Origin of the sequence: Amycolatopsis sp. QT-25 (assembly GCF_029369745.1) — a bacterium.
Lineage (GTDB): Bacteria > Actinomycetota > Actinomycetes > Mycobacteriales > Pseudonocardiaceae > Amycolatopsis.
Map to the genome: position 1 here is coordinate 2,343,982 of NZ_CP120210.1, position 111,627 is coordinate 2,455,608.

General features: G+C 68.7%; 115 protein-coding genes and 4 pseudogenes (2 of these 119 cut by a window edge). 74 read left to right on the forward strand and 45 right to left on the reverse strand.

Annotated features, from left to right (window positions below; genetic code table 11):
• A protein-coding gene (locus tag P3102_RS10885; RefSeq protein WP_276368669.1) for a cytochrome P450 crosses the window boundary here: on the forward strand, window positions 1-1,008 show its 3' portion. Its footprint begins 381 nt before the window's first position; 1,008 of the gene's 1,389 nt are visible here — the last part of the coding sequence; its start codon lies off the left edge, out of view; it ends in the stop codon at window positions 1,006-1,008.
• Window positions 990-2,093 carry a cytochrome P450 gene (locus P3102_RS10890; protein WP_276371096.1) on the forward strand — a complete coding sequence of 368 codons (1,104 nt, stop codon included), beginning with the start codon at window positions 990-992 and terminating at the stop codon, window positions 2,091-2,093. Before P3102_RS10885 ends, P3102_RS10890 begins: the two co-directional genes overlap by 19 nt.
• Window positions 2,094-2,528: 435 nt before the next feature.
• Here the strand turns inward: P3102_RS10890 and P3102_RS10895 are convergent, their stop codons facing one another.
• Window positions 2,529-2,852 carry a hypothetical protein gene (locus tag P3102_RS10895; protein ID WP_276368671.1) on the reverse strand — a complete coding sequence of 108 codons (324 nt, stop codon included), beginning with the start codon at window positions 2,850-2,852 and terminating at the stop codon, window positions 2,529-2,531.
• Between the two features lie 82 nt (window positions 2,853-2,934).
• The gene (locus P3102_RS10900) at window positions 2,935-3,843 is read right to left on the reverse strand and encodes an aminoglycoside phosphotransferase family protein (RefSeq protein WP_276368672.1); all 909 of its coding nucleotides are present in this window, start codon (window positions 3,841-3,843) and stop codon (window positions 2,935-2,937) included.
• A 132-nt stretch (window positions 3,844-3,975) separates the two neighbouring features.
• Between P3102_RS10900 and P3102_RS10905 the strand changes: the two genes are divergently transcribed.
• Window positions 3,976-4,827, forward strand: coding sequence for an alpha/beta hydrolase (locus P3102_RS10905; protein WP_276368674.1), 852 nt, complete (start codon window positions 3,976-3,978; stop codon window positions 4,825-4,827).
• Window positions 4,828-4,960: 133 nt separating this feature from the next.
• Window positions 4,961-5,365, forward strand: coding sequence for a nuclear transport factor 2 family protein (locus tag P3102_RS10910; RefSeq protein ID WP_276368675.1), 405 nt, complete (start codon window positions 4,961-4,963; stop codon window positions 5,363-5,365).
• Here P3102_RS10910 and P3102_RS37820 read toward each other — a convergent pair.
• From P3102_RS37820 to P3102_RS10925, 3 genes are all read right to left on the reverse strand, one after another.
• Complete coding sequence (locus tag P3102_RS37820) at window positions 5,305-6,585, reverse strand: LysR family transcriptional regulator (RefSeq protein ID WP_346660178.1); 1,281 nt, start codon at window positions 6,583-6,585, stop codon at window positions 5,305-5,307. The genes P3102_RS10910 and P3102_RS37820 overlap by 61 nt on opposite strands.
• 14 nt (window positions 6,586-6,599) lie before the next feature.
• Window positions 6,600-7,040 carry a hypothetical protein gene (locus P3102_RS10920; RefSeq protein WP_276368678.1) on the reverse strand — a complete coding sequence of 147 codons (441 nt, stop codon included), beginning with the start codon at window positions 7,038-7,040 and terminating at the stop codon, window positions 6,600-6,602.
• Between the two features lie 232 nt (window positions 7,041-7,272).
• On the reverse strand, window positions 7,273-7,632 hold the full coding sequence (locus P3102_RS10925; RefSeq protein ID WP_276368679.1) for an MbtH family NRPS accessory protein: 360 nt from the start codon (window positions 7,630-7,632) through the stop codon (window positions 7,273-7,275).
• A 423-nt stretch (window positions 7,633-8,055) separates the two neighbouring features.
• Between P3102_RS10925 and P3102_RS10930 the strand changes: the two genes are divergently transcribed.
• Both P3102_RS10930 and P3102_RS10935 read left to right on the forward strand, forming a co-directional pair.
• The gene (locus P3102_RS10930; protein ID WP_276368681.1) at window positions 8,056-8,190 is read left to right on the forward strand and encodes a hypothetical protein; all 135 of its coding nucleotides are present in this window, start codon (window positions 8,056-8,058) and stop codon (window positions 8,188-8,190) included.
• A 45-nt stretch (window positions 8,191-8,235) separates the two neighbouring features.
• Window positions 8,236-8,568 (forward strand): hypothetical protein, encoded by a 333-nt coding sequence (locus tag P3102_RS10935; RefSeq protein WP_276368683.1) that lies wholly within the window; start codon window positions 8,236-8,238, stop codon window positions 8,566-8,568.
• A gap of 210 nt (window positions 8,569-8,778) precedes the next feature.
• Here the strand turns inward: P3102_RS10935 and P3102_RS10940 are convergent, their stop codons facing one another.
• Window positions 8,779-9,726 (reverse strand): DMT family transporter, encoded by a 948-nt coding sequence (locus P3102_RS10940; protein WP_276368684.1) that lies wholly within the window; start codon window positions 9,724-9,726, stop codon window positions 8,779-8,781.
• A gap of 73 nt (window positions 9,727-9,799) precedes the next feature.
• Here P3102_RS10940 and P3102_RS10945 point away from each other — a divergent pair, with 73 nt between their 5' ends.
• Both P3102_RS10945 and P3102_RS10950 read left to right on the forward strand, forming a co-directional pair.
• Window positions 9,800-10,690, forward strand: coding sequence for a LysR family transcriptional regulator (locus P3102_RS10945; RefSeq protein ID WP_276368685.1), 891 nt, complete (start codon window positions 9,800-9,802; stop codon window positions 10,688-10,690).
• A gap of 458 nt (window positions 10,691-11,148) precedes the next feature.
• Complete coding sequence (locus P3102_RS10950) at window positions 11,149-12,300, forward strand: hypothetical protein (RefSeq protein ID WP_276368686.1); 1,152 nt, start codon at window positions 11,149-11,151, stop codon at window positions 12,298-12,300.
• Between the two features lie 151 nt (window positions 12,301-12,451).
• On the opposite strand, the gene P3102_RS10955 is transcribed toward P3102_RS10950, so the two are convergent.
• A complete protein-coding gene (locus P3102_RS10955) occupies window positions 12,452-13,639 on the reverse strand; it encodes a Fic/DOC family N-terminal domain-containing protein (RefSeq protein ID WP_346660179.1) in 1,188 nt (395 codons plus the stop codon).
• Between the two features lie 812 nt (window positions 13,640-14,451).
• A pseudogene (locus P3102_RS10960) lies at window positions 14,452-14,604 on the reverse strand (ferritin-like domain-containing protein); the annotation flags it as partial.
• Window positions 14,605-14,824: 220 nt separating this feature from the next.
• Here P3102_RS10960 and P3102_RS10965 point away from each other — a divergent pair.
• The 7 genes from P3102_RS10965 (at window position 14,825) to P3102_RS10995 (ending at window position 20,364) form a co-directional block, all read left to right on the forward strand.
• Window positions 14,825-15,916, forward strand: a complete 1,092-nt coding sequence (locus P3102_RS10965; protein ID WP_276368688.1) for a spore photoproduct lyase family protein — start codon at window positions 14,825-14,827, stop codon at window positions 15,914-15,916.
• A 321-nt stretch (window positions 15,917-16,237) separates the two neighbouring features.
• Window positions 16,238-17,584 (forward strand): extracellular solute-binding protein, encoded by a 1,347-nt coding sequence (locus P3102_RS10970; protein WP_276368689.1) that lies wholly within the window; start codon window positions 16,238-16,240, stop codon window positions 17,582-17,584.
• Complete coding sequence (locus P3102_RS10975; RefSeq protein ID WP_276368690.1) at window positions 17,581-18,528, forward strand: sugar ABC transporter permease; 948 nt, start codon at window positions 17,581-17,583, stop codon at window positions 18,526-18,528. Before P3102_RS10970 ends, P3102_RS10975 begins: the two co-directional genes overlap by 4 nt.
• 90 nt (window positions 18,529-18,618) lie before the next feature.
• Window positions 18,619-19,416: a carbohydrate ABC transporter permease gene (locus P3102_RS10980; protein ID WP_276368692.1), complete on the forward strand. Its 798-nt coding sequence runs from the start codon at window positions 18,619-18,621 to the stop codon at window positions 19,414-19,416.
• 91 nt (window positions 19,417-19,507) lie between these two features.
• Window positions 19,508-19,645, forward strand: a complete 138-nt coding sequence (locus P3102_RS10985; protein WP_276368693.1) for a hypothetical protein — start codon at window positions 19,508-19,510, stop codon at window positions 19,643-19,645.
• A gap of 50 nt (window positions 19,646-19,695) precedes the next feature.
• The gene (locus P3102_RS10990; protein WP_276368695.1) at window positions 19,696-20,118 is read left to right on the forward strand and encodes a M50 family metallopeptidase; all 423 of its coding nucleotides are present in this window, start codon (window positions 19,696-19,698) and stop codon (window positions 20,116-20,118) included.
• A 78-nt stretch (window positions 20,119-20,196) separates the two neighbouring features.
• Window positions 20,197-20,364: a hypothetical protein gene (locus P3102_RS10995; RefSeq protein ID WP_276368696.1), complete on the forward strand. Its 168-nt coding sequence runs from the start codon at window positions 20,197-20,199 to the stop codon at window positions 20,362-20,364.
• Window positions 20,365-20,748: 384 nt separating this feature from the next.
• On the opposite strand, the gene P3102_RS11000 is transcribed toward P3102_RS10995, so the two are convergent.
• Together P3102_RS11000 and P3102_RS11005 are read right to left on the reverse strand one after the other, a co-directional pair.
• A complete protein-coding gene (locus P3102_RS11000; RefSeq protein WP_276368698.1) occupies window positions 20,749-21,270 on the reverse strand; it encodes a ricin-type beta-trefoil lectin domain protein in 522 nt (173 codons plus the stop codon).
• A gap of 298 nt (window positions 21,271-21,568) precedes the next feature.
• Entirely contained in the window at window positions 21,569-22,606 is a 1,038-nt protein-coding gene (locus tag P3102_RS11005) for a hypothetical protein (RefSeq protein WP_276368699.1), read from the reverse strand.
• Window positions 22,607-22,902: 296 nt separating this feature from the next.
• Between P3102_RS11005 and P3102_RS11010 the strand changes: the two genes are divergently transcribed.
• Window positions 22,903-24,303 (forward strand): helix-turn-helix transcriptional regulator, encoded by a 1,401-nt coding sequence (locus tag P3102_RS11010; RefSeq protein ID WP_276368701.1) that lies wholly within the window; start codon window positions 22,903-22,905, stop codon window positions 24,301-24,303.
• Between the two features lie 153 nt (window positions 24,304-24,456).
• Here P3102_RS11010 and P3102_RS11015 read toward each other — a convergent pair whose 3' ends face one another.
• Both P3102_RS11015 and P3102_RS11020 read right to left on the reverse strand, forming a co-directional pair.
• Window positions 24,457-25,368, reverse strand: a complete 912-nt coding sequence (locus P3102_RS11015) for a phosphotriesterase (protein ID WP_276368702.1) — start codon at window positions 25,366-25,368, stop codon at window positions 24,457-24,459.
• Window positions 25,365-25,793 (reverse strand): carboxymuconolactone decarboxylase family protein, encoded by a 429-nt coding sequence (locus P3102_RS11020; protein ID WP_276368704.1) that lies wholly within the window; start codon window positions 25,791-25,793, stop codon window positions 25,365-25,367. The genes P3102_RS11015 and P3102_RS11020 overlap by 4 nt, the downstream gene beginning before the upstream one ends.
• Window positions 25,794-25,882: 89 nt before the next feature.
• Here P3102_RS11020 and P3102_RS11025 point away from each other — a divergent pair, with 89 nt between their 5' ends.
• The 3 genes from P3102_RS11025 (at window position 25,883) to P3102_RS11035 (ending at window position 28,169) form a co-directional block, all read left to right on the forward strand.
• Entirely contained in the window at window positions 25,883-26,455 is a 573-nt protein-coding gene (locus P3102_RS11025) for a CGNR zinc finger domain-containing protein (protein WP_276368705.1), read from the forward strand.
• A 118-nt stretch (window positions 26,456-26,573) separates the two neighbouring features.
• Window positions 26,574-26,825, forward strand: a complete 252-nt coding sequence (locus P3102_RS11030; RefSeq protein WP_276368707.1) for a hypothetical protein — start codon at window positions 26,574-26,576, stop codon at window positions 26,823-26,825.
• Window positions 26,826-28,016: 1,191 nt separating this feature from the next.
• Complete coding sequence (locus tag P3102_RS11035; RefSeq protein ID WP_276368709.1) at window positions 28,017-28,169, forward strand: hypothetical protein; 153 nt, start codon at window positions 28,017-28,019, stop codon at window positions 28,167-28,169.
• A gap of 77 nt (window positions 28,170-28,246) precedes the next feature.
• Here the strand turns inward: P3102_RS11035 and P3102_RS11040 are convergent, their stop codons facing one another.
• Window positions 28,247-29,143 carry an SDR family oxidoreductase gene (locus tag P3102_RS11040; RefSeq protein ID WP_276368710.1) on the reverse strand — a complete coding sequence of 299 codons (897 nt, stop codon included), beginning with the start codon at window positions 29,141-29,143 and terminating at the stop codon, window positions 28,247-28,249.
• 1,048 nt (window positions 29,144-30,191) lie between these two features.
• On the opposite strand from P3102_RS11040, the gene P3102_RS11045 reads away from it, so the two are divergent.
• On the forward strand, window positions 30,192-30,746 hold the full coding sequence (locus P3102_RS11045) for a GNAT family N-acetyltransferase (RefSeq protein ID WP_276368713.1): 555 nt from the start codon (window positions 30,192-30,194) through the stop codon (window positions 30,744-30,746).
• The gene (locus P3102_RS11050) at window positions 30,743-31,252 is read left to right on the forward strand and encodes an ABATE domain-containing protein (RefSeq protein ID WP_276368715.1); all 510 of its coding nucleotides are present in this window, start codon (window positions 30,743-30,745) and stop codon (window positions 31,250-31,252) included. Before P3102_RS11045 ends, P3102_RS11050 begins: the two co-directional genes overlap by 4 nt.
• Window positions 31,253-31,457: 205 nt before the next feature.
• Here the strand turns inward: P3102_RS11050 and P3102_RS11055 are convergent, their stop codons facing one another.
• Entirely contained in the window at window positions 31,458-31,889 is a 432-nt protein-coding gene (locus P3102_RS11055; protein WP_276368716.1) for a hypothetical protein, read from the reverse strand.
• A 367-nt stretch (window positions 31,890-32,256) separates the two neighbouring features.
• Window positions 32,257-32,535: a DUF3892 domain-containing protein gene (locus tag P3102_RS11060; protein WP_276368718.1), complete on the reverse strand. Its 279-nt coding sequence runs from the start codon at window positions 32,533-32,535 to the stop codon at window positions 32,257-32,259.
• 221 nt (window positions 32,536-32,756) lie between these two features.
• On the opposite strand from P3102_RS11060, the gene P3102_RS11065 reads away from it, so the two are divergent.
• Window positions 32,757-33,338, forward strand: coding sequence for a hypothetical protein (locus tag P3102_RS11065; RefSeq protein WP_276368719.1), 582 nt, complete (start codon window positions 32,757-32,759; stop codon window positions 33,336-33,338).
• Window positions 33,339-33,432: 94 nt separating this feature from the next.
• On the opposite strand, the gene shbA is transcribed toward P3102_RS11065, so the two are convergent.
• The gene (shbA, locus tag P3102_RS11070) at window positions 33,433-34,602 is read right to left on the reverse strand and encodes an RNA polymerase sigma factor ShbA (protein WP_276368721.1); all 1,170 of its coding nucleotides are present in this window, start codon (window positions 34,600-34,602) and stop codon (window positions 33,433-33,435) included.
• 189 nt (window positions 34,603-34,791) lie between these two features.
• On the opposite strand from shbA, the gene P3102_RS11075 reads away from it, so the two are divergent.
• Window positions 34,792-35,043 (forward strand): WhiB family transcriptional regulator, encoded by a 252-nt coding sequence (locus P3102_RS11075; RefSeq protein WP_276368723.1) that lies wholly within the window; start codon window positions 34,792-34,794, stop codon window positions 35,041-35,043.
• Window positions 35,044-35,136: 93 nt separating this feature from the next.
• On the opposite strand, the gene P3102_RS11080 is transcribed toward P3102_RS11075, so the two are convergent.
• Both P3102_RS11080 and P3102_RS11085 read right to left on the reverse strand, forming a co-directional pair.
• Window positions 35,137-36,651 carry an MDR family MFS transporter gene (locus tag P3102_RS11080; protein WP_276371100.1) on the reverse strand — a complete coding sequence of 505 codons (1,515 nt, stop codon included), beginning with the start codon at window positions 36,649-36,651 and terminating at the stop codon, window positions 35,137-35,139.
• 88 nt (window positions 36,652-36,739) lie between these two features.
• Complete coding sequence (locus P3102_RS11085; RefSeq protein ID WP_276368724.1) at window positions 36,740-37,366, reverse strand: TetR/AcrR family transcriptional regulator; 627 nt, start codon at window positions 37,364-37,366, stop codon at window positions 36,740-36,742.
• A 103-nt stretch (window positions 37,367-37,469) separates the two neighbouring features.
• Here P3102_RS11085 and P3102_RS11090 point away from each other — a divergent pair, with 103 nt between their 5' ends.
• Both P3102_RS11090 and P3102_RS11095 read left to right on the forward strand, forming a co-directional pair.
• A complete protein-coding gene (locus P3102_RS11090; protein WP_276368726.1) occupies window positions 37,470-38,213 on the forward strand; it encodes an SDR family NAD(P)-dependent oxidoreductase in 744 nt (247 codons plus the stop codon).
• Between the two features lie 174 nt (window positions 38,214-38,387).
• A complete protein-coding gene (locus P3102_RS11095; RefSeq protein ID WP_276368728.1) occupies window positions 38,388-39,584 on the forward strand; it encodes an LCP family protein in 1,197 nt (398 codons plus the stop codon).
• Between the two features lie 140 nt (window positions 39,585-39,724).
• On the opposite strand, the gene P3102_RS11100 is transcribed toward P3102_RS11095, so the two are convergent.
• The 6 genes from P3102_RS11100 to P3102_RS11125 form a co-directional block, all read right to left on the reverse strand.
• Window positions 39,725-40,894, reverse strand: coding sequence for an acyl-CoA dehydrogenase family protein (locus P3102_RS11100; protein ID WP_276368729.1), 1,170 nt, complete (start codon window positions 40,892-40,894; stop codon window positions 39,725-39,727).
• Between the two features lies 1 nt (window position 40,895).
• Window positions 40,896-41,834 carry a 3-hydroxyacyl-CoA dehydrogenase NAD-binding domain-containing protein gene (locus P3102_RS11105; RefSeq protein ID WP_276368731.1) on the reverse strand — a complete coding sequence of 313 codons (939 nt, stop codon included), beginning with the start codon at window positions 41,832-41,834 and terminating at the stop codon, window positions 40,896-40,898.
• On the reverse strand, window positions 41,831-42,577 hold the full coding sequence (locus P3102_RS11110; protein WP_276371101.1) for an acetoacetate decarboxylase: 747 nt from the start codon (window positions 42,575-42,577) through the stop codon (window positions 41,831-41,833). Before P3102_RS11110 ends, P3102_RS11105 begins: the two co-directional genes overlap by 4 nt.
• Before the next feature lies 1 nt (window position 42,578).
• On the reverse strand, window positions 42,579-43,346 hold the full coding sequence (locus P3102_RS11115; protein WP_276368733.1) for a crotonase/enoyl-CoA hydratase family protein: 768 nt from the start codon (window positions 43,344-43,346) through the stop codon (window positions 42,579-42,581).
• 9 nt (window positions 43,347-43,355) lie between these two features.
• A complete protein-coding gene (locus tag P3102_RS11120) occupies window positions 43,356-44,513 on the reverse strand; it encodes a CoA transferase (protein ID WP_276368735.1) in 1,158 nt (385 codons plus the stop codon).
• Between the two features lie 142 nt (window positions 44,514-44,655).
• On the reverse strand, window positions 44,656-45,564 hold the full coding sequence (locus tag P3102_RS11125; RefSeq protein WP_276368736.1) for a LysR family transcriptional regulator: 909 nt from the start codon (window positions 45,562-45,564) through the stop codon (window positions 44,656-44,658).
• 273 nt (window positions 45,565-45,837) lie between these two features.
• On the opposite strand from P3102_RS11125, the gene P3102_RS11130 reads away from it, so the two are divergent.
• Together P3102_RS11130 and P3102_RS11135 are read left to right on the forward strand one after the other, a co-directional pair.
• Complete coding sequence (locus tag P3102_RS11130) at window positions 45,838-46,419, forward strand: TetR/AcrR family transcriptional regulator (RefSeq protein WP_346660190.1); 582 nt, start codon at window positions 45,838-45,840, stop codon at window positions 46,417-46,419.
• Window positions 46,420-46,454: 35 nt separating this feature from the next.
• Entirely contained in the window at window positions 46,455-46,817 is a 363-nt protein-coding gene (locus tag P3102_RS11135) for a helix-turn-helix domain-containing protein (RefSeq protein WP_276368740.1), read from the forward strand.
• Between the two features lie 213 nt (window positions 46,818-47,030).
• Here P3102_RS11135 and P3102_RS11140 read toward each other — a convergent pair whose 3' ends face one another.
• The gene (locus P3102_RS11140) at window positions 47,031-47,669 is read right to left on the reverse strand and encodes a TetR/AcrR family transcriptional regulator (protein ID WP_346660180.1); all 639 of its coding nucleotides are present in this window, start codon (window positions 47,667-47,669) and stop codon (window positions 47,031-47,033) included.
• 65 nt (window positions 47,670-47,734) lie between these two features.
• Here P3102_RS11140 and P3102_RS11145 point away from each other — a divergent pair, with 65 nt between their 5' ends.
• The 5 genes from P3102_RS11145 (at window position 47,735) to P3102_RS11165 (ending at window position 52,316) form a co-directional block, all read left to right on the forward strand.
• Window positions 47,735-48,247 carry a PH domain-containing protein gene (locus P3102_RS11145; protein WP_276368743.1) on the forward strand — a complete coding sequence of 171 codons (513 nt, stop codon included), beginning with the start codon at window positions 47,735-47,737 and terminating at the stop codon, window positions 48,245-48,247.
• Complete coding sequence (locus P3102_RS11150) at window positions 48,244-49,749, forward strand: PH domain-containing protein (RefSeq protein WP_276368744.1); 1,506 nt, start codon at window positions 48,244-48,246, stop codon at window positions 49,747-49,749. The genes P3102_RS11145 and P3102_RS11150 overlap by 4 nt, the downstream gene beginning before the upstream one ends.
• Window positions 49,750-49,812: 63 nt before the next feature.
• Window positions 49,813-50,574 (forward strand): isocitrate lyase/phosphoenolpyruvate mutase family protein, encoded by a 762-nt coding sequence (locus tag P3102_RS11155; RefSeq protein ID WP_276368746.1) that lies wholly within the window; start codon window positions 49,813-49,815, stop codon window positions 50,572-50,574.
• Between the two features lie 10 nt (window positions 50,575-50,584).
• Complete coding sequence (locus tag P3102_RS11160) at window positions 50,585-51,604, forward strand: aminotransferase class V-fold PLP-dependent enzyme (protein WP_276368747.1); 1,020 nt, start codon at window positions 50,585-50,587, stop codon at window positions 51,602-51,604.
• An 88-nt stretch (window positions 51,605-51,692) separates the two neighbouring features.
• Window positions 51,693-52,316: a hypothetical protein gene (locus P3102_RS11165; protein WP_276371103.1), complete on the forward strand. Its 624-nt coding sequence runs from the start codon at window positions 51,693-51,695 to the stop codon at window positions 52,314-52,316.
• A 104-nt stretch (window positions 52,317-52,420) separates the two neighbouring features.
• Here P3102_RS11165 and P3102_RS11170 read toward each other — a convergent pair whose 3' ends face one another.
• Window positions 52,421-53,359, reverse strand: a complete 939-nt coding sequence (locus P3102_RS11170) for a ferritin-like domain-containing protein (protein WP_276368749.1) — start codon at window positions 53,357-53,359, stop codon at window positions 52,421-52,423.
• 136 nt (window positions 53,360-53,495) lie between these two features.
• Between P3102_RS11170 and rimP the strand changes: the two genes are divergently transcribed.
• The 7 genes from rimP to P3102_RS11205 all read left to right on the forward strand — a co-directional run bounded on the left by rimP (window position 53,496) and on the right by P3102_RS11205 (window position 60,346).
• Window positions 53,496-54,035, forward strand: a complete 540-nt coding sequence (gene rimP, locus P3102_RS11175; protein WP_276368751.1) for a ribosome maturation factor RimP — start codon at window positions 53,496-53,498, stop codon at window positions 54,033-54,035.
• Window positions 54,032-55,072: a transcription termination factor NusA gene (gene nusA, locus P3102_RS11180; RefSeq protein WP_276368752.1), complete on the forward strand. Its 1,041-nt coding sequence runs from the start codon at window positions 54,032-54,034 to the stop codon at window positions 55,070-55,072. The genes rimP and nusA overlap by 4 nt, the downstream gene beginning before the upstream one ends.
• 23 nt (window positions 55,073-55,095) lie before the next feature.
• On the forward strand, window positions 55,096-55,398 hold the full coding sequence (locus P3102_RS11185; RefSeq protein ID WP_276368754.1) for a YlxR family protein: 303 nt from the start codon (window positions 55,096-55,098) through the stop codon (window positions 55,396-55,398).
• Between the two features lie 145 nt (window positions 55,399-55,543).
• Window positions 55,544-58,630: a translation initiation factor IF-2 gene (gene infB, locus P3102_RS11190; RefSeq protein ID WP_276368755.1), complete on the forward strand. Its 3,087-nt coding sequence runs from the start codon at window positions 55,544-55,546 to the stop codon at window positions 58,628-58,630.
• Between the two features lie 73 nt (window positions 58,631-58,703).
• Complete coding sequence (locus tag P3102_RS11195) at window positions 58,704-58,997, forward strand: DUF503 domain-containing protein (protein ID WP_276368757.1); 294 nt, start codon at window positions 58,704-58,706, stop codon at window positions 58,995-58,997.
• A 28-nt stretch (window positions 58,998-59,025) separates the two neighbouring features.
• The gene (gene rbfA, locus P3102_RS11200) at window positions 59,026-59,499 is read left to right on the forward strand and encodes a 30S ribosome-binding factor RbfA (RefSeq protein ID WP_276368759.1); all 474 of its coding nucleotides are present in this window, start codon (window positions 59,026-59,028) and stop codon (window positions 59,497-59,499) included.
• Window positions 59,480-60,346 carry an alpha/beta hydrolase-fold protein gene (locus tag P3102_RS11205; RefSeq protein ID WP_276368761.1) on the forward strand — a complete coding sequence of 289 codons (867 nt, stop codon included), beginning with the start codon at window positions 59,480-59,482 and terminating at the stop codon, window positions 60,344-60,346. The genes rbfA and P3102_RS11205 overlap by 20 nt, the downstream gene beginning before the upstream one ends.
• Before the next feature lie 71 nt (window positions 60,347-60,417).
• On the opposite strand, the gene P3102_RS11210 is transcribed toward P3102_RS11205, so the two are convergent.
• A complete protein-coding gene (locus P3102_RS11210) occupies window positions 60,418-61,461 on the reverse strand; it encodes an SAM-dependent methyltransferase (RefSeq protein ID WP_276368762.1) in 1,044 nt (347 codons plus the stop codon).
• A gap of 40 nt (window positions 61,462-61,501) precedes the next feature.
• Between P3102_RS11210 and P3102_RS11215 the strand changes: the two genes are divergently transcribed.
• The gene (locus P3102_RS11215) at window positions 61,502-62,497 is read left to right on the forward strand and encodes a bifunctional oligoribonuclease/PAP phosphatase NrnA (protein ID WP_276368764.1); all 996 of its coding nucleotides are present in this window, start codon (window positions 61,502-61,504) and stop codon (window positions 62,495-62,497) included.
• Between the two features lie 108 nt (window positions 62,498-62,605).
• Here the strand turns inward: P3102_RS11215 and P3102_RS11220 are convergent, their stop codons facing one another.
• Window positions 62,606-62,731: a hypothetical protein gene (locus P3102_RS11220; protein ID WP_276368766.1), complete on the reverse strand. Its 126-nt coding sequence runs from the start codon at window positions 62,729-62,731 to the stop codon at window positions 62,606-62,608.
• Window positions 62,728-63,825, reverse strand: a complete 1,098-nt coding sequence (locus P3102_RS11225) for a TetR/AcrR family transcriptional regulator (RefSeq protein WP_276368768.1) — start codon at window positions 63,823-63,825, stop codon at window positions 62,728-62,730. Before P3102_RS11225 ends, P3102_RS11220 begins: the two co-directional genes overlap by 4 nt.
• 98 nt (window positions 63,826-63,923) lie before the next feature.
• Between P3102_RS11225 and P3102_RS11230 the strand changes: the two genes are divergently transcribed.
• The 13 genes from P3102_RS11230 (at window position 63,924) to P3102_RS11290 (ending at window position 77,135) form a co-directional block, all read left to right on the forward strand.
• A complete protein-coding gene (locus P3102_RS11230; RefSeq protein WP_346660181.1) occupies window positions 63,924-64,730 on the forward strand; it encodes an alpha/beta hydrolase in 807 nt (268 codons plus the stop codon).
• Entirely contained in the window at window positions 64,727-65,167 is a 441-nt protein-coding gene (locus P3102_RS11235) for a MarR family transcriptional regulator (RefSeq protein ID WP_276368771.1), read from the forward strand. The genes P3102_RS11230 and P3102_RS11235 overlap by 4 nt, the downstream gene beginning before the upstream one ends.
• Before the next feature lie 213 nt (window positions 65,168-65,380).
• On the forward strand, window positions 65,381-66,709 hold the full coding sequence (locus tag P3102_RS11240; protein WP_276368773.1) for an MATE family efflux transporter: 1,329 nt from the start codon (window positions 65,381-65,383) through the stop codon (window positions 66,707-66,709).
• A 194-nt stretch (window positions 66,710-66,903) separates the two neighbouring features.
• The gene (locus tag P3102_RS11245; RefSeq protein WP_276368775.1) at window positions 66,904-68,214 is read left to right on the forward strand and encodes an MFS transporter; all 1,311 of its coding nucleotides are present in this window, start codon (window positions 66,904-66,906) and stop codon (window positions 68,212-68,214) included.
• A gap of 121 nt (window positions 68,215-68,335) precedes the next feature.
• Window positions 68,336-69,259, forward strand: coding sequence for a tRNA pseudouridine(55) synthase TruB (truB, locus tag P3102_RS11250; protein ID WP_276368776.1), 924 nt, complete (start codon window positions 68,336-68,338; stop codon window positions 69,257-69,259).
• Window positions 69,260-69,476: 217 nt separating this feature from the next.
• A complete protein-coding gene (locus tag P3102_RS11255; protein ID WP_276368778.1) occupies window positions 69,477-70,439 on the forward strand; it encodes a bifunctional riboflavin kinase/FAD synthetase in 963 nt (320 codons plus the stop codon).
• 114 nt (window positions 70,440-70,553) lie between these two features.
• Entirely contained in the window at window positions 70,554-71,036 is a 483-nt protein-coding gene (locus tag P3102_RS11260) for a helix-turn-helix transcriptional regulator (protein WP_276368779.1), read from the forward strand.
• A 40-nt stretch (window positions 71,037-71,076) separates the two neighbouring features.
• On the forward strand, window positions 71,077-71,586 hold the full coding sequence (gene thpR, locus P3102_RS11265; RefSeq protein ID WP_276368781.1) for an RNA 2',3'-cyclic phosphodiesterase: 510 nt from the start codon (window positions 71,077-71,079) through the stop codon (window positions 71,584-71,586).
• A 128-nt stretch (window positions 71,587-71,714) separates the two neighbouring features.
• Entirely contained in the window at window positions 71,715-71,984 is a 270-nt protein-coding gene (gene rpsO, locus P3102_RS11270) for a 30S ribosomal protein S15 (RefSeq protein WP_003084034.1), read from the forward strand.
• 229 nt (window positions 71,985-72,213) lie between these two features.
• Window positions 72,214-74,490 carry a polyribonucleotide nucleotidyltransferase gene (locus P3102_RS11275; protein ID WP_276368783.1) on the forward strand — a complete coding sequence of 759 codons (2,277 nt, stop codon included), beginning with the start codon at window positions 72,214-72,216 and terminating at the stop codon, window positions 74,488-74,490.
• 94 nt (window positions 74,491-74,584) lie between these two features.
• Window positions 74,585-75,949: a pitrilysin family protein gene (locus tag P3102_RS11280; RefSeq protein ID WP_276368784.1), complete on the forward strand. Its 1,365-nt coding sequence runs from the start codon at window positions 74,585-74,587 to the stop codon at window positions 75,947-75,949.
• Window positions 75,946-76,692 (forward strand): 4-hydroxy-tetrahydrodipicolinate reductase, encoded by a 747-nt coding sequence (dapB, locus tag P3102_RS11285; protein ID WP_276368786.1) that lies wholly within the window; start codon window positions 75,946-75,948, stop codon window positions 76,690-76,692. Before P3102_RS11280 ends, dapB begins: the two co-directional genes overlap by 4 nt.
• On the forward strand, window positions 76,689-77,135 hold the full coding sequence (locus P3102_RS11290) for a tetratricopeptide repeat protein (RefSeq protein WP_276368788.1): 447 nt from the start codon (window positions 76,689-76,691) through the stop codon (window positions 77,133-77,135). Before dapB ends, P3102_RS11290 begins: the two co-directional genes overlap by 4 nt.
• A gap of 68 nt (window positions 77,136-77,203) precedes the next feature.
• Here the strand turns inward: P3102_RS11290 and P3102_RS11295 are convergent, their stop codons facing one another.
• The gene (locus tag P3102_RS11295; RefSeq protein WP_276368790.1) at window positions 77,204-77,725 is read right to left on the reverse strand and encodes a hypothetical protein; all 522 of its coding nucleotides are present in this window, start codon (window positions 77,723-77,725) and stop codon (window positions 77,204-77,206) included.
• 254 nt (window positions 77,726-77,979) lie between these two features.
• On the opposite strand from P3102_RS11295, the pseudogene P3102_RS11300 reads away from it, so the two are divergent.
• A pseudogene (locus P3102_RS11300) lies at window positions 77,980-78,282 on the forward strand (GtrA family protein); the annotation flags it as partial.
• A gap of 66 nt (window positions 78,283-78,348) precedes the next feature.
• On the opposite strand, the gene P3102_RS11305 reads toward P3102_RS11300, so the two are convergent.
• Window positions 78,349-78,909 carry a GNAT family N-acetyltransferase gene (locus P3102_RS11305; protein WP_276368791.1) on the reverse strand — a complete coding sequence of 187 codons (561 nt, stop codon included), beginning with the start codon at window positions 78,907-78,909 and terminating at the stop codon, window positions 78,349-78,351.
• 106 nt (window positions 78,910-79,015) lie between these two features.
• On the opposite strand from P3102_RS11305, the gene P3102_RS11310 reads away from it, so the two are divergent.
• Window positions 79,016-80,236 (forward strand): crosslink repair DNA glycosylase YcaQ family protein, encoded by a 1,221-nt coding sequence (locus P3102_RS11310; RefSeq protein WP_276368793.1) that lies wholly within the window; start codon window positions 79,016-79,018, stop codon window positions 80,234-80,236.
• A gap of 261 nt (window positions 80,237-80,497) precedes the next feature.
• Here P3102_RS11310 and P3102_RS11315 read toward each other — a convergent pair whose 3' ends face one another.
• Window positions 80,498-81,409: a DUF4097 family beta strand repeat-containing protein gene (locus tag P3102_RS11315; RefSeq protein WP_276368795.1), complete on the reverse strand. Its 912-nt coding sequence runs from the start codon at window positions 81,407-81,409 to the stop codon at window positions 80,498-80,500.
• 10 nt (window positions 81,410-81,419) lie between these two features.
• A complete protein-coding gene (locus P3102_RS11320; RefSeq protein ID WP_276368797.1) occupies window positions 81,420-81,944 on the reverse strand; it encodes a toxin-antitoxin system HicB family antitoxin in 525 nt (174 codons plus the stop codon).
• Window positions 81,945-82,077: 133 nt separating this feature from the next.
• Between P3102_RS11320 and thyX the strand changes: the two genes are divergently transcribed.
• The 6 genes from thyX to P3102_RS11350 all read left to right on the forward strand — a co-directional run bounded on the left by thyX (window position 82,078) and on the right by P3102_RS11350 (window position 88,615).
• A complete protein-coding gene (gene thyX / locus P3102_RS11325; protein WP_276368799.1) occupies window positions 82,078-82,830 on the forward strand; it encodes an FAD-dependent thymidylate synthase in 753 nt (250 codons plus the stop codon).
• Window positions 82,830-83,222, forward strand: a complete 393-nt coding sequence (locus P3102_RS11330) for an ACT domain-containing protein (RefSeq protein WP_276368801.1) — start codon at window positions 82,830-82,832, stop codon at window positions 83,220-83,222. Before thyX ends, P3102_RS11330 begins: the two co-directional genes overlap by 1 nt.
• Before the next feature lie 82 nt (window positions 83,223-83,304).
• Window positions 83,305-84,804 (forward strand): serine/threonine-protein kinase, encoded by a 1,500-nt coding sequence (locus P3102_RS11335; RefSeq protein WP_276368803.1) that lies wholly within the window; start codon window positions 83,305-83,307, stop codon window positions 84,802-84,804.
• Between the two features lie 111 nt (window positions 84,805-84,915).
• Entirely contained in the window at window positions 84,916-85,929 is a 1,014-nt protein-coding gene (gene dapA / locus P3102_RS11340) for a 4-hydroxy-tetrahydrodipicolinate synthase (protein ID WP_276368805.1), read from the forward strand.
• Window positions 85,926-87,623, forward strand: a complete 1,698-nt coding sequence (locus P3102_RS11345) for a ribonuclease J (RefSeq protein WP_276368807.1) — start codon at window positions 85,926-85,928, stop codon at window positions 87,621-87,623. Before dapA ends, P3102_RS11345 begins: the two co-directional genes overlap by 4 nt.
• 401 nt (window positions 87,624-88,024) lie before the next feature.
• Window positions 88,025-88,615, forward strand: a complete 591-nt coding sequence (locus tag P3102_RS11350) for a DUF305 domain-containing protein (RefSeq protein WP_276368809.1) — start codon at window positions 88,025-88,027, stop codon at window positions 88,613-88,615.
• On the opposite strand, the gene P3102_RS11355 is transcribed toward P3102_RS11350, so the two are convergent.
• From P3102_RS11355 to P3102_RS11380, 6 genes are all read right to left on the reverse strand, one after another.
• Window positions 88,592-89,560, reverse strand: coding sequence for an EamA family transporter (locus P3102_RS11355; protein WP_276368810.1), 969 nt, complete (start codon window positions 89,558-89,560; stop codon window positions 88,592-88,594). The two genes, P3102_RS11350 and P3102_RS11355, sit on opposite strands and share 24 nt — an antisense overlap.
• A 246-nt stretch (window positions 89,561-89,806) precedes the next feature.
• A complete protein-coding gene (locus tag P3102_RS11360; RefSeq protein WP_276368812.1) occupies window positions 89,807-90,349 on the reverse strand; it encodes a hypothetical protein in 543 nt (180 codons plus the stop codon).
• Between the two features lie 65 nt (window positions 90,350-90,414).
• On the reverse strand, window positions 90,415-91,947 hold the full coding sequence (locus P3102_RS11365) for an alpha/beta hydrolase (protein ID WP_276368814.1): 1,533 nt from the start codon (window positions 91,945-91,947) through the stop codon (window positions 90,415-90,417).
• Window positions 91,947-92,237, reverse strand: a complete 291-nt coding sequence (locus P3102_RS11370; protein ID WP_276368816.1) for a hypothetical protein — start codon at window positions 92,235-92,237, stop codon at window positions 91,947-91,949. Before P3102_RS11370 ends, P3102_RS11365 begins: the two co-directional genes overlap by 1 nt.
• Before the next feature lie 70 nt (window positions 92,238-92,307).
• Complete coding sequence (gene wrbA / locus P3102_RS11375) at window positions 92,308-92,922, reverse strand: NAD(P)H:quinone oxidoreductase (RefSeq protein ID WP_276368818.1); 615 nt, start codon at window positions 92,920-92,922, stop codon at window positions 92,308-92,310.
• A 48-nt stretch (window positions 92,923-92,970) separates the two neighbouring features.
• On the reverse strand, window positions 92,971-93,780 hold the full coding sequence (locus P3102_RS11380; protein WP_276368820.1) for a lysophospholipid acyltransferase family protein: 810 nt from the start codon (window positions 93,778-93,780) through the stop codon (window positions 92,971-92,973).
• Between the two features lie 128 nt (window positions 93,781-93,908).
• Here P3102_RS11380 and P3102_RS11385 point away from each other — a divergent pair, with 128 nt between their 5' ends.
• The 4 genes and pseudogenes from P3102_RS11385 (at window position 93,909) to P3102_RS11400 (ending at window position 98,838) form a co-directional block, all read left to right on the forward strand.
• The gene (locus tag P3102_RS11385; RefSeq protein WP_276368821.1) at window positions 93,909-96,431 is read left to right on the forward strand and encodes a DNA translocase FtsK; all 2,523 of its coding nucleotides are present in this window, start codon (window positions 93,909-93,911) and stop codon (window positions 96,429-96,431) included.
• A 265-nt stretch (window positions 96,432-96,696) separates the two neighbouring features.
• A pseudogene (locus tag P3102_RS11390) lies at window positions 96,697-97,485 on the forward strand (AAA family ATPase); the annotation flags it as partial.
• Window positions 97,486-97,802: 317 nt separating this feature from the next.
• The gene (locus tag P3102_RS11395) at window positions 97,803-98,249 is read left to right on the forward strand and encodes an RloB family protein (protein WP_276371104.1); all 447 of its coding nucleotides are present in this window, start codon (window positions 97,803-97,805) and stop codon (window positions 98,247-98,249) included.
• Window positions 98,250-98,358: 109 nt separating this feature from the next.
• Entirely contained in the window at window positions 98,359-98,838 is a 480-nt protein-coding gene (locus P3102_RS11400; protein WP_276368823.1) for a hypothetical protein, read from the forward strand.
• A gap of 73 nt (window positions 98,839-98,911) precedes the next feature.
• On the opposite strand, the pseudogene P3102_RS11405 reads toward P3102_RS11400, so the two are convergent.
• Window positions 98,912-99,200 (reverse strand): annotated as a pseudogene (locus P3102_RS11405) (nitroreductase family protein); the annotation flags it as partial.
• A gap of 147 nt (window positions 99,201-99,347) precedes the next feature.
• On the opposite strand from P3102_RS11405, the gene P3102_RS11410 reads away from it, so the two are divergent.
• Window positions 99,348-99,497 (forward strand): CGNR zinc finger domain-containing protein, encoded by a 150-nt coding sequence (locus P3102_RS11410; protein ID WP_276371106.1) that lies wholly within the window; start codon window positions 99,348-99,350, stop codon window positions 99,495-99,497.
• Here P3102_RS11410 and P3102_RS11415 read toward each other — a convergent pair.
• Window positions 99,494-100,021, reverse strand: coding sequence for an amino-acid N-acetyltransferase (locus P3102_RS11415; protein ID WP_276368825.1), 528 nt, complete (start codon window positions 100,019-100,021; stop codon window positions 99,494-99,496). The genes P3102_RS11410 and P3102_RS11415 overlap by 4 nt on opposite strands.
• A gap of 87 nt (window positions 100,022-100,108) precedes the next feature.
• Between P3102_RS11415 and rimO the strand changes: the two genes are divergently transcribed.
• From rimO to P3102_RS11435, 4 genes are all read left to right on the forward strand, one after another.
• Window positions 100,109-101,557 (forward strand): 30S ribosomal protein S12 methylthiotransferase RimO, encoded by a 1,449-nt coding sequence (gene rimO / locus P3102_RS11420; RefSeq protein WP_276368827.1) that lies wholly within the window; start codon window positions 100,109-100,111, stop codon window positions 101,555-101,557.
• A complete protein-coding gene (gene pgsA / locus P3102_RS11425; protein WP_276368828.1) occupies window positions 101,554-102,195 on the forward strand; it encodes a CDP-diacylglycerol--glycerol-3-phosphate 3-phosphatidyltransferase in 642 nt (213 codons plus the stop codon). The genes rimO and pgsA overlap by 4 nt, the downstream gene beginning before the upstream one ends.
• A 47-nt stretch (window positions 102,196-102,242) precedes the next feature.
• The gene (locus tag P3102_RS11430; RefSeq protein WP_276368830.1) at window positions 102,243-102,707 is read left to right on the forward strand and encodes a nicotinamide-nucleotide amidohydrolase family protein; all 465 of its coding nucleotides are present in this window, start codon (window positions 102,243-102,245) and stop codon (window positions 102,705-102,707) included.
• 101 nt (window positions 102,708-102,808) lie between these two features.
• Window positions 102,809-103,258 carry a helix-turn-helix transcriptional regulator gene (locus tag P3102_RS11435; RefSeq protein WP_276368832.1) on the forward strand — a complete coding sequence of 150 codons (450 nt, stop codon included), beginning with the start codon at window positions 102,809-102,811 and terminating at the stop codon, window positions 103,256-103,258.
• Window positions 103,259-103,311: 53 nt separating this feature from the next.
• Here P3102_RS11435 and P3102_RS11440 read toward each other — a convergent pair whose 3' ends face one another.
• Window positions 103,312-103,797, reverse strand: coding sequence for a carboxymuconolactone decarboxylase family protein (locus P3102_RS11440; protein WP_276368834.1), 486 nt, complete (start codon window positions 103,795-103,797; stop codon window positions 103,312-103,314).
• 170 nt (window positions 103,798-103,967) lie between these two features.
• On the opposite strand from P3102_RS11440, the gene P3102_RS11445 reads away from it, so the two are divergent.
• The 4 genes from P3102_RS11445 (at window position 103,968) to P3102_RS11460 (ending at window position 108,987) form a co-directional block, all read left to right on the forward strand.
• The gene (locus tag P3102_RS11445; protein ID WP_276368836.1) at window positions 103,968-104,849 is read left to right on the forward strand and encodes an RNA polymerase sigma-70 factor; all 882 of its coding nucleotides are present in this window, start codon (window positions 103,968-103,970) and stop codon (window positions 104,847-104,849) included.
• 219 nt (window positions 104,850-105,068) lie between these two features.
• On the forward strand, window positions 105,069-105,917 hold the full coding sequence (locus P3102_RS11450; RefSeq protein WP_276368838.1) for a PspA/IM30 family protein: 849 nt from the start codon (window positions 105,069-105,071) through the stop codon (window positions 105,915-105,917).
• Window positions 105,918-105,991: 74 nt separating this feature from the next.
• Window positions 105,992-106,975 (forward strand): hypothetical protein, encoded by a 984-nt coding sequence (locus tag P3102_RS11455; protein ID WP_276368839.1) that lies wholly within the window; start codon window positions 105,992-105,994, stop codon window positions 106,973-106,975.
• 368 nt (window positions 106,976-107,343) lie between these two features.
• Window positions 107,344-108,987: an amidase family protein gene (locus P3102_RS11460; RefSeq protein ID WP_276368841.1), complete on the forward strand. Its 1,644-nt coding sequence runs from the start codon at window positions 107,344-107,346 to the stop codon at window positions 108,985-108,987.
• Here P3102_RS11460 and P3102_RS11465 read toward each other — a convergent pair.
• From P3102_RS11465 to add, 3 genes are all read right to left on the reverse strand, one after another.
• Complete coding sequence (locus P3102_RS11465) at window positions 108,947-109,996, reverse strand: quinone-dependent dihydroorotate dehydrogenase (protein ID WP_276368843.1); 1,050 nt, start codon at window positions 109,994-109,996, stop codon at window positions 108,947-108,949. The two genes, P3102_RS11460 and P3102_RS11465, sit on opposite strands and share 41 nt — an antisense overlap.
• Before the next feature lie 23 nt (window positions 109,997-110,019).
• On the reverse strand, window positions 110,020-110,580 hold the full coding sequence (locus P3102_RS11470) for a GNAT family protein (RefSeq protein ID WP_276368844.1): 561 nt from the start codon (window positions 110,578-110,580) through the stop codon (window positions 110,020-110,022).
• Between the two features lie 378 nt (window positions 110,581-110,958).
• Window positions 110,959-111,627, reverse strand: the 3' portion of a protein-coding gene (gene add, locus P3102_RS11475) for an adenosine deaminase (RefSeq protein ID WP_276368846.1). It continues 381 nt past the right edge of the window; the window shows 669 of its 1,050 coding nt (coding positions 382-1,050); its start codon lies beyond the right edge, outside the window; its stop codon occupies window positions 110,959-110,961.

The following is a 111,627-nucleotide window of genomic DNA, read 5'->3' on the forward strand; positions in this document are numbered from 1 at the left end:
CTGCGCGGTTACGTCGAGCAGATCGCGCGCGAGCTGATCGCCCGGTTTTCCGCCGAGGGCAGGGGAGATCTGCTCACCGACTACGCGACCACGTTGTCGCTGCAGGTGTTCAACCATCTCTTCGGCTGCCCGCCTGCGCTCGGGGACCGGCTGGTGGCCGGGATGCGCGGCATCTTCGACATGGTCGATCCCGAGCGCGCCAACGCCGAGCTGACCTCGAGCATGCTCGAACTGCTCGCGCTCAAGCGGGCGCAGCCGGGCCAGGACGTGCCGTCGTGGATGATGGCGCACCCGGCGCGGCTGACCGACGAGGAGATGCTGCACCAGCTGGTGCTGCTGATGGGCGCGGGTACCGAGCCGCAGCAGAACCTGATCGCCAACGGGGTGCGGCTGCTGCTGGTCGACGACCGCTTCGCCGGTGACCTGGCTGGCGGCAGCCTGCACGTGGAGGACGCGCTCGAGGAGATCCTCTGGGGCGACCCGCCGATGGCCAACTACTCCGCCGGTTACCCGTGGCCAGGGGTCGACTTCATGGGCACCCACCTGCCCGCCGCCGAACCGGTGGTGATCAGCTTCGCCGCCGCCAACACCGATCCCGCGCTGCGTGCCGAGCAGCGGGTGGGTAACCGGGCGCACATCGCCTGGGGCGCCGGCGTGCATTCCTGCCCCGCGCAGGGCCCGGCGAGGCTGATCGCCACCACCGCCATCGAAACCCTGCTCGACGCGCTGCCCGATCTGCGCCTCGCCGTGCCGGAGGACCAGCTGCAATGGCGGCCAGGCCCGTTCCACCGCGCCCTCGCCGCGCTGCCCGTGCTGTTCACCCCTGTCGTTCCCGCACCAGTTCCGTCCACCGAACCGACTGGAGAGCACCGTTGGAATCCGCCGCACCCCGCCCCCTCGTCCTCGACCCCACCGGCGCCGACATCCACGCCGAGAACGCCGAACTCCGCGCCCGCGGCACCACGACGCTGGTGGAGCTCCCTGGCCAGGTGGTGGCGTGGTCGGTAACCGATCCGGAGCTGCTCAAGCGCCTGCTCGGTGACCAGCGGGTGTCGAAGGACCCGCGGCAGCACTGGACCGCGTGGCGGGAGGGCACGGTACCCGCGGACTGGCCGCTGATGATCTGGGTGGCCGTGCAGAACATGTTCACCGCCTACGGTGGCGAGCACCGGCGGCTGCGGTCATTGGTGGCCAAGGCGTTCACCTTCCGTCGCACCGAGGCGCTGCGGCCGTGGGTCGAGGAGATCACCGGCGGCCTGCTCGATCGGATCGAGGGCACCGACGGGGTCGTAGATCTGCGCGAGCACTTCGCCTACCCGCTGCCGATCGAGGTGATCTGCCAGCTGTTCGGCGTGCCCGAGGAGCACCGCGCCGATCTGCGCAAGGCGGTCGACGGGGTGTTCGACACCACCGCCACCCCGGAAGAGGCGGCAGCCAACGGCGAGCAGATGTACCGGATCCTCGGCGAACTAGTGGCGCTGCGGCGCGCCGAGCCGGGTGACGACCTGACCAGCGGCCTGATCGCGGCACGCGACGAGGACGGTTCCTCGTTGCAGGAAGCCGAACTCGTCGACACGCTGATCCTGATGATCTCGGCAGGGCACGAGACCACGGTCAACCTGCTCGACCACGCGATCACCGCGTTGCTGACCCATCCCGAGCAGCTGCGCCAGGTGCTCGACGGCGAGTACGGCTGGGGCGACGTCATCGACGAAACGCTGCGCTGGCAGGCGCCCGTCGCCCATCTCCCGCTGCGGTACGCGGTCGAAGACATCGTTGTCGACGACGAGGTGACGATCAAGCGGGGCGAGGCGATCCTGGCTTCGTACGCGGCTGCGGGCCGCGCGCCGGAGTTCGGCGACAACCCGGAGAAGTTCGACCTTTCGCGGACGAACAAGAGCCACCTCTCGTTCGGGCACGGGGTGCACTTCTGCCTCGGCGCCCCGCTGGCCAGGGTGGAGGCGGAGATCGCGCTGCCGGCGTTGTTCGCGCGCTTCCCGAAGCTGGCGCTGGCGATCGAACCGGCAGAGCTGGAGCCCACGGCGTCCTTCATCTCCAACGGGCACCGGGTCCTCCCGGTCACCCTGGGCTGAATTCGGGTAGATCCGGTGGAAACGCCGCCGGCCGGGAGCATTCCGGCAGGCATCCTCCTGATGGTGGCGGTAAGGGGTGGTCGAACTCGTGCGCGCCGACGGCGCACCCCGCTCACCGCGACCTACGCACACGGTCCTGCCAGGGCCGGGGCGCGAAGCTGTTGATCAGCACAATCCGGCGGTCCTGGCCGATCTCGGTGATCAGCGAGTCGATGGCGCTGGGAAGATGACCTCACCGGCCACACCGAGCCGGGAGGTGGCAGGAGGGATTGGTCTGGGAGAATCAGACCGTGGCCAGCACTCGCGCCGGAGTACCCGAGCGGGCGCGACACCGTCATTGACGCCGACGAACGCCGTATGCGGTGAAGCGGCTGGTCCGGTGGCCGGCCGGGCGGGGGTCGTTTCGGTCGAGTAGCCGAGCAACAGACGCGGCGTTCACCTTGCCAGGGCTGTGATCGGCCGTTCGCGGGTTGTCCGGAGCATGGGGATCAGTGTGGCGGCGGCGGTTGTCGCGGTAGCTCCGGTGACGATGGCGATGTACATCCACACTGGACCGCTCGGCAGCGGTGATTGGGTTTTATCAGAACCTGCTGCTGGACCTCGAAAGTAGTCCAAGCCGGCCGCGCTCGCGCCCGGCAGGAACACCACGGCCGGTCCGCCGCTGCCCGGCCGGTGCACGAAGATGCGGCGCCCGTCGACCTCGCCGAACCCGCCGACCGGTGGAGCAGGCCGGACCGTGGAAGTGATGTCGTCCGTCATGCGACCAGGTTCCACCCCGGACGCAGGGTCAAGGCCAACCCTTCCGCGACACTCGAACCCGTCGATCACCTCGTCGGCCGGATCAGCGGTGTGTGGCGGTGAGGCGTCGCAGGGCGGCGTGGGCGGGTGGGCCCCAGGTGGGTTTGCCACCGGGACGGCCGTGCACGCCGGCGTCGCCGATGAGAAGGCCGCCGAGGGCGCGGGCCATCGCCCAGCCGCGGGCGCGGCGCAGGGTGGCGGTGTCCGGGGCCGGTCGGTAGTCCGCGTGGAAGTGGTCGCCGGCGTGGTCCGGTAGCAGGAGCCACATGGCGGCGAGGTCGTAGGCCGGGTCGCCCGCGCAGAGGTCGCCGAAGTCGACCACACCGCAGAGGGTGCCCTCGGCGGTGAGGACGTTGGCCGGATGCAGGTCGGCGTGCAGCCAGAGTGCCGGGCCCGTCCACCGCGGCGCGGTGACCGCGTCGTCCCAGACGGCGCGGACGGCGTCCGGGTCGGGGATCAGTCCGCGCTCGGTGGCCGCGGTGAGCCCTGCGGCGAACTGGCCGGTGTGGTCGGCCAGTGGCCCGCCGCGGTTCCGGCCCGCGGGCGCGTCGCTGGGAGCGGGCCGGTGCAGAGCCGTCAGGAACGCGGCCAAGGACGCGGCCGCCTCGGAGGTTCGCGTAAGCGGGGCGCGGTCGGCGGGCGTGCCCGGGACCCAGGTGGTGACGAGCCAGGGCCGGGGGAACCGTTCGGAGGGCTCGCCGAAACGCCGCGGGACGGGGATCGGCAGCGGAAGGCGCGGAGCGAGCGTGGGCAGCCAGGTGAACTCTTTGCGCAGCAACGCGTCCGCGGACCCGGTCGCCCAGGGAAGCCGGACGGCCAGATCGTCACCGAGCCGCCACAGTTGGTTGTCCCAGCCACGCGCACCCAACCGGATCGGGCGATCGGCGAGGTCGGGGTGCTGGTCGCGGACAAGGTCTTCGACCAGTTCCGCAGTGATCTCGATGTCGGTCATACCGGGCGACGATAATCGCGGATGCGGCTGCTGTCCGGGGTGTTCGCCGCAGGCTGGCCCGCTCCGACTCGACATGGTGTCCACTGTGGCCTTAGGCTGTCTAAGTAGAGTGATCTATCAAGTGGAGTCGCGATGCCAACGATCGAACTGTCCGCCGGACCCCTCGCCTACGCCGACACCGGCGGCCCGGGCCCGGTCCTGGTCTTCACCCACGGCTTCCCGATGAACGACTCGCAGTGGCGCAAGGTCCTCCCGCTGCTCCCGGGATACCGCTGCATCCTGCCCACCCTGCCATTGGGCGCCCACCGCGTACCGATGAAACCCGACGCCGACCTCTCCCAGCGCGGCCAGGCGCTCCTGCTCGCCGAACTGCTCGAACGACTCGACCTCACCGACGTCACCCTGATCATGAACGACTGGGGCGGCCCCCAATTCCTGGTCTCCGAAGGCAAAGCGGACCGGGTCGGCAGACTCGTGCTGGTCGCGTGCGAAGCGTTCGACAACTTCCCGCCCAAAGCCGTGCGCCCGCTGGTCGCCCTCGCCCGCGTTCCCGGCGGCACCTGGCTCATGACCAAACTGTTCGCCACCCAGCTCTTCCGGCACAGCCCCCGCGCCTACGGTGGCCTGAGCAAACACGGCATCCCCGACGACGTGCTCGACGACTGGTTCGCCCCCGCCACCCACAACCGCGAAATCCGTCGTGACCTGGCCAAATTCGGCACCTCCGCACCACCGCGCAAGGTGCAGCTCGAATGGACCGCCCGCCTCCGCGACTTCGACCGGCCCGCCCTCGTCGTCTGGGCCACCGAAGACCGCCTGATGCCCGCCGACCACGGCCGCCGCCTGGCCGACCTGCTCCCCCACGCCACCCTCGTCGAAATCGCCGACTCCTCCACACTGATCCCCGAAGACCAGCCGGAAGCACTCGCCGAAGCACTCAAGACCTTCCTCGCCGAGAACGGGGCCGGAGTCCCCTCGCGATAGCAGCCGATGCCCGAACGCCACCACCGACTCCGTCGTTGAAAGGAGGGATGATGAAAAACCGCGAGTACTGATCGTTTCAGCGAGACCGATTCAAGCCGACCAGCACAACCGGGGCGACGCAATGCACAACGCGATGATGAATCAGGCAATGGCGCAGGAGTTCGCCGACGGGTGGGTGCGCGCCTGGAACGCACACGACCTGGAAGCCGTGCTGTCGCACTTCGCCGAAAACGTGACCTTCCGTTCGCCGGTGGCGGTTCACCTGCTCGAGGGAAGCGCGGGAGTGGTGCGCGGCAAGGCGGCGCTGCGTGCTTACTGGGCCGAAGGACTGGCTCGGATCCCCGACCTCCATTTCGAGGTCGTGGGGCTCTACCTCGGCGTCGACTCGCTCGTGATCAACTACCGGAACCAGAAAGGCGGGCTGGTCAACGAAGTACTGATCTTCGACGGCTCCCTGGTGGTCGAAGGGCACGGCACCTACCTCGGCGCCGATCCCAACCCGAGCGGCACACGTCGACACCCCAGCTCGGCCGCATGATGATCTCGGCGACCAGCGGGCTGGAGAAGCCCGATCCGCAAAGCCGTGTCCAGCAGCGACAGCCTTGGCGATGCCCTCCTGTATCTGCTGGTGCCCAGCCTGCGCATCACGTTACCGATCGGGGTCAGCGCCACATGTCGGCTGGTGCGCGCGAACAGCGCCACCCCGAACCGGCGCTCCGGCCGGTTGATGGTCTGGCTGACTCGCGCGGCGCTGACGCCGAGCCGCTCGGCCGTACGCCCGAAGGGCAGTTCCTCGGCCAGGGCCAGGAACGCCTGGTGCTGGGCTCCGGCAGGGTCGGCGGCGAGCCTGTGCGGTGTCGCGGCCCTGATCGGTGACGAGTTCGCTTGCGGTCTGTACGAAGTGGGCGATGGCTCGCCAAGCGAGAACCGGCGGACCAGGCAGCGACGACCGGGTACGGCCTGGCGTCGGATGCCGGCCGGTAGACGATGTCGTCGCGGGAATCGGTGTTGGCCACGCTGACCGGGATCAACGCGACGGCCCGAGTGCTCAAGCCGCGAGCATCCGCCACCACCCTCATCCACCATCCGTCCCCCCCCGTCCGACGCAGTGCCCCCAATCCCGGTACGCGTTCTACGACACAGGGCGACTGGCTGAAGCGAAGAACACCTGAGCAGAAGTGGTGACCACGTTCGAGGAGGCGGGCGACCCGCACCCCACGGCAACCGTGACTGAATGGCTCGGCACATTGCAGTACGTCGTCGAGCAGTGTCTTCCCGCGCGAGCGGGGGTGTTCCGGCCGGCGCGGGCACGGCGGAGGCGACAGTCGCGTTTCCGTATGAGCGGGGTGATTTCGCTTGCCGGTGAGCTTTCGTTGACGGTCCGACCGCAGCCGGATACACAGTGAGGAATGGGAACGTGTCGAATGGATTGCCGGCACCGCCCCTGGCTGCTCGAAATGCGCTCAAGCTGCCCGACTCGACTTGTTCCCACAGCACCAGCTGACAGACGGCCCGAAGCCCGGAAAGCCCAGGCGGTCGATGCGTAGGGAGTGTGGACCTCATGAGTGATAACAGGCACGTGCCCGCGGCACGGCGACGCCGTTGATGCCCATCCCGGCGGCCAGAACCCGTCTCCGCTCGTTTGCTCGACGTGAGAAAAGTTCTGAGCAATTCAGTCAATTGCGGTGGAGAACGGCAAGGGAGTCTCTGCGCGACAACCGAACGGCGAGACCGGAGGCCTCGCCGTTCGGTTGTCATGTACCTGACCGCGCTCAGTATCGGATCTGCACGCACACCGGGCCGGGAACCCGGCCGGCGTAGGAAGTCTGCGCGCAGAGCTGGGAACCGGGCTGGAACTTCATGTTCAGGTTCCACCGCACGCCGAGTGTGCCGAGGGCGCAGCCGTTGTTGGGCTGGCTGCGCTCGAAGTAATAGCCACCCAGTTCGGTGCCCCAGACCTTCACGTGGACCCCGCAGATGTCCGCGGGGAAGTAAGGTGCGACGGTCGCGTTGAGGTGCCCCTCCACGGACGCGACGTCGAGACCGGAACCCTCGACCACGATACAGTGTTTGTTCCAGGTGCCTGGGCCGTGGGCATCAAGGCAACCACTGGCCGAGGTGATTCCGGCTCCGTTATCGGAGGCGGCGCCGGCCACCGGCGCCCCCAGCACGAGCGACAGCAGTGCGACCGCCAGGAAAATCAATTTTCTCATTGTGTAACCCCCAGTGCGTGAACAGAGTTGTTTGATTCGAACTTGTCGGAACGATCAGTACTCACGGTTGTTCATCGACCCCTCCTCTCGGTCGCGAGGGCTCACCTCGCCACAGGCATCGGTTGGTCAGATGGCCGATTCGGGTGGAGGATTGGAGCGTAGCACGGCGGTGATCTTCTTGCGAGTACTTGCTGAACTGTGTCAGAATCTGTCGATGACCAGTGTTTGACAATTATTTGACATTCCAAGCGTGCTCATGGTGACCGAATCCACGTTGTATCGGCCATGCCTTCGGCGCCGGGCTCACCTGGCTGGTGAGCAGAAGTGCTCCGGGTTCACTGTCCGCCCGCCGGGCGCCGGCGGGTAACTCGGCGCTGTTCTGCCTGACCGGGCGGTCGCGGTGATACTTCGTCGAAGACCAGTCCGCGCTGCTTGGCCGTGATGAACGTGATGGCCTCGGATCGCCAGGTGCGGGCAGGGCCACTCGCCACCCTCGCGGCACGTCCACGTAGGACGGCCAGAGCGAATGCTCGCCGCTCGCGCCTTCCAATACCAGGAAGCGCGCGTCGGGATCGTCAAGGAACAAGTCCATGGGCCCGCCTCGGCCGGGCAGGATGCGCGCTCCTCCTCGGCCGTCGCCGGTGCCTTCCGGGCGGTAGCCTCGGCCCCGCGTTCACCGCTGCTCGTCCGCCTGGTCGGATTGCGAGAGCCGGGTGTGACCTCCGGCTGGGCGGATTCGGTGCCGCCGGTGTCGCGGAAGCCGGCGGTCGGTGTGAGGGTGGGCATCACAACTTCCCTGGATAGGTCGTTCCAGTCGGCGTAGCGAAAGGCCACAGTGGACGGATGTCGGGGAGTTCTGAAGAAGATTCGTAGGTTTTGACGGCCGGCTCGGACTGGGTGACATCTCTGCCACGTATGCTGCCGCCATGTCGGAAGTGTCGATCTTCCCAGTGGAATCCGGAGAAGTGGAGATCTCCGCGCTCGCCTCCAGGCCGAGCTATGGATGCCGTCGCGCTTGTCGAAGCCGACGAACGTCGCCGAGGATCACCGGCAGCCGATTGAGCAGCTGTGGGGCTTCTATGTCGCCGCGGATGGCCTTCCGATTCGCAAGATCGCCGATGTCATCGCGGAGCGGGACGAAGACCGGTAGCGGGGGTCGGCCAACCACGAGACGGTCCGCCGAACCCTGCGCGCGGTGACCTCGCCGCAATGGCTGACCGTTGAGGTGATCTTTCTGGCGTTATGCCGGATCGCTGACGTGGACCCCGACGACTACGGCTACGACCAGCCACCGACGCATCGCGAGGCGCTGCACGAGGCCTACCGGCGGGCTCGCTTCGGGTACACGCGCGAGTTGCCCCGGACGCGGACGGAGAAAGCCGCCAGGAGGCCGAGGCGGAACGACATCGGCGTATGCGCGCAAGCGATCCGTGGGGAGCGGCACCACATCGCGCCGGAATCACCGGCGAACCACCGTTCTGGCTCGAGTGGAATTGTCCGCCAACAAGCTCGAGCCGTCTTCTTGTGAATAAGACACCGCGCAGCGTGACCGCTCGCGGGTGGCGCTGCGCGATGCGGTGAGGACACCGAAGGCAAGGATCCACGCTCTCTCCGCCGCTGGCCGAAGACGGTAGATGAGGTCCAGACATCGCCAAAAGAGGGGATCGACAGCAAAACCAGTCGAAGATCCCGTGCGCGTTTTCGACGTGCTCGGGATTTTCGCAGAGGAATGTTCGGATCAGGTGCGGGCGCGGCGCGCCCAGACGCGGCTGGCCGTGGCGACCGACCCGAGCACCAGCACCATGCCGGCCACTTGGAGCACTGACGGGACTTCGGTGAGCAGCACGAGGCTGAGCAGTACCGTCCCGACGGGCTGGGTCAGCAGCAGCGCCGCGGTGCGGTTCGCGGGCAGGTGCGGGGAACCGGAGTTGACGAGGATCCATGCGAACACCTGTCCGAGCACCGCGAGACCGATCATCGCCACCCACGATGCGGGTGGAATCCTTGCGAGGTGGATACCGCCGCTGAGCGGGGACAGTGCCGCGGACGTCGCCGCAGCGCTTGCGGTCGCGATGGCCAAGGGGGTGACGGTGCGCCCCGGTTCGGCACGACCCTGCCGCAGGGTCAGGTAGAGGTACAAGGCGTACGCGGTACCGGCCACCACGCCGAGTACGGTGCCCTTTGCCGTGTCCGCCGCGGTGGGTCCACTCTCGAGCACGCCGCTGATCAGCACGATGCCACCGAGCATCACCGGGCAGGCGAGGACGAACCGGCGGCCGGGGCGCTCGTGGTCGACGAGCAGGCTCAGCAGCGGGAGCACGACGACCTGAACGTTGATCAGAACCGTGGCAATCCCGGCTCCGACGTCGAAGATGCTGCGGGTCCACAGGACGTAGTCCGCGCCGAGCGCCCCGCCCGCGACGAGCGCCACCACGATCCCGCGGCGCGACAGCCCGCCGAACCGTCGGCATTCCCGCCACGCCAGAGGCGCCAGCACGAGGACCGCGATCGCACAGCGCAGGAACGCGGACGTCGCCGGGTCCACAGCCGCCACCTTCACCAGTACCGCGGACACGGACAGGCAGGCCGCGCCGCCCAGCACGAGCAGTGCCGGGCCGCTGTGCCCGGGGTGCGGCTCGGGCATCATCGGTCCGGAGGAGTTGTTCAGCTGCGTTTCGGTCGGCACCCCAGCAGTTTGGCCGGGTGAACTCGGCCGGGTCCAGGTCGTATTCCTTCCTGGTACTGCTAAGCAGGAGTACGTGAACAACTGGACGTGGGACCGGCTGCGAGTGTTCGATGCCGTGGCCAGGACAGGCTCGGTCGCAGCGGCCGGACGCAGCCTGAACATGACCGGCCCCGGCGTCTCGCAGCACCTGCGCCGGCTCGAGGCGGAGGTGGGGGCCGTGTTGATCGAGCGGGAGGGCCGCGGCGTGCGGTTGACCGACGCGGGGCACGTCCTGGCCGGGCACGCCCGCACGGTCGCGCGCGTGGTCGAGCACGCCGAACGTGAGCTTGCGGCACGCGAGGGGGAGCCTCGTGGGACCGTTCGCGTCGGCGCGATCTCCTCCGCCATCAGAGGTTTCCTGCTTCCGCGCGTGCGCGAATTCCTCGACCGCCACCGCGGAGCGCGGGTGTCGTTACGCGATGGGGAAACCGTCGACCACCTGCGTGCCCTGCACGAAGACAGCCTGGACGTGGTGCTCGCCGAGACGTGGCACGACCTGCCCTCGACGCTGCCGCGCGGCATGGACATCATCCGCCTTCGCGCTGAGCGTGCCAGGCTGGTGCTGCCCGCCGGTCACCGGCTCGCGAACCGTGAAACGGTGCCGTTTTCCGAGCTGGCCGGAGAGACATGGACGTGTTGCCCGCCGGGTTCGGATGCGCATTCCGCGCTGGCCCAGCTGGTCCGCCGGGCGGGAGGTGAGCTGGTGGTCGGGTTCCCCCTCGCCGACCACACCACCCAGCTTGAGGTGGTCGCGAACGGGCTCGCCGTCGCGTGCGTGCCGGAGCTCTCGTTGCCCGCGAAACCGGTTGGGATCCGGATTCTCGACACCGACCCGGCGCCGCTGCGCAGCATCGAGCTGGTCACCCAGCCGGAAGTACTTTCGTTGCATGTCAACGCTTTCATAGCGGTCCTCACCGGCCGCTGACGGCCCGGAAGCCCGGCCGTGGTGGCGTTTGCGCTCTACGATGCGGAACATGGCTTCGAACGTGATCAGCCTCCGTGGCGTGCGTTCGCTACGCTCGCGGCCGAGTCTCGGCGCCAGCTTTCGCGGGAACCGCTGAGCCGGCGTCCAGGGCAGCCGTAGCCGGACGGTGGATATGGGCGCTCTCCCTAGTGTCGGCAGGTGCTGGTTCGTCACCCTGTTGGTTGACAACAAGATCAACTCGTGGAAGAACTGCGCATAGCTTGGTGTGGGTAGCTCGTTCGGGTGAGCCAGATTACCGAAGCTCACCTCGTGAGCGGTCGCACTTGCCGCGGTGGAAGTGGTTAGCTAGTCGTTCGAGGGCGGTTGCTGAGGACCGTGGGCTGGTGACAGGGGAGGGTGCGCTAGGCAAGCAACGGCGTGTCGGCGGGCAAGGACTCGCTGGGGAAGGTTGCTGGCTGGTGAGCGATGGCGTCCGGTCGTCGTCGGGTAGGGATCCTGACGACGACCTTCTGTTGTGCGCTTTCGTCGTGTGCGGGGTGGATCGGCTGCCTCTCGGTGTGCTCGCTGCGGCAAGTGAAACGCACGGTGTGGCGCTGGAAGCACGGCTTGAGCGGCTTGCTGGGCACAGCCTGGTATCGGTGCCGGGGGCGTGGACGGAAGGCGACACGGTCATGGTCGACCTTCGGCGGCCCTCTGTCGATGTTTCATCGGTGGAGGCGAGGTCGCTTGCGGCAAGGATCGGGCGTTACCTCCGAATCGTGGTTCAAGAGGCAGGGGCGCGTCATGCCGCGGCCGTTCCGCCTGATCGGCACGATGACATCCACGAGGATCGGTTGCGGTCAGTGCGCTGGCCGGTCGTCGGTGTGATCCGCTGGCAACTTGAGCACGGAATGGCCGAGAACGCGGTGCACCTGGCGCGCGCCTGGTGGACAGTGGCCGGGACGGTGGCCGATCCAGCGTGGATGAGAGAGTTCGCCGAAGCAGGGGAGCGCGCGGCGATCGAGATCCGCGATCCGGCCGCCTTGATCGGCTTGCTGACGATGGCGGCGGAGTGCGCGGACCGGTCAGGTGACTGGTTGATGGCCGATGCCCGATGGGTCAGGGTGCTCAGCCTCGCCCGGGCTCAGCAGGATCACGATGTCGCCTGTAAGACCTTGGCGACGTTAGGTGACTTCTACCGTCGTTGGGGTCGCCTACATCGGGCCATGGACGTCCTTTCCGACCTCATTGCCACCTGCGATCGTGTTCACGACAACCACGGTGCGCTGAGGGCACTGCGTAGTTTGGCTTCGGTCCTCCTCGACGCGGACCGTGCTACCGCTGCCGTTCCGCCGCTCGTGCGTGCCGTCGCGCTCGCCGCGGCGGACGACGCGATCGAGGAGGGCGTTCACGCTGATCTGCTGATCATGCTGGGCCGCGCGTACTGGATGAGCAACAGGATCCGTGCCGGTAGAGAGGCTTTCAGTAATGCTCTCGCGCTTCTGGTGGACGTCGACGCCGATGGCGCTGACCACGTGCGGTCGCTGCTGGCTACACCGGACGACGGATCGCTACCGGTGAAGGCCCCCGATGTCGTCGAGCAACATGGACGGCGAACACGGCCACCGTGAGTGCCGACACGGCCAGGCCGGTCAGACGTGAGCCCGCTTTGCCGCGGGGATGCACTCGGGCGCGGTGGCGACCGGGCTGTTTGTACTGGTCAAGGATATACGGCATCGGGGGCATCCTTGGTCGGCAAGTCGGGGCGAGGTCGATGCGCGGTCACCCGAACACCGCATCGTCGCTGGTGGGTGGAACGGGGTCGAGACTGCTCAGCAGCTCCAGAACATCGTGGGCGATGTAGGTTTTCTTGTACTTGGCGTTGTCCTTCACCGTGAGCAGTCCGGCGCGCTGGAGTTTCTTCGCGACGTCAGTCGCGCCCTTGATCGAGATGTCGAATCGTTGCGCGATCAGTTGGTGGTTGGTCACGGGCATCCCGATCAGTTCACTGGCCACTCGCCGGGCGTTGCCGGCTCCCGGCACCGCTTTGAGATGTTCCGTTCGTAGCTTCTCCATGCGTTTGATGAGGTTGATCTGCTCGGTGCACAGCTTGTCCACACCCTCGGCGAAGAACACCATGAACTCTTCGAAACTGCCGGTGTCGACAATGGCGCGCAGTTTCTGGTAGTACTCGTCGCGATAACGGTCGAGCCAACGGGACAGCGGCAGGATCTGGTCTCGTAAGACGCCTGCGCGAACCAGTTCCAAGCTGACGTAGAGCCGCGCGACGTAACCATTGCCCCCAGCGAACGGATGGATCAGTTCCAGTTGAGGGTGGCCGATCGCGACCTTGGCGACCAAGGGCAAGTCGTGCTCCGCGCGCACCCACTCCTGCCACTGTTGTGCCGTCGCCTGCAAATGCGGGCCGGGCGGCGTGTGGGCGACGACGGGCGTGCCGTCACGGCCGCTGATCCAGCTCGTCCGTTCACGCCAGAATCCGGATCCTTCGGGAGGCGGCACGGGGCCGAGCTGTCGGCTGATCTCTCCCAGTAACGGCAAATCGATGTCGGCACCGTCGCGGACGGTGCCGAAGGCGCGGCGGCTCGCCTCCAGGTACCGGATGATCGCCTCGACCGCGGGTTCAGGCGCGGGCTTCGCGCCCGGCAGCCTGGCCAGCAGGACATCGGTGAGGGAAACGCAAGCATCCTCTAGTGCCGCGGAACTCTGCGCTTCGCGCAGCATTGTGTGGTCCACGAGGTATGATCGGTCCGGCAAGCGCTCTGCCGCCTCGTCGAGACGTCCTAGTGCCTGCTCAGCTCGAGCCAGTCCCCGATGTGTCCTCGTTGCCAGTACCACGTGGGACGGCAATGGGCGGGGCGCCCAGGCCCCTTCCCGCCGGATGGCTTCCGGAACGTCACCCTCCCCAGCCACGGGCACCCACATACCGCCGGTGGCATCGCGTTCGTTCATACCGCGAAGCCTCCACGAACCCACGCGAAGGCCGCAAATGGTGGATTTGGGCTGTTCAAGATCAACTTCAGGCCAGTGGTGCTCCCGCCGTTCTTCGTCATCCGCGACGGTCTTTAGTGGCAAGCCTCCGCTTCGAGTACGAATAAAGCCAGTTCAGGTGCCCTGTCGCCCCTGTTATCGGGGCTTCCGGGCATCGAACTTGACACTCGTCGCTTTGGCCGGTGTGTGCTCGGGCCCCTACACGACTGCGCGTTATGCGCATCTGGGAAGCCTCTACCGCCGGGAAGCTTCACCTGAAAGGATGCAGCCTTCGTTGGAGGAGTGCGGCAGACGCGAGCGCGGAAGACTGGGGCTGATGCTTTCTGGCAGGTCGGTTTCGGATCGCGTTGTGCAGATCGATGTGGACATGCCCCAGGCGGCATGCCGTGACGACCAGTCGTGCCGATGCGGTGCGTGTCGACGTAGAAAACGTTGGGGCACAGGGAGTGCCGAGTTCAGCATCGGCCCGCGCCAGCTCGGCGCGTCCCTGTCCGGAATGGGCGAGAGTCAACGCGGCCGCTTCGGCGTACTGGTCGATGTAGCCGGTGTTCCACTCGTGTTCGTCGAGCCGGACGGTCCAGAGCGTGAGCTACGCGGAATACCCAACCCGGTGGGGAGGCGAGCCTGCGGTTCGGTTGCGCATGAAGGCCAGGTGGGCCGGAAAGAACCGAGGGGCCCAGTTCGCTGAATGAGAAGCGAGCAGCCGTACAGCTGCCTCGGTGCTGATATGCGACGTCTGCCGCTGGGGCAGGCACGCTGTTCAGCCTTTGGTGCACCGCGCGGCCACCGGTGACGCCACCACGGGTCCCTGTTCCGGTGGTCATCGAGTCGTCCAACCCGCGGCCGGTGACGGCGTGCAGGAAGAACTCGGCTTCGAGATATTCGAGGTTGAGTGCGAAGTCGAGCACGGCTCCGTCGCTGACCCCGGCACCGGCCGCGGCGGCGACAAACCACGTGAAAACCCCGTGTCCGCCATCCGGGGACAACTCCACATCGTGCCTTCTGGCAGATAGAGCGAGTGCTCAAGGCGGGTACCCGCCCCGGGCACGGCCATGTGTCAACGTTGCCGGCGTCGATCGCGAATGTGTCCGAGGTCAACCCGGCTGCTGAGATGCACAGGCGTCCGCGGGGCGTTGTCATGTGGTGATGGCATCCTTACAGCAGGCCCGCACTCGGTTGTGGACTCCGAAGCACGTCCTGATCACTCGTTCGGCCGCCGAACATTCGCACGCCGCCGAAATCGTGGCGCGCTGCGAGGCCGCCGGAGTGACCGATATCGACTTCTTGCGCTCCGACCGCATCACCGGTCTGCGAGGCGACGACGAACGCGCTACCTACGCACGGGCGAAGTCGACCCTCGCGGTGGTGGTCAGCCCGCCGTCGAAACGGAAGCTGCAGCCGATTCCGCCCAGCGCCGACTGGCGATTGGACCTCGCCGAGGGCTGCCCGGCGCACTGCCAGTACTGCTACCTCGCCGGGTCGCTGTCCGGCCCGCCCGTCACCCGCGTGTACGCCGACCTGCACGACATTCTCGCGGGGATGGACGACTATGTCGGCCGCGGCGGCGTCACCTCCAGCACCACCGAGCGTGCTCACGAAGGTACGACGTTCGAGGCCTCGTGCTACACCGACCCGCTCGGCATCGAGCATGTGACCGGCAGCCTGGCGGCGGCGGTCGCGCACGTGGGCACCCATGACTTCGGTGGCCGGGTGCAATTGCGTGCCACAACGAAGTTCGCGGCGGTCGAACCGTTGCTCGTCCTGCCACACGGCGGCAGGACGAGGATTCGCGTCTCGGTCAACGCCGACGGCGTAGCCGCCCGCTTCGAGGGCGGTACCGATCCGGTAGCCGCACGCCTGACCGGTCTTGGCCGGCTGGCTCGAGCGGGCTATCCGGTCGGACTGACGATCGCGCCGATCATGCCCGTGGAGGGCTGGCAGGACGGGTACGGCGCCATGCTGGACGCGGCGGCCGCGGAACTCGACGGTGTGCCCGGACTCGACCTGACCGTCGAATGCATCACGCACCGGTTCACACCGGGCAGTCGCGATGTGCTCACCGCCTGGTATCCGCGCACGAAGCTCGAGATGGACCCGGAGCAGCGCTCACGCAAGTTCGGCAAGTACGGATCGGTCAAATACGTCTACCAGCGAGACGACATGCACAAACTGCGCACGTGGTTCGACACGGCACTGCAGGAGCGACTTCCCCGCGCCCGGGCCCTGTACTGGACATGAGCTGTGATTTAGATCCGTCAGTGCGTACGATCTGCGTCGATACCGAAGCGGTTCGCGAACTGCTGAATCGGAGCACTTAAGTCATGCCGGGCCTGGCGACCACGAATTTCTTGATCAGGAGCCACGAAGAAGGTAACGGCAGGAAAGGGAGAGTGGCGGACCGTCACACCCACCGTCGTTCGCGGACGGTATTTAAGGTGCATCGTCCTTGACGGCTGCTTCATTGGGTCGCTGAGCTGCAGCTTGATCGTGAAGAAAGTTTGCGTGGCAGCGTCGGCGGGTATATGAGGCTGGCTATCGGCGATGGGGCGGAGGTGGCGTATGCCGGGCGGGTACGCACGACTGCGGGCGGGACTACTGGTGATCGCGCTGGCGGTGAGCGGCTGCGGCGGAGTCAGCTCGACGGTCGAAACCGGTGGGACCACACTCGTCACCATGGGATTCGGGGCAGGGGACGAGATCGCCAAAACCCGGATCGAGCTGGCGGACAAGGTGATCGGCCCGGCTACGGTCAAGGTCGGCGGCGGTGCCTTCGACGCCCAGCAGTTCCTGGCCGCGGTGGCCGCAGGGAGCCCCCCGGACATCGTCTACCTCGATCGTCAGCTGCTCGGCACCTATGCGGCGCGGGGCACTTTGGCGCCGCTGGGCGAATGCGTCCGGGACAGCCAGGTGCAGATGGCGGAGTTCCGGGAGGCCGCGGTGGCCGAGGTGACCCTGCGCGGTCAGCTGTACGGGCTGCCGGAGTCCTACAACAACCGCCTGATCCTGGTCAATGACGCGGTGGTGCGCCAAGCCGGTGCCGATCCGGCGGAAGTCGGCACCGCGGACCGGGCGAAACTGGCGGCACTCACCCGGACCCTCACCGGTCGCGACGGAGGCGGAGCGCTCACCCGGATCGGTTTCGACCCGAAGCTCCCCGAGTTCCTTCCGTTGTGGGCCAAGGCCAACGGGGTCACGATGCTCAGCGAAGACGGGCTCAAGGCCAACCTCGACGACCCGCGGCTGATCGAGATACTGGAGTATACGGCCGGTCTGATCGAGGCGCAGGGTGGCTGGGGCAAGCTGAAGGCGTTCCGCGACACCTTCGACTTCTTCGGCGCGAAGAACCCGTTCGCCACCGGTCAGCTCGCCGCCGGACCAATGGACGACTGGTATCTCAACGTGCTGGCCAACCACTCGCCGCAGATCGATCTTTCCGTCCGGCCGTTCACGGATCAGCACGGCACGCCGATCGACTGGGTCACCGGTTCCGCGTGGGCCATTCCGGCGGCGAGCAAGCACAAGAAGGAAGCGTGCGCCTGGATCGCGACGATGACCAAGTCGGATTCCTGGATCGCCGCCGCACGGGCACGGGCCGACGCGCGCAAGGCCGCCGGAAAACCGTTCACCGGTATCTACACCGGAAACCGGGTCGCCGACGAGAAGATCTTCGGCGACTTGGTCGAGCTCGATGACAAACCGGTTTTCGGCAACGCTGTCAAGGCGGTTCTCGACGCGCAGAAAACAGCCTTCTCGATGCCGTCCTCACCCGCCGGTGCGGAATTCAAGGCGGCCTGGCAGGACGCGGTGAACCGGGTGCTTTCCGGTGCCCAGAGCCCCGCGGCCGCGCTGCGCCAGGCACAGACGGAGGCCCAGCGGGCGCTCGACCTCGCAGCGCAGCCCCGGTGAGCGCGGCCCTGCCCACTCGCGGGGCGAAGACGAGGAAGTGGGCGCGGGGCTTCCGGCGGCGGGAAACTCTGGCCGCGTACGCGTTCCTGTCACCGTGGATGATCGGCTTCCTGATCTTCATGCTGATCCCCATGATCGCGAGTTTCGTCCTCTCGCTGACCGACTACGACGCCCTGCGGGCACCGACCGCGGTCGGTCTCGCGAATTATCGCCAGTTGTTGGAGGACCCCGACGTCCGCAAAAGCCTGACCAACACGCTGGTCTACGCGCTCATGTCGGTGCCGTCGACGATGGCCGTCTCACTCGGTCTCGCCGCGTTGCTGGCCAGGACGGGGCGCCGGTCGGCAGGGATCTTCCGTACCCTGTTCTATCTGCCTGAAATCACCCCGAAGGTGGCCGTCGGCGTGCTGTTCCTGTTCCTGTTCAACGGGCAGGCCGGCTTGGTCAACGAGCTGCTCGGGCTGTTCGGCGTGCAGGGACCGCAGTGGAGCACCGACGGTGCGTGGGTCAAACCGGGGCTGGTGCTGATGCATCTGTGGTCGGTCGGCAGCACGGTGGTGATCTACCTCGCCGCGTTGAAGAGTGTGCCGCCGGAGCTGTACGAAGCAGCGGAACTCGACGGGGCGTCACGGTGGCGCCGGTTCCGGCACATCACCGTCCCGATGATCAGTGGTGCGCTGTTCTTCACGCTCATCGTGCAGACCATCGCCGCGTTGCAGACGTTCGATGAGGCGTACACGGCGTTCTACGGCAACGCCTCCTCCGCCGGGTACAGCAGCGATGCCGCCCTCTTCTATCTCATCTACCTGTTCCAGCAGGGTTTCCAGTTCTTGCACATGGGTTACGCCTCGGCCATGGCTTGGCTGCTGTTCGCGATCATCATGGTGATCACCCTGATCCAGGTACGGCTGAGCAAGCGTTTCGTCTACTACGAGGGCCGGTGAAGCGTGGTCGTCGCGAACAATTTGCCGCCGGCCGCCGAGCCGCTTCCCCGATCGGTGCGGAAAGAGCGTCGTCGGCGCCCACTGGTGTGGGTGGCGCTGATAGCCGCGTCGGTGGTGTTCCTGTACCCGTTCGCTTGGTTGTTGAGCGCGTCGGTGAAACCGGGCGAACAGGTTTTCGACAACGCGCTGTTCCCCCAGCAGGTGGTGCTGGGCAACTACGCCGAAATCTGGCGCGCGGCACCGGTGGCGGCCTGGCTGGTCAACAGCGTGGCGGTGAGCCTCGCCGCCGCACTCGCCGCCACGGTGGCCAGCTCGCTGGTCGCATTCGGCTTCGCCTATTTCCGATTTCCCGGGCGCAACGCGCTTTTCGGACTGGTGCTCGCCACGATGATGCTGCCGGGCGCGGTCACCATGATCCCGGTTTACCTGATCTGGAACGAAGCCGGGCTGGCCAGCACCCAGGTTCCGTTGTGGGCGGGCAACCTCTTCGGCAGCGCGTTCTACATCTTCCTGCTGCGGCAGTTCTTCCTCGGGTTGCCGAGGGAACTCTTCGAGGCCGCGCGTATCGACGGTGCGAGCTACTGGACCCTGTTCTGGCGGATCGCGGTACCGCTGTGCAAACCGGCGATGGTGGTGACCTTCGTCTTCGAGCTCAAAGCCAGCTGGTCGGATCTGCTGAAACCGTTGATCTACCTGCGGGACCCGGCGTTGTACACGCTACCGCGCGGACTCAAAGCCCTCTCGGACCAGTTCGGCCAGGCAGGTGAACAGCGGTGGGAGATCGTGCTGGCCGGTAGCGTGCTCACCACGTTGCCGATGATCATCGTGTTCTTCCTCGCCCAACGGCATTTCGTGGACGGCATCTCGACGCAGCGCCGGACCGACTGATTCCGTTCCCCTTATCACGCTTCCAGCGGCCTCGTGGTCCCTGGCCAGCCGCCTGTCCGAAAAGCTTCGCCCCGGCGCGCCGGAGCCCTTCATGGTGTTCGCGCTGTTCGCCGCGACTACGTGGTTTCGCCGGAAGGGAGCAATGCAGCTCGACGGCATCGTCGCGGTACCGGGCCTGGTCGAGCTAGACAGCGGCGTGGCATTGAATCGACGACCACCAGCGGCATGACCGGTGTGCCCGGTTCCCGCGCACCTGGACAGGTGGTTGCGTCGACCGTCATGGGAGAGAGCCATTTCAGCGACGTCATCACCGCGGTCGCTCCCGCGCCGGGTTGGTGGCTGGTCGTGCTGACGGGGCTGTTCGCGGTGCTGGTGACCGCGTTCTCGATCGTGCTTCCGGTGACGGGCAGACGGCACTTGCTGGTCGACCTCAACGTGCTGGGGACGGTGGTCCACGAGGCCGGGCACGCCCTGGTCGCTTGCCTCACCGGCGGTGGTGTCTATCGGTTCCGGATCACCAGCCCCGATACAGGTTCGGTGGACTCCTGGTACTTCACGAGGTTCTCGTCGGTCACCACCTTGGCAGCCGGCTACGCGATGCCGCCGCTGGCCGGGCTGGGTGCCGCGGCCCTGCTGGCCAAGGGCCAGGCCGCCACCGTCCTGACGGCCACCGCGGCGATGTCGATCCTCTGTCGGAGCTGAGGGGCTGCATGACGGCGAGTAACAACAAGAAAACCAACTTGTGCCATGAGGCGATCTACTTTTCGTACGTTTGCGAGCATGGCGCTGACGATGTTTGCGGCCATCTCGTTCACGATTCGCGGAACCGCGTCTCTGTACTGGATGTTTGTGATTGCCGGCGTCGCGTGCAACATCGTGGTCGTGCCCCGCGCGTGGCGGCTCTGGCGCGAGACGCACGAGAGGAATTCTGAAGGCCCGCAGCCTTGACACTCGCTAAATGCCGATAACAGATTATGTCAAGTGAAGTGCTGCGTCTCGCATCAGGTGAAGCACCGACACTGTCTCGCCTCTGTCCTGTCGCATCGGACCTGAGCCACGAAGGGAAGTGCTCGCAGTTGAGCGCGATCGAAGTTGGATTGCAACACCGCCAGCCGGTCCAGCTTCGAGGAGAAAGTCGGCCCGTGTTCGGTTCCCATCGATGATGAGCCACGCAGGTCACGGCGGGTCGAGTGGCTCAAGATGGCTGACAGAGGACAGCCTCGTGCTGACACCCCCGCTCGGCCAGCCGCGTAACGATGGCGTCGAGCAGCGCGATCACCGGTGTCGCCTGTCCCGGCGGACGGGGCGGGCCCGCCCGCCGGGACACTGGGATCAGGCCGGCGCGAAGGTCCAGCGGGAGGAAGAGCTCCCGCACGACCTCGCAGTCACGTATTCTCGTACGCCTCCCCCGGAATGCATACAGCTTCCGGTGAACACCGCGTGCCTGATCCACTTTCTCGTCGTGGAGTCGGTCGTCCAGCGCTGGTACTGCACCACCGGGTCGGTGTTGGCGAAACAGGGCGCCGTGGCGATGGTGTCGCCGTTGTAATCCAAGCATTGACCGGTACCGACGTTCACGAACTTGCCGCCGGCGATGGACCATTTCTGCGAAGCTGCTCCGACGCAGGTGTTGGTGAAGACGGAATTGGCCTCACCTACCAGCTGGTTGGCAGTCAGGCAGCGCCCCGTGTTCGCGTTGTCGATCGTGTAGTTCGCCAGTGCGGTGACCGGCGCTTCCTCTTCTCCGGTATTCACCGACGCGGTTCCGGTTCCGGCCGTGGTCGGCATCGTGCCCGCGGCCGGTGCCGCGATCGCGGTCGGTGCCCCGGCGATGGATCCGGCGATGGCGAACACCGCGACACCTGCCGCAACGAGCCGCCCGAGCTGTGATTCGACCTGCATTTACGTCTCCTTTGACCGATTTCACTTGCACCTCGAGGCTGTCACCTCGAAGGGGCCTGACGGTTTTTGCCGGTGCCTTTGTGTCTAGTTGTTCAGCGTCCCGGTGCTGGACTCTCCGTAGCTGTCGAGAAATCTCATTGTGAGGACGCGGGTGAAGATTGGTTTCTTCCGACCGCCCATCCTTGCTTTCGTTGTGCTGGCGCGACGAACTGTTCCGGCGACAACACACGACCCGTTCGCCCTGTTGTCGTCAGCTTTCGAGGGGGACGACGAAGACGTGGCTCATACCGGCGTTGTGGGTCGTGGTCGACCCGCGTGAGTCGGTCAGGCCTGCCGCGGTGCCCTGCACCCCGCCGTCCATGCCGTCCTGCCACTTCACCAGGACGTAGGCGTTGAACCGCTGTTCGCAGTCGGCCCGGACCGCGAAGTCGGGCAGGTGCAGCGGCACGTAATGGTGGTGGACCGAGTAGGACATCCGGCGGGTCGTCGTGGTGGCGTTGCTGGTCTGGCAGAGTTTGTCGCCGTTCCACTGGTTGACGTAGAGGGTGAAGGTGGCCGTGGAGGACGGGGGCTTGGTGCAGTCCTTGTCCTTCACCGGGTAGCACGTCTTGTACTCGGTGTCGGCGAAGACACTGAGTTTCGTGAAGCCCGGCGCGAGGGTGAAGTACGGCAACGCGGGCTCGCGCGCCACGACCTCGGGGTCCGGCCCGACACGCACGAGGCCACGGGGCGTGGCGCGCTGGGCGGGCAGACCGGCCGTGGTGTTGTTCACGGAGGTGGCCGCGAACTCGAGGAATCCGTCGTACAACTGGAACCGGGCGTCGAGTTTCTCGCGCATCGTGGCGGCACGGACGTACGCGGTGCAGGTGACCTTCGTGGCGACACCGGGGTGCACCAGGAAGCGGGTGGTGAGTTGGACGTCCTCCTTCTCCGGCTCCAGGGACGCGCCCTTCTGCAGGATGTTCTGTCCCGTTACGTAGCTCTGTTCGCCGCCAGGCCAGGTGCACCGCACCTCGTTGTCGAACAACGAGCGGTAGGTGGCCGAGTTCGCGCGCATCACCGATCGGACGTAGGCGGTCTGCGTCGCCGACATCTCCAGGTCCACGCTGCCCAGCGCCTTCACCTCCTGGTCGAACTTCACCGGCTCACCAGGCTTTGTCTCGGGCACCTTCGGCGCGAGTACCTCTTGTGGTTTGAACGTGACATGGGTGGCAGTGCTCGCGGTCGCCGCCGGCGCGAGTACGACCAGCACCACGGTGCCGAGAATGAAGGACAGTATTCGCCTCATCCGCGGTCTCCTTTCACCAGTGAGAATTTAGCGTGACGAACTATTCCGGCGATAACGCATGGACCCCTTCATGGGGATCGAGGTGTGGAGTTTCGGTGGGTACGGATGACCCTGAAGTGAATTTGGTTCATGACCACGAGGGGTGCGGAACAACCATGTCGGGTAACGGGCAGCGGCGGCAAGGGTTGCCGGAACGTGTGCCGTCCCGGCATGCGTGAAACGGTCCTGAGCAGGGATTTCCCGGAGGTCGTGGGACGGTGTCATACTGGCTCGGCACCGGAGACTTGGGAGGGTCGATGGATGTGTCGAGCACGCGCGGCGAGCTTGCGCACCTTCTCGTTGCGCTCAAGGAGCGCAGCGGGCTGAGCTATTCGGATCTTGGCCGAAAGTCACATATCAGCAGTTCCACCCTGCATCGATACTGTTCTGGAGTAACGGTTCCACCCGATTACCGGACGATTGCCGCAATCGCCACCGCATGTGAGGCGACTGACCAAGACCTCGCCGATTTGCTGCGGCGCTGGCATGTGGCAAACGGCCAGGTCGCCGTGGAGACCCCGGTTTGCTCAGTCGAAACTGCGGCCCCGGCCTCCGGCTCTGGCCGGCGGCGCCCACGCTCGCTCGCGGCCGCCGCTGCGGTCCTCGTGGCGATCGTGATCCCGTCGAGCATGGCATTCAACGATGCAGACCCCTCCACCCCCGTGCCCGCCGCCGCGCCCGCCGACGCCGGCATCCGATACGACTTCGCGCCACGTCGCATACTCGCGCCGCGGATGCCCAAGGCAGTGCCTGGCGGATCCGGGAAGCCCGATCATGAGGTAGTGGCGCTGGGCAGCGTCGAGCTCGAGATGTCGACGACCCAGACCGCGTACGTGGTGTCGGTGATGCGCGCGAGCTCGGCGACCTACCGCTCGCTGTTCGAGAACGAGGTGCGGTGCAGGTGGCCCGGCGGTGAGCAGAACTTCGTGACCGGACAGAACATCCTGCAAGAAGGCGCCTCGTCGGAGCGGGAGAAGGAAGAAGTCCAGCTGACCACACGCTTCCTGCTGCATCCCGGTGTGGCCACCACAGTCGCCTGCACCGCCTACGTCCGCGCCGCCGCGCTCAGGGAAGACCTCGACGCGCGGTTCCGGCTGGACAGCGGGCGGATCGAGGTCGCCGACACGTCCGTGGACAACATGACAACAGGCGTGCCTGCCCAGCGTGCGGTGCCGCGTGGTCTCCTGCGCGTGGGCCCGGACCCCAGTGTGATGGTTCGGGAGCCACAGCTGCCGCCCTTCACCTTCGCGCCGGGATTCACCCACCTCAGCGTCGTCGCCGACACCCAATATCAGGCCTGCCATCCGCAGGAGGACAACCACTGCGACACGCCCACCCCGACCGCGTCGACGGCCACCTTCACTCTGTACGTCACCCAGTGGAAGGGCAACGAAGTCTGCCATAAGAACCGGGCTACCGGGGAACTCCGCGAGATGTCCTACGCGGTGCACCATCATCACGTACCACTGCACCTGCCTCACTTCACCATCCGCGCCGACTGTGACCCGCGGTTCAGCGCCTACGTCCTGGTGAAGTGGATAGACGGAATGGGCGGCGGGGTACAGGGCGCCGTGGAAGGCCTGACCGACTCACGCGGATCCACCTCAACGCACAACGCCAGCACGAGCCACATCTTCATGGTCCCCTACAAGGGCTGAACACAGGAGCGTTGCTGTCCCGCGCCGAGATCGGCCGAGGTAGTCGCCGGGATTTGGAGCCCCGTGCGCTGTTTCCTGGCAGTCCGGCCGCGTGGCCCGGTTTGGGGACCGGGGGCTGAGTGGGCAGCGTCTTCGGGCTCGTGATTCACGATGTCATGGGTGCCTGTCGCGCCAGTTCGCCGCGAACGCGCGGGAGGGGTTTTCGATGAAGATCATGGATGTGATGCCGGGGCCGAGTTCGCGCTCGATTCGTGGGCGTAGGCCGCTGAGCAGGAACGGCATCCCCGGTCCGTCCGCGCTGGACCTGGCCGTCGTTGTGGTCGTGTCGCCGCCGAGCAGGATTCGCTGGGCGTGGCCGGCGTCGGCGAGGGTGGCGAGGTTGTCCAGTAGGCGCCAGTCGGTGCTGTGGTGTGCGCGGGATGGGCCGTCGAAGGCGAGAAACGCTCCGGCTTCGGCGGCCTGCCGGTGGACTCGGGTGTCCGGGAATCGGTGCACGTGGCCGAGGATCACCCGGTGTGCCGGGACTCGATGCGTGTCGCACAGCAGGTGCAGCACGTCCAGGGCGGCGGTTCCACCTTCGAGGTGGATGCCGATGGGCGCGTCGGTGGCGTGGTGTGCCTCAGCCGCGGCCGCGATGACGTGTCGGGCGTGGTCGTCGAGGCGGTGATAGGCGCCGGCGACTTTGATCATCCCTGCTCTGGTCTGTGCGCCAGTCAGCTCGTGGATGAACAATTCGGCCAGTTGGTCGTAGACGCGCCGCAGTTCGTCTTGGTCGTAGTGCTTCGCCTGGTGCATTCCGGTGGCCGAGATGATGTGGACACCGGATTGCCGGGACAGCTCGGGCAGGTCATCGTTTCGTGGCCCCATGCCCCAGGGCGTCCATTGCGCCACCGCCCGCCCGCCCAGCGCGGTGAAGGCCTTCAACTCGGCGAGAGCGGCTGCGGCATCGTCCAGTTCCTGACCGGGCATCACGGGGGAGCGGATGAACAGGTGATCGTGGGCATCGCAGACGCCCAACTCCTTGGGCGCGATGTCCCCGAGCACGGTCCGGATCGCCGCAGTCACCGCGTGGGTTCCTGCTCCGCGTCGGCGAGGGCGGCCGCGGCGACGCGCAGCCCTGCCAGTGTCTTGGGCACTCCGATGTAGGGCGCCAGATGCACGAACACCTCGATGACCTCCTGCCGGGTCATGCCGACGCGCAGTGAGGTCCGGACGTGACCGGCCAATTGCGGGTCGACACCGCCGAGTGTGCTCAGGGCCGCCAGGTTGACGAGCTGCCGGTCGCGCAGTGACAGCCCCTCCCGCAGGTAGGTGCCGCCGAAGAGCGTGGTGACGATCCAGTCGGCATAGCCCGGGGCAAGCTGCTCGAGGCCAGGCAGGGCCGCCTCCTGGGTCGCGGTGTCCTGCAACAGATCCAGCAGGCGGTATCCCTCGTCGCGATCCAGCCGTGCTGGTGTCAACTGCTTCGACAGGGGCTGGCTCGTCGTCATGGCGATGTCCTCGTCTACGATCCTTGTAACGGTTCGTGCGTTACAGGGGATGCTAGCACTTGTAACGACATAAGCGTTACAGTGTTTCCATGGTGAAGGAGAACATGCTTGCCTTCCGGTTTGACTGCGGAGCCGTGTGGCTGAACCTGTTCGCCACCCAGGGCCGTGCCTTCAGTGCGAATCCGGTCGAGAGGCTGGCGACGCCCCGCCGGCTTGCCGAGTGGCTGGAGTGCTGCGAACTGTCCCCGGCTCGGCCGCCAGATCAAGACGACCTGCGGAAGGCTTGTCAACTGCGGGAGACGCTGCGCGTTCTCGCCCTGGCTACCGTCGACGAGCAGCCACCACCCGCGGGCGCGGTCGAGGACTTGAGCGCGTTCCTGACCGGACACAACGATCCGGTCCGCCTGGTTGCGGACGACCGGCTGCGACGCGAACGGCCGGCGACAGTCGGCGATGCCCTCGACCGGATCGCCCGCCAAGCCGTGGACCACCTGACCGGTGCCGACCGGCTCGCCCTGAAAAGCTGCCCGGAACACGACTGCCGAGGTGTCTTCATCGACCCACCAGGACGTCGGCGATGGTGCCCGTCCCCGGCATGCGCGAGCCGAGGCAGGGTCCGCGCACTCCGCGCCCGCCGTAGCGGTCAGGTGCCGCGTCGGTGACGGCGAGGGTTATGACTGCGTCAGTTGACCCGCGGATGCTCGTGAGTCGTGACCGCATTTCCTGGTCTGGTTCATGATCAATGTTGGCGAGATGTGATCATGCCTGCTAGGGCGTTTGGTGTTCTTGGTCGATCCAGCTGCGCATGACTTCGGCGGCGAGCCAGTGTCCGCGCCTTTCAGCTTCTTCGATGACCGGGATGCCGTTGCAACACCGGAATGGGTCGGCTCCGTGAGCGAGCAGGAACGCGGGGGTGTCGACGTGGAGAGGCTCGCTTGTCTGGACGTGGTGGTCGTGTTCGACGGCGTGACCGGTGTCGAGCAGGTCTCGAAGCCGGGGCAGGTTTTGGAATTCGACCGCTTGGTGAGCTGATGACCAGCCGGACGCCGCCTGCGCGCTGATCCGCAGACGAGGCGTGACGTCAGCGCTCTTCGGGGAGGTCGGGATGCAGGGCACCGGTGATCACGGTGCTGATCGGGGTGAGCAGGGAGTGCTGCTCGAGGTGGTCGGGCCGAGGGGTAGCGGGAGGTTGTCTGTGTTTCTGCTTGAGGGGCTCGAAGCCGGCCCCGTGCCCGCCGGGTACCCGCTTCGGCTGTCCGCCTGCACTCACCGCCGAACAGATCCGTCATGCCCGGCTTCTCCTCGCCGCGCAGAAATTCGGCGGCGGCCTCGCTCAGGCTCGACCTGGGGTTTCCCGGCAAACGCGCCCGGCCCCAGGTCGAGCGTGGCGACCGGCGCCGCGTCGGGAGGACGAGTCCAGTGCTGCGGCGGACCCGCATCGTGCGCACCAGATCGCCGCCTATCTCGCGAACCCGCCCGTGGCCCGATTCGCTTGGGCTATCCCCGACGCCGTTGAGCCGGGGCCACTACGACACCACCGGGCACCAGCGGTCAAAGCCGCAAGTGAGGACTATTCGCCCGATCTTCGGCGGATACTACGGCGATTCCGATCTGTACGGAGGTCGATGTTCCGACCGCCCCCGCCCTTCCTCCGCCCTGGTGTTTTCGAATCGCCGGTGGTGATACGCGATCGATGCGAGCCATCGAGCGGACTCGGAGCACGAGTGGGAAGAAGAGACCGCGTGGCGAACGAGGGGGGCCTTGATGGGGCTAGTCGGCCCACCGACGTGTGAGGTTTGTGTGGTCGTCGGCCGTCCGCATGATGCGGGATGGGTCGTCCGCTTGGGCTGTGTGGCGCGCAGTCGTGCAGGTCTGCCCGCAAGAGCACAGATGTGTGGCTAACGGCTTTCAGTCGCTGACTTCACCGGTTTGCGGCGTAGCGTCGGGCAAGTAGTTGATCACTGTCAGGTGCTACAGGAACGAAAGGGGCGAGGTGGCCGGTGTGCTCGCCGCCGTGGCGATCGGTGCTGTCGTATCGATGGCTGGACCGGCCGGCGCGCAGACGCAGTCGCCCAAGGCGAAGGGAGCGTTAGGGTGAGCGCGGTCAGCGGGCCCAGCGGTGACTGGTGGGTAAGCGAGCCCCACCCGGTCGAGGGAAGTCACGTTTCGGGCGCTCACCGGCGGGATAAGCCAGGCTGGGACACCGCAAGAAAGGCGCAGGCCATGGACGAAACCACCCAGCCCCTCAGCCCCGACCAGCCGATCTCACCGGGCACACCGGAAGTCCCGGACCTCGACATCGACCCCGGACAGTTCATCGACGAAGACACCCGGCGGCGGCCCAGCGCCTCGCCGCGCGAAGAGCCGCCGGACTGACGTGCTGGGCCGACCCGGTTGCTCCGGTGTGCCGCAGGAGTACGCCGGTCTCTTCCTGCGGCACACCGTGCTCGTTCTCAGGTCAGGGGCTGCCCGCCGGTGACGCCGAGTATTTCGCCGCTGACATAGCTGGATTCCTGCGAAGCGAAGAACACGTAGGCGGGTGCGAGTTCGGCGGGCTGACCGGCCCGGCCCATCGGCACCTGCTCACCGAAGGAGTCGACCTTGTCCTCCGGCATGGTGGCCGGGATCAGCGGTGTCCAAATAGGACCCGGCGCGACGGAGTTCACTCGGATTCCCTTGTCGGCCAAGTCCTGCGCGAGCCCCTTGGTGAAGTTCGCGATCCCCGCTTTGGTCGTGGCGTAGTCCAGCAACTCCGGCGACGGCTGCGAGGCCTGGATGGACGACGTGTTGATGATGGCCGACCCTCGCGGCATATGCGGCACGGCGGCCTTGCACAGCCAGAACATCGCGTAGAGATTGGTCTTCAGTACGCGGTCGAACTGCTCGGTGGAGATCCCGAGCAGGCCTTCTTCGCTGCTCATCTGATAAGCGGCGTTGTTCACCAGCACGTCGATGCCACCGAGGGTGGACACCGCCGTGTCGATGATGTGCCCACAGTGACGCTCGTCGCGAATGTCGCCGGGCACGAGTTCGACCTGCCTGCCGGCTTCGCGCACCAGCTCGGCGGTGCGCTCGGCGTCTTCCTGCTCTTCCTCCAAATAGGACAATACGAGATCGGCGCCCTCTCTCGCGAACGCGATCGCCACGGCCCGGCCGATGCCGGAGTCGCCGCCGGTGATCACGGCCTTGCGGTCCAGCAATCGCCCGCTGCCGCGATAGGACTCCTCACCGTGGTCCGGTGGCGGATCCATGGCTTTGCCCGAACCGGGGTGTTGCTGCTGTTGTCCTGATTGCTCTTCCGGGCTCGGATGCCGCTCCGCGGTCTCCTGGCTGTGCTGGTCTTCGGTCATGTTCGCCTCCTGCGGTCCCCATCATCGGCGTGGACGAGTGAACGTTCGTCCCGCACGGTCCGATCGGGGCACGTGTCGAGCTGTAGGTGAATTCGTGGTCCCGGTGCCGTGGACGAGGGCCCGAGGACACAGACCTGGTACCACCCGTCTGCCACGATAAAACCCGGCAGAGCCGGCTTCCGCTCACCCACTGGTGGCCGCGTGAGAAGGCCATAACCGCTCCCACTGCGAGCTGAGTCGAAGCCAAGCCGGTGCTGACAACTGCTAGGAGGTACCCGGCCGGCGGGGACTGTCCCTGCTGGTCCGGCCGAATCCCGAATTTCCTGCGGTCTCACGGCGCGGCGGGATCGAGCTGAAAGTGTCCCGAGTGGGCGCCCCGCAGCCAGCGGACGGCGGTGGTGACGCCTGCGTCATGACCGATGTCGAGCAGATCCCGAAGCCGCGCCAGGTCGTGGGATTCGACCGCGTGGTGAGCAGGTCATAGCGGGCCTTGTCTGCGTGACGTTCTCCGGCGAGCGGGTCGTGCTGGTCGACGGCCGGGTGACGGCGAGGAAGGGGAGGAGTTGGCGTCGTTCCTCTCGGACAAGGACAGCCGGGAGGTGGGCTCCGCACGGCGGCCGGCGGTGCGATCACCGGTGTCGCGGAGACTTCCGTGCGGGCGTTGGCCAAAGTGGACCAGATGCTGCGCTACCAGGTCGACACGCTCAGCTCGGCCGTGGGTGACCATGCCGCTGCTCGGCCCCACCGTCGATCCGTCGACATCGACCGCGATCGCGTCGGCGGTACGTGACCACGAACGGCTGCGGCTCGACCACCTCTCCCATGACGGCTCGGCCGGCGAGGTGACCGACCACGGATCCGGCACCGCGCCTGAAGACACGTGGCTCGCCTGCCCTCACCTCGGTAAGGGCACCAGCCATCCTTGGCGACCCGTACCTCCAGGACCGACACTCGCCGTATCCCGGTCGCCAAAGGCTTGAGCAGGATCAAAGACCGGCAGGAACACTGATGGATGAATCTTGCTTTACTCATCATATAGGCTGCTCCCATGTCTGCCACTCCGGTTGCCCACATCGCCTTCCGCCGTCTGCGGACGACGGACTTCCCGCTGCTGGCCTCCTGGCTGGAACAGCCACACGTGCACCACTGGTGGCACCACGAGACGACGCCGGACGCGCTCGACCGCGACTTCGGCCCGTCCGCCCGCGATGCGGAGCCGGGGGAGGACCTGCTGGTCAGCGTGGGCGGCACACCGGTCGGGTTGGTACAGCGGGCTTTCTGGCACGACTACCCGGAATACGTCGAGGAACTCGCGCCGTCGATGCCGGTGCCCGAGGGCGCGGTCACCATCGACTACCTGATCGGACCGCCGGAGCTGACCGGCTCCGGGCTGGGCAGCCGCGTGATCGCGCAGATCGCCGCCGACACCTGGCGCGACCTGCCCGCGGCGAAGCTGATCCTGGTGCCCGTGCACGCTCGGAACGTCGCGTCGTGGCGGGCACTGGAAAAGGCGGGTTTCCGGCGCGTCGGCGTAGCGGACCTGAAGCCGGACAATCCGGCCGAGACGCGGGAGCACGTGGTCTACCGGCTGGATCGCCCGTGAGCGTCGAGCTGCCGCTGCTCGGCGAACCCGTCTCCGTGGAATTCGCGAACACGCTCTACGGCGAGCTCGACTTCCTCGACGAGCCGGAAACCGCGCGGAGCTGGGTCGCCGAGGTGCTGCCCGGCCACGCCCTGCCGGAAGACGGGCTGACCGAGCTGCGGAACGCGGTGCGCCGGATTTTCCTGGCGGTGTCGGCCGGTGCCGCACTCGACTCCGCGGATGTGCGGCTGGTCAACGAGTGCGCGGCGGCGGCACCGTCGGTGTGGCAGCTCACCTCGGGTGCGACGGCGGCGCGGACGCGGCTCGGTGACCACGTCCTGCTCGCCGAACTGGCCGAAGACTGCGTGCGGCTGGTGGCGTCGGCGGACGTCCATCCGGTGCGGCTCTGCGAAAGCGACGACTGCCCCATGCTTTTCGTGCGAAAGCACCACCGGCGGCGGTGGTGTCACAACTCGTGCGGCCACCGCGTCCGTCAGGCGGCGTACTACCGTCGCACTCGAGCCTGAGGCAGGCACCTTCCCGGCCACAGGGCCCAGGCCGCCTGCCACCTGTTTGGACCTCTCCGGCTCGCCGATGCGGGGTTCTGCCGCTTGGTTCGGATCGGCGCGATCTTGATCGACATGCCGGCCACCAACGACGTCACCGCGACCATGGCGGCCGTCCTCGTCCTGCACCACATCGAGACCCGCCGCCAGCCACGATGAAAAGGGTTCATTTCACCGCGATTCCGCGGGCCTTGAGGGTGTCCGCGGCGCCGGGGGCGGCCATCATGGCCTCGTCGCCGCCGTAGATCACGCGGAGATCGGGTAGCAGGGCGAGGTCGTCCAGTGAGGTGACGTCGAAGAGGTCGTCCTCTCCGTCCCAGAACGGCGAGCACTGGTGGTAGATCTCCAAGCCGCCGTCAGTGGTCAGTTCGTCCACAGCGGCCAGTTGACCAGGGGTGATCTCCAAATCGGTGAAGTACTGCCGGGCTTCCTCAAGGACGGTGTACAGCAACTCCTGTTCGCGCAGGTACTTCCACAGGTCGCCGGTGGCGCCCTTGGCGTGGAGAATGTCGGCGATCCGGAAACGGGGCTGGATGAGCTTGTCCTGGTACATGAGCTTGTCGATGACCAACAGCTTGAAGTTGAAGTCGCGGAACATGCCCATCGTCTACCAGACCGCCCCGACGGTCCGGGCAGTCGACACACCCGTCGATCGGCGAGCCCTTTACATCGTGATGTCGCAGGTCGGCGGCTGGGCGCGAAACGGGCAAGGCTCTCGGAACTCGTGCCGGTAGCGCCAGAGCCGCACGAAGGCGTCGCCCGATACCGGAAACCACTGCGACTCGCGCGTGCCTGGCCAGCCGGACAGCGGACGCGTTGGGCCTCGACGAGGCCGACGGCCGTGTGCGAAGGGGCGTTCCCGTCGGGCCGGTTCGACACCAGTCGCGCAAGCCACTCTCGCGACAGGGGCCGAAATGGCCGCAGGCCGGGCCTCGGTTCACTGGACAGTCGTGGACGCTCCCGCCTCAGAAGCGGGGGAGCTCCAGCAGTGTGTTCTTCCAGATCCCGTCCGCCCGCGTGCGCAGGAATTTCGGGCCGAAGGTCGGTTTGAGGATCTCCACGGCGACCCGGTGGATTCCCTCGTCCACGTAGGCCTTGCCGTCGTCGTCCTCGATCCACGCCACGATCGCCGAAACGAAACTCTCGCCGGTTTCGCCGCTGCCGGGATTGATCCAGCGCAGTTTCGTGATGCTTTCGTGGAACTTCCCACCTTCGAGCCGTGCTGCGATGATCTTGATGGCCATGGTGTCACCTCTTCGGAGGATGCCCTCGAAGCGAACAGGGGTAATGCGGTACTCGCCCCCTGTCCGCACCTCGTTACGCCAGCCGGTCGCCGTGCCTCGAACGTTACGAATTCGAGCGCGGAGCGTCCGTTCTGAGTCAGATGACGCAGACCTCGCGTAGTCCGCCGTGCCAGAGTCCTCGCGCCGGCCGGAACGCCTGCCGGCGGAGAGGGGAAACGAACATGTGCGCTGCCCGCAAGACGACGGCCGGGGTACTGGGCGCGGCGGGAATGACGCTGGCCGCGCTGGTACCGGCCGGTTGCGCCGCGGAACCGGCACCGGTGGCGGCACAGACGCCGCCTTCGCCGTCCGTCACGGACTCGACCGCGGCGGTGGCCTGGATGAACGGATTTTGTGGCGCGGTCAAGGATTTCATCGAGGGCAACAACAAGATGACCTCGGCGACCGGCGAAACCGTCGAGGCCATCAAGAAGAGCACGAGCGACCAGCTCGGGCATTACGCGACCATTCTCGCCAAGACCGTCGACGGCCTCGGTGCTCTGCCCGCCGCGCCGGTCCCCGCCGGGGAGACGGCGAAGAAGGACTTCCTCGTGAAGTACACCTCGGCACGCGACAAGACCATGAAGGCGAAGGCCGATCTGGACGCGGCGGGGAAGAACGACACGGCGGCGCAAGCCCGTGCGGTCGAGGGGCTCATCTCCGCCCAGAAGGACACGCACGGCGCGCTCGATCCGGTCGCGGCCATCCTGGGGGCACCCGAACTGAAGACGGCCGCGGCGACCGCGGAACGCTGCCGCCCGTGACCGATCCGTGAAGGCCTCCTTGCCGACCCTGAAGGGAGGGAAGGAGACCTTCACCACCCGCCGACGTGGTCCTCGGGGACACAGGCACGCCACTTCACCAGTCTTCCGTGAGGATCTTGCGCAGCCGCGTCAAGGCTCGGTGCTGCGCCACCCGCACGGCACCCGCCGTCGAGCCGACCACGTCGGCGGTCTCCTCCGCGGACAGGCCGACGACGATCCGCAACACGACGATCTCCCGCTGCTTGTCCGGCAGGGTCCGCAGCAGTTCGCCCATCCGGTCGCTCAGTTCGTTGTGCAGCGCGTGCTGTTCCGGTCCGGCGGAGGTGGAGACGCCGTCGGGGACTTCCGCGACGGGTTCGGTGCGGTTGCGGGCGGCGGCGCGGCGCGCGTCGGCGACCTTGTGCTGGGCGATGCCGTAGACGAAGGCGAGGAACGGCCGTCCGCGTTCGGTGTAGGTGGGCAGGGCGCGGAGGATCGCCACGCAGACCTCCTGCGCGACGTCGTCCGCCGAAGTGTACGTCCGTTCCTGCCTGCCGATCCGTGCCCGGCAGTACCGGATCACGAGCGGGCGGATGCTGGTCAGCAGGTGGTCCAGCGCCGGCCGGTCACCTCGTCCGGCGGCCGCGACGGATTCGTCCAAGGTGTACCAGCGCGACGCCGTCACCTGTTCGGGGTCCGTCCCCTCCGGCTCCACCAGGGCGAGTTCCCTGATCATCGCCCGGTTCTTCACCCGGGAGAGGGTGTCGTCGGCGTCGAGCCCCGTCCGCAGCGCGTCGACGAAGGCGGCGTTCGCGCTGTCCAGATGGTCGACGAACGCGGGGTCGTGCTCCGCCAGCCTGCCGCGCGCGTGACGCAGTGTCGAGCGGACGGCCTCCTCCGCGATCCCGAGCACCCCGGCGATCTCCCGCGACGTGTAACCGTCCAGTGACCAGGCCATGCCGAGTTGCTGGCGTTGCGGCAACCGCCCCAGCATGGTCAGGATGGACGACGCCTCATCGGCGAGGACGGCGAGTTTGTCCTCGCGGCCCGTGTCGGCGAAGGCCCAGTCGGCCCGGACCGCGGTCTGCTCCTTCGCGCGCCGCTGCCCGACGCGGCGGACCCACACTTTCGGATCGGTGATGTTCAGCCAGTCCTCGTAGGCGTTGAGCATCGCCTCGGCCGCCGCGTCCCTGGCCGGGTCCAGTGCGTGGCCCGCCTTGCAGAGGAAGCCGGTGAGCAGCGGAAATTCGGCGTGGAAGAACTCGTCGAACCCGTCGTGGCCCATCACCCGCACTCACCGCTTTCAGCCGCCGGACGCGAATGCCCTCGGAGGACAGGTGCAGTGAGCGGGGCGCTGAGTGTAACGATTTGGTAAAGGTGATGTTTGCGTGGTGCGCTTCGGTGGATACCCGGCACCGAGAAAGAAGTCGTTTGACGAGGAAGAGAAAATCGGAAAAGAGGAGGTGATAGGAAGATGGACACGAGAATGGTGGGCGACCTCGGCGAGGCCGCTTGCCGCGGTGAGGATCCCGAACTGTTCTTCCCGGTCACCGAGACCGGCCCCGGCGCACGGCAGGCGGCCAGGGCGAAGGCCGTGTGCGCGCGATGCCCGGTCGTTTCCGCCTGTCTGGCCTTCGCCGTCGACAACGGGTTGGCCGAGGGCGTTTTCGGCGGGCTGACCGGCAGCGAACGGCGCCGCCTGATTCGCGTCGGCAATGCCGCCTGAAACCCTTGGATCGCGTTGACGAATTGCCACCGTGTTTTCGCGCGCGAAAAAGAGGGGCCCGGTTCGGTGAACCGGGCCCCTCGCTCGTGGTGGTCAGGCGACGGTCTCCTCGGCCAGCCGCTCGTTGCCCGACTGGGTCTTGAGCGGCTTGTGCTTGAGGAAGGCGACGGCGACGACGACCAGCAGCGCGATCGGCGCGCTGATCAGGAACAATTCGCTGGTCGCGTCCCCGTAGGCCTCGCGGACGACGTTCGCGACCGGCTCGGGCAGCGTGGCGATGTTCGGCACCGCGCCCCCTTCGCCGCCACCGCCGGGCAGCGGCCCGAGCTTCTCGCTCATCAGCGCGACGACCCGGTTCGCGAGCACCGCGCCCAGCGCGCTCACCCCGATGGAGCCGCCGAGGCTGCGGAAGAACGACAGGGTGGAGGTCGCCGTGCCGAGGTCGTGCGCGTCGACGTCGTTCTGCGCCACCAGGACCAGGTTCTGCATCAGCATGCCGACGCCGACCCCGAGTACCACCATGAACGCGCTGAGCACGACGAGGTTCGTGTGGGCGTCGAGCGTCCCCAGCAGGGCCAGGCCCACGGTCATCAGTACCGAACCGAGCAGCAGATGGCTCTTCCACTTGCCCGTCCGGCTGATCAGCTGGCCCGAGACCGTCGAGGAGACGAGGAGGCCGAAGATCATCGGCAGGCTCAGCAGCCCGGCCACCGTCGGCGACTTGCCGAGCGACAGCTGGAAGTACTGCGAAAGGAACACCGTCCCGCCGAACATCGCGACACCGACGAGGAAACTCGCGAGGGTGGCCAGGGTGACCGTGTGGTTACGGAACAGGCTCAGCGGCAGGATCGGCTCGGCCACCTTCGACTCGACGTAGACGGCGAGGGCGAGGACGATCACACCGGTGGTCACCAGGCCGACCGTCCACCACGAGCCCCACGCGAACTGGTGCCCGGCCAGCGAAGACCAGACCAGCAGTGTCGAGACGCCCGCCATGATCAGGAACGCGCCGAGGTAGTCGACCTTCACGTCGCGTTTGATCGTCGGCAGGTTCAGGGTGCGCTGCAGCAGCAGGATCGCCGCGATCGCGAACGGGACCCCCAGGAAGAAGCACCAGCGCCAGCCGAGCCACGAGGTGTCCACCATGACGCCGCCGATCAGCGGGCCCGCGATGGTCCCGACGGCGAACACCGCACCGAAGATCCCCGAGTACTTCCCCAGTTCACGCGGCGAAAGGATGGCCGCCATGATCACCTGTGCGAGTGCGGTGAGCCCGCCCGCGCCGATGCCCTGCGCGACCCGGCTGCCGATCAGCAGTTCGATGTTGCCCGCGAACCCCGCGACCAGCGAACCGACCACGAACAGCCCGAGTGACAGCTGGATCAGCAGTTTCTTGTTGTACAGGTCGGAAAGCTTGCCCCAGAGCGGAACCGTCGCGGTCATCGCGAGCAGTTCGGTGGTGACCACCCAGGTGTAGGAGGACTGCGAGCCGCCGAGTTCGGAGACGATCCGGGGCAACGCGTTCGCGACCACCGTCGAGGCGAGGATGGCGACGAACATGCCCATCATCAGCCCGGACATGGCTTCGAGGACCTGTTTGCGGCCCATCGACCCCGGTGGTGCGTCCGGTTCTCGCGGTTCGGTCATGGATACGGACATGGTTGTCCCCCTTCGTGTTCCTGTGGTGCCTGGCGCGTCAGCGCGCGCGGCCGCCGGGCTCCGGGAGCCCGGCGAGAAGTGTTTCGACGGCTTCGTCCAGCAGATCGAGCGCGGACACCTTGCCGTCGCGCTGGTACCAAAGGATCAGCGTCGCGTTGACCGCGGCGCCGAGGGTGGTCAGCAGCAGTGTCGGATAGAGGTCGGTCTCGGGATCGGTGCCGGTACGGCGCGCGATCGCCTCGATCGTCGGCGCGATCGTCTGGTGGTTCATCGCCACCACGCGTGAGTGCAGCGTGGGATTCTCTTGGATCGCCCGCATCCGGCCGAGCCACTCTTCGCGGTTCTCCTCCACGAGGGTGAAGTCCTCTTTGATCGCGTCGATGAAGGCGCGTGGCGTGCGGACTTTCTTCGGTGCGGCGAGGAAGCGCTCGATGGTGTGCTGTGACCGTTCGACGTGATCGGCGTAGGCGATCACCACCGCGTCCTCTTTGGACGCGAAGTAGTTGAAGAACGTACGCGGCGACACCCCCGCCACCGCGCTGATGTCCTCGACCGTCACCTGGTCCAGACCACGTTCGGCGACGAGCCGGACGGCGGTGGTCGCCAGTGCGCGATGGGTTTCCAGCCGCTTGCGCTCGCGGAGGCCTTTGACGGGTTCGGGCATGGGCACCACGATACGCCGAAAAGTGCAGAGATTGCAAAATTGCAGTTTGTGAACCGTGCCACTGCCGGAAGGAGGCTACGAGCCGCCTGGCAGACTGCGGCGCGTGAGCGGAACTGTGCTGGTACTGGGCGGACGCAGCGAAATCGGCCTCGCGGTCGCAGAGCGGCTCGCCAAGGGCGGGGCGCGCCGGATCGTGCTGGCCGCGCGACGGAGCGAGGACCTCGGTGCGGAGTCGGAGCGGCTGCTGGCCGCGGGAGCGAAAACCGTCGATGTCGCCGAGTTCGACGCCGACGACCTCGCCGGCCACGGTCCGTTCCTCGAGAAGGTCGTCGCCGGGCACGGGCCGCTCGACGTCGTCGTCACCGCCTTCGGGATCCTCGGCGATCAGGCGCTCGCCGAAGCCGACGCCGGCCACGCCGTCGCGATCGTGCACACCGACTACGTGGCTCACGTGAGTGTGCTGACGCGGGTGGCCAAGGTGCTTCGTGCGCAAGGGAGCGGAAGTCTCGTGGTGTTCTCGTCGGTCGCCGGGGTGCGGGTCCGGCGGGCGAACTACGTCTACGGTTCGGCGAAAGCGGGCCTCGACGGTTTCGCGAGCGGCCTGGCCGACGCCCTGCACGGCAGCGGTGTGCACCTCCTCCTCGTGCGGCCAGGGTTCGTGATCGGCCGGATGACCGAGGGCATGTCGCCCGCCCCGTTCTCGAGCACTCCGGACCAGGTTGCCGACGCGACGGTCACCGCACTCCGGAAGCGGCGGGATACGGTGTGGGTGCCGGGACTGCTGAGGCTGGTGTTCGCGGTGATGCGCGTGGTACCACGCGCGCTTTGGCGCCGGATGCCCCGTTAAGAAGCGCTACGCGTTCGGTCCGGCACTCGGTGTCGCGGCGGGTTGTCGGCTTCGTCACTTTGACTGGTCCGAACGGGCTTCAAGGCCCAGTTATGACGCGTTTCTCAGCTAATTCCCAGCTAACGCGGTGATCCTCGATCGTGGGGGATCGTTCACGGAAGCGGGGAGAAGGTCGTGCTGCTCACGTCGCGAGGACGGCGGATCGGCGGCCGCATCGCACTGGGCCTGGTGTCGACGGCCGTATTGGGGGTCACGGGTTTCGCGTGGACTCAGTTGAGCCGGTTGGACGGCGCGATCGTCACGGCCGACGTGATCGCGCCCTCCGCGCGGGTGCCCGACGGTCCGGCGGGTGAGCCGCTGAAGGTGTCGCGGAACATCCTGCTCGTCGGAATCGACTCGAGGACCGACTCCAACGGAAACCCGTTGCCGCAGCATGTTCTTGACGCGTTGCACGCCGGCAGCGACGACGACGGCGGCGACACCACCGACACGATGATCGTGGTCCACATCCCGGCGGGCGGAGCGAAGGCGACGGCCATCTCCATCCCGCGCGATTCCTATGTGGACATCGCGGACGGGTTCGGCAAGCACAAGATCAACTCGGCGTACAGCCGCGGCAAGAACACCGCGATGACCACGCTGCGCGCTCAGGGGCTGAGCGGCCCGCAGCTCGAGGTCAAGGCCAACGAAGCGGCCGCCAAACTCACGATCCAGACGATCGAGCAGTTCACCGGGCTTTCGATCAACCACTACGCGGCGGTCAACCTGGCCGGTTTCTCCGCGCTGAGTGAAGCCGTCGGCGGCGTCGAGGTCTGTCTCAACGCGCCGGTACAGGACAAGTTTTCGGGGGCCGCGTTCCCGGCGGGCAAACAGTTGCTTTCCGGGCCGCGGGCGCTCGCTTTCGTCCGGCAGCGGCACGGGTTGCCCAGCGACCTGGACCGCATCGCGCGGCAGCAGGCGTTCCTTTCGAGTATGGCCAAGACCGTCCTCGACGCCGGGACGTTCACCGATCCCCGCAGGCTGAGCGCCCTGGTCGGCGCGATCCAGGGTTCGGTCGTACTCGATCGCGGCTGGGATGTGGTCGGCTTCGCGCAGCAACTGCGGGGGATGAGCTCGGGGGCGCTGAAGTTCCAGACCATCCCGGTCCAGAGCCTCTCCCTGCCGACGCCGTCCGACGGCGACGCGGTCAAGGTCGATCCTGCCGAGGTGAAAGCGTTCGTGAAGACCGCGCTGACATCGACGAGTGCCGCCGCGGTGGGGGAGCCGACCGGGGGAACCGGGATCAAGCCGGTGGCGGCCACGTCCCCTGTTGGCGCTCCGTCTCCTTCGAAGTCCTCCGCGCCGCCCGCGATGGCCGGCTGCGTGAACTGAGCGGTCAGGTGCGAAGACACATTTCCCGCTGAGGGTGATTAGGCCGCTGCCCGGAGTAGCAAGTAGGTGACTAATTGCGTGGCGGCACACGCGTGAAGGCCCCCTCCGAGGAAAGGGGGCCTTCACGCGCGAAGCGCGGCTTACACGAAAGCGCTCTGACCGGTGATGGCCTTTCCGACGATCAGCGTGTTCATCTCCCGGGTGCCCTCGAACGAGTAGATCGCCTCGGCGTCGGTGAAGAACCGCATGATGTCGTTGTCCAGCACGATCCCGTTGCCGCCGAAGATCTCGCGGCCCCAGGCGACGACCTCGCGCATCCGCGAGGTCACGAACGCCTTCGCGAGCGACGAGTGCTCGTCCTTGAAGATCCCGGCGTCCTGCAACCGGGCGAGCTGCACCAGCATGCCCCACGAAGCGGTGATGTTGCCGAGGCTCTTCACCAGCAGATCCTGCACCAGCTGGAACCGCGCGATCGGACGGCCGAACTGTTCACGCTCCTTGGCGTAGTCCAGCGCGAGTTCGTAGGCGCCGATCATCACGCCGAGTGCCTGCCAGGCCACGCCGCCGCGGGTCGCCCGCAAAATCTCTGCGACGTCGCGGAAGGAAGCGATGCCCTGCAGCCGGTTGGCTTCCGGCACCCGGACGTCGGTCAGCGTGATCTCCGCGTTCTCCACGATCCGGAAGGCGAACTTGTTCTCGATCTTGACCGGGACGAAGCCGGGCGAGTCCTTCTCGACGACGAAACCCTTGACGTGGTTGTCTTCCTCGTCACGCGCCCACACGATGACCAGGTCGGCGAAGGTCGCGTTGCCGATCCACTTCTTGGCGCCGTTGAGGACCCAGGTGTCGCCCTCGCGGCGCGCCGTCGTCCGCATGCCGCCCGCGACGTCGGATCCGCCGAGCGGCTCGGTCATCGCGAAGGCACCGATCTTGTCCATCGCCGCCATCGACGGGAGCCAGCGGTCACGCTGTTCCTGGTCACCACCGGAGTAGATGCTGTACATCGCGAGTCCATTGTGGACGCCGAAGAAGGTGGCCACCGACGGGTCCGTGCGGGTCATCTCCATCGCCATCATGCCGCTGAGCAGGTGGCTGGTGGCCGGAAGGTGCTCGCCGTAGCCCTCGTAGGGCAGCCCGGCGACGCCGAGCTCGCGGAACTTTCCGACGAGTTCGTGCGGGAACTCGCCCTTGGCCCAGTACTCGTTCACGAGGGGCTTGACCTCGGTGCGCATGAAGTCACGCGTCTTGAGCAGCAGCTTGCGCTCCTCCTCCGGCAGCAGGTCCTCGTAGTCGTAGAAGTCGGCGGTCATTTCAGTTCTCCTCCTTGCGAGTACTGACGGCACTGTCCAAAGCGGACAGCACCGCGAGCTGCTTGCGGTCGCGCGCCTCGGTGAGTTCCGAGTACGTGGAGGAGCCGTAAGCGGATTCCACGGCTTCGATGAGCCGTTCCTGTTCTTCGGGGTCCTGCGAGGGCTGACCGAGGTCCGCCCACATCTTCTTCATCGACTTGCCGATGTGCTCGGCCATGTGCCGGTAACCGCCGGGGCCACCACCCAGATGCGAGCCGAGGAACGGCCCGACGGTGGACCAGCGGATGCCGAGCGAGTTCGTCATCACCGCGTCCAGTTCGGACGGTGACACGACGCCCTGTTCCACCAGGTAGATCGCTTCGCGGCTCAGCGCGTTCTGCAAGCGGTTACCGACGAAGCCGGGGATCTCCTTGTGCTCCACCACCGGGGTGCGGCCGACGAAGCGGTAGAACTCGACGGCGCGGTCCGCCGACTCGGCGCTGGTGCGCTCACCGGGTACGACCTCGACCAGCGGGATCAGATGCGGTGGGTTGAACGGGTGACCGATCAGGACGCGCGACGCGTCGTCCAGCTCCGAAGCGAACGCCGTCGAGGGGATCGCCGAAGACGAGCTGAGCAGCAGCGCGTGCGACGGCGCCTCACGAACCAGGGTGGCGAACAGTTCCTTCTTGAACCCGACGTCCTCGGGTCCGTTCTCCTGCACGACATCCGCGTTCCGGACGGCTTCGGGGACGTCGGCGGCGAGGTGGACGTGCGGGGCGAGGTCCGCGGCGTCCCGGCCGAGATGCGGGGCGAACGTCTCCAGCGCGCCGGCGACGGCGTCGGCGAGATCCGGCCGCGGGTCCGAGACCCGGACCTCCATCCCGTGCGCGGCGAACAACGCCGTCCACGACAGGCCGATGGTGCCCGCGCCGATCACCGCGGCGTTCCGGAAAGTCATGACCGTGCTCCCTTCAAGTAGTCGAAGACCGGCTTGACCGGGGCGAGGGTCAGGTCGGTGAGGATGTGGCTCGCCGAAACGACCTCCAGCACCGGGAGATCGGCGAGCGGGGCCAGGACGTGCTGGAACAGTTGCAGCCGCGCGGGTCCGGTCCACGCCTGGATGACCACCACGTCGGTGATCTCGGTGCGGACCAGTTCGAAGATCCGGGGCGAACCGTCGTAGTGCGGGATGATCTTGAGCATGAACGTCGGCACGGTGATCTGCGCTTCGGCCTCGGACACGTCCAGCCGGTGGTGCTTGTAGCCCATGGTGGCGGTCGCGACCCGTTGGCTGCCGTGGTCGAGCGTCCCGACCAGGGCGCCGTTCTCGGCGAACAACCTCGGCGAGCCGATGGTCTTCGGGTAGGCGCTGATCTCCCGGCCGGACGCGGTGGCGGGGAAGTTGTCGAGGTACATCGCGTGCAGGTACTCGCCGCGCTCACCCTCGAAGCTCACCGGGATCGCCTGCCCGGACTCGGTGTAGGGCCCGTAACCGCTGACGTCGCCCATCTTCATCACCTCGAACCGCACCAGCGGCTCGTCGATCTCCAGCGGTTCCGGCACGACGGCGCGCAGGGCGTCGGTGTCGGTGCGGTAGACGATGTTGAGGTACTCGCGATTCGTGAACCGGGGAACCACCGGCGCGTACGCCGGATTCGTGAGCGGCGTGGTCACCTGCCCGAGGACTTCTTGCTGCTTCATCTCACTCACCTGTCCACTGTGGAGCGCGGCGTTCGGCGAAGGCCTGCATGCCCTCGCGGACGTCGGCCGAGTTCATCAGCGCCGGAAGCTCCGCACGCTGGGTGGCAAACGCTTGCGCGCCGGGGACTCCGTCGGCGGCGCGGACGATCTTCTTGACCAGGGCCAGCGCCAGGGGAGCGTTGGCGGCGACCTGTTCGGCCAGTTGCAGGGCGACCGCGGCGGCCTCGCCGCTCGGGACGACCCGGTTCACCAGGCCGAGGTTTCCGGCGCGCTCGGCGCCGATCGGCTCGCCGGTGAGCAGGAACTCCATCGCCAGGTGGTGCGGGATCCGCTTCGGCAGCCGGAGCACACCGCCCCCCGCGGCGATCAGCCCGCGCTTCACCTCGGGCAGCCCGAACTTGGCGTCCTCGGCGGCGACGATCAGGTCGCAACCCAGCGCCAGTTCGAATCCGCCGCCCATCGCCCAGCCTTCGACGGCCGCGATCAGCGGCTTCGACAGCTCGGCCTCGGTCAGCCCGCCGAACCCTCGGCCGGGGATCTCGGGCGACTCGCCGTGCAGCGCCGCCTTGAGGTCCATACCGGCGCTGAACGAGCCGTCCGCGCCGGTCAGGACCCCGGCCCGCAGGCCGGGATCGGTTTCCAGGAGGTCGAGTGCTTCGGCCAGCCCCGCGGCGACGGCGGCGTTCACCGCGTTGCGGGCCCGCGGCCGGTCGATCGTGATCAGCAGGGTGCCGCCGATCCGCTCGGTCCTCACTTCGTCGGTGCTCATGGTTCTTCCTCAGCGAGTGGTGGCGAGTTCACGCAAGACGTCTTCGGTGTCCTGACCCGGCAGGGGAGCCAGGCGCCGCACGGACCCCGGCGTCACGGAGAACTTCACCGGGATGCCGATGGTGCGGATCGCGCCCTCGCTCGGGTGCTCGACGACGTCGAGCAGGTGACCGTCGCGGACGTAGTCGTCGTCCTGCGCGTTGTCCAGTTCCAGGACCGGGGCCATCGGGATGCTGTACTTCGCGCAGACCTCGGTCCACTCTTCGGTGGTCAGCGCCGGAGCGCATTCGGCGATCATCCCGGCCAGCGCCTCGTGGTCGGCGCCGTCGATGGCGTCCCCGGTGACGCGGGGATCCTCGGCCAGTTCGGGCCGCCCGGCGGCCTGGAAGAAGTCGCGGAAGTTCTGCGGGTTGTAGGGGATCACGCAGGCCATGCCGTCCTTGGTGTGCACGGCCTGATGACCCGGGTTCATCGACGGGCCGAAGCCGGTCGGGCTCTCCGCGGGCTCGAACACGTGCCCGGCGAGGTGCTCGACCAGGTTGAACGCGATCAGCGTGTCGGTCATCGGGATCTCGACACGCTGGCCCTCACCGGTCCGGTCGCGGTGCACCAGCGCGGCGAGCACGGTGTAGACGATGGTCAGCGAGGACACCTTGTCGCCGATGATCGTCGGCAGGTAGACCGGCCTGCCCAGGGCGCGGTTCGCGACGTCGACCAGGCCGGACGACGCCTGCACGGTCTCGTCGTAGGCGGCGTGACCCGCGCGGTCGGAATCGCTGCGGAAACCCTGGGCGTGGGCATAGACCAGGCCGGGATTGCGGGCGGCGACGTCGGCGTAGGTCAGGCCGAGCCTGCTCAACGCGCCGGGGCGCATGTTGGTGATCAGCACGTCGGCGGTGTCGATCAGTTCGAGCGCCCGCTCGCGCTGCTCCCCGTCCTTCAGGTCGAGGGCGACGCTGCGCTTGTTGCGGTTCACGTTCAGGTTGAGCGGCGTCATTCCCGGTGTCGTGCGGAACTTGCCCACCCGGACGGTGTCGGCCGGGGACTCGATCTTGATCACGTCGGCACCGAGGTCGCCGAGGATCTGCGCGGCGTACGGGCCCATGACCACCGTCGAGAGGTCGATCACGCGAACGCCGTCCAGCGGTCCGGTGGCGGTTTGCGTCATTTTGCTTCCCTTCGCCGTTGTTCGCTCTACGATCGAAGTTAGGCTTGAATGGCGAAAAAGGGAATGATCAAGAAGCGAAGAATGGTATGACTGCGGTGGTCATGCCATTCTTCGGCCACGGTGGACGGTACGCCGCGGACCCTCAGGTGGAGAGCGGTTCGGCGAAAATCTCGCGGGCCGCCTCGACCAGGTCGGCGAGGTCGCCCTTCTCGGCGCGGTCACGCCGCCAGACCAGCGCGGTCTCCAGCCGGGGCTGGAAATCCGAGAACGGGAGGACGGTGGCGCCATCGACGAGGAACAGATGCATCGGGCTGGCCGGGTCGAGCATCGTGATCGAGAACGACGAACCGTTCGCCACCAATTCGGAAATGCCCGAATATTCGGTTCCGCCGACTTTGAGTCTTTTCTTGATCCCCGCCTTCGACAACGTGTGGTCCATGTCGTCCGAATAGGCCGGAATGCTTTCCGAGGCGGACGGGATGTAGGACAGATCACTCAATTCGGCGATGGTGACCGTCTTCCGCCCGGCGAACCGGCCGGCCGGGACGACGGCGCCGAGCCGCTCCACCTGCACCGGGACGATCTCGAGCATGGGATCGACGATCGGCATCCGGACCAGCGACAGCGCCAGTTTGCCCTCGTGGACCGCGGCGACCAGATCGGGCGTCGTCCCTGGCCAGCGTTTGAGCTCGAACCGGTCGCGGCCGCGCTGTTCGAGCCGTTTGACGCGTTCCCGCAGAGCCGGGTGCACGCCGGCGGGCATGCCGACGAACACGGTGCTCCGCCGCGGCTTCACCGCCTCCTGCAACCGCCAGGGGATCGCGTTGACCTGTTCGAGGACGTCCCGCGCGATGGGCAGCAACGCGGTGCCCGCCGCGGTGAGGGTGACGTGATGCGTGCTGCGATCGAACAGCCGGTGGCCGAGTTCGTGTTCGAGATCCTTGATGCGCTGGCTCAGCGGGGAGGCGGCCATATGCAGTCTGCGGGCCGCCTGGGAGAAGTTCAGCTCCTCGGCGACGGCCACGAAGTACCGCAGGTGCAACATCTCCACTCGGTCACCCTAGCCGCAGGGCCACGGTGCACGCGGCTCCGCCTTCCGGCACCGGCCCGAGGCCGCCGTCGTGCACCGCCGGGCCTGCCCTTAGGTGGCACCCCCGGCCTCGGCACAGGCGCCGGCACGCCCCCGAACACGGCACGGTGGCCCTTCTCCTCAACTGGACCCGAATCGCCACTCACGGCCACCTGGACCACCGGCTCGTGCGGCGCACCATAAAGTAGGCGCATGGCCGCACCACGACGCACGCAGGAGGAACGCAGCGCCGCGATGCGCGTCAGGCTGCTCGACGCCACGATCGACTGTCTCGTCGAGTACGGCTACGCGGGCACCACGACCACCCGCGTCGCGGATCGCGCCGGGGTGACCCGCGGCGCGCAGGTGCATCACTTCCCGACCAAGACCGACCTCGTCACCTCCGCGATCCGGCATCTCGCGGCCAGGCGCACCGAGGTCGCGATGGCGGAGATCGACCGGCTCAAGGCCTCGACCGACCCGGTCGGCGACGCGTTGCAGCTGATGTGGGAGATGCACCAGGGGCCGGTCTTCTCGGCGACCGTGGAGCTGTGGGTGGCGTCGCGGACCGACCCGGAGCTGCGCGCCCAGATGGCCGTGGTCGAGCCGATCGCGACCAGCAGCCTGGTCGAGTTCGGCAAGGCGCTGCTGCCGGAACACGCGGCGCATCCGGAGTTCCTGCACGCGGTGTACACGGCGATGGACGTCGTCCGCGGCATTCTCATCGCCAGCTGGGCGACCCGCGACCAGACCGAACTGGAGGCGCGCTGGGAGCGCGGCCGCCGTCATCTGATCCTGCTGTTCGAAGCGCTGATGCAGCCCGCTCCCTCTCGCTAGGCATGTTACTCTCCCGAAGAGAGTAAGGAGGTCACGTGCTCGGAAACCCGTACGATCCCGACTGCCCCACCCGCGCGCTGCTCGATCGCATCGGTGATCAGTGGACCGTGCTCATCATCGGCGTGCTCGGTGACGGCCCGCTCCGGTTCACCGAGATCGGCAAACGGGTGCGCGGCATTTCGCAGAAAGTCCTCACTCAGACGCTCCGCAGCCTCGTCCGCGACGGCATCCTGACGCGCACCGCGTACCCGGAGATCCCGCCGCACGTCGAGTACGAGCTGACCGCCCTCGGTCGCAACCTCGCCGAACCGCTCGACATGCTCGACAAATGGGCTCGCGTGCACATGGGTGAGGTCCTGGACGCCCGCAAGACCTACGACGGGCAGCTCACCGCTTGAGCAGGCCGGTCTCGTGCGACGGCAGACCCCCTGGGGCCGGTTCGCGCAGTCCGGTTCGACCGGCATCCGCGACAGGTAGCTCTCCACCGTCGCCTCGGCGAGGTGCGGCCGAGCCGCGATGTCCGGTTTGGACAGTCCTTCGCCGAGGCGGGCCGAGACATCCGTCAGCCGACATCGCCACCAGCCGTTGCGCGCCCTGGCCTCGGCCGCGTCTCATCCGGCTGGGGCCGAGCCGAACAGCCGATCGAGGTAGTAGTCCACAGTAGACAGTGCCTCGTCCGGGGTGCGGTGCTTCATCACGATGTTGGTGCCCTGTGAATCGGCGAGTGCCCAGAGGATCGCGGACTCGTGCATCGGGTCGGCGGACTTGTCGACATCGCCCGCGTCCTGTCCCTGCCGGATCAAAAGGGCGAGCAGGTCGAACAACTGAGGGACACCGTCGGTGAACGCGGCCGCGAAGGCGGGGTCCGAGATCGCGCGGATGAAGAACGCGACGCCCATCAGCCAGTCGCCGCGCCTGCGCTCGTCGAGCGGCAGGATCTCGGTCATGATCGCGCGGATGACGGCTTTGGGCGTCGACGGCAGTTCTCCGGCCGCCAACTGGGCTTTGATGCGCGCTTCGTACACCTGGGAGCGGCGTTCGACGGCGAACAGCAGCATCTCGTCCTTGGTCTTGAAGTAGTGCTGCACCAAACCCATCGACATGCCCGCTTCGGCGGCGACATGCCGGAGGCTGACTCCCTCCAGGCCCCGGGTGGCCGTCAGCCGGGTCAGCGCCTCGGCGATCTCCGCCCGCCGCGCGACGTGATCCACCTGCTTCGGCACTTCACCATCCGTTTCGCTGTTTGCCATGCGATCGCATTGCCACTACGGTCCCATGTTATTACGATGCGATCGCATTGTAAACGATCTCGGGGGTGAACTCGGTGGAAACCGATCGAGGGAAGGTGCGGTTGAGGCCGCCGCGGAACGTGCTGGATCAGCGGGTCGTGGGCTGGTGGCGCCTGCAGGGAACGCTTTTCTGGGCAACCCCGGTGCTGGTGCTGGTGGTGCTCGGGCTGCTCGTCACGCCCGCGCGGTTCTGGCTGCTGACACCGGCGGCGGTGTTCGCGGTGGTGGGGCTGGTCTGGGTGATGGCGATGCCGCTGTGGTGGTTCAAGGTGCATCGCTGGGAGGTCACGGAGACGGCGGTGTACGCGCGCTCCGGGTTCTTCTGGCAGGAATGGCGCGTCGCGCCGATGTCGCGGATCCAGACCGTGGACACCCTGCGCGGTCCGCTGCAGCAACTGTTCAAGCTCGCCACCGTCACGGTCACCACGGCGTCGGCGCGGGGCGCGGTCAAGATCCGCGGGCTCGACCACGAACTGGCCGCGAGCCTGGCGGAGCAGCTCACCGAAACGACGCAGGCGACGCCGGGGGACGCGACATGACTTCGGGCGAGTTCGAGGACTGGAGCACACTCGACAGACGGACGCTCGCCGTCACCGCACTGACCATGACGGGCGCGGCCGTCGGTGCCGCGATCCCGACCACGCTCGCGATCGTGGGTGGCGGAGGACGGCTCTGGGTCGCGTTCGCCTGGGTCGTCGCGGGCGGGGTGCTTCTCGTCGGCGGTGGCGTGCTGGCCGAGCTGTTCTACTGGAAAGGCGTGCGCTACCGGGTCACGCCGGACCGGCTGGAGACGGCGTTCACGCTGGTCTTCCGCTCACGGAAAGCCCTGCAGCGCGAACGGATCCGCAACGTCGACCTGACGGCCAACCCGCTGCACCGCCTGTTCGACGTCGCGGTGGTGACCATCGGCACCGGCTCGCACGAATCGGGCGGACAGGGCCGGATCAAGCTCAACCCCGTCTCCCGCGCCGAGGCCGAGCGCCTGCGCGCGGACCTGTTGCGCCGCGCGGAGATCGCGGAGACCGACGAGGACGCGCCGCTCGCCGAACTGGACCGGGGCTGGATCCGCTACGCGCCGATGTCGTTCCTGACTCCGACACTCGGCCTCGCGGCGGGCGGCGGGCTCATGCAGGTCTCCGAATGGGCAGGGCTGCAGGAAGGCCTGATCGACTGGGTGATCGGCCTGTTCCGCGGTATCCCGCTGGTGGTGGCGATCCTGATCCTGCTGGCGATCGCGATGGTCGTCGGCGTGGTCGGCGCGCTGGGCCTGTGGATCGAAATGTGGTGGAACTACCGGCTCGACCGCGAATCCGGCGGCACGCTGCGAGTGCGCCGTGGCCTGTTCACCACGCGCTCGATCTCGATCGAGGAAAGCCGGCTGCGCGGCATCGACCTCGTCGAGCCACTCGGGAACCGGATCTCCGGCGCCGCGCGGGTCGACGCGATCGCCACCGGCATGCGGCAGGGCGACGACAAGGACAAGACCGACTACCACACGCTCCTGCCCGCCGCGCCGGTCGCGGTCGCCAACCGGGTCGCCGCCACGGTGCTGCGCGAACCCGTCTCGCCGACCGAAGCCGTCCGGCTGACCGGACATCCGCGCGCCGCGCGGGGACGGCTGCTGCGCTGGTGGGTCGGTTCGGTCGTGATGCTGCTGGCGATCTTCGCCGTCCTCGGCCTGCTGCTGACCGACGTCCTGCTGGTGATCGGTGCCGCGCTCGGTGTCGTGCTGCTGCCGGTTTCGGTGCTGCTGGCGCTGGACGCCTACCGCAACCTCGGGCACGGGATCACCGGGCGGTACCTCGTCGGGCGGCACGGGACGGTGCGGCGGAGCACGTTCGCCCTGGAACGCGAAGGCGTGATCGGGTGGACGGTGAAGCAGTCGATCTTCCAGCGGCGCAAGGGATTGCTGACCGTCGTGGCGACCACGGCCGCCGGAGGCGGGGCGTACGCGGTGTATGACGCCGGGGAGGAGCAGGGGCTGCTGTTCGCCGAGGAGTCGGTGCCCGAACTGCTGACGCCTTTCCTGGAACGGGTTTGACGGGCACGCGACAGGCCGGACGCTTCGGCTGCCACCGAAGCGTCCACTGGCTACCGTCGTGAGATGACCGCATTCGCCGCGCTCCACGTCCCCGGTTCCCCGCTGCTGCTGCCGAACGTGTGGGAGTTCGGCACGGCCGCCTTCCTGGCCGCGCAGGGCTTCCCGGCGCTCGGCACGACCAGCCTCGGGGTCTCGGCCGCCGAGGGCGAGCCGGACGGTGCCCCCTCCACCAAGGACGCCACCGTCCGGCTGGCGCGGCGGCTCGCCGAACTGGACGCGCTGATCAGCGTCGACCTCGCGGACGGCTTCAGCGAGGACCCGGGCGAGGTCGGCGCGCTGGCCGCGGAACTCGCCGAAGCCGGTGTGGCGGGCATCAACCTCGAAGACGGCCTCGGCGATCCCGCGCGGCACGCGGCCAAGATCGCGGCGGCGAAGGAACACGCCCCGGACCTTTTCGTCAACGCGCGGACGGACACGCATTGGCTGGGCAAGCCCGACTTCGGCACCGCGGCCGATCGCTGTCGGTCCTATGTGGACGCGGGTGCGGACGGCGTGTTCGTACCGGGGCTCGCCGAGCCCGCGGACGTCGAACGGTTGGTGAAGGCCGTGGCCAAACCGCTGAACCTACTGTTCCTCCCCGGCAAGGTCACCGTCGACGGCCTCGCCGGACTCGGTGTCGCGCGGATCAGCCTCGGATCGCTGCCGTACCGGATGGCGCTGGCCGCCACGCTGCGCACCGTCGAGGCCGTCCGCGACGGCGGTGAACTCCCGCTGACCCCACCGTCCTACGGCGACGTCGCGGCCCTGCTCCCGGAATCTCCCTAGGCTCGAAACCATGCAGACCTTCGGAGCCGAATTCGCAGTCCCGCCGGGTTATCTCAACACGCCCAGCATCGGCGTCCCGCCGTCGCACGCGGCCGACGCGGTGGCCGAGGCGGTCGAGCGGTGGCGACGCGGCGAAGCCCGGCCGACGGACTTCGACGAGCCCGTCGCGCGGACCCGGGCCGGGTTCGGCGCGCTGATCGGGGTCCCGGCGGAGCGAGTGGCGATCGGGGCGTCCGTTTCGCAGCTGATCGCGAACGTGGCGGCCGGGCTGCCCGACGGTGCCCGGGTGCTGGTGGCCGGGAACGACTTCACGAGCGTCACCTTCCCGTTCGCGGCTCAGGCGCACCGCGGGGTGAAGGTCACCGAAGTGCCGTTGACCGAACTGACCGAGCGCGTCGAGGGGCACGACCTCGTCGCGGTCAGCGTCGTCCAGTCGGCGGACGGCGCTCAGCCCGATCTCGGCGCGCTCCGTGCCGCGGCCGAGGCGGCGGGCGCGGCGGTCCTGCTCGACGCCACCCAGGCCGCCGGCTGGCAGCCGCTCGACCTCGGCTGGGCCGACTGGGTGGTCGCCGCGGGATACAAGTGGCTGCTCGCGCCGCGCGGGGCGGCGTGGCTGGCCGCGCATCCGCGGGTGCTGGAGCGAGCCGTGCCCGTCGCCGCGAACTGGTACGCGGGGCAGGACCGCGGGCAGACCGTCTACGGCCTTCCGCTGCGGCTCGCGGAGGGCACGCGGTCGCTCGACCTGTCGCCGGCCTGGCTCTCGTTCGTCGGCGCCGCCGTCTCGCTGGACTACCTCGGCTCCCTCGACCTGGGGGCCGTCCGCGCGCACTGCGTGGGCCTCGCGGACGCGCTCCTCGAAGCGCTCGGTTCACCCGGTCAGGGGAGTGCGATCGTCTCGCTCGACGTCGACGCCGTCCGGGTGAAGGAAGCGGGCATCGTGGCCGGTAGCCGGGCCGGAAGGCAGCGATTCGGCTTCCATCTCTACAACACGGTCAGCGACGTCGAGCGGGTGATAAGCACGTTCAGGTGAACCGCCGGAGTGCTGTGAACTACCGTATGTTCCCGTGGTTGGTGCGCAATTTACCCCGGGAGCGGCGGAAACGGCCCGGCTTCAGCCGGTGCGACCGGCAGGGCCGGGCGGGCCGCCGCCCGCGCCGTCGAGGGACAGCAAGGGCCTGGCAGTCCTGGCACTGAAAGGCGCCGGGCTGGTCGCCATCGCGGCCGTCTCCGCGCTGCTCTGGTGGCTGATCCGGCACGAGCCGGAGCCGACCCCGATCGCGGACACGCCGGCGAACAGCGGACGGTTCCAGTACACGCTGGTCGAAGGCCCGCAGGTCACCACCGACTGCGCGAGCAAGTCCTACGGCGACACCAAGGAGTTCTTCACCCAGACGCCGTGCAAGCGGCTGTCGCGGGCGCTGTACACGACCGAGACCGGCGGGAAGAAGGCGCTGGTGTCGGTCGTCCTCGTCACCATGCCCGGCGAGGTCACCGCGACCCAGCTCAAGGCGCTCACCGACAAGGACGGCACGGGCAACGTGTCCGACCTCGTGCGCGACGGCACTTTCAAGGCGCAGGGCGCCCCGAAGATCTCTGGACAGGACGCGGCCTACGACTCCCACGTCACCGGACCCGACGTGGCCATCGTGCTGGCCGGTTTCTACGACAAGCAGACCGACAAGCCGGTGCTGGAGCGGATCGCGACCGACGCTTTGCGGCTCTCGGGCGATCTGCGCCGCTGAGTGGAGGCTCCCTCCGGATGCTGGGAAAGGACCGTTCCTGGCAAAATTCGCCAGGAACGGTCCTTTCCCAGCGCGCGATAGGGGCCGAAGCAGGCGTAAGAGGCTCAGGCCGATTGGCCCGGCATGGCGATCGCCACCGGCTTCGCGCCGAACTCGGCCCGCCAAGCGGTCCCTCGTCGCGCCGATCCGATCAGCGCGTTCAGCGCCGTCGTCCGCAGAGCCGCGTCGTCGGTCCGGTCGATGAGGCCGAGCCAGGCCGCCGTCGCGTCCGCTTCGGCCGTGGCCACCAGTTCCATCGCCGAATTCGCCTCGGTCACCGGCTTCGGCGGCACGTACGCGGCCTCCGGTCCGGTGGCGGTCTGCCCGGCCGCGGAGAGCATCCGCTCGCAGACGTTCCGCCGCTTGACGTGCTCGGCCGTGCCGCGGCTCACCGCGCCAGTGAAGGCGGCCGGCAGATAGGCGCTGACCAGTCCGTACACCCAGATCGCCGCGTGTTCGGCGGCCAGCGCCCGCTGGACGGCTTCCGTCGTCTCCCCGCCGAGCTGGACTCCGGCGGGTATTTCGACGGCTTCGGCGTCGTCGCCTCGGCCGAGTTTGTCCGAACTCTGCTGCAGCGCGGCGCAGCCCGCCGCGATCGAGGCGACCATCCCGGCGCGGTAGCGGGGCAGTGTGGGCACGAGACCTTCGGCCTGTTCGCGGGCCTGGGCGAGCCGTTCCTTGAGCCCGTCCACCGACGAGGGCGGGTTCTCCGCGGGGCCCTGCTGGTCCGGTTTCGGCCGGTTGAGCCGGTCCACCTCGGTCTTGAGCGCCGCCGCGTGCGCGGCCCGCGCCGTCGCGACCGCTTCGCCTTCGGCACCTGGCAACGCCTTCGCGCCCGCCACGTCGGTCTCCGCGGCGCGCAGCAGCGGGCCCAGCGGATCGGGGGTCTCGTCGAAGCCGGGGGAGCAGGCGGACGCCAGCGGCACGGCCGCCACGGCCAGCGCTCCCAGCCGCAGGAAAGCGCGACGGCTCGGCGAGGTGGGCTCTGTCGATCTTCCGGTCACGCCGCCCCATCCTGCCAGTACCCCGTGCGGGGCCGCCGCTCGCGCGTCACGCGGGGGCGACCGGATAAGCTGGTCCACTACCGAACCCGGGATCCACGCCGCCGGGTCGCCCACCGCCGAACAGGAGCGCTCCACCGTGCCCAACGACCTCGCCAGCAGGCTGGAGCCCATCGTGGCCGAAGCCGTCAAGGCCGCGGGTTTCGACCTCGATTCCTTCGAGGTCCAGCAGGCAGGCCGCCGTCAGCTGGTCAAGGTCGTCGTCGACGGGGACGACGGCGTCGGGCTGGACGAGGTGGCGAGCGTCAGCCGGGCGGTTTCCGCCGCGCTCGACGAGAACGAGCACGTGATCGCGAGCGCGTACACGCTCGAAGTCACCTCGCCCGGCCTCGACCGGCCGCTGACCGTGCAGCGGCATTGGCGGCGCGCGAAGTTCCGCCTCGTCAAGATCACCCCGGCCGAAGGCGCCGCCTACCTCGGCCGGGTCGGGCACGCGGGGGAGAACTCCGCGCGCGTGCTCGTGGACGGCGAGATCCGGGACGTCTCCTACGCCTCGGTGGCCAAAGCGGTCATCGAGATCGAATTCAAGCAACCACCTGCCGAGGACCTGAAACTGTTGGAAACCGATGCGTCGGCCCTGAACGCCGCCACCACGGAGCCGAAGGAGGAGCCGAAGTGAACGTCGACATCGCAGCGCTGCGCGCGATCGAACGGGACAAGGACATCCCCTTCGAAACGGTGATCGAAGCGATCGAAACCGCCTTGCTCACCGCGTACAAGCACACCGAGGGCCACCAGTCGCACGCCAGGATCGACATCGACCGCAAGAGCGGGCTGGTCCGTGTCCTCGCGCACACCCTCACCCCGGACGGCCAGACCGACGAGGAATGGGACGACACCCCCGAAGGCTTCGGGCGGATCGCCGCGACCACCGCGCGGCAGGTCATCCTGCAGCGTCTCCGCGACGCCGAGCACGAGAAGACCTTCGGCGAGTTCTCCGCCAAGGAGAACGAGATCGTCGCCGGTGTGGTGCAGCGTGACGCCCGCGCCAACGCCCGCGGCATGGTCATCATCCAGGTGGGCGACATCGAGGGCGTGCTGCCCGCGATCGAGCAGGTGCCAGGCGAGACCTACGAGCACGGCGACCGGATCAAGGCCTACGTCGTCACCGTCTCGCGCGGCAACCGCGGCCCGCAGATCACGCTGTCGCGCTCGCACCCGAAACTGGTGCACAAGCTGTTCGCCCTCGAGGTCCCCGAGATCGCCGACGGCACGGTCGAGATCGCCGCCGTCGCGCGGGAACCCGGTCACCGCACCAAGATCGCGGTCCGATCGACGGTGCCCGGCGTCAACGCCAAGGGCGCCTGCATCGGCCCGGTCGGCGCGCGCGTGCGCAACGTGATGAGCGAACTGGCGGGTGAGAAGATCGACATCATCGACTTCTCCGAAGACCCGGCGAAGTTCGTCGGGAATGCGCTGTCGCCCGCGAAGGTTGTCTCCGTACGGGTCGTCGACGAGCGGGCCAAGACCGCTCGCGTCGTCGTCCCGGACTACCAGCTTTCGCTCGCGATCGGCAAGGAAGGGCAGAACGCGCGCCTCGCCGCCCGCCTCACCGGGTGGCGGATCGACATCCGCAGTGACGCCGCTCCCGACCAGGGTGACGAAGCACACGCCGGGCAGGCGCGGCCCGCCGCGGCAACCGGTTCGGCTGAGTGAAGGTCGAAGCGCTAGACTTACGAGTGGTTCAGAGCCCGCGGCCGGGAACCGACCTCCAGCACGACCGGGAAGCCCCGGTTCGCACCTGTGTGGGTTGCCGTAAGCGGGCCTTGATCGGTGAGTTGCTGCGAGTGGTCGCGGCGGACGGTCGGTTGATCGTCGACGAACGTCGGCGATTGCCGGGCCGGGGTGCCTGGTTGCACCCCGTGCCGGACTGTCTGGCCAAGGCCGAGCGGCGCAGGGCGTTCCCCCGGGCACTTCGTGTTCCAGGGTCGCTCGACGCCCAGGGTGTCCACGAACGCCTGGAGCGGCACACCGAAGGTTGAAAGGCGCCGGGACACCCCCGGTGCCGGATGGAATCAGGAAGCAGGTCGACCCGTCATGAGTCAGCCGTGAAGCTGAATCAATGAACGCGCGACAATAGGACGAGGTCTGCGGGTCTGCCGCCGGCCTCCCCAGATGAGGAGAGCTGTGCCAGGCAAGGCCCGAGTACATGAGCTCGCGAAAGAGCTCGGCATCACCAGCAAGGAAGTTCTCGCCAAGTTGAAGGAACAGGGCGAGTTCGTGAAGTCCGCGTCGTCCACCGTCGAGGCGCCGGTCGCCCGCCGTCTCCGTGACGCGTACCCGGCCAAGGACGGCAAGAAGAAGCCGGTTCCGACCCCCGGCCCGCGCCCTTCGCCCGCGCCTCCCGCGAAGCCCGCTGCCCCGGCTCCGGCCGCGAAGCAGGCCCAGCCCGCGCCCGCGGCGAAGACCGAGGCCCCGGCCGCCCCCGCGGCGTCCGCTCCGGCGGAGTCGACGGCGGCAGCGTCGTCGGCGTCGTCAGCGTCGGCAGTGTCGTCAGCGGCGGCGTCGGCCCCGGCCCAGCAGCCGTCCCGTCCCTCCACCCCGGGTGTCCGCCCGGGTCCGCGCCCCGGCCCCCGGCCGCCGGCGCCGAAGGAAGAGGTCGCTCCGGCGGCGAAGGCCGCTCCGGCCGAGCCGAAGCAGCCCGAGGCCAAGGAAACCCCGGCAGCACCGGCCACCCCGCCGGCGTCCCAGACGCCGTCGCAGGGTTCGGTCGTGCCGCCGAAGCCGCAGGGCCCCAAGCCCGGCGGCCCGAAGCCCGGCCCGCGCACCCCGCGTGTCGGGAACAACCCGTTCGGAGTGGGTTCCGGTTCTCCGGCCCCGCGTCCGTCCGGTCCCCGTCCCGGTGGCGGCCAGCAGGGCGGCGACAACCGTCCTCCGCGTCCCGGTGGCGGTCAGGGTGGCGACAACCGTCCGCCGCGTCCCGGTGGCGGCGCTCCCGGCGGTAACCGGCCGAACCCGGGCAACATGCCCCCGCGCCCGAACCCCGGCATGATGCCGGGCCGTCCGGCCCGTCCGGCCGGTGGTCCCGGTGGCGCCCGTGGCGGCCCCGGCGGCGGCGCCCGTGGTGGCCCCGGTGGCGGCGCCCGTGGTGGTCCCGGTGGCGGCGGCGGAGGTTTCCGCGGCGGTCCCGGTGGCGGTGGCGGCGGCGGAGGTTTCCGTCCCGGTGGCGGCGGCGGTGGCGGTTTCCGTCCCGGTGGCGGTGGCCCCGGTGGCGGTGGCGGTGCCCCGGCCGGTGGTGGCGGTTTCCGTGGCGGCGGCGGCCGTGGTGGCCCCGGTGGCCGCGGTGGTACCGCTGGTGCCTTCGGTCGTCCCGGTGGTCCCGCTCGCAAGGGCCGGAAGTCCAAGCGCCAGAAGCGCATGGAGTACATGGACAACATGCAGGCGCCCAGCGTCGGTGGCGTTCGCCTGCCCAAGGGCAGCGGCGAAACGATCCGCCTGCCGCGTGGCGCTTCGCTGACCGACTTCGCCGAGAAGATCGACGCCAACCCGGCTTCGCTGGTGCAGGTGCTCTTCCACCTCGGTGAGATGGTCACGGCGACGCAGTCCGTGTCGGACGACATCCTCGAGCTGCTCGGCGGCGAGATGAACTACGTCGTCCAGGTCGTCAGCCCCGAGGAAGAGGACCGGGAGCTGCTGGAGACCTTCGACATCACCTACGGCGAAGACGCGGGTGAGGAAGAGGATCTGCAGGTCCGGCCGCCGGTCGTGACGATCATGGGTCACGTCGACCACGGTAAGACCCGGCTGCTCGACACGATCCGCAAGACGAAGGTGCGCGAGGGCGAAGCCGGTGGCATCACCCAGCACATCGGCGCCTACCAGATCGAGACCGAGCTCGAGGGCACCCCGCGTCTCGTGACGTTCATCGACACCCCGGGTCACGAGGCGTTCACCGCCATGCGTGCTCGTGGTGCGAACGCCACGGACATCGCGGTCATCGTGGTCGCGGCCGACGACGGCGTCATGCCGCAGACGGTCGAGGCGATCAACCACGCGCAGGCCGCCAAGGCCCCGATCGTGGTCGCGATCAACAAGATCGACAAGGAGGGCGCGAACCCGGACAAGATCCGGCAGCAGCTCACCGAGTACAACCTCGTGGCCGAGGAGTACGGCGGCGACACGATGTTCGTCGAGATCTCGGCGCGGGAGAACATCAACATCGATGGTCTCCTCGAGGCGATCCTGCTGACCGCCGATGCCGCGCTCGACCTGCGGGCCAACCCGGACATGGAGGCCCAGGGCGTCGCGATCGAGGCACACCTGGACCGCGGTCGCGGTCCGGTCGCCACGGTGCTGGTCCAGCGCGGAACGCTGCGCGTCGGTGACTCCGTCGTCGCCGGTGACGCGTACGGCCGCGTGCGGAAGATGGTCGACGAGCACAACGTCAACGTCACCGAAGCGACCCCGTCGCGTCCGGTCCAGGTCATCGGATTCACCTCGGTGCCCGGCGCCGGCGACACGTTCCTCGTCGTCGACGAGGACAGGGTCGCCCGGCAGATCGCCGAGCGGCGTTCGGCCCGTACCCGCAACGCGCTCAACGCGTCGCGTCGTAAGCGGGTCAGCCTCGAAGACCTCGATGAGGCCTTGAAGGAGACGAGCACCCTCAACCTGATCATCAAGGGTGACAACTCCGGTACGGTCGAAGCCCTCGAAGCCTCGCTGATGCAGCTGGATGTCGGCGAAGAAGAGGTCGAGCTCAACGTGGTCCACCGCGGTGTCGGTGGCGTCACGGAGTCCGACATCGACCTGGCGACCGCGTCCAACGCGATCGTCCTGGGCTTCAACGTGCGGGCACAGGGCAAGGCGACCGAGCGGGCCACCCGCGAGGGCGTCGACGTCCGGTACTACACGGTCATCTACCAGGCGATCGACGAGATCGAAGCCGCGCTCAAGGGCATGCTCAAGCCGATCTTCGAAGAGGTCGAGCTGGGCAAGGCCGAGATCCGCGGGATCTTCAAGTCGTCGAAGGTCGGTACGATCGCCGGTTGCATGGTCATCTCGGGTGAGATCCGGCGTAACGCCAAGGGTCGTCTCCTCCGTGACGGCAACGTCATCGTCGAGAACCTGCCGATCAACTCGCTGAAGCGCGAAAAGGACGACGTCACCGAGGTCCGCGAGGGCTTCGAGTGTGGTCTCACCTTGGGTAACTACAGCGATTTGAAGCTCGGCGACGTCATCGAAACCTACGAGCAGCGCGAAAAGCCGCGTGCGTAAGTGACACGGGCGGCGCTCCCTCGCAGCTGGGCGGGGGAGCGCCGCTTCACTTCTCGACAACCCAGAACCCCTCATGTTCGTAGGAGCTCTTGAGCTCGACATCCTGCTGGGTGACGTCCACTCGCTCAAGCAGAAGCGATCCGTGCTCAAGCCGGTGCTGGCCGAGGTGCGCAGGCGTTTCGACGTCTCCGTCGCCGAAGCCGGACAGCAAGACCTGCACCGGCGGGCGCTGATCGGTGTGGCCGTGGTCGCGGCGACTGGCGCGCACGTCCGTGACGTGCTCGACTCGTGTGAGCGCTTCGTGGCCGGGAGGCCGGAGTTCGAACTGCTCTCCGCCCACCGCCGGCTGCTCGGCCCGGATGACTAGCAGAAGATCTTTCGAGGAGACGAATCCCATGGCCGACCCCGCTCGGGCTCGCAAGCTCGCCAAGCGGATCTCGCAGATCGTCGCGCACGCGATCGAGCACGACATCAAGGATCCGCGGCTCAATCACGTGACGATCACCGACACGAAGATCACGGCGGATCTGCACGACGCCACGGTCTACTACACGGTGCTCGGTGAGAACCTGGAATCCACGCCCGATCACGCCGGTGCCGCCGCGGCGCTCGAATCCGCTCGCGGTGTGCTGCGCACGAAGGTCGGTCAGGGCACGGGAGTCCGCTACACTCCGACGCTGGCCTTCGTGGCCGACAGCATTCCCGAAGATGCCAAGCGCATCGAAGACCTCCTCGCGAAGGCCAGGGAAGCCGATGCGGAGGTCGCCCGGCGGGCCACTGGGGCGCAGCACGCCGGTGAAGCCGACCCGTACAAGCCGCCGCGGGAAGAGACCGAAGATGAGTTCGCCGATGAGGAGACCCGTAGCTGAGGAAGTGGGCCACGCCGTGAGCCGGCGTGGCCTGCTCCTGGGAGCCGCGGCTGTCGGCGGCTCGGCGCTGATTTCCGCCTGTGGCGCCGAGAAGCCTCCTTTGGTGGGGCCGCCGCCGGTGGCCCCACCGAGTACCCCGACGCCGCTCGCCGAAGCGGTCACGGTGCAGAAGATGCGGTCCGCGGCCCGCAATCGCGACGTCAACCTCGTCGTCATCGCCCCCGACGGCGTGTCACGGGTCGGGCTGCCGGTCTGCGTCGCCCTGCACGGACGTGGCGCGGACGCCCGGACCTTTCTCAACCTCGGTGTGCAGAACGCGCTGAACCAAGTCGTCGCGGCCGGGCTGCCCGGCTTCGCGGTGGCCGCCGTCGACGGGGACAACTACTGGGTGGACGTCGGCAAGGCCGACGACCCGCAGCGGATGCTGTCCGACGAACTCCCAGGCTGGCTCGCCCAGCGCCGGCTGCGACCGGCGACGGCGATCTTCGGGATCTCGATGGGCGGCTTCGGCGCACTGCGCTACGCCCGCGAGCACAAGAACCTCAAGGCGGTCGCCGTGGCGAGTGCCGCGCTCTTCGTGAGCTGGCCCGATGCCAAGTCCCGCAAGGTCTTCGCGAATCGTGAGCAGTGGGAATCGCACGAGCCGCTGCTGCACACCGGCGATCTCTCGGCGGCTTCGACGGGGGTGTGGTGCGGGAATTCGGACCCCTTCGCCCGCGCCGACCGCAAACTGATCAAAGCGCTCGACCCCGCCGTCGCGAACATGACCCCGGGCGAGCACAACGACGACTACTGGCGCGGGATCGTGCCCGAGGTGCTGAAGTTCGTCGGGGAACGCCTCGCCTGACCCCGCGTTTCGGCACCTGCTTGCGGTAGTGCGCGGTGCCAACTACCGCAAGCAGGTGCCGAAACGCGGGGCTAGGCCGGTTTCGCCGCGACGATCAGGTCCCGCACGATCGCCTGGTCCACGCGGTGCGAGAACTCCGCGAACGGGCCGTCCTCGCGGACTTCCAGCCCTGCCTTGCCGAGGATCGCGGCGAGTTCCTCACGCGGCGCGACGTTGGTGTTCCAGGAGATGCCGAGCGCGCCACCGGGCCGCAGCACCCGCGTCCACACCGGGACGGCGGCCGCGAGCAGGTCCCGCGGGCTGCGCGCGAGCGACGCGTCCTGGGTGCGGTGGCTGCCGTGCTGCACGCCGTACGGGGCGTCGGTGACGATGAGGTCCACCGAGTTCGGCCGCAGCAGTTCGTCCGTGGTGAGCGTGTCGCAGTTGAGGTAGCTCAGCTTGCGGACCTCGCCGGCCTTGTACCGCTCCTTGGTGATCCCGAAGCCGATGTCGAGCCGCCTGCCGAGCCGGACCTTGTTGCGGCGCACCTGACCGGTTTCGGCGCTGTGCTTGACGCGCTTCTGCTTCAGCCAGGTCTTGATGAACAGTTCGTAGGAGTCGAAATCCTTGCCGTCGACGTCGAGCCCGGTCGCGTCGAAGCCGTACATCATCGCCTGGTTCAGCGTGGTGCCGCGGCCGCAGAGCGGATCCAGCAGGTGCAGCGGCTGCTCCAGCATCGCGGCCGGGTCCGCCGTGGCCAGCAGGGTGACGTTGACGAGCAGTTTCGTGAACAACTCGTTCGTCTTGCCGGGGTACTTCTGGATGGTCAGCAGATCCGAGTCGAAGTTCGCGAGCGGGCTGATCGTCACCGGCTTCAGGACGCCGTCGCCGCGTTCGAACAGCGCGTAGAGCGCGGAAAGGTTCGACAGGAGCGCGAGATCGCGTTCGCTCAACGGGGCGGGCGTGGTGAAGGTGAGATAGCCGACGCCGCCGAGTTCCGTCTCACCGATCCCGGAGACCTCGGTCTCCAAAGCGGACAGACCGAACACCGCCAGCTCCGCGCGCAACAGGGCCGGAGTGGAGTCGGTGTAGACCCGGTTGGCGGACGGGTAGACCAGGATCGCGTACTCGGACATCCGGTAGAGCGTAGCTTGACTGCTTGTGACAGTGACTCCAGTGCCGAACCTCAAGGAAGCCGCCGCCCTGCTGGCGCGCGCGAACGACGTGACCCTGCTCGGCCATGTCCGTCCGGACGCCGACGCGCTCGGCAGCGCGCTGGCGCTCGGCCGGGCACTTCAACTGCGTGGCGTCGAGGTCCGTGTCTCGATCGGCGAGCCGGAGAAGATGCCCGAAACCCTGCGAGGCCTGGACGTCGGCGGGCTCTACGTCCCCGCGAGCGAGCTGCCGGAGAGCGAGCGGTTACTGGTCGCGCTGGACACGCCCACCCCGGGCAGGCTCGGGAAGCTCGCGCCGAGAGTGGACGCCGTCCGCGCGGCCGGGGGTGACGTCCTGGTGATCGATCATCACGCGTCCAACGTCTTCTACGGCACGCACCACGTGGTCGACGACACCGCCGAAGCCACCGCCGTCCTCGTTTTCGCGTTGCTGGAGGAGTTGGGCACCGAGATCGACGAGCCGATCGCGCGCTGCCTGTACGCGGGGCTCGTCACCGACACGAGCGGGTTCCGCCGGGCGCGGCCGTCCACCCATCTGCTGGCCGCGAAGCTGCTCGAAGCGGGTGTGGATCCGGACAAGGTGGTCCGCGAGATCGTCGACGACCATCCGTTCGCCTGGCTGCCGATGCTTTCGGAGGTGCTCGCGGGGGCCCGGCTCGAGCCGGACGAGGCGCGCGGTTTCGGGCTCGCGCACGCGGTGGTGACCCTCGACGTCGCACGGAGCGTGCGCGCGGAGGAGGTCGAAGCGGTCATCGACGTCGTCCGGTCCACGCGGGAGGCCGGGGTCGCCGTGGTGCTCAAGGAGGCCGAACCGACCGGGCCGCGGCAGCGGTGGCAGGTCTCGCTCCGTTCGGCGGGCGGCCTCGACGTTTCGGCGGCGGCCGGGGAACTGGGTGGTGGCGGTCACCGCCAGGCGGCCGGGTGCACCGCGGAGGGCACGGCGGGGGAGGTGCTCGACAAGCTGAAGGCGGCTTTGTCGAGGGCGCCTTTGCTGTGACCCGAGGCGGGCGGTGTCATCGTGATTTCCTCGCGCGCAGGTATTGCGGCTCGTCGTCGGCCAGCATGGCGGGGCACCGTGCCAAGTCTCCATCCGGTCCAAAGTGGACTAGTAGTGGCCGAGGCCGAGCAGCGCGAGCACCACCGTGCTCGCCGCGCCGCCGCGTCCGGCGTAACCGCCGCAGCGCAGGGCGTGCAGCACGACCGGTCCGGTAGCCGAACCGGCGCGGGTCATTTCGTGGCCCCTTCGGTACGAGCGGTTGCCGGTTTCGCGACGGCGTACGCGGCGCCCCGTCCTTCGGCGCGGGCGACGACGGCCTTCCCGCTGACACGCACCGCGGCTTCGGTGCTGTCGCCGACGTCTGCCAGGCCGACCGCGGCCGCGACGCGGGCATCGTCGTCGAACACGAGATGAAGGTGCTCCGGCAGCGGGGCAGGGGAGACCTGTCGCAGACACGCCACCAGGTCGCCGACGCGCAGGCGAATCAGCTGACCGGTGTTCGCGGCGTCGTCGGTGACGACGACGATGGTGACCCGCTCACCGGGCCGCGCCGACCGCACGGCCTCCTCGGCCGCCTCCAGCCGCCCGCCTCCCAGCACGACCACCACGCCGTCCGAGGCCAGATCGACCACGTCCGAGGTGAGCGGATCACGGACATCGGCGGGCGGCGCCCATGACTCCTGTACCCGAGCCGCGGGCGCCACGTAGGGCAGGTGAGCCGGTGCCCAGACGTCGGTGAGGTCGAGGCTCGCCAAGTGCTCGCACGCGCGTGCCCGGTCGAAGGGGTCACCGAATCCGGGAGCCTGTTCCGCGACGAGACTGGAACCGTTGAGCAGCGTCAACGCCAGCTCGGCCAAACGGACACGGCGCGCGGGCGGGTCGTCGGAGGCGCAGGACTCCAGGGTCAGCGCCAGCAACAGCGCTTCCAGCCGGGCGGTCTGGGCGACTACCGCTCGTCCGGTGTCGTCCTCGACCACACCGGTCAACGAACGCAACTGCAGGCGTCCACCGGCGGCGGGGTCGTCGACCAGGGGCAGCCGGTCCAGCCAGACCCGCGCGAAGGTGCTCAGCGCTTCGCCCGCCGAGCCCGGCTCCTTGACGGCGAGCGGGATGTCCTGCTGCTCGACCAGGTCGACCAGCACCGCGAGATACAACGCGCGTTTACCGGGGAAGTTCGAATACACCGCTCCCCGGGTCAGCTCTGCCCGCTCGGCGATCCGATCCACTTTCGCCGCGCCGTACCCGTATTCGACGAACTCTTCCCGTGCCGCCGCCAGGACCGCGGCACGGGTCCGTGCCTGCTGCTGCACTCGTGTCAGCCGGACCATCACACTTCCTCCCTTGCTTTCGAAGGCAGGATACCAACCGCATTCCGATGATTACACCATCTCCGAAGTAAGTTTGCTATATTCGGAAAATGGTGAATATGAGCCAGGCTCTCCGCCGGGACGGTGGGGAACTGCGCTACGGCGACCTGCCGGGAAAGCGGCGCCCTGTCGTCTTCATCCACGGTGCCGGGATGGACCACCGGATGTTCGACGCGCAGGCGGAGTTCCTGCACCAGGCAGGACATCGGGTCGTCAGCTGGGATCAGCGCGGGCACGGCGAGTCGAGCCTCGCCCCGGGAGCCCGCTTCACCGCGTCGGCCGCGCTGGACGACCTGATCGCCCTGCTCGATCACCTCGATCTCGACCGGCCGATCCTCATCGGACACTCGCTCGGCGGAAACCTCGCTCAGGCGCTCGTCCGACGCCTTCCCGAGCGCGTTCACGGCCTCGTCGTCGTGGACTCCACCTGGAACACCGGCCCGCTCGGTTCGGGGGAGCGGCTCCTGCTGAAGCTCGCGGCCCCGGCGCTGGCGCTGATCCCCGCCGCACGGCTGCCGCGCGTCATGGCCCGTGCCTCGGCCGAGACACCGGAGGGGATCGCCGCCTGCGAGGCGGTGTTCGCCCGGATGCCCAAACGTGTCTTCCTCGACGTCTGGCGGGCCACCGTGTCGCTCGTCGACCCGCGACCGGACCACCGCTCGCCGGTTCCACTCGGGCTCGTCCGCGGTGCCCGCGACCGCACCGGCAACATCGCGTCCGCGATGCCCCGCTGGGCGCGGGCCGAAGGCGTGACCGAGCAGGTCGTCCCCGGCGCCGGCCACGTGGTCACCCTGGACGCGCCCGATGAGACGACGAAGGCCATCGAGGCCATCATCGAGGGCTGGACCACGGAGCGCTCGGCATGACGGCCGCCGACGACCGCGCCGCGTTCGTCACCGCCATGGGCGACTTCCTCGGGTCGTGGAACCTGCCCCGTACCACCGGCCGGGTCTACGGGCAGCTCCTGCTCGGCTCCGGCCCCGTGTCGTTGGACGAACTCGGCGCGGCACTCGGTCTCAGCAAGGGCGCGGTGAGCGTGGCCGTCCGCGAGCTGGTCTCGTGGGGACTCGCCAGGACCATCCCGCAACCGGGCAGCCGCCGTCTGCTCGTCGAGGCGGTGAGTGGATTCGAGCAGCTTCTCGCCGCGAGCCACGAACGGACCCGTGCCTTCGTCCGCGTGCTCCGGAGTGGCGCACGATCCGCCGAGGGCGAGCCCGCCGAAGCCAGGCTCGAAGAGGTCGCCGAATTCTTCGAGTCCTATGTGGACGCAGGGGATCGGATGCTGCGCGCCAGGAGGACGTGATCACCCCGGTTCGCCACGCGAGGACGGCCAGCCCCGCCGCGACCGCCGCTGTCTCCCCTGAGCGTCCTGCGCGCTGCCCGGTGGGAGGTGGGCGCCGACTTGGTGCCGCTACAGGGCGGCGCGAACACTTCCCTCGAAACCGCCCGCACCACTCTCGACGCCATCGCGACCGCGCCGCCGTCTCTCGTGGCCGCGGCCGACCTTTAGTCTGCGATGGTGCCTGAAGCTTCCGAACTCGACGAGCGCGTCCCGCCGAAGCGCGTACTCGGCCTCGCCGTGCCCGCGCTCGGCGTCCTCGCCGCCGAACCGCTGTACGTCCTGGTGGACACGGCCGTCGTCGGGCATCTCGGCGCGCTGCCGTTGGCCGGGCTCGCGGTCGGCGGTGTGGTGCTGTCGCAGGTTTCGAGCCAGCTGACGTTCCTGTCGTACGGCACCACCTCGCGCACGGCGCGGCTGCACGGCGCCGGACGCCGCGGCGACGCGGTCCGCGAAGGTGTCCAGGCGACCTGGATCGCGGTGCTCGTCGGGCTGGTCGTGATCGTCGCCGGGCAGCTGCTGGCCGCGCCCATCGCGCGGATCCTCTCCGGGGACGCCGCGATCACCGACGCCGCCGTCTCCTGGCTGCGGATCGCGCTGTTCGGGACGCCGTTCATCCTCATCACGATGGCGGGCAACGGCTGGATGCGCGGCGTGCAGGACTCGGCGAAACCGCTGCGCTATGTGCTGGCGGGCAACGGGATCTCCGCCGTGCTCTGCCCGCTGCTGGTGTACGGCGCGGACTGGGGACTGGAAGGTTCGGCGATCGCGAACGTCGTCGCGCAGGTGATCTCGGCGTCACTGTTCATCGTGGCCCTGGTGCGGGAGCGGGTCGGGCTGCGCCCGGAGCCGCAGGTGATGCGCGCCCAGCTCGGTCTCGGCCGGGACCTGGTGCTGCGCAGTCTCGCCTTCCAGGCGTGTTTCGTCTCCGCCGCCGCGGTCGCCGCGCGGACGTCCACCGAGGCCGTCGGCGCGCATCAGATCGTGTTGCAGCTGTGGACGTTCCTCGCACTCGTCCTGGACTCGCTGGCCATCGCCGCGCAGTCGCTCGTGGGCGCCGCCCTGGGCGCCGGTGCGAGCCGACGGGCACGCGGGGTGTCGAACCAGATCACCGGGTACGGCCTGATTTTCGGCTGTTTCCTCGGTGTCGTGTTCGCGTCGGTGGCCGGGGTGCTGCCGCAGGTGTTCACCTCGGACGCGGCCGTGCTCGGGCAGATCCCGCACGCGTGGTGGTTCTTCGTCGCGCTGCAACCGATCGCCGGGGTGGTGTTCGCGCTGGACGGCGTCCTGCTCGGCGCGGGCGACGTCGCCTTCCTGCGCAACGCGACGTTGCTGAGCGCGGCGCTGGGGTTCCTGCCGCTGATCTGGCTGTCGCTCGCGTTCGGCTGGGGGCTGGCTGGGATCTGGACCGGCCTCTCGCTGTTCATGCTGTTGCGGCTGGCGACGGTGCTGGTGCGGTGGCGCTCGGGGCGATGGGCCGTGGAGGGCGCCGTCCGCACCGCCTGACCCCGCAATCAGTCACCTGTTTGCGTCCCGACCCCCCGCAATCAGGTGGCTGATTGCGGGGGTGGCGGGCAGGGCTGTGGCGAAAACCACCTGGGTAACGGCTAGGTTTCATCGTTGCTTAGGGGTTACAACTGGATGAGGCGGCAGCGCGGGCGTCTTTTGTTGCCCGGAGCCGTTCTCGAGGAGGAAACACTGTGACAGGCCGAGCCACCCGCCGGTCCTGGTTCATCTGGTTCGCCGCCGTCACCGTCTACCTTCTCGCCGTCTTTCACCGCACGTCGTTCGGCGTCGCCGGTCTCCAGGCCGCCGACCGCTTCGGCGTCGGCGCGGCCGCGCTCGGCACGTTCACCGTGCTGCAGGTCGGCGTCTACGCCGCGATGCAGATCCCCACCGGTGTCCTCGTCGACCGCCACGGCCCGCGCCGCGTGCTCACCGGCGCCGTGTTCTTCCTCGGCCTCGGACAGATCCTGCTCGCCGTCGCCGATTCCTATCCGCTCGGCCTGCTCGCCCGCGCCGTCGTCGGCTTCGGCGACGCGCTGACCTTCGTGAGCATCCTGCGGCTGATCGCCGCACACTTCCCCGGTCGCCAGTACGCGCTGATCGCCGCGTCGACCGGGGCGATCGGTTACGTCGGCAACCTCGCCGCGACCCTTCCGCTGGGCTTGCTGCTCGACGGTCCCGGGTGGACCCCGACATTCTTCGCCGTCGGCCTGGTGACCGCGTTGTACACCGCCGTCGTCGCCCTCCGCGTCGAAGACATCCCGCGCGGTATGCCGGAGCCCGTCCGCGAGAAGGTGCCTCCGAAGGTGCTGGGCCGTCAGGTCGCCGAAGCGTGGCGCACCCCGGGGACCCGGCTGGGATTCTGGGTGCACTTCAGCACGATGTTCGCCCCCAACGTGCTGACGATGCTGTGGGGAGTCCCTTTCCTGGTACAGGGTCAGGGATATCCGAAGGCCACCGCGAGTTCGCTGCTGATCGTCTTCGTGTTCGGCTCGATGATCGGCGGCCCGATCGTCGGCGGCCTGATCGGACGGCGGCCGTCGCTGCGGATGCCGCTCGTCGGCGGGTACATCGGCGGCGCCGCGGTGATGTGGGCGGTCCTGCTCGGCTGGAGCGGGACGGTCCCGGTCGCGGTGCTGGTCCCCGCGTTCGCGTTCCTCTCCCTCGGCGGCCCCGCGTCGATGATCGGCTTCGCGCTGGCGCGGGACTACAACCCGCTCGCACGGGTCGGCACCGCGACCGGTGTCGTGAACGTCGGCGGTTTCGTCGCCACGACGATCTCGGCGCTCGCGGTCGGCGTGCTGCTGGAGTGGACGGGCGGCACGTTCCGCCTGGCGCTGCTGTCGGTCATGGTGGTGCTCGCGTTCGGCACGTTCCGGATGCTCGTGTGGTGGCGGCGCACCCGCGCCGTGCTGTTCGAGGCCGAGGCCCGGGGCGAAGAGATCCCGGTGCAGATCCGGCGCCGCCGCTGGGACACCGAAGCACCGCTGCCCGTCTCTTCCTAGCGGGAGGGCGGGCTGAAGGACGCTTTCCCGCCTGCACTCGGGTGAAAGCGTCCTTCGCCGCGTGAGACGCGGGGAAAGTCCCCTTCAGCCCCGCCCGGGACCGAAAGATAGGGTTCGGCCCGTGTCGCGCCCCCATCAGGCTCAAGCCAAGAAACGTCCCGCCCCGCCGCCCGGTCTCGTCATCGTCGACAAGCCGTCCGGGATGACCTCCCACGACGTCGTCGCCAGGGCGCGGCGCTTCATGGGCACCCGCAAGGTCGGGCACGCCGGCACCCTCGACCCGATGGCCACCGGCGTGCTGGTGCTGGGCATCGAACGCGCGACGAAACTCCTCGGCCATCTCGCCCTGGACCGCAAGACCTACCTCGCGACCCTCTCCTTGGGGCTGTCCACCACGACCGACGACGCCGAGGGCGAACCGATCGCCGAAGCCGCCCCGGACGTCGTCGAAAAGATCACCGACGACGCGATCGCCGCCGGGATCGCCGCGCTGACCGGCGACATCCAGCAGGTGCCCAGCGCGGTCAGCGCGGTCAAGATCGACGGCAAACGCGCCTACGCCAGGGTCCGCGCCGGCGAAGAGGTCGTGATCCCGCCGCGTCCGGTCACCGTGCACCGCTTCGATCTGCTCGCCACCCGCCGCGAGGCGGGCCGGATCGAACTCGACGCCGTCGTCGAGTGTTCGTCCGGGACCTACGTGCGGGCGCTGGCCCGCGACCTCGGCGCCGGGCTCGGCGCCGGCGGGCATCTGCTCGCGTTGCGGCGCACCACGGTCGGGCCGTTCACGCTCGCCAAGGCCCGCACTCTCGATCAGCTCGAAGACGAGCCGGAACTGTCGCTGGACCTCGACGCCGCCGTCGCCGCCGCGTTCCCGCGCCGCGATCTGGACGTCCGCATGGCACAGGCGGTCCGCTATGGACAGCGGGTGCCGGCGGCCGGGATCCCGGGCACCTACGGGATGTTCGGACCGGACGGCCGGGTGCTCGCACTCGCCGCGGACGAAGGCGAACTGGCCCGCTCGGTGGTCGTGCTGCTGCCCGCCTAGTGTCCGTCCGCGCACCCGCGTCCGCGATCGACGACGGCAGGACGCTGCTTGGTCGGCCTCGTCAGGACGGTGGGGCAAGGCGTCCTGACGCCGCGATGGCGGGGCCTTCGGCCGGGGCGGGCGCACGCGTCGGTCGCTTTCCGGGGTGCCTCCTCGGCTTTCGCCGACTGGCACCTAGGGTGGTGCACGGAGCAGGCCTGGAGGAGACGGGGCACAAGTGCAGCGTTGGCGTGGTTTGGGTGACCTTCCCGGGAGCTGGGGACGGTGTGTGGTGACGATCGGCGTCTTCGACGGCGTGCACCGCGGTCATCAGGAGCTGATCTCGAGAACGGTCCGCGCCGCCGCCGAACGCGACGTGCCGAGTGTGGTGCTGACCTTCGACCCGCATCCCTCGGAGGTGATCCGGCCCGGCAGCCATCCCGCGCAGCTGACCACGTTGCGCCGCAAGGCGGAACTGGTCGAGGGCCTGGGCGTCGACGTCTTTTGCGTACTGCCGTTCACCCTGGAACTGTCGAGGCTGACAGCGCACGAATTCGTGCACGAGGTCCTCGTGGACAAACTGCACGCGGCCGCGGTGATCGTCGGGGAGAACTTCACCTTCGGCGCCAAGGCCGCCGGTGACGTCGATCTCCTCCGCACGCTGGGGAAGCGGTTCGGTTTCGTCGCGTACGGCGCGGAACTGCAGGGGCTGCTCGCACAGCAGCAGACCGAGAACGAGATCACCTTCTCCTCGACCTACGTCCGCTCGTGCATCGACGCCGGGGACGTCGTCGCGGCGTCCGAAGCGCTCGGCAGGCCGCACCGGCTGGAGGGCATCGTCGTCCGGGGTGACGGCCGGGGGCACGATCTCGGTTATCCGACGGCGAACCTGTCGACGCCGCGGTTCGCGGCGGTGCCCGCCGACGGTGTCTACGGCGCCTGGTTCACCCGTTCGTCGGATTCCGGCCGCCGGCTGCGCGCCGCGGTGTCGGTCGGGACCAATCCGACCTTCTCGGGCCGGGAGCGCACAGTCGAGGCCTTCGTCCTCGACATCGACGAGGATTTCTACGGGCAGCACGTCGCGCTCGATTTCGTCGCCAAGCTGCGGGATCAGGTCCGTTTCCCGACGTCGGAAGGTCTGGTGAAGCAGATCGACGAGGACGTCGCCCGGACCAGGGACCTGCTCGGCGCGCGGGACTGATCGTTTCGGCCCTGGCCGGACGACAATCGGCAAACACGCCCGCCCACGTGCGGTCCGGTGGCAAGATGTCACGGACCGCGCAGGGCGTTCGACGGGGTTAGGGGAGCGGACCAGGTGGAGGACCACAAGATCGTCCAGCGGAACATCGCGCTGCAGAAGGAGTGGTACGGGGAGCCGCTCGGCGATCGCGTGCGGAGACTGGTCGTCGCCTTCGACATCTCCCAGGCCTTCCTCGCCGAGGTCCTCGGCATCAGCGCGCCCATGCTCAGCCAGGTGATGAGCGGGCGCCGCGCGAAGATCGGGAACCCGGTCGTCCTCGCCAAGATGATCATGCTGGAGCGCAAGGTCCTGGTGCCGGCGGTCGCCGCGGGGGACCGCAAGGCCATGCAGGAGGCGCTCGAAGACGTCCGCGATTCGCGGCCGACGGTGGGCAGGGACAGCATCCCGGTCGGCGCCGTCGCCGACGACCAGGGTGTGCTCGTAGCGCTGCGTGACATCGGCGAGGACGAAGACCTGACCGAAGCCGCGAAGCTCCTCGACGACAATTTTCCCGCGTTGGCGGACCTGCTGCGCCGCGCCGCGAGGAGCGGATCCTGACGTGACTCGCGAGTCACGCTGAGCACGCGAGTCACGCGCCATGACCCTCTTCAGTGCGTTGATTCCCCCGGAAGGCGTCCTCGACGAGGTCGCCGCCGCGCTGGGTGCGCCCGAGGCCGACGGTTTCCGCTGGTCAACGCGGGCGGACCGGCACATCACCCTCGCTTTCTACGGCGAAGGAGACGCGGACGAGCGGGACGAGTGGCTCGCCGGACGGCTGGCCGTCGCGGACCCGATCGACCTCCGGCTGGAAAAGGCCGCGACATTTCCCGGGGTGCTGTGGTTGAGTGTGGCCGGAACCGGGCTCCCCGAGCTGGCCGCGATGGCCGGTGCGGGGAGTGAAGGCAGGCCGTACGTGGCCCACCTGACACTGGCCCGCTTCCCCCGCGACCGGCCGGAAGCCGCGAGCGCGTGGGTGGAGCGGCTGGCCGGGTTCACCAGTGAGACCTGGACGGCGACCGAAGCCGTTCTGATGAGCAGTGACCGTGCGCAAGGGTCGTCGCGCTACCGGGCGATCCGGACGTACGCGTTGGACCACGCCCGCGCCTGAAGCCGCTGATCACGAGGCTGGTAGCCTTCACGATCGGGTCCGGCTGCAGTCCGTGGCGGCCGTGACCGTCTCACCCGGCGTGAAGACATCGTCCGGGCCGCACGGCACAGATAGCTAGGAGCACCACAGTGGCGTTGTCCACCGAAGAAAAGAAGTCGATCCTTGCCGAGTACGGCGTGCACGACTCGGACACCGGATCCCCCGAGGCCCAGGTCGCGCTGCTGACCAAGCGCATCGTCGGCCTCACCGAGCACCTCAAGGCTCACAAGCACGACCACCACTCCCGTCGCGGGCTTCTGCTGCTGGTCGGCCGCCGCCGCCGGCTGCTGAACTACGTGATGAAGGTGGACATCGAGCGTTACCGTGCGCTGATCCAGCGTCTCGGCCTGCGCCGATAGCTCGAACCCGAGGGGGAGTGACCACACCGGTCGCTCCCCCTCGGTCTGAAGGACACAGGCGCGAGCGCGCACGAGGAACCGTCCGCCGGTCCTCGGTAGTGGTTCCCGGGCAACGGCCCGGGGGCTTCGATCGAAGACCGGCATCACTCCTCGAGCGTCCGCAGGCGAAACAGGTCCCAGGGTGGGAGACTCGCGCCGTTACGAAGGATCAAAAGAGGAGACACACCCTATGACCGACTCCACCGGAGTCACCGTGCACGAAACCGAAGCCGTGATCGACAACGGCCGTTTCGGCACTCGCACCGTTCGCTTCGAGACCGGCCGTCTGGCCCGTCAGGCCGCCGGCGCCGTCGTCGCGTACCTCGACGAAGAGACCATGCTGCTCTCGGCGACCACCGCGTCGAAGCACCCGAAGGACCACTTCGACTTCTTCCCGCTGACCGTGGACGTCGAGGAGCGGATGTACGCCGCCGGACGCATCCCCGGCGCGTTCTTCCGCCGCGAGGGTCGCCCGTCGACCGACGCGATCCTGACCTGCCGCCTGATCGACCGGCCGCTGCGCCCGTCGTTCGCCGACGGTCTCCGCAACGAGATCCAGGTCGTCATCACCGTCCAGAGCCTCAACCCGGACGACCCCTACGACGTGCTCGCGATCAACGCGGCCTCGGCCTCGACCCAGATCGCCGGCCTGCCGTTCTCCGGCCCGGTCGGCGGCGTCCGCGTCGCGCTGATCGAGGGCCAGTGGGTCGCGTTCCCGACCTGGAAGCAGCTGGAAGAGGCCACCTTCAACATGGTGGTCGCCGGCCGCATGGTCAACACAGGCGGTGACGGCTCTTCTAGTGACATTGCGATCATGATGGTCGAGGCCGAGGGCACCGAGCGCACGCTCGACCTGATCGCCGACGGTGGCAAGGCGCCGGACGAGATCGCCGTCGCCGAGGGCCTCGAGGCCGCGAAGCCGTTCATCAAGGTGCTGTGCGAGGCCCAGCAGCAGCTGGCCGAGCTGGCCGCCAAGCCGACCGGCGAGTTCCCGGTCTTCCTGGCCTACGAGCAGGACGCCTTCGACGCCGTCGCCGCCATCGCGACCGACGACCTCGCGAACGCCCTGACCATCGCGGGCAAGCAGGACCGTGACAACGCGACCGACCAGGTCAAGGCCGCGGTACTGGAGAAGGTCGGCCTCGGTGAGGGCGAAGCCTTCCAGGGCCGTGAGAAGGAGATCGGCGCGGCGTTCAAGGCCCTGTCGAAGAAGATCATGCGCAAGCGTGTCCTCACGGACAAGATCCGCATGGACGGCCGCGGCCTGACCGACATCCGGTCGCTCGCCGCCGAGGTCGCCGTGATCCCGCGGGCGCACGGTTCCGCGCTGTTCGAGCGTGGCGAGACCCAGATCCTGGGCGTCACCACGCTGAACATGCTCCGCATGGAGCAGCAGATCGACTCGCTCTCCCCGGAGACCACGAAGCGGTATCTGCACCACTACAACTTCCCGCCGTTCTCGACCGGCGAGACCGGCCGCGTCGGTTCGCCGAAGCGGCGCGAGATCGGCCACGGCATGCTCGCCGAGCGCGCCCTGGTCCCGGTCCTGCCGAAGCGTGACGAGTTCCCGTACGCGATCCGTCAGGTCTCCGAGGCGCTGGGCTCCAACGGCTCCACCTCGATGGGCTCGGTCTGCGCCTCGACCATGGCGCTGCTGAACGCGGGTGTCCCGCTGAAGGCGCCGGTCGCCGGCATCGCCATGGGCCTGATCTCCGACGAGGTCGACGGTGAGACCCGCTACGTCGCGCTGACCGACATCCTCGGTGCCGAGGACGCCATGGGCGACATGGACTTCAAGGTCGCCGGCACCAAGGACATCATCACCGCCCTGCAACTCGACACGAAGCTCGACGGCATCCCGTCGGAGGTGCTCGCGGCCGCGTTGAAGCAGGCGAAGGACGCTCGCCTCACCATCCTGGAGGTCATCGCCGAGGCGATCGACAGCCCGGACGAGATGAGCCCGTTCGCCCCGCGCGTCACCAGCGTGAAGATCCCGGTGGACAAGATCGGCGAGGTCATCGGCCCGAAGGGCAAGATGATCAACTCGATCACCGAGGAGACCGGCGCCGACATCTCCATCGAGGACGACGGCACGATCTACGTGGGCGCGGCCGACGGCCCGTCGGCGGAGGCGGCGATCGACAAGATCAACGCCATCGCCAACCCGCAGCTGCCCAAGGTCGGCGAGCGTTTCCTCGGCACCGTGGTGAAGACGGCCGCGTTCGGCGCGTTCGTCTCGCTGCTGCCGGGCAAGGACGGCCTGGTGCACATCTCGAAACTGGGCAACGGCAAGCGGATCGCCAAGGTCGAGGACGTGGTCAACGTGGGCGACAAGCTCCGCGTCGAGATCGCCGACATCGACAACCGCGGCAAGATCAGCCTGATCGTGGTCCAGGAAGAAGACTCGGCGGACGCCAAGGCCGCCGAAGGCGACAAGGCCGAGGCTCCGAAGGCCGACGCCCAGTAGGTCCGGCCAGATCGGCGTGAACCGTCGGGAAAGGGTCGTTCAGGACGTTTTCCGTCCTGGGCGACCCTTTCCTGACATGTGAGTAAGGGATCCGTTGGCTCGTCAGATCTTTGGGCACGAACAGCCCGTCGGCAGCACCCGCACGCTGGAGTCCACTTCGGACGGTGCGGTGGTCAAGCGCAGCGTGCTCGCCGGAGGGCTCCGGGTCATCACCGAACATGTGCCGGCCTCCCGGTCGGTGACGGTCGGGCTGTGGGTCGGCGTCGGATCCCGTGACGAGCCTTCGTCGGTCGAGGGCGCCGCGCACTACCTCGAGCACCTGCTGTTCAAGGGCACCACGAACCGCGACGCCACCCAGATCGCCGAGGAGATCGACGCGGTCGGCGGCGAGTTCAACGCCTTCACCGCGAAAGAGCACACGTGCTACTACGCGCAGGTGCTCGACGAGGACCTGCCGCTCGCGATGGATCTCGTCACCGACGTCGTGTTCGAGGCGCTGTGCACGGACTCCGACGTCGAGACCGAGCGCAGTGTCGTGCTCGAAGAGATCTCGATGCGTGACGACGACCCCGAAGACCTGCTGCACGAGACGTTCGTCGGCGCGATCCTGGGCGACCACGCGCTGGGCCGTCCGGTGCTCGGCAGCGAGAAGTCCATCGTGGAGATGTCCGCGTCGGCGCTGCGCGGGTTCTACCGGCGCCGCTACACGTTGCCGCGGATGGTGCTGGCCGTCGCCGGGAACATCGAGCACGCCCAGGTGCTTCGCTTGGTGCGCAAGGCCTTGCGGCACAAGCTGACCGGGACGGCGACGCCCGTGGCGCCGCGGGGCGGCCGCGCGCGGATCCCGATGGCGCCGAAGCTCGCGCTGCACACCGACGACACCGAGCAGGCGCACGTCATGCTCGGCCTGCGTTCCCTTTCGCGGCACGACGACCGCCGTTTCGCGCAGTCGGTGCTCAACGCCGCGCTGGGCGGCGGCATGAGTTCGCGTCTGTTCCAGGAGGTCCGCGAGAAGCGCGGGCTGGCGTACCAGGTGTACTCGTCCGTCGCGAGCTACGCCGACGCCGGGCACATGGCGGTGTACGCGGGCTGCCAGCCGGAGAAGCTCGGCGAGGTCGCCGGGGTGATCCGCGAGGTGCTCGAAGCCGTCGGCAAGGACGGGCTGAGCGAAGCCGAGGTCGCGCGGGCGAAGGGGCAGTTGCGGGGCGGGCTCGTGCTCGGTCTCGAGGACACCTCGTCGCGGATGTCGCGGATCGGCAAGAACGAACTCAACTACGGCCGCTACCTCGGCGTCGACGACACGGTGGCGCGGATCGACGCGGTCACCACCGAAGAGGTCTGTGCGCTCGCTCGCACTCTGCTCCGCCGCCCTGGTGGCGTGTCGGCGGCGGCGGTGGTCGGGCCGTACGCTCACGCCGACGACCTTCCGGACGACCTGCACGAGGTGATCGCATCATGACCGCTGGAATTCGCGTCGGTGTGCTGGGCGCACGCGGCCGGATGGGCCGGGAAGTGGTCGACGCCGTCGAGGGCGCCGAGGACATGGACCTCGTCGCCGCGCTCGACGCCGGTGACGATCTGTCGGCGCTCGAACAGGCGCAGGTCGTCGTCGACTTCACCCACCCCGACGCGGTCATGGGCAACCTGGAATTCCTGACCGGCAACGGGATCCACGCCGTCGTCGGCACCACCGGGTTCAGCGAGGAGCGGCTGGAGAAGCTGCGCTCGTGGCTCGGGGCCGACCCGTCGGTCGGCGTGCTGATCGCGCCGAACTTCGCGCTCGGCGCGGTGCTGGCGATGCGGTTCGCCCAGCAGGCGGCGCGGTTCTACAACTGCGCCGAAGTCATCGAACTGCACCACAACCGCAAGGCCGACGCGCCTTCCGGTACCGCCGCGCACACCGCGCGGCTGATCGGCGAGGCCCGCGCGGAAGCCGGACTCACGCCCGGCGAAGACGCGACGACGTCCGAAGTGGACGGTGCCCGCGGCGCACTCGTCGAGGACGTCCGCGTGCACTCGGTCCGGCTGCCCGGACTGGTGGCGCACGAAGAGATCCTGTTCGGCGGCGAGGGTGAAACGCTGACCATCCGGCACGATTCGCTGCACCGTACGTCGTTCATGCCGGGAGTGCTGCTCGGTGTGCGCTCGGTGCTCACGCGGCCCGGCCTGACGGTCGGTCTCGAGAACATCCTCGACCTGTGAGGGCCCGCAATCTCGCGCTGGTCATGACGGCCGCGCTCGCGGTCTACGTCGTCCTGCTGGCCGGCCGCGCGATCGCGTTGCTGCGCAGCGGCGAGACCGTGCCGGTGATCTTCGGCATCGGCGTGCTGCTGCTGCCGCTGCTCGGGGTCTGGATCATCGCGACCACCTGGCGTTCCGGCGTCCAGATCCAGCGGCTCTCGCGGCGGCTGGACGAAGAAGGCGGCCTGCCCGACGTCTCCGATCTGCCCCGGCGGCCTTCGGGCCGGGTGGATCGTGACGCCGCGGACGCCTGGTTCGACGAGCGCCGGGCCGAGGTCGAGGCGGATCAGGAGAACTGGCGCGTCTGGTACCGGCTGGCGTACGCGTACGAGATCGCCGGCGACCGGAAACGGGCCCGCGCGACGATGCGGCGCGCCGTGGAACTCGAAGCCGCCTCCCGCTGACCCCTCCCGCAATTAGTCACCTCCTTGCGGGGCTTTCCTTACGCAAGTAGTGACTAATTGCGGAGGGGTCAGTAGTGGAACCAGCCCGCGAACAGGGCGGGGGAGGCGGCCAGCAGGCTGAATCGGAGCCAGCGGCCCAGGAAACCCGTGGCCAGGAAGGTCGCCAGTGGCATCCGCGCCAGCCCGGCGAGCACGCTCGTCGCCATGTACGGCGGCAGGCCGACGACCGAACTCACCCCGTACGTGCCCGCCATCCAGTGCGGATGCCGATGGCAGCGTTCACGCAGGGCGTCGAGCCGGGCGCGCATCTTCTTGGTGCGCGCCCGCCATCTTTCCCGGCGCGGGGTGGGCGGACGCTCGCGGTGCAGGCGGTCGTGCAGCGGTTTCGGCAGCTTGATCGTGCCCTTCGCGGCGAGGTAGTAGAGCGTCTTCCCGCCGACCTGGCCCGCCGCGACGATGGCGCCGAGCAGCAGCCACGGCATCGTCGGCTGGCTCGCGCACAGGCCGATGAGGAACATCTCGATGCTGACCACGGGCAGGATCGCCGAACCGAAGGCGACGCCGAACGACAGGAGCAACCAGCCCACCATCGTTGCCTCCCCGTTATCTTCGTTCTCTCCAAGCTATCAGCTGAAAACGAGGACGCACTGGGGCCAGCCCCCGTTCCCGGCTTCGGGGCCGCACCAGAAGATCACCTGTTCGTCGGCTCGCGGCCACCTGTCGCTGCCATGCTGAAGCCGTGGCCGACGTGCACGACTCGGTCCGCGGCAGGGATTTCGCGGATCGCTTCGCCTACTTCTGCGCGGCCGTGGTCCGGCGCCTCCCCTTCGGGCTTTCCCGGCTGGTGGCGCCGAGTCTCCTCGGTTTCGCGCTCATCAACGGGTTCACCTTCGGGGTCGACCTGATCCTGCTGACCCTGCTCCGGAGCTGGCTCGGCCTGCCCGTGTGGCTGGCGATCACGCTCGCGTACGCGACCGCGTTCGGGTTGAGCTTCGTGCTGAACCGCAGCATGAACTTCCGCTCGCACGCGCCCGTCGGCAGGCAGGCGGTGTTGTACGTCGTCGCGATCGTCGTCAACTACGTGGCGTTCCTGCTCGGCGTCGGTGCCGGGCTGGCCGCGCTGGGCGTCGATTACCGGCTTTCCAGGCTCATCGCCGGGGCGTGCGAAGGCGTGTTCATGTACTCGGTGATGCGCTGGGTCGTGTTCGCGAAGTCAGGAAGTGAGCTCGAGGTCGAGGCCGCCGGTGAGCCGGACTTCGCGCACGTTCGTGCTTCCGGTGTCGAGGATGCGGACGGTTCCGTCGGGCGACCAGCCCGCGCGCCGGAAGAAGCCCAGTGACGCGTGATCGGTCTGGGCGACCCAGCTGATCCCGCGCGTGGCGCCGTCCTCACGCAGCCAGGCGGACGCGTCGGCCAGCAGCCGCCCCGCGTGCCCGCGCCGTCCCCAGCGGGGCTCGACCAGCAGTGAGGCGATGAGCGCCGTCGTCGAAGCGTCGTCGGGCAGCGCTCCGTCCGCGGTGGCCACCTCGCTCGCCGGAGCGCGGCCGGCGACACAGAAACCGACGGTGAACTCGCCTTCGGTGGCGACGAAGACGCGCGTGCCCGGGTACTCGATCGTTTCGGTCCAGGTCTTTTCGAGGTCCACGTCCTCAAGCTCGGCGACGGCCGCTTCGCCGAGCAGTTCCGTGTAGGCGCTTCGCCAGGTGTCGCGTTGGATGCGCGCGATTTCGGAGGCGTCGGACACGACTGCTGGGCGGACTTCGGCGGCGGCCATGCAGGAAACCTACAGCGGAGCCAAGCTCCATCCGTTGAGGGTGGGCAGGAAGGTGGAGTCGGCGGTGCGGCGGAAAACTGTCGGTGGTGGATGGCACCATGCGGCGATGAGCACTACGACCATCAGCGGGCCGGTCGCGCGCCGGATCGCGCTGGCCGCGCAGGGGTTCGCCGAGGCACGTCCGGGCGGGGCGGTGACGAGGCGGCATCTGCAGCGCGTGCTGTCGCGAATCCAGTTGCTGCAACTGGATTCGGTGAACGTCGCGGTCCGCGCGCACTACATGCCGCTGTTCTCCCGGCTCGGCGCGTACGAGCCCGCGCTGGTGGACGACGCGGCGTGGTCCCATTCCGCGCGCAAACCCCGGATGCTGGTGGAGACCTGGGCGCACGAGGCGAGTCTGCTGCCGGTGGCGGACTGGCCGCTCCTGCGGTCCGGGGCGAAACGCATGGGCTGGTGGACGAACTACGCCCGGGTGCTGGAGCAGACGCCTCAGCTGGTGGACGACATCCTGACCGTGGTCAAGGAACAGGGGCCGATCGGCGCCGGCGGCATCGAGCGCGCGCTGGAGGGCAAGTCGGGCGGTTCGAAACCCGGATCGTGGTGGGAGCGGTCGGAGGTCAAGAAGGCCTGCGAGTGGCTTTTCGGCATGGGGCAGCTGACCACCGGCACGCGCCGGTCGTTCGAGCGGCTGTACGACCTGACCGAACGCGTCGTCCCGCCGGAGATCCTGTCGCGGACCGTGACCCCGGAGGAAGGCGCCCGCCAACTGATCACCCGCGCGGCCGTCGCGCTGGGCATCGGGACCGAACCGGATCTGCGGGACTACTACCGGCTCGGCCCCGACGTCAGCAAGCGGGCCGTGGCCGAACTGGTCGACGCGGGCGTCCTGGAACCGGTGACCGTGGACGGCTGGCCCGCCCCGGCATACCGGCACGTCGCGGCGAAGGCGCCGAGATCGGTCGCCGGCCGGGCCCTGCTGTCGCCGTTCGATCCGCTGGTCTGGGAACGCGCCCGCACCGAGCGCATCTTCGATTTCTTCTACCGCATCGAGATCTACGTGCCGGAGCCGAAGCGGATCTACGGCTACTACGTGTTCCCGTTCCTGCTCGACGGCGAACTCGTCGGCCGGGTCGACCTCAAATGTGATCGGGCCGCCGGGGTGCTTCGCGTTCAGGGCGCCTTCTCCGAGCCCGGCGTGGATGTCGTGCGGGTCGCGAGTGAGCTCGCCGGGGAGCTGCGGCTGATGGCGCAATGGCAGGGGCTGGGCGGGGTCGTGGTGGGGGAGCGGGGCGATCTGGCGCCGGTGCTCTCGCGGCTCGTGCGCTGAGCTTCGCGCCGGGACCGCACTGCGGACGACGGCGAGCGGGGAAGAGCTGGGACGTCGAACGTCTCAGCTCTTCCTCGTTCGGCTGGTCCGGGATCGGCGCGCGTCGCGAAGGCGGAGGAATCGGGACACTCGACGTCCCCGTTCCTCCATCGTCAGTCTGGCGGCTGTCCGCGAGCACCCGAAAGGAGCGAGGGACCTTCGCTCTCACCCCCGTGGAAAAGTGAGAGCAAAGGTCCCTCGATCCCCCTGCGGGCCCGCGGCTCAGCCGGCCGCGCTGGTCACCACCGCGTCGCCGGTGCCGGTGCGTGCCCGCACCTTCAGCGAAACCTCCGAAGGGGCGCTTTCCGCGACGTCCAGCTCGCTCGACACCGACCCGGTCGTCGACGAGAGGTCGATCTCCGCGCTCACGCCGCCGCGGATGCCGACCCGGACCTCACCCGATCCGGTGGTCAGCTCCAGTGTCCCGGAGGCGGCGTCCGCCACCGAGAGGTCGCCGCTGCCGGTGCGGGCCAGCACCTCGCCCGCGACCTCGCCGAGCCAGACGTCGCCCGTGCCGGTCGCCACCGAGGCCGAACCGCTCACCGAGGACGCTTCGACGGAGCCGCTGCCCGTGCGCAGTTGCAGGCCGGACAGCGTCGGGCCGAGTTTGACGTCGCCGGTGCCGGTGCGGACGATCGCCGAACCGTCGGCCCGTTCCAGGGCGACCTTGCCCGCGCCGGTCAGGAGATCGGCCCGTCCGGCCGAACCGGTGACCGTGACGTCGGCCGCTCCCGCCCGCACTTCCAGATGCGAACCGGCGGGCGCCCGGACGGTCACGGCGAGCGGGACGTTCTTCAGCTGCCAGGCCTTCGGCGCCTGGACGACCAGCCGGTTGCCGACCTTCTCGATCCGCGTCTGCGCCACGGCGTCATCCGCAGACCCCGCCGAGCCCGAACCGCCGAACTGGTCACCGAAGCGCTCCCCGACCCAGCTGAGCAGGCTCGTCATCCCGTCCACCCACGGCTGCTGTTCGCCGCCGTCCCGGCGGACCTCGGCGTGGATTCCGCTCTCGCCGGTCAGGTCGATGGTCACCCGGCCGATGGCCACGCTCACGTCGATTTCGATCGGGCCTTCGGCCTCGAACTCCTCGACGCGCACGGTCGTTTCACCGGCGGGAATGCTTTCCTCGGTCATTTCCGTCCCCTCAGCCCTGGACCCAGCCGTGCAGGCGCGAACCGGCACCGCCGCCCGGCTTCTCCTTGTAGTGCCAATGCTCGCCGCCACTCCTGCCCAGCGCCCCCTGGACGGCCTGCGAGACGAACGTGTTCAGCGAAACGCCCTGAGCGGCGGCCGCGGCCTCGGCCTGGCCTTTGACCTGCTCGAACAGGCGCAGCGTGATGCGGGTGATGTCGCCCGTGTCCACCTTGGGCACGCGCGGGGCCTCCCGCGGCGCCTCCTGGCGGGGCGCGGACTGCTCGGTGCGCTCGGCGGAACCGGAGACGACGACGCGCACGTCGCGGTCGTCGAGCCGGACGTCGACGACGTGCCCCGGCAGCGCCGAAGTCACTTCGGCGGCCAGGTCGGCGAGAGCGTTCATGATGGTCAGGCGGGCGGCCGGCTCCAGCGCCGACGACAGCAGCGCGGCAGCGCGCCGCGTCTGCTCGTCGCCGGCCGAAGCCGTGTTCGCGAGATCCTCGCGAAGGCTTGTGATGTACGGCGTCAGATCCATGACACCACTATGACGTCATAAGTGATGTCAGTCAAGGCGGGCATGACGTCACCATGATGTCGCCCCGGTGGCGAAGAGGGCGGCGGTTACGCTGCCCGGAGTCGTGGAGCAGGGGCCGAAAAGGAGTGCGAACGTGGCCGAGACCGTGTCACCCAGGGTTCAACTGATCGCGAAGACGGAGTTCTTCCCTCCGTCGGACGTACCGTGGTCGACCGATGCCGACGGTGGTGAGGCGCTGGCCGAATTCGCGGGCCGGGCCTGCTACCAGTCCTGGAAGAAGCCGAACCCGAAGACGGCCACCAACGCCGGCTACCTCGAGCACATCATCGACGTGGGCCACCTTTCGGTGCTGGAGCACGGGTCCGTCAGCTTCTACATCACCGGCATCTCCCGGTCGCTGACGCATGAGCTCATCCGCCACCGTCACTTCTCCTATTCGCAGCTTTCGCAGCGCTACGTCCCGGAGCGCGACGCCGCGTTCGTCGAGCCCGACGTCATCGCGCAGGACCCGGAGCTGCACGCGAAGTTCCTGGCCGCCTCGCAGGCCGCCGTCGACGCCTACACCGAGCTGCTCGCCGGGCTCGAGGAGAAGTTCGCCGACGTGCCGAGCGCGACCCTGCGCCGCAAGCAGGCCCGCCAGGCCGCCCGCGCCGTGCTGCCGAACGCGACCGAGACCCGCATCGTGGTCACCGGCAACTACCGTGCCTGGCGGCACTTCATCGCGATGCGCGCCACCGAGCACGCCGATGTCGAGATCCGCGCCCTGGCCATCGACTGCCTGCGCGAGCTGCAGAAGGCCTCGGGCAACGTGTTCGCGGACTTCACCATCTCCGCACTGCCCGACGGCACCGAGGTCGCGTCCAGCCCGAAGGTGCTCGAAGGCTGATGCGCCGCCTCGCGATCGACGTCCGGCCCGGCGACTACGCGGTCGCCCGCCTAGCCCCGGACGCGCCGGTTCCGGCGAATCTGCTCGACCCCGGCGAGCCCGTGCTGATCTCCCTCACGCGGACGCCCGAGGAGCTGTCGGTGATCTGCCCGGCCGGTCTCGCGCCGGCCGGGGCCACGGTCGAGGACGGCTGGCGGCTGCTTTCGGTCCGCGGTCCGCTGGCCTTCACACTGACCGGCATCATCGCGGCGTTGTCGAGCGAGCTGGCCGCCGCCGGGGTGGCGTTGTTCTCGATCTCCACCTTCGACACCGACCACGTCCTCGTCCGGGCTCCCGAACTCGAGCGCGCGGTGAAGGCGCTCCGGGAAGCCGGGCACGAGGTCACGGTCTGATTCACGAGCTCGGCGAAGGAACCTTTCGGAGCGCGAACGGGTCCGAGTGGGCATCCTGCGCGAACCGAAGGAGCACCGAACCTTGACCGACGAACAGACCCGTCCGTACGGGCCGCCCCAGCAGACGCAGCAGGCCACCGGCGCGCGGATCGTCGCCGGTCGATACGCCCTGCTGGGCGAACTCGGCCGCGGCGGGATGGGCGTCGTCTGGCGCGCGCAGGACCAGGTGATCGGCCGTCAGGTGGCGATCAAGGAGCTGAAGTTCCCGAACGCGCCCGAGGACGCTTCGGTGCTGACGGAGCGGATGCTGCGCGAGGTCCGCTCCGCCGGGCGTCTCAACGACCCGGCCGTGGTCACCGTGTACGACGTCGTCACCGAGAACGGCGCCACCTGCATCGTGATGGAGCTGGTCGAGGCGCCGACGCTGGCCGACCTGGTGCGCGACCGCGGTCCCCTGCCCGCCCAACAGGTCGCGCTGGTGGGGGAGCGGGTGCTGTCCGCGTTGCGGGCCGCGCACGCCGCCGGGATCGTGCACCGCGACGTCAAACCCGCGAACATCATGGTCGCGCCGGACGGCCGGGTGAAGCTCACCGACTTCGGCATCGCGCACGCCGCCGACGACCCGCGCCTGACCACCAGCGGCATGATCGTCGGTTCGCCCGCGTTCATGGCGCCGGAACGGGTCGAAGGCCGCGACGCGCTGCCCGAATCCGACCTCTGGTCACTGGGCACGACGCTGTTCTTCGCCGCGGAGGGCATCGTCGCGTTCGAACGGTCGACCACCGCCGCGACGTTGCACGCGATCATGACCGAGGCCCCGTACCTGACCAGGATCCAGGGCCCGCTGGCCGCCGCGATCCTCGGCCTGCTGGTCACCAAACCCGAAGCGCGGATGTCCTACGACCAGGTACGCAGCCTGCTCGCGGCCGCGCAAGGGGTGCAGGCCCAGCCGACCCCGCCCTCGGGTGGCACGGCGATGCCGCACCCCGGCCTGCCGATGACCCGGCTCGCGCCCGCCCCGGCGAAGCGCGATCTCCGGCCACTGTGGCTGAGCCTCGCCGCGGTCGCCGTGATCGGTGCCCTGGTCGGCGGCATCTTCCTCGGCCGCTGGATGGCCGCGCCCGAAGGGAACGACCAGGCGCAGCCCACCCTGACCTACGGCATCGACGGCCAGGTCAAACTCGGTTCGTCCGGGGACTGCTTCAACGTGCCGCTCAGAGCGGGCATCAACCTCAACGACGGGATCAGCTGCGACAAGGACCACCTGATGGAGATCTTCGCCAAGGGGAGCCTGCTCGACGTCCAGTCCGCTTCCGACGACCAGGCCCAGGTCGCGGCGTATCCCGGTGCGGACGCGGTCAACCGGATCGCCGAGTCGCTGTGCGCGGCGACCTTCAATTCGAACGTCGTCCCGGCGGCACAGCGTTCGATGCTGATCTGGCGTCCCGTGGTGCCGACCGAAGCCGAATGGAACCGGCCGCTCAACGAGGAGGACCGGAGCTACTCCCGCGGGTTCCTTTGCCTGCTCGCCAAGGCCGACGGGAGCCAGATTCCCGCGCAGATCACGACCAAGGTCAAATAGCTCACACAGAGTTTGCGCCGAGTTCGCCTTCGTCGCGGAAAATCTCCCGCATTCGGCGGAGATGACCACGTCGGCAAGGGGTCGAACGGCCGCAGGAGGTACCTTCACAGCATGTCCACTCCACCTACCGCAGCGCCGGGAAGACCGTTCGGGCGCGTGCTCACCGCGATGGCCACCCCCTTCGACGCCGACGGCGCGCTGGACCTGAAGCGGGCGCAGGAGCTGGCCGAACACCTCGTGGATCTGGGCAACGACGGTCTCGTCGTGAACGGCACGACCGGGGAAAGCCCCACCACGACCGACGCCGAAAAGGCCGAGCTGATCCGCGCGGTCGTCGAAGCCGTCGGTGACCGCGCGACGATCGTCGCCGGGGCGGGCACGAACAACACCGCGCACAGCATCGAGCAGGTGAAGCAGGCCGAAGCGGCGGGCGCCCACGGCGTCCTCGTCGTCACGCCGTACTACTCACGGCCCAGCCAGGCCGGGCTCTACGCGCATTTCACCACCGTCGCCGACGCCACCGAGCTGCCGGTGATGCTCTACGACATCCCGCCGCGCTCGATCGTCCCCATCGAGGTCGACACGCTGCTGCGGCTGGCCGAGCATCCGCGCATCCTCGCGGTCAAGGACGCCAAGGGCGACCTCATCGCCGGTTCCGAGGTCATCGCGAACACCCAGCTCGCCTACTACTCCGGTGACGACGGCCTCAACCTCCCGTGGTTGTCCGTCGGCGGCACCGGCGTGGTCAGCGTGATCGGGCACGTCGTGGCGGGCCGCATCCGCGGCATGATGGACGCCTACGAGTCCGGCGACACCTCGACCGCGCGCACCAACCACCGCGGCATGCTGCCGGTCCTGCGGGCGATGTCCCGCGTCGGCGGGGTCGCGTTCTCGAAGGCGGCGCTGCGGCTGCGCGGCTTCGACATCGGCGACCCGCGCCTGCCCATCGTGGCCGCGAACGACGAGCAACTCCAGGCGATTTCCGCCGATCTCGCCCAGGGAGGCGTGCCGCTCGGCGAAAGCGCCGTCAGTGACTGGCATGGTGCTCGGGTGGCACAAGCAGATTCAGCGGCGGCCTACACGGCGCCGACCTCACATACCAGCGTAGGGACCATGCCTCGGTGAGTTCATTGTCAACCGGACCCGGACCGACCACCCCGCCGCCGGCGCTGCCCGAAGGCGCCTTGCGCGTCGTGGCGCTCGGCGGGATCGGCGAAGTCGGCCGCAACATGACCGTCTTCGAGTTCGGCGGCCGTCTGCTGATCGTCGACTGCGGGGTGCTCTTCCCCGAAGACGACCAGCCCGGCGTCGACCTGATCCTGCCCGACTTCCGCGCGATCGAAGACCGCCTCGAGGACATCGACGGCCTCGTCCTCACCCACGGGCACGAGGACCACATCGGCGCCGTCCCGTTCCTGCTGCGGCTCTTCCCGGACCTGAAGATCTACGGCTCCCGGTTCACGAACGCGCTGCTCGCGGCCAAGGCCAAGGAGCACCGTCAGCGGCCGAACCTGATCGAGGTCCGCGAGGGCGAGCGCCGCCAGGTGGGCACGTTCGACCTCGAGTTCTTCGCGGTCAACCACTCGATCCCGGACGCGCTCGCGGTGGCCATCCGCACGCCGGCGGGGGTCGTGCTGCACACCGGTGACATCAAGCTCGACCAGCTCCCGCTCGACGGCAGGCTGACCGACCTCGCCGGGTTCTCCCGGCTCGGCGACGAGGGCGTGGACCTGTTCTGCGTCGACTCCACCAACGCCGAGGTGCCCGGGTTCGTCATGCCGGAACGCGACATCGGGCCGGTACTCGACGACGTCGTCCGCCGGGTCGACCAGCGCGTCATCGTCGCCTGCTTCGCGAGCCACGTGCACCGCGTCCAGCAGGTGCTCGACGCCGCCACCCGGCACGGCCGCCGGGTCGCCTTCGTCGGCCGGTCGATGGTCCGGAACATGGGGATCGCCGCCGACCTGGGCCTGCTGAACGTGCCGGACGGCCTGCTGGTCAACCTCGACCAGGCCAGCGACCTGCCCGAGAGCAAGGTGCTGTTCGTGTCGACCGGTTCGCAGGGCGAGCCGCTTTCGGCGTTGTCGAGGATGGCGCGCGGCGAGCACCGGCAGATCTCCATCCGCGCCGGCGACACCGTCGTGCTGGCCAGCTCGATGATCCCGGGCAACGAGACCGCCGTCTTCGGCGTCGTCAACGGCCTCACCCGGCTCGGCGCGAACGTCGTGCACCAGGGCAACGCCAAGGTGCACGTGTCCGGGCACGCGTCCGCGGGCGAGCTGCTGTACCTGTACAACGCGGTGCGCCCCAGCAACGTCATGCCGGTGCACGGCGAGTGGAAGCACCTGCGTGCCAACGGCGAACTGGCCGTGCGCACCGGTGTCGCGCCGGAGAACGTGGTCATCGCCGAGGACGGCGTCGTGGTCGACCTCGTCGACGGCAAGGCCACGCGGACCGGCCGCGTCGAGGTCGGGCACGTGTACGTCGACGGCCTCTCGGTCGGCGACGTCGGCGAGTCGACGCTGTCCGACAGGCTCGTGCTCGGTGAGGGCGGCTTCATCGCCATCACCGTGGCCGTGGACACCAGCACCGGCCGCGCGGTGACCCGTCCGACGGTGTCCGGACGCGGGTTCTCCGACGACCCCAAGGCACTTGACGCCGTGCTCCCGATGGTGGAGATGGAACTCGCCAGGACCGAGGCCGAGGGCATCACCGACACCCACCGCATCGCCCAAGCCGTCCGCCGCGTCGTCGGCCGCTGGGTCGCCGACACCTACCGGCGCCGTCCGATGATCGTGCCGACGGTCATCCCCGTCTAGGCACTGCCTCGTGGACATGAAGGCCCCCTTGCGCTAGGCGCAAGGGGGCCTTCATGTCCACGATCGTGGCGAGGGTGACCGACGCGGAGCCAAACGGCCCCAGGGAGTAGATCCATTGCGGCACAACGGGCATCCAGTCTGCGAGATTTCACCCCGGTGACGGCTCGAACGCGACCACGCCGATTCAGAAGTACCGGTACAGCCAGCCGACGGTGAAACCCGCCCAGCCGCCGCGCGAAGTCCGCGTATATTCGCGGTTCCCCTTGCCGCAGCGGCGTTGAATCGCGGGATCATCGCACCGCGAGCGCGGCAGGAAAAGTGTTTGCGCAACCCCGGTGAACAGGCCGGTGTGGACTCTGCCAACCTAGGCACCTCCACCGCGCGTTCCGAGGAGTTCTTCGATGTCGCACGCCGTCCTCCGGCTCCTGCCCGCCGTCGCCCTGGCCGCCGTCGCGCTCGGGGGCTGCTCGGACGAGGCACCCCGGTCGCAGACGGCGCCTTCCGGGTCTTCACCGATGGCGCACCAGTCCGCCGTCCCGTTCAACGACGCCGACGTCGCGTTCGCGCGGCAGGCGCTCGCGCACCACCAGCAGGGCGTGGATCTGGCTTCACTGGCGGAAACCCGCGCGGAGAACGATCGGCTGAAGGCGCTCGCCAAGCGGATCATCGACACGCACGAACCGGAGGTCGCGCGGCTCTCCGGGCTCATCGAGGCGTGGGGCCAGCCCGCACCGGACGACCCGAACCTCGAACACGTCCAGCGTGACGGGTACCTCGGCCCCGGCGACATGGCGCAGTTGGCGGGACTGTCCGGAAAGGACTTCGACCGCCAGTTCGTCACCCGGCTGATCCGCCAGCGCGAGGCGGGCGTCCGTATCGCCGAAGCCGAAACCCAGCACGGCCGCAATCCGGACGCCCGCGACCTCGCCGCGACGACGTCGCGTTCGCAGCAGCAGGAGATCGACGACCTACGGGGCCTTCAGCAGGGTTGAGTCCGTCTGGACGACGTTCGCGTTCAGCTGGACGATGTACGCGCCGGTCAGCAACACCACCGCGCCCGCGGCCTGCACCCAGCTGAGCGCCTCGCCCAGCAGCAGCCAGGCCGCGGTGGCGGCGACCAGCGGCTCCACCAGTCCCACGACGCTCGCCACCGACGCCGGAAGATGACGCAGCGCCGCCATGCCCGTCGCGTAGGCGAGGACGGTCGCGATCAGCACCAGCGCGATCAGCAACGGCCACACCGGCGGCTCCCACGGCCCGAACGACGTCGGGGTGTCGAGCACGCCCCACGGAATCGTCCACGGCGGCGCGACCACGCACATCAGGACCGCGCCGATCGTCATCCCCCAGGTGACCATGCCGAGCGGATCGCGGTCCGCGACGCCCCGTTCCCCGAGCAGGAAGTAACCCGCCGAACAGACGGCCGCGCCCAGCCCCGCGAGCAACCCGAGGACGTCCAGGCTCAGCCCCTCCCAGACCTGCGCGACCAGCACGAGCCCGGTCATCGCCAGCGCGATCCCCGCCCACATCGCCCTCGGCAACCGCACCCGCCGCACGAACCGCACCCACAGCGCGATCAGCACCGATGAGGTGAACGCGAGCAGGATCGCGATGCCGACCGGGATCCGGTCGGCCGCGAGGAAGTACAGGAGCTGAACGCCCGCCACGCCCAGTGAGCCGTACGCCAGCAGCAGTGGCCACTCGCGCTTCGTCACTTTGAGAAGTTTCGGCCGGAAGACGGCGGCCAGCCCGAGCAGCACGATCGCCGACAGCCCGATGCGGATCACCGCGACCTGCTCCGGGGACAGCCCCGCCTGCATCGCCGGTTTGCCCAGCACGCCCGAGGTCCCGAAGAAGAGCGCGGCGAGCAGGATGAGCGTGACGCCCCGGCCGCGATGCGCGACGTGCTGGGCGGGGGCGGTGAGTTCGGCGGTCACGGCCGGAGGTTAGAGGCCGGGTTCCGGCGGGGCGACCCGTTTTCCCGGCGGCCGGGCTGAGGTCCGGGCTCGTGGGCGGGTGGCGGAATCGACGACGGTGGCTGGGGGACGTCGCGTGTCGCTCCATCGTGGGCGGCCGTGGCACTCAGGTCGGGCGGCCGTCGAGCCGAGCGGGGAAGATCCGGGACGTTCACCGCCCGGGATCTCCCCACTCTTCCGCTGCACCACCCGCCTGATTGTGCGCCGTCAGAAGGAGGCGCCGCCGTCGGTCCAGTCGGTCTGGGCGAAGTCCTCGTCGTCGACAGGAGCACGGCGCGGTTTGCGGACCGGTTCCGGGGGCGCGGCGATCGATTGGTCGGGCTCGGTGACCTCGATCGCCTGCGGTTCGGGCGTGCCGTTCGGCCAGACACAGGGAGAGGTCGCCCCGACATAGAACTTGCCGAGGTCGTTCGCCTGCACGGACATGTCGAAAGCGTCCGCGTTGTTCCTGACGAACACGTACTGATCCTTCGGCCGCGAATCCGTCAGAACCTTGAAATCATGAGCCGACCACCACTGGACGATGGCGTCGAAGTATTCCGCGAACCGTGCCGGTTCAAGACCGGTCACCTCATAGGTCGCGGAGATCTCGAAGCGGCCTTGGGGACCGTCATCGGTGGGGTCGGTGCATTCCGACCTGTGCCGGGTGAACGGTCTCCGTTCCGCTGAGCCGGGCAGCGCGGAGAGGACGCCCTCGATGTACTGCTCCACCCTGTCTTTCGCCTCGTGTTCGGTGATGGTCGGTTTCATGGCGTCTCCACCTCCGGAGGAACAAGCGGACAAAAGGACGAGAAGCGTTATCAGGAGCGGAAGTCTCACGAGGCGGGCTTCCCCGCGATGATCAGGCCGACGTTCCGGAGCGCCGGGTTGTTGTCTTCCCAGTATTCGCTGTGCGCCTCCGTGCTGTACCCACTCCACCCGTCCGTACCCGGCGCCGAAGTGAACACCTGCCCGCCGAAGTCCGCGTCGGCCGGGTCCTGGCCGAGGATCGGGTCGTAGCCGGCGATCTCGACGTTGGCCAGGTTGATCATGTCGTGTTCGGCCACGGTCGCGTGCACGTGCTTGCCGATCTCGGCCTGATTCACCCCGTCGAGGTGCAGGTCGCCGACGTCGTGCGCGCCGACACCGGGGCTCGCCACGAAGACGAGCTCGTCCGCGGCGAGGCCGCCGTCGACGGCCGCGTACCCCACGACGGTGGTGCCGTAGCTGTGGCCCAGCACCGTGTTGTGCGAGGGCGGTCCTTGGTGTGTTTCCCGTAGTCCGTCCTGGAATCCGGCGAGGGCCGCCTTGCCGCCGTCGGCGTACTCGTCGCTCGCGGCGTCGGTGATCTCGTTCGGCGCGTCATAGCCGAGCCAGGTGATCACCGCGGTCGACGGTGAGCCCGACGTGGTCGCCGCGGCCCACATCTTGTCGGAACGGTCGAGATCGCCGCCGATCTTCGCCAGTTCCGAACCGGTCCCCGGCACGTAGGTCGCCACATTCGCCGCGGTGTCGGGATTTCCCGCGGAGACGATCGCCTTCCCGTCGCCGCTGGTGTCCAGCCCCAGCAGGAACGCCTGCGGCTCCGACCGGGCCAGCCGTCGTTCGATGGCTTCCAGTCCCTGGAGTTTGGGATCGCCTCGAAGCCGGGCGATCTCGCGGGCGAGGACGGCGCGGTTGGCGGCGTCGCGGTCGACAGCCGGGATGCCGTCGAGATTGCCGACGAGCCCCGGATTTTCCTGCAACAGCGCGACTTTCGCCGTATCCGACAGGCTCGCCCACCAGGCCTTGTTGTCACCGGGGGAGCCGTTCTCCGGTGGTCCGATGATCGACAGGCCGCTTCGCGCCGCACCGGCGTCCGCCGCTTGGGCCAGGGTGCCGCCATCCTGATCGGTGATCTCACCGCGAAGAGCCCGGCCCAGGATCGCGGCGAAATCGGCGTCGACGTCCGCCGCGCGACGCAGGCCCTGTTCGATCCGGTCGGCCAGTTCCGCCAGCACGCGAGCCTGGTCAGGCAGCGCGACACTGACGGAAAGCTCGCCGCCGGGACCGATGGCCAGGCCGCTCCGGTACGCCAGTTCGTCGGTCTCCGGCACGAACGCGACGATCCGGTCGAGCGCGATCTGCACTTCGTGGGCACCCCGCCGGACCGCGGACGCCTCGGCGACGAGCCGCTCCAGGGTGGAGATCAGCGATTCGCCCCGGATCGACGCGGTGGTGGCCGCCTCGCCGGTCCAGCCCGTGAAGCGGGACATGGCTCCGACGTCGTCGTTCGCGGCGATGATCCGGGTGCAGCCGTCGTTGAGCGCGTCGGCCACGCGGCCGATCGCGGCCGGATCCCATCGGCGAACGTCACCCCAGGTGAGCATCAGACGGGAAGTTCCCGTGACGCCGCCAGTTCGTTCGAGCGGTAGCGGACGGCCGCCGCGTCGAGCCGTGCGGAGTGGTCCGCGGTGTTTCCGGCCCAGCCGGGCACGGCGCGTCCCCAGGCGTCGGCGAGCAGGCGGGCCGCTTCACCGGATACGCCACCCGGCAAGCCTGCCGGGACCTCGTCGAGCGCGGCCGCGAGATTCACCTTCCCGACGTCGTCCGAAGCGCGTTTCGCCGCGCTTGACGCCGCGTCGATCGATTCCAGGACCACCTCGTAGCCGCCGGTCATCCCGCTTCCTCCCCGTAGCGTGACGCTATGTGACCACCCTACGACGCGAGAGCCGGATGCGCGGTTCCCTTCACCCGTCCTTGAAAAGGCCGTCGGCGATGTAGCGCGAGACAGCGGCGAGCCGTCGCCCCTGCAACCGGAGGGCGTCCAGGGCGAGTTCGTCGGGTTCGGCGGATGCGCGCGAGACGAACGAGCCGCCGTACGGATTGCCCGAGTCGAGCAGTCGCGGGTCGGTGTAGCCGAGCGGCAGGACGATGGCGCCCCAGTGGTAGAAGATGTTGTTCGTCGCCAGCACGGTCGACTCGAGCCCGCCGTGCGCGGTGGACGCGGTGGTGAACGACGTCGCGACCTTGTTCACCAGCTTTCCCTTGGCCCACAGGCCACCGGTGCTGTCCAAAAAGGATTTCAGCTGGGCGGCGGGGCCGCCGAACCGGGTCGGACTCCCGGCCGCGAAACCGTCGGCCCACGCCAGGTCGTCCAGTGTCGCCGTCTCGTGGTGCGGCCCCGCGTCCACCCACGCCTGCCAGCGCGGATTGCTCGCCACCGCGCCGGGCGGGGCGGTTTCGGGAACCGTGCGGACACGGGCCTCGGCTCCGGCCTCGCGGGCGCCGCCGGCCAGCGCCGTGGCGAGTTTCGCGGTGTTTCCGGTCGCGCTGTAGTAGACGACGAGGATGCGGGTGCTCACGTCCGCCGACCCTAGACGAACGCGGGCAGCCGTCTCAGGATCCGGAAGTCAGTACTTCTTCCAGGGACTGACGGTGTCGGTCGGCCGCGTCGGGTCGTGGAAGCGCGGCTTGTCGAGTTCGTCGCGGCGCAGCGGCACCAGGCCGTCGGTGATCGCCTGCATGATCTCGGCGTGCGCGCGGACCCCGGCACCCGGCCGTTCCGGCTCGACCTCCGACAGGTCCACCGGCTCGCCGAAATGCACCTTGAACCGCGGCCGCCGCAGGGGCGCGCTCAGCCCGGACTTGGCGAGGGGCGCCAGGTCGGCGGGGCCGTCGACGGTCTCCGTCCCCCAGTACACGGCTTCGTGCGCGCCCCATTGACTGATCGGGATCACCGGCACCCCGGCGGCCAGCGCGAGCCGCGCCGCGCCGGTCTTGCCGCGCTCCGGCCACAGACCGGGGTCGTGGCTGATCCGGCCCTCGGGATAGACGATCAACGGGTCACGGGTGGTGCGTAGCGCTTCGGTCGCTTCGGCGAACTGGCCGATGGCCGTCGAAGCCTGTTTGCGGTCGACCCGCAGGTGGCCGCTGACCCGCAGCGCCGGGCCGATGACCGGTGCGTCGAGGATGCCGCCCGCCAGCATGAAGCGCGGGTTGATGCCGATCCGTTTGCAGGCCGCCATCAGCACGAACGCGTCGAACACGCCGATGTGGTTGGCGGTCATCAGCAAGGGCCGTCGGCGCAGTTCGGCCGAGACACCGCCGGTCACGGTGAGTTTGCCGACGAAGTTGACCAGCCCCCGGTCGATGTTCAGCATCGTGCGCCAGATGGCCGGGGCGCGGCGAGCCGAATTCTCATCCTGATGCAGCGCGAACATGGGGCAGAGCATGTCATGAACCGCTTTTCACCCGGATGGCCGCTCAACCTGTGACCTGAGACCAATGTTCTCCGATGTGCTCCGAGTGGCGGCCGGGACTGGAGGGTCGAGGCGGTTACCGTGGAGGCATGGCTAGCGGGTCGACGACCAGGAAACGGAGCACGGCGCGAAGCGGCGGCAGCAAGGGGCCGGCGCGCAAGCCGCGTACCCCGGCGAAGCCCAGGTCAACGGCTGCGAGGAAGCCCGCTCCACGGCGTCCGGCACCGCGGAAGAAATCCTCCGGCACGTTCGCCAAAGGCGTGCGCGGCACCTGGAACGTGCTCGCGAAGGGTCTCGGCACCCTGGCGCGGACGGTCGGCCGCGGCCGTGAACTCGAACCGGAACACCGTCGGGACGGTCTCGCCCTGGGGCTGATCGCGCTGGCGCTGGTGATCGCCTTCGGTGTCTGGTGGCGGGCGGCGGGCCCGATCGGCGGCTGGGTGGAGGTCGGCACGCGTTCGCTGCTGGGCGCCGGGGCGGTGACGTTGCCGCTGGTGCTGACCGTGATCGCCGTCGCGCTGATGCGTTCGGAACCGATGCCGGAGGCCCGGCCACGGATGGTGATCGGCACGCTGCTGGTCATCCTGTCGGTGCTCGGCCTGCTGCACATCTTCACCGCGCTGCCCGAGACCAACGACGGCCGGATGTACGCCGGCGGGGTGATCGGCGCGTTCTCCGGTGGCCTGCTGACCATGGGCGTCACCACCTGGGTCGCCGTGCCGCTGCTGGTGCTGGCGCTGCTGTTCGGCACGCTCGTGTTCACCGGGACCCCGGTCCGCGAGATCCCGCACCGGCTGCGGAACTGGGGCCTCGACCCCGAAGAGATCGAAGAGGCCGAGGCCGAGCGCAAGGCCATCCACGAAGAGCGCGACGCCGTCACCGAAGCCGATCCGAAATCGGTCCGCTTGCGGAAGCCGTCGCGGCGTCGGCAGGCCTCGAAGGACCACGAGGGCGAACAGCTCGACATCGAGGCCGCGCTGGCCGAAACGCCGACGCCGCTCCGACCGCCGAAGCCCACGGTCAAGTCGGTCAAGCCGGTCGAGCCGGTCGAGGTCCCGGAGAAGAAGCCGAAGAAGGCCGAGCCTCCGCTGGCGGTCACCAGGACCGTCGAAGGCGACTACAAGCTCCCGCCGCCGGACCTGCTGAAGCTCGGCGACGCGCCGAAGTCCCGCAGCAAGGCCAACGACGCCATGATCGAGGCGATCACCGGCGTACTGGAGCAGTTCAACGTCGACGCGCAGGTCACCGGCTTCACGCGGGGCCCGACGGTCACCCGGTACGAGGTCGAACTCGGCCCTGGGGTGAAGGTCGAGAAGATCACCGCGCTGACCAAGAACATCGCTTACGCGGTGGCGACCGACAACGTCCGGCTGCTGGCGCCGATCCCGGGCAAATCCGCGGTCGGCATCGAGGTGCCGAACTCCGACCGCGAGATGGTGCGCCTCGGCGACGTGCTGCGCGCGCCGTCGACGGTCAAGGACAACCACCCGATGGTCATCGGGCTCGGCAAGGACATCGAGGGCCATTTCGTCACCGCCAATCTGACGAAGATGCCGCACCTGCTGGTGGCGGGGTCCACCGGTTCCGGTAAGTCGAGCTTCGTGAACTCGATGCTGGTGTCGCTGCTCGCGCGGTCGACGCCGGACGAGTGCCGGATGATCCTGATCGACCCGAAGATGGTCGAGCTGACCCCGTACGAGGGCATCCCGCACCTGATCACGCCCATCATCACCCAGCCGAAGAAGGCCGCCGCGGCGCTGGCCTGGCTGGTGGAGGAGATGGAGCAGCGGTATCAGGACATGCAGGTCAACAAGGTCCGGCACATCGACGACTACAACAAGAAAGTGCGCTCGGGCGAGATCACCGCGCCGCCCGGCAGTGAGCGCGTGTACGCGCCGTACCCCTACATCATGGCGATCGTCGACGAGCTCGCCGACCTGATGATGACCGCCCCGCGCGACGTCGAGGACGCGATCGTCCGGATCACCCAGAAGGCGCGTGCCGCCGGTATCCACCTGGTGCTGGCGACCCAGCGCCCGTCGGTCGACGTCGTGACCGGCCTGATCAAGACCAACGTGCCGTCGCGGCTGGCGTTCGCGACCTCGTCGCTCACCGACTCGCGGGTCATCCTCGACCAGCCGGGCGCGGAGAAGCTCATCGGTATGGGTGACGCGCTGTACCTGCCGATGGGTGCCGGGAAACCGGTCCGCATCCAGGGCGCCTTCGTCGGCGACGAAGAGATCTCCGCCGTGGTGAACTTCGCCAAGGAGCAGGCGCAGCCGGACTACCAGGACGGCGTCACCGCGGCGAAGGCGGGCGAGAAGAAGGAAATCGACTCCGACATCGGCGACGATCTCGACGTCCTGCTGCAGGCCGCCGAGCTGATCGTCACTTCGCAGTTCGGTTCGACGTCGATGCTGCAACGGAAGCTGCGGGTCGGCTTCGCCAAGGCCGGACGCCTGATGGACCTGCTGGAAAGCCGCGGCGTCGTCGGCCCTTCGGAGGGCTCGAAGGCGCGGGACGTCCTGATCAAGCCGGAGGAGCTGGAGTCGGTGCTGTTCATGATCCGCGGCGGCGGGGACGCCAACGGCGGCGACGTCTCCGACGACTGAGCAGCCCCCCTCGCTGACGCTTCAGACTGTTCTGTGCGGTTTACTGGTACAGAACGGCCCGGAACTTCGCCCTGGAAGTGGTCAGAGTGCTCCGAAGCTTCCGGTTGGGCAACCATCGCTCGTTTCGGGACGAGCAGGAGTTGCTTTTGATGCCCGCGATGCCGGGGGACGAGCGCGCGGCCGTTCCGGTGACCGCGATCTACGGGCGAACGCCTCCGGCAAATCGAACCTGCTCGACGGGCTGACCTACCTGGCGGTCGGCGTACTGACGTCGAAGGTCCTCGGCGCCGGGCCACGCAGCGTTTTTCGCCTGGATGCCCAAGCGAGGAACCTGCCGTCGACATTCGTGATCGAAATCCTCGCCGAAGGGACTCGGTACACGTACGGTTTCCGGGCCAGTGACGACGCGGTCTTGGAGGAATGGCTGTACGCCTATCCGGAGAAACGTCGGCGGGTGGTGTTCGAACGAAGCGGAATCGATCTTCGGTTCGGCTCCACCTCGGCGAACTTGAAGAGCAAATTCGCTGCGCTCGAAGAATTGATCCGTGGCGATGTGCTCTTTCTGAGCTTTTGTTCCAGGCTGGAACTAGGCCCTTTGATGCCGGTCTATCGCTGGTTCGAGCGCTCTCTCCGAATCATCTCCGCCGAGGGACCGTGGGCTCCCGACGACGTGGGAAGCCGAGTGGGAAATTTTCTGCACCGAGACCCGCGCAACAGCCGCCGTCTGCTGTCCCTGCTCGCGGCCGCTGACGTAGGGATCGCGGATGTTCTCGCGGAACTCGTCGACGAGCCGCCAAGTCACCAGCACATGAGGCTGCCGCCGGGTCGGGTCGTCGGTACGGGATCCGGGCCACGATGGAGGTTGAGGTTCTGGCACGGTGAGACCGAGTCGCCGTTCGAACTGCACGACGAGTCCGCTGGGACCAGGAACTGGCTCAAGCTCATCCCGACCGTGCTGGACGCGCTCGACGAAGGGCAGGTTCTCGTCGTCGACGAGATCGACTCGAGTCTGCATCCGATGTTGACCGCGAAGCTCGTGAGCCTTTTTCAATCCGAAAAGACCAATCCCCACGGCGCCCAGCTCGTCTTCACCACGCAGGACACGAGCCTTCTCGGCACCATGCTCGGGGACAGTGTCCTGGATCGCGATCAGATCTGGTTCGTGGACAAGAACACAGAAGGGACCAGCGAGCTTTATCCGCTCACCGACTTCAAACCGCGCAAAGATCAGAACACCGAGCGTCGCTATCTCGCCGGTAGCTACGGGGCCGTTCCGGTGCTGGGTGACTTCGCCGAGGCAGTGCAGGGCGGATTACCCGCAAAGAGAACAGCGGCCGGAGACGGTCGGCGTTCCGCGAGCAGCGGACTTCGATCCTCGTCGTCTGCGGTGCGGAGGCGACCGAGCCCGGATATTTCGAGGGACTCAAACGGGCTCGCCGGAACCCGGCCCTCACGATCAAGATCAAAGCGAAGCGCGGGGATCCCGATGCTGTGGTCAAGTACGCGGCGGGGATGCGTGACCGGGCCGAGGGGACGTACGACGAGGTGTGGTGCGTCGTCGATGTCGACGAGTTCGACCTCGACAGGGCGGCCGCTACGGCTCGCAGGCTCCGGATCGAGCTGGCGATCTCGAACCCGTGCTTCGAGTTCTGGTTGCTGCTGCATTTCGAGGCGTGCTCGGCGCCGATGACGTGCTACGGAGATGTGGCGAAACGCCTGGTCAACACGTCCCGGCGTTCGACAAGTCGGCGTTGCGGTTCGCGGACTACGAAACGGGGTCGAGGCCGCGGTCCTGCGTGCGAAGAAGCAGAACGGTGAGCCGGGCGGGGAGCACGGCCGTAACCCGTCGACCGGCGTCTGGGTATTGGTCGAGAAGATCGACTGAACCCGATGCAACGGACCGGAGCCTCCGCTACGTCCAGAACACGTGGACCCCAAGAAGCTGTTCGTCGTCCTCTGCGCCTTGGTCGGCCTCGCCTGCGCAGCCGGTAGCTCCGCCGCGCACGGACAACCCGCCGCGACCCGGCCCGCACTGGCCCAGCCCGCACTGGCCCAGCCCGCGCCGGCCCAGCGGCCCGAGCCTGCCCGAGGTGTCGTCGAGCCGGGGGAGACCGTCGTCCTCGACGCCGGTGAGACGACCGAGGTCGCGTTCAAGGACGTCAGTATCCGGTTCGCTCGCCTGGTGTCCGATTCCCGCTGCGCCGCGGGCATGGTCTGCATCTGGGAAGGGGAGGCCGTGGTCGAGCTGGTCTTGGCCGAACCGGGGCGTGGTGAGCGGACCACGGTGGAAGTCGCCTCCACCGGGCGGGGTGGCCGGCAGTCCGTCGAGTTCGCCGCCTGCCGGGTGGACCTGGTCGCCGTGAGTTCGCGGGGTGACCAGGTCACTCTGCGGGTGTCCAAGGCTTGACCAGGCCGGGTGACCGTGCCCCTCGGTGCCTTTGCCGCGCGACTTCGGCGACCGGCCGAGGTCACGACCCGGCTCAGAGCGAGTTCCCCCAGCCGTCGAGGTACGCCACTTCCGCCGGCGGCACACGTGACGCGGGTTCGAAGCCCGGCACCGTCGTGTAGGCGACCGGTAGCAGCCCGGCCTGCGTGACGTCGGCGGGAATGCCGAGGATCTCGGCCGCCTCCGGCCTCGTGCGTCAGGTGGTACGTCGTGAGCGTCGAGCCGAGGCCGCGTGACCGCAGCGCCAGCTGGAAGTTCCACACCGCCGGGAAGATCCCGCCGTGGAACGCGGCGTCGGTCGCGTTGTCCCCGGCGGGCCTGCCGGTCAGGCTGGGCGGTCGAGTGGGGTCAACGCGGCCGCGGTCCCCACCAGCCCGCGCCTGACCGTGCGGGGAGCGGAGACGTCCTGGCACGGCGAGGACGGCGGCGAAATCGTCCTCGCGGCCGTCTCGGTCGCGGTGATCGACCTCGTGTCCGGTCCGCGCGTCGCTCAGCTGCGGCGATGCGGCGCGCAGGACTGTTCGATGCTGTTCGTGGCGGCCAACAGCAGGCGGGTCCGGTGCACGCCGTCGCTGTGCGGCAACCGGGTCCGGGTCGCCCGCCACGCCACCAGGAACTAAAGCTCCAGCAGCATCCGGCTGTTGCCCAAGGTGTTGGGCTTCACGTACGGCAGGTCGAGGAACTCCGCGACACCCGGGTCGGCCGAGCGCCGCATCTCCTCGTAGACCTCCTGGGTCACCGGGGTGCCGTCGATCTCGACGAAGCCGTGGCCGGAGAAGAAGCGGGTCTCGAAGGTCAGCACGAACAGCCGCTTCAGCCCGATCTCGCGGGCGAAGTCGATCAGCTGCCCCACCAGCGCGTGCCCGATGCCACGGCCACGGGAGTCCTTGTCGACGGCGATGGTGCGCAGTTCGGCGATGTCCTCCCAGAGCACGTGGAGCGCGCCGCAGCCGAGTACGTCGTCACCGTCTTCGACCACCCAGAACTCCTGGACACTCTCGTAGAGGGTGACGAGCTCCTTCTCCAGCAGCACCGTCCCCGCGTCGGAGTCGACCAGCGCCTTGATCTTGCGGACGTCCGCGATCCGCGCCCGGCGGACGGTCGGAGGGCGGCGAAGGAGAGGGTCTGAGGGCACGTCCACCATTAAGCCATCCGCGAGCTGCGACCGGTCGAGGGCTCGCCCGAGCGAGCGATCGCCGACCCCGCGAACAGGCCAGCTACCCTAAGGCACGTGCCTTCTCCCACCACTGATCCTGTCGCCACCCGTCGCGTTTCCTTGTTGACCCTCGGTTGCGCCCGCAACGAGGTCGATTCCGAGGAACTCGCCGGACGGCTGGCGGCGGGCGGCTGGGAACTCGCCGCCGAGCCCGAGGACTCCGACGTCGTGGTGGTCAACACCTGCGGCTTCGTCGAGTCCGCCAAGAAGGACTCGGTCGACACGCTGCTCGCGGCGTCCGACACCGGCAAGAAGGTCGTCGCCGTCGGCTGCATGGCCGAGCGCTACGGCAACGAGCTGGCCGAGAGCCTCCCCGAGGCCGACGCGGTGCTGGGTTTCGACCACTACGCGGACCTCGCGGAGCGTCTCGACGACGTCGTGGCGGGCCGCAAGGTCGCGTCCCACACTCCCTCCGACCGGCGCAAGCTGCTGCCGATCAGTCCCGTCCAGCGCCCGACCGCCGCCGAGTCGGTCGAGGTGCCGGGGCACGCGCAGCATGGCTGGGGCCCTCGGGTGCTGCGGACCCGGCTCGACACCTCCCCGGTGGCCGCGCTGAAGATCGCGTCCGGCTGCGACCGGCGCTGTTCGTTCTGCGCGATCCCGTCGTTCCGCGGTTCCTTCGTGTCGCGGCAGCCGGACGAGATCGTCGCCGAGGCCGGGTGGCTCGCGGAGAACGGCGTCAAGGAGGTCTTCCTCGTCTCGGAGAACTCCACCTCCTACGGCAAGGACTTCGGCCGTGACGGCGCCCGCGCGCTGGAACTGCTGGTCCCGCGCCTGGCCGCGGTGCCCGGGATCGCACGCGTCCGCGTCTCGTACCTGCAGCCCGCCGAGACGCGCCCCGGCCTGGTCAAGGCCATCGCGACCACGCCGGGTGTCGCCGACTACTTCGACCTGTCCTTCCAGCACTCCAGCGAGACCGTGCTGCGCCGCATGCGCCGCTTCGGCTCCACGGACTCGTTCCTCGCGCTGTGCGACCAGATCCGGGAGCACTCGCCCGACGCCGGCATCCGCACCAACGTCATCGTCGGGTTCCCCGGCGAGACCGAGGACGACGTCGCCGAGCTGGAGCGCTTCCTCAACGGCGCGCGGCTGGACGCGGTGGGCGTCTTCGGGTACTCGGACGAGGACGGCACCGAGGCCGAGACCCTCGACGGCAAACTCGACGAGTCCGTGGTGGCCGAGCGGGTCGCGCGGATCTCCGCGCTGGTCGAGGAGCTGACCTCGCAGCGGGCCGAGGACCGGATCGGCGACTTCGTCGACGTCCTCGTCGAGCGGGCCGAGGACGGCGAGGACCCCATCGGTCGTGCCGCGCACCAGGCCCCCGAGGTCGACGGCGAATGCGTGCTGATCGAGACGGAAGACCTCCCTGCGCTGGCGGTGGGTGACCTCGTGCGCTGCGAGGTCGTCGACTCCGAGGGTGTGGACCTGATCGTGCGGCCCGCGCCGCTCGAGGCCGACCGGTGAATGCCGCCCCGAGCGACGCCGGGGCCGGTGAAGGGACGGGCGGTGAGCACGCCCGGGTTCCCGAGGCCACCCCGGTCCCGACCCTGAACCTGGCGAATTTGCTCACGATGTCGCGGCTGGTGCTGGTGCCGCTGTTCGTGCTGGCGCTGTTCACCGGTGACGGGGCGGACACCTTCTGGCGCGCGATCGCCACCGCGTTGTTCGCGATCGCGTCGTTCACCGACCAGGTCGACGGCTGGGTGGCACGCAAGTACGGGCTGATCACCGACTTCGGCAAGATCGCCGACCCGATCGCGGACAAGGCGCTGATCGGCGCCGCGCTGGTCGGGCTGAGCGTGCTCGGCGAACTGGGCTGGTGGGTGACCATCGTCATCGCGATCCGCGAGATCGGGGTGACGTTGCTGCGCTTCTGGGTGATCCGGCACGGTGTCATCCCGGCCAGCCGCGGCGGCAAGGCCAAAACGCTCGCGCAGATCGCGGCCATCACCGCGTATCTGCTGCCCCTGCCCGCGTCGGCCGAGCCGGTGCGCTGGGTGTTGATGGGGCTCGCGCTCGTGTTGACCGGCGTGACCGGGCTCGATTACGTCGTGCGCGCGGTACGGCTGCGCGCCGCGGGAAGGCGGGTCGCGGGCTTATGACAGGCACAGCCGCGCGCGGCGCGTCCGCTGAGGGTGGTGGCGGGGGCATGAATGAAGCTGAGACCTTGATCACTCACCTGATCGAGCGTGGGGAGACCGTGGCGACGGCCGAGTCGCTGACCGCCGGGCTGGTCTGCGCGACGCTGACCGAGATCCCCGGATCGAGCGCCGTCGTCCGGGGTGGCCTGATCGTCTACGCGACCGACCTCAAGGCGACGCTGGCCGGGGTCGACGAAGCCTTCCTCGCCGCGCATGGCGCCGTTCATCCCGAGGTCGCGGCGCAGTTGGCCGCCGGCGCGAGAGATCGGTGCGGCGCCACCTGGGGCCTCGGCCTCACCGGCGTCGCGGGGCCGGGCGGGCAGGACGGTGTGGCACCCGGCACCGTCCACGTCGGTCTCGTGGGCCCGGGGGTGCTCACCGTCCGTACGCTGGACTTGAGCGGTGATCGAGCCTCGGTCAGGGCCGGTGCGGTCGCGGGCGCGTTCGCCCTGCTGGGGGAACATCTCGCATGATCGCCGCGTTCGCCCTTGGCGTATTGCCGTGTCAACACCTGCGCCCGGGGCACCGCTCTGGGTAACGTAGGGGGTAGTCAGTCCTGGAAGGGAGGCGCGTGATGACCGTGCTGTTGCGCGAGGCGATCGGCGACCGGCTCCGACACGCCCGCACGAACCAGCGTCGAACGCTGCGGGACATCTCCCGCGCCGCCAGGGTGAGCCTCGGTTACCTGTCCGAGGTCGAGCGCGGGCAGAAGGAGGCGTCCAGCGAGCTGCTGGCGTCCATTTGCGAGGCCCTGGACCTTCCGCTGGGCGAACTCCTGCACAAGGTCGCGGCGGACGTCTCGGCGATGGACAACGTCGAGGTCGCCCCGGTGGACGAGAAGGTCGAGGCGGGCAAGCGGCGCGCTCCGGAGCGGGAAAACGCCGAAACGGGCGGGCTCGAAGGCGGCCGCCTGGTGTCCGAGCTGATCGGCAACGACCTGGCCGACCTGCGGATCTCGCCACCGCCGCGGATGAGCCCCGCCCTGCGGACGACCATCTCCGCACCGAAGATGGTCGCCGCCTAGCAAGGTGACGAACGTCGAAAGGCCCCAGGCGGTTCGCCTGGGGCCTTTCGACGTCAGTCCGCGACGTCGCCGAACGCGTCCGCCGCGTACGAGCCGCCCTTGGTGCGCGTGATGACGAGCAGCCGGTTGGCGGCGTTGATCATCGCGACCAGGTAGACCAGCGCGGCGACCTGATCGTCGTCGTAGTGCTTCCGCACCCGCTCCCAGGTCTCGTCGGAGACACCCCGGTGCGCGTCGGCGATCCGGCTGCCTTCCTCCGCGAGCGCCAGCGCGGCCCGCTCGGCCTCGGTGAACACGCCGGTCTCGCGCCAGGCGGCGACCAGGTTGACGCGGACCGCGGGTTCACCGGCGGCCGCCAGGTCCTTGGCGTGGGCGTCGACGCAGAACCCGCAGCCGTTGAGCTGGCTCGCCCGCAGCGACACCAGTTCCCTGGTGAGCTTGGGCAGCGCCGACTCCTTGATGGCCACACTGACTCCTGCGAAGCGTTTGCCGAGCTTCGCGCCGAGCTCGCTGCTGTTCAGATCGAAACGGGAATCCATGATCTGGTCCTCATTCGTGGTCGTGGGCTGAACCGGACGACCACCGGATGCCGGGAGCCCGGCCGTCCTGACAACGTCGGACCGTGACGTGCGCCACGGCTTCGGAGTGTCAGAAATCGGTGTGGCGCGGCGTCTGGTGGGGACACCGTCGCCGAGAACAGGAGCCGTCCATGTCCGACACCGCCACGGAGGCGTTCGTCGCCCACCGGAACCTGCTGTTCACCGTCGCCTACGAGATGCTCGGCTCGGCCGCCGACGCCGAAGACGTCCTCCAGGAGACCTGGCTGCGCTGGTCGGCCGTCGATCTCGGCATGGTGCAGAACCCGCGGGCCTATCTGGTCCGCGTCACCACCCGGCAGGCGCTCGGCAGGCTGCGCACGCTCGGCCGCCGCAAGGAGTCCTACGTCGGCCCTTGGCTGCCCGAACCGCTGCTCACCACCCCCGACGTGGCCGAAGACGTCGAGCTGGCCGACAGCGTCTCGATGGCGATGCTGCTGGTGCTGGAAACCCTCACGCCGACCGAACGCGCGGTGTTCGTGCTGCGTGAGGTGTTCGACGTGGCGTACGGCGAGATCGCCGAAGCCCTCGGCAAGACCCCGGCGGCGGTCCATCAGATCGCCCACCGGGCCCGCGTGCATGTCGCCGCGCGGCGGCCGCGTGGGGCCGCGTCGCCCGCTGAGACCAGGGACGTGCTCGACGCGTTCCATCGCGCGGTCCGGACGGGTGATCTGCAAGGGCTGCTCGACGTGCTCTCGCCGGACGTCGTCTTCCTCGGCGACGGGGGCGGAGTGGTGCAGGCGGTGCTCGCGCCCGTCGTGGGCGCGGCACTGGTCGCGCCGCTGCTGGCCGCGAGCCGCCCGGTCCGCGACGACGCGGCGACGATGCGGACGGCGCAGGTCAACGGCCATCCCGCGTTGATCCTGCGGCTCGGTGACGAGGTCGACACCGTCCTCGCACTGCGCGTCGAAGGTGACCTCGTCACCGGCCTCTACGCGGTGCGGAACCCCGAGAAGTTGTCACGAATGGACCAAGAGACCGCGCTGCGCCGCTGACTCCGGCCGTTTTCACCCACCGTCACCGGCGCTGAACTGGAAAGGTCGCGGACATCACAGTCAGGGGGATCCCTGAATTCCGTCGGGGTCGCCTGGAACGCGGGACGCCGACCTGACACGATGGAACTCAACGCCGGGGTCGGGACGTTGCAACATCACAGAGGGGACGCCCCACCTCGAGGTAACAGCCCGTGGGATGCGAGAAGGCAGGCGGAGGAGATGGCCAACCCGTTCGTGAAGTTCTGGAAGTACATGATGGCGGCGTTCTCGTCGAAGATCGACGAGCACGCCGACCCGAAGGTACAGATCCAGCAGGCCATCGAGGAGGCGCAGCGCAACCACCAGGCGCTGACCCAGCAGGCCGCCTCGGTGATCGGTAATCAGCGTCAGCTGGAAATGAAGCTGAACCGCCAGCTCGGCGACGTGGAGAAGCTCCAGGCTTCGACCCGCCAGGCGCTGGTGCTCGCCGACGAGGCGCGTGCCAAGGGCGACGAGCAGAAGGCGACCGAGTTCGAGAACGCGGCGGAGAGCTTCGCCGCGCAGCTCGTCACCGCCGAGCAGAGCATCGAGGACCTCAAGACCCTGCACGACCAGTCGCTCCAGGCGGCGGCGCAGGCGAAGAAGGCCGTCGAGCGCAACGCGACCATGCTCCAGCAGAAGCTGGCCGAGCGCACCAAGCTGCTCTCGCAGCTGGAGCAGGCGAAGATGCAGGAGCAGGTCTCCGCTTCGCTGAACCAGATGAGCCAGCTGGCCGCGCCGGGCAACACCCCGTCACTGGAAGACGTTCGCGACAAGATCGAGAAGCGCTACACCACCGCGCTCGGCTCGGCCGAACTCGCACAGAACTCCGTCCAGGGCCGGATGATGGAGGTCCAGGCCTCCACGACGCAGCTCGCGGGGCACTCCCGCCTGGAGCAGATCCGCGCGTCCATGAAGGGTGACTCCGTCGCCCAGGTGACGGACGGCAAGACCGCCGCCGCGGCGCCGAAGGCGTCGTCGGGCTCCGCGGACATCCAGCGTGAGATCCAGGCACGGGTTCAGGCCGAGCAGGGCAAGAACCCCGCCTGACACACCACCCAGAGCCGGTCCCGCGCCCCGCGGGGTGCGGGACCGGTCTCACTTCGACGACAGGGGCGAGGGCAATGGGCCAGGGCAGGCGCAAGGACTTCGGGGAGTTCACCGCCAAGCTTGAGAAGCACATCGAAAAGCTGCCCGACTACGCCCAGCGCGCGCAGGAGAAGCTGCAGCGCTACATCCCGCCCTCCGAGCAGGCTTCTTCGCGGCCCGCTCAGCCGGCGCCGCCCAGACCGCGCCCGCAGTTGCCGCCGATGCCCGCCATGCCGAAGATCTCGCAGCAGCTGACTTCGATGGCCGCGGGCCAGATCCCGGCCGTGGCCGACGCGAAGGCCAAATGGGCCCGCTGGAACGAACCGGCAGCCAAATTGGAGCGACGGAAGCGCCGGACCTCTCGCGCACTGACGTTCTGGCTCCTCCTTACCATCCTTTGCGGACTGTTCACCGTCGTCGCGGGCGCCGGCCTGCTGAAGGCCGGCGAGGCCGATGTCCTCCAGGCCATCGCGGGCGGCGCGTTCACCATCGTCTTCGGCACCTTCGGTGTCCGATCGGGACTGCGGTTGCGGGAACTCAAGCGCACCGTGCTGCCCGCCGCGCCCGCCGCTCCGCCTCCGCTGCCCCCGGCACGGTCCGTGGCGCGGCAGCCGATGGAACGCCTCGTCGAGAGCGAGGCTTCGCTGACCGAGCTGCTTCGCCAGCTTTCGCAGCCGACGTCGCTCGGCACCATGCCGGTGTCGGAGATCGCCGTCGCGGACGCCCGGACCACCGCCGCGGAGGCCGCGCAGGCCCTGCGCGGGCTGGCGGGCCGGATCCAGGCCATCGAACGTGGACGGGACGCCGCGCCCGAACGGGAACGGGGCGCCCTCGACGCCGCCATCAGGCAGCTGCGCGACCAGCTCGACGACGGCCTCGACGGCTACGGCGGTCTCGTCGCGGCCGCCGGGCACACCGTCGCCGCGAGCTCGGACGGCATGACGTCGTCCAAGGAACAGCTGTCCGACGCGACCGACAAGCTCGCCGGACTGGCCATGGCGCTGCGCGAGCTCTCCTGACGTCCCAGCGGGTGTGAAGTACATGAAGGCCCCCTTTCTTGCGTCCAGCGCAAGGAAGGGGGCCTTCATGTACTTTCATAGGCAGGCGTCGTCTGAGCAGGCGCTTTCCTGGACCATCGTCCCATTCGTCGTCGCTAATACTCCATTGCGTAACGACTCGCTCACTGTGTGATACCGAAATGCTCGCGTGAGCCGAAACCGCTGGTGGCGGCCACGCGCGATGCCTAACGTTTCCTTCATGCACGCAGTACTCCTCCCAGCCCGGGCCTGAACCCGGCCCGCGTGAGCGGGCGTCCCAGGGTGGCGGACCGGACACAGTGGATCTCGCGCAGTGGTCTTTCTCGTCCCCACCGAGGAAAGGACGCCCAGTGACGACGCTTCCCCCGGAACCGGAACCGACCCCCGCCCCGCCGCCCAGTTCCTGCCAACGCGTCATAGCGGCCTACGACCGGATCGCCGAGGTCGACCGGCCCGACATCTGGATCACTCTCCGTCCCGTGGAAGACGCCCTCGTCGACGCGAAAGCGGTCGACGAACGCGTCCGTACGGGAGCGGACCTGCCACTCGCCGGCACCTTGGCAGCGGTCGTGGACGTCATCGACGTCCTTGACGTCGCAGGTCTTCCCAGCGCAGGGGAAGACGTCTGCCGGGTCGGCGCCACCTCGGTGTCCCGGCTGACCGCGGCCGGGACGGTGGTGATCGGCAAGACCAACTGCGATCGGTTCGGCGGCGATCTCGAGCACACCCACAGTCCCTACGGCGGTGTGAGCGCCGCGCTGAACACCGCCTGCGTCTCCGGGAGCGCGAGCAGCGGGGCGGCCGTCGCCGTCGCGCTCGGGCTGGTCGACCTGGCGGTCGGCACGGATACGGCGGGAGCGGGCCGGGTGCCCGCTTCGCTCAACGGGATCGTCGGGCTGAAGCCGACCTTGGGTCTGGTGCCCAAGACCGGCGCCGCGCCGTGCGCCGGGATCTCCCTGTTCGCGCGCAGTCTCACGCTGGGCCAGCGCGCGCTGGGACTGATGACCGGCCCCGACGGGATCGACCCGCTCGTGCGGGACTGGCCCCCCGACGTCCGATTGTCCGCGGGGGATCGGCCGCGGGTGGCGATTCCCGGCTCCGACATCCTCACCGATCTCACGCTCCGGTCCCGATCTGCCTTTCTCGGCGCGGTTTCGGCGCTGCGGGCGTCCGGCGCGCTGGTGGAACCGGTGGAGATCTCGGCACTCCTGTCGGTGGGCGAGCTGATCCACGACGACGGCTTCACCGCGGACAGGCAGCGCGTCGCCGAGGCCGGGATGATCGCGCTCCGGATGCTGTCCGAGTACGACGCCCTGGTCCTCCCGACCGTCGCCGACCATCCCGAGGTCGCCGAGGCGTTGTCCGATCCGGACGGTGTCAGCCGGCGCCTGGAGCGTTTCACGGCGTTCGTCAACCTGCTCGACCTCGCCGCCGTCACGGTGCCGGCGTCACCGTCGGACCTCGGGCCGTACGGGGTTTCGGTGGTGGTGCGGCCGTTCGACGACCAGGTCGCCATCGATCTCGCCGCCGTGCTCACCGACGAACAGGCCGACTTCCCTTATCCCGCACCGGGTGCGGATCTCGTGGTGTTCGGCGCACATCTGCGTGGGCAGCCGTTGAACGGGCGGCTGGTCGCCGCGGGAGCACGGTTCACCGGACTGGTCCAGACCGACGAGGGCTATCGGATGGTGTTGCTGCCGACCGATCCACCGCAGCCGGGGGTGGTGCCGGTGCCCGCCGCGGGCGAGCGCACGATGCTTTCGGGTGAACGCTGGCGGCTCTCGCCCGCCGCTCTCGGTGCCTTCGCGGCCACGCTGCCCGCCCCGTTCGTCCTCGGCCGGATCCGGCTGGAGAACGGGGAGACGCCGCTGGCCGTCCTGTGCGACCAGGCCGCCACGGCGAACGCGACGGAACTGACGAAGTACCAGTGCTGGCGGGCCTACCTGAGGTTCGTCAGCACGGCCGGGCCGCGAGACCTCGGGCGACCCGCTTGACCAGGCCGGGACCGTGCAGGGCGAAGCCGGTGTAGAGCTGGACGAGACCGGCGCCGGCGTCGAGCATCCGTGCGGCGGTGCCGGCGTCGAAGATCCCGCCGACGCCGATGATCGGCAGCTCGCCGCCGGTTTCGTCGTGCACGAACCGCACCACCTCGACCGAGCGCGCGGTGAGCGGGCGCCCGGACAGTCCCCCCGCCTGCGCACCGACGGCGGTCTCGGGCGGAGCGATCCCTGCACGGGACAAGGTCGTGTTGGTCGCGATCAGCCCGGCGACACCGTGGTCGAGGCAGACCTCCAGCAGTTCCGCGAGCGCCTCGTCGGTGAGGTCGGGAGCGACCTTCACCAGCACCGGCGTCGGCTTCGCGTCGCCGGCGAGTTCTCCGGAGGTCTTCCGGAGTTCGGAGAGCAGTTCGGCCAGCGCGGCTTTGTCCTGCAACGCCCGCAGGCCCGGTGTGTTCGGGGAGCTGACGTTGACGGCGAAGTAGTCGGCGTACGGGTACAGCGCCCGCAGCGAGAACCGGTAGTCCTCGACGGCCTCGCCGAGGGGGGTCACTTTGGACTTGCCGATGCTGACGCCGAGCGGCACCGCCGGCTTCCCGTCCGCGGCGAGCCGGGCGGCGAGCGCTTCCGCGCCTTCGTTGTTGAAGCCCATCCGGTTGATCACCGCGTCGGTCTGGGCGAGGGTGAACAGCCGCGGTTTGTCGTTGCCCGGCTGCGGATGCCGGGTGACGGTGCCGACCTCGACGAAACCGAAGCCGAGCGCGGGCCACGCGTGCAGGGCGCGGCCGTTCTTGTCCATCCCGGCGGCGAGGCCGACCCGGTTCGGGAAGCGAAGACCGAGGAAGGTGACCGGATCGTCCGTCCGGTAGAAGCGGCCGAGCGCGCCGAGCGCGGGGGAGACCCGGCTCAGCCTGGCGAGCGTGCCGATGGTGCGCTCGTGCACGGTTTCGGGGTCGCTGCCGGAGACCCGGTAGAGAGCGGGGCGGACGATCTTGTCGAAGAGCACGGCCCCATCATGCCCGGTCGCCGCTAGCGGCTCGCCTTCCACTCGTCTTCGAGCATCGCGAAGACGAGTTCGTCGCACCACTCGCCCTTCACGATCTCGTTCTGCCGCAGATGAGCCTCCTTCGTCATGCCGAGGCGTTCCATCAGCACGGCGGAAGCGGTGTTGCGGCCGTCACAACGACCGATGATCCGGTGCAGGCCGAGGTCTTCGAAGCCCAGCCGGAGCAGTTCCACAGCGGCTTCCGCGGCTAACCCCTTCCCGTGGTGATCGGGATGGAAGACGAATCCGATCTCGCCCCGGCGGTGCTCGCTGCTGAGGTAGTCGAGGTTCAGGTCGCCGATCAGTTGCCCGGTCTCGGTCAGTTCCGCGGCCACCGCGAGGCACTGGCCTTCCTGCGACAGGCTGCTGCCGTGCACCCGTTTGGCGAGCGCGGCGGCGGATTCGGCCCGGCTGCGCGGACCCCAGTAGAGGTAGCGGGCGACGTCGGCGCGGGACTGGAAGGAGCTGAGTTCGTCGAGATCCGCCGGGGTGAAGGCGCGGAGGGTCAGGCGCTCGGTGGTGATCGGGAAGTCAGGTCTCAGCATGGCGTCAGGCTATCCAGTCCGCGGGGATTCCGGGGGCGGAACAGCGGTGGACGGTCCGCCAGGGCGGCGGGTGGACCCTCAGGCCTCGCGAACGGGCCATGACCCGGAAATAAGGGTACCCCCGAGGTGGCTCCCGGACGCCGGAATCGGCGGCCGGGCCCGAGCCGGACCGGTGCTCGGGAACCTCGGAGGCCCGGTGACTGCCTGGTATTCGCTATCAGGCAGCACGCGAAGCAGAGACGACGAGCCGAAGGTGGCTCCAACTTGCGTTGTATCGCTGCTTGAAAGTCCTACGCGTGCGTCCGCTAGCGGACAGTCACCTCACGAGTCCTGTTGGAATACAACTTTGGACCACCTCCTCTCTCGTGTACCGCCACGCTATGCGAGGACTTCGGGGTCCTGCAACAAGATTTCTTCGATCTCCGCCATCAGGACGGTTTTGTCCGCCGAGGGCAGAAAAGACGCCGCCACGGCGTTCTTCGCGAACCGGGCGATTTCGGTCGCGGTCAAGCCCAGTGTTTCGGCGACCGCCACGTACTCGCCGTCGAGGGTGGCGCCGAACATCGGCGGATCGTCGGTGTTGAGCGTGACCACCACGCCGTGGTCGAGCAGCCGCCGCACGGGATGTGCCGCGATCGAGGCGAACTGACCCGTCCGGATGTTCGACGTGGGGCAGACCTCCAGTGGGATCCGTCGAGCCGCGAGGTATTCCAGCAGCGCCGGATCGGTGTGCGCGCCGACGCCGTGCCCGATCCGCTCGGCGCCCAGATCGTGCACCGCCGACCAGACGGTGGCGGGCCCGGTGGTCTCGCCGGCGTGCGGGACGCTGCGCAACCCCGCCTCCCTGGCCGTGGTGAAGAACGGGGCGAACTGCGCGCGGCCGACACCGGCCTCGGGGCCGCCGAGACCGAAGGACACCAGGCCTTCGGGGCGTTCGCGGAGCGCGAACACGACCGTCTCACGGCCGGCGACGACTCCCTTCTCGCCGGGAATGTCGAAGCACCAGGCCAGTTCCACCCCGTGGTCCGCCCGCGCCGCAGCCCGTCC

What these genes read in the sequence shown, in the direction of transcription:
- P3102_RS11065 (WP_276368719.1), top strand. Translation starts at nt 32,757, where the DNA reads ATGTGCGCTGCCCGCAAGACGACGGCCGGGGTACTGGGCGCGGCGGGA.
- P3102_RS11110 (WP_276371101.1), bottom strand. Translation starts at nt 42,577, where the DNA reads ATGAAGCAGCAAGAAGTCCTCGGGCAGGTGACCACGCCGCTCACGAAT.
- P3102_RS10925 (WP_276368679.1), bottom strand. Translation starts at nt 7,632, where the DNA reads ATGGACTTGTTCCTTGACGATCCCGACGCGCGCTTCCTGGTATTGGAA.
- P3102_RS11210 (WP_276368762.1), bottom strand. Translation starts at nt 61,461, where the DNA reads ATGTCCGAGTACGCGATCCTGGTCTACCCGTCCGCCAACCGGGTCTAC.
- P3102_RS10900 (WP_276368672.1), bottom strand. Translation starts at nt 3,843, where the DNA reads ATGACCGACATCGAGATCACTGCGGAACTGGTCGAAGACCTTGTCCGC.
- dapB (WP_276368786.1), top strand. Translation starts at nt 75,946, where the DNA reads ATGACCGCTGGAATTCGCGTCGGTGTGCTGGGCGCACGCGGCCGGATG.
- P3102_RS11160 (WP_276368747.1), top strand. Translation starts at nt 50,585, where the DNA reads ATGCAGACCTTCGGAGCCGAATTCGCAGTCCCGCCGGGTTATCTCAAC.
- P3102_RS11415 (WP_276368825.1), bottom strand. Translation starts at nt 100,021, where the DNA reads ATGGTGGACGTGCCCTCAGACCCTCTCCTTCGCCGCCCTCCGACCGTC.
- P3102_RS11075 (WP_276368723.1), top strand. Translation starts at nt 34,792, where the DNA reads ATGGACACGAGAATGGTGGGCGACCTCGGCGAGGCCGCTTGCCGCGGT.
- P3102_RS11040 (WP_276368710.1), bottom strand. Translation starts at nt 29,143, where the DNA reads ATGACCGAAGACCAGCACAGCCAGGAGACCGCGGAGCGGCATCCGAGC.
- P3102_RS10995 (WP_276368696.1), top strand. Translation starts at nt 20,197, where the DNA reads ATGGCGCTGACGATGTTTGCGGCCATCTCGTTCACGATTCGCGGAACC.
- P3102_RS11470 (WP_276368844.1), bottom strand. Translation starts at nt 110,580, where the DNA reads ATGCTGAGACCTGACTTCCCGATCACCACCGAGCGCCTGACCCTCCGC.
- P3102_RS11310 (WP_276368793.1), top strand. Translation starts at nt 79,016, where the DNA reads ATGAGCACTACGACCATCAGCGGGCCGGTCGCGCGCCGGATCGCGCTG.
- P3102_RS11150 (WP_276368744.1), top strand. Translation starts at nt 48,244, where the DNA reads ATGACTTCGGGCGAGTTCGAGGACTGGAGCACACTCGACAGACGGACG.
- thpR (WP_276368781.1), top strand. Translation starts at nt 71,077, where the DNA reads ATGACCCTCTTCAGTGCGTTGATTCCCCCGGAAGGCGTCCTCGACGAG.
- P3102_RS11085 (WP_276368724.1), bottom strand. Translation starts at nt 37,366, where the DNA reads ATGCCCGAACCCGTCAAAGGCCTCCGCGAGCGCAAGCGGCTGGAAACC.
- P3102_RS11195 (WP_276368757.1), top strand. Translation starts at nt 58,704, where the DNA reads ATGTTCGTAGGAGCTCTTGAGCTCGACATCCTGCTGGGTGACGTCCAC.
- dapA (WP_276368805.1), top strand. Translation starts at nt 84,916, where the DNA reads ATGTCCACTCCACCTACCGCAGCGCCGGGAAGACCGTTCGGGCGCGTG.
- P3102_RS11010 (WP_276368701.1), top strand. Translation starts at nt 22,903, where the DNA reads ATGGATGTGTCGAGCACGCGCGGCGAGCTTGCGCACCTTCTCGTTGCG.
- P3102_RS10985 (WP_276368693.1), top strand. Translation starts at nt 19,508, where the DNA reads ATGGTGTTCGCGCTGTTCGCCGCGACTACGTGGTTTCGCCGGAAGGGA.
- P3102_RS11380 (WP_276368820.1), bottom strand. Translation starts at nt 93,780, where the DNA reads ATGTTCGCGCTGCATCAGGATGAGAATTCGGCTCGCCGCGCCCCGGCC.
- P3102_RS11235 (WP_276368771.1), top strand. Translation starts at nt 64,727, where the DNA reads ATGACGGCCGCCGACGACCGCGCCGCGTTCGTCACCGCCATGGGCGAC.
- P3102_RS11385 (WP_276368821.1), top strand. Translation starts at nt 93,909, where the DNA reads ATGGCTAGCGGGTCGACGACCAGGAAACGGAGCACGGCGCGAAGCGGC.
- P3102_RS11100 (WP_276368729.1), bottom strand. Translation starts at nt 40,894, where the DNA reads ATGACCGCCGACTTCTACGACTACGAGGACCTGCTGCCGGAGGAGGAG.
- P3102_RS11115 (WP_276368733.1), bottom strand. Translation starts at nt 43,346, where the DNA reads ATGAGCACCGACGAAGTGAGGACCGAGCGGATCGGCGGCACCCTGCTG.
- P3102_RS11330 (WP_276368801.1), top strand. Translation starts at nt 82,830, where the DNA reads ATGCGCCGCCTCGCGATCGACGTCCGGCCCGGCGACTACGCGGTCGCC.
- P3102_RS11350 (WP_276368809.1), top strand. Translation starts at nt 88,025, where the DNA reads ATGTCGCACGCCGTCCTCCGGCTCCTGCCCGCCGTCGCCCTGGCCGCC.
- P3102_RS10910 (WP_276368675.1), top strand. Translation starts at nt 4,961, where the DNA reads ATGATGAATCAGGCAATGGCGCAGGAGTTCGCCGACGGGTGGGTGCGC.
- P3102_RS11020 (WP_276368704.1), bottom strand. Translation starts at nt 25,793, where the DNA reads ATGACGACGAGCCAGCCCCTGTCGAAGCAGTTGACACCAGCACGGCTG.
- P3102_RS11140 (WP_346660180.1), bottom strand. Translation starts at nt 47,669, where the DNA reads ATGGCAAACAGCGAAACGGATGGTGAAGTGCCGAAGCAGGTGGATCAC.
- P3102_RS11225 (WP_276368768.1), bottom strand. Translation starts at nt 63,825, where the DNA reads ATGGTCCGGCTGACACGAGTGCAGCAGCAGGCACGGACCCGTGCCGCG.
- P3102_RS11230 (WP_346660181.1), top strand. Translation starts at nt 63,924, where the DNA reads ATGAGCCAGGCTCTCCGCCGGGACGGTGGGGAACTGCGCTACGGCGAC.
- P3102_RS11295 (WP_276368790.1), bottom strand. Translation starts at nt 77,725, where the DNA reads ATGGTGGGCTGGTTGCTCCTGTCGTTCGGCGTCGCCTTCGGTTCGGCG.
- P3102_RS11220 (WP_276368766.1), bottom strand. Translation starts at nt 62,731, where the DNA reads ATGACCCGCGCCGGTTCGGCTACCGGACCGGTCGTGCTGCACGCCCTG.
- P3102_RS11205 (WP_276368761.1), top strand. Translation starts at nt 59,480, where the DNA reads ATGAGGAGACCCGTAGCTGAGGAAGTGGGCCACGCCGTGAGCCGGCGT.
- P3102_RS11455 (WP_276368839.1), top strand. Translation starts at nt 105,992, where the DNA reads ATGGGCCAGGGCAGGCGCAAGGACTTCGGGGAGTTCACCGCCAAGCTT.
- P3102_RS11055 (WP_276368716.1), bottom strand. Translation starts at nt 31,889, where the DNA reads ATGTTCCGCGACTTCAACTTCAAGCTGTTGGTCATCGACAAGCTCATG.
- P3102_RS11360 (WP_276368812.1), bottom strand. Translation starts at nt 90,349, where the DNA reads ATGAAACCGACCATCACCGAACACGAGGCGAAAGACAGGGTGGAGCAG.
- P3102_RS10965 (WP_276368688.1), top strand. Translation starts at nt 14,825, where the DNA reads ATGGCATCCTTACAGCAGGCCCGCACTCGGTTGTGGACTCCGAAGCAC.
- P3102_RS11005 (WP_276368699.1), bottom strand. Translation starts at nt 22,606, where the DNA reads ATGAGGCGAATACTGTCCTTCATTCTCGGCACCGTGGTGCTGGTCGTA.
- P3102_RS11155 (WP_276368746.1), top strand. Translation starts at nt 49,813, where the DNA reads ATGACCGCATTCGCCGCGCTCCACGTCCCCGGTTCCCCGCTGCTGCTG.
- P3102_RS11320 (WP_276368797.1), bottom strand. Translation starts at nt 81,944, where the DNA reads ATGGATCTGACGCCGTACATCACAAGCCTTCGCGAGGATCTCGCGAAC.
- P3102_RS11105 (WP_276368731.1), bottom strand. Translation starts at nt 41,834, where the DNA reads ATGACTTTCCGGAACGCCGCGGTGATCGGCGCGGGCACCATCGGCCTG.
- P3102_RS11240 (WP_276368773.1), top strand. Translation starts at nt 65,381, where the DNA reads ATGGTGCCTGAAGCTTCCGAACTCGACGAGCGCGTCCCGCCGAAGCGC.
- P3102_RS10905 (WP_276368674.1), top strand. Translation starts at nt 3,976, where the DNA reads ATGCCAACGATCGAACTGTCCGCCGGACCCCTCGCCTACGCCGACACC.
- P3102_RS37820 (WP_346660178.1), bottom strand. Translation starts at nt 6,585, where the DNA reads ATGACAACCGAACGGCGAGGCCTCCGGTCTCGCCGTTCGGTTGTCGCG.
- P3102_RS11445 (WP_276368836.1), top strand. Translation starts at nt 103,968, where the DNA reads ATGTCCGACACCGCCACGGAGGCGTTCGTCGCCCACCGGAACCTGCTG.
- P3102_RS11440 (WP_276368834.1), bottom strand. Translation starts at nt 103,797, where the DNA reads ATGGATTCCCGTTTCGATCTGAACAGCAGCGAGCTCGGCGCGAAGCTC.
- P3102_RS11430 (WP_276368830.1), top strand. Translation starts at nt 102,243, where the DNA reads ATGAATGAAGCTGAGACCTTGATCACTCACCTGATCGAGCGTGGGGAG.
- P3102_RS11035 (WP_276368709.1), top strand. Translation starts at nt 28,017, where the DNA reads ATGGACGAAACCACCCAGCCCCTCAGCCCCGACCAGCCGATCTCACCG.
- P3102_RS10970 (WP_276368689.1), top strand. Translation starts at nt 16,238, where the DNA reads ATGCCGGGCGGGTACGCACGACTGCGGGCGGGACTACTGGTGATCGCG.
- P3102_RS11120 (WP_276368735.1), bottom strand. Translation starts at nt 44,513, where the DNA reads ATGACGCAAACCGCCACCGGACCGCTGGACGGCGTTCGCGTGATCGAC.
- P3102_RS10895 (WP_276368671.1), bottom strand. Translation starts at nt 2,852, where the DNA reads ATGACGGACGACATCACTTCCACGGTCCGGCCTGCTCCACCGGTCGGC.
- P3102_RS11365 (WP_276368814.1), bottom strand. Translation starts at nt 91,947, where the DNA reads ATGCTCACCTGGGGTGACGTTCGCCGATGGGATCCGGCCGCGATCGGC.
- P3102_RS11025 (WP_276368705.1), top strand. Translation starts at nt 25,883, where the DNA reads ATGGTGAAGGAGAACATGCTTGCCTTCCGGTTTGACTGCGGAGCCGTG.
- P3102_RS11045 (WP_276368713.1), top strand. Translation starts at nt 30,192, where the DNA reads ATGTCTGCCACTCCGGTTGCCCACATCGCCTTCCGCCGTCTGCGGACG.
- P3102_RS11370 (WP_276368816.1), bottom strand. Translation starts at nt 92,237, where the DNA reads ATGACCGGCGGCTACGAGGTGGTCCTGGAATCGATCGACGCGGCGTCA.
- P3102_RS11315 (WP_276368795.1), bottom strand. Translation starts at nt 81,409, where the DNA reads ATGACCGAGGAAAGCATTCCCGCCGGTGAAACGACCGTGCGCGTCGAG.
- P3102_RS11060 (WP_276368718.1), bottom strand. Translation starts at nt 32,535, where the DNA reads ATGGCCATCAAGATCATCGCAGCACGGCTCGAAGGTGGGAAGTTCCAC.
- P3102_RS11130 (WP_346660190.1), top strand. Translation starts at nt 45,838, where the DNA reads ATGCGCGTCAGGCTGCTCGACGCCACGATCGACTGTCTCGTCGAGTAC.
- P3102_RS11275 (WP_276368783.1), top strand. Translation starts at nt 72,214, where the DNA reads ATGACCGACTCCACCGGAGTCACCGTGCACGAAACCGAAGCCGTGATC.
- P3102_RS10990 (WP_276368695.1), top strand. Translation starts at nt 19,696, where the DNA reads ATGGGAGAGAGCCATTTCAGCGACGTCATCACCGCGGTCGCTCCCGCG.
- shbA (WP_276368721.1), bottom strand. Translation starts at nt 34,602, where the DNA reads ATGGGCCACGACGGGTTCGACGAGTTCTTCCACGCCGAATTTCCGCTG.
- P3102_RS11305 (WP_276368791.1), bottom strand. Translation starts at nt 78,909, where the DNA reads ATGGCCGCCGCCGAAGTCCGCCCAGCAGTCGTGTCCGACGCCTCCGAA.
- P3102_RS10955 (WP_346660179.1), bottom strand. Translation starts at nt 13,639, where the DNA reads ATGAACGAACGCGATGCCACCGGCGGTATGTGGGTGCCCGTGGCTGGG.
- P3102_RS11450 (WP_276368838.1), top strand. Translation starts at nt 105,069, where the DNA reads ATGGCCAACCCGTTCGTGAAGTTCTGGAAGTACATGATGGCGGCGTTC.
- P3102_RS10920 (WP_276368678.1), bottom strand. Translation starts at nt 7,040, where the DNA reads ATGAGAAAATTGATTTTCCTGGCGGTCGCACTGCTGTCGCTCGTGCTG.
- rbfA (WP_276368759.1), top strand. Translation starts at nt 59,026, where the DNA reads ATGGCCGACCCCGCTCGGGCTCGCAAGCTCGCCAAGCGGATCTCGCAG.
- P3102_RS11080 (WP_276371100.1), bottom strand. Translation starts at nt 36,651, where the DNA reads ATGGGCCGCAAACAGGTCCTCGAAGCCATGTCCGGGCTGATGATGGGC.
- P3102_RS11435 (WP_276368832.1), top strand. Translation starts at nt 102,809, where the DNA reads ATGACCGTGCTGTTGCGCGAGGCGATCGGCGACCGGCTCCGACACGCC.